This is a genomic window from Glycomyces sambucus (assembly GCF_900102815.1).
GTDB classification, from domain to species: domain Bacteria; phylum Actinomycetota; class Actinomycetes; order Mycobacteriales; family Micromonosporaceae; genus Glycomyces; species Glycomyces sambucus.
Genome location: NZ_FNGF01000007.1, coordinates 224,726 through 329,181 on the forward strand (window position 1 = coordinate 224,726; position 104,456 = coordinate 329,181).

99 protein-coding genes, 2 tRNA genes and 2 pseudogenes (1 of these 103 cut by a window edge) are annotated in these 104,456 nt (G+C 71.7%); 46 read left to right on the top strand and 57 right to left on the bottom strand.

Translation table 11 applies throughout. The features are described 5' to 3' along the window. Both BLS99_RS27495 and eno read right to left on the bottom strand, forming a co-directional pair. A protein-coding gene (locus tag BLS99_RS27495; protein WP_091053742.1) for an FtsB family cell division protein crosses the window boundary here: on the bottom strand, window positions 1-120 show its 5' end (the start). It extends 408 nt beyond the left edge of the window; 120 of the gene's 528 nt are visible here — the first part of the coding sequence; its start codon is at window positions 118-120; its stop codon lies off the left edge, out of view. 275 nt (window positions 121-395) lie between these two features. Continuing rightward, window positions 396-1,676, bottom strand: a complete 1,281-nt coding sequence (eno, locus tag BLS99_RS21330) for a phosphopyruvate hydratase (protein ID WP_091053743.1) — start codon at window positions 1,674-1,676, stop codon at window positions 396-398. Window positions 1,677-2,020: 344 nt separating this feature from the next. Between eno and BLS99_RS21335 the strand changes: the two genes are divergently transcribed. From BLS99_RS21335 to BLS99_RS21350, 4 genes are all read left to right on the top strand, one after another. Beyond that, window positions 2,021-2,647 (top strand): hypothetical protein, encoded by a 627-nt coding sequence (locus tag BLS99_RS21335; RefSeq protein WP_143034895.1) that lies wholly within the window; start codon window positions 2,021-2,023, stop codon window positions 2,645-2,647. Between the two features lie 207 nt (window positions 2,648-2,854). Further along, window positions 2,855-2,927: transfer RNA gene (locus BLS99_RS21340), tRNA-Glu, on the top strand. 455 nt (window positions 2,928-3,382) lie between these two features. Beyond that, window positions 3,383-5,194, top strand: coding sequence for a phosphotransferase (locus BLS99_RS21345; protein ID WP_091053745.1), 1,812 nt, complete (start codon window positions 3,383-3,385; stop codon window positions 5,192-5,194). A gap of 157 nt (window positions 5,195-5,351) precedes the next feature. Beyond that, a complete protein-coding gene (locus tag BLS99_RS21350; protein WP_176953471.1) occupies window positions 5,352-6,275 on the top strand; it encodes a carbohydrate kinase family protein in 924 nt (307 codons plus the stop codon). 48 nt (window positions 6,276-6,323) lie between these two features. Here BLS99_RS21350 and BLS99_RS21355 read toward each other — a convergent pair whose 3' ends face one another. After that, a complete protein-coding gene (locus BLS99_RS21355) occupies window positions 6,324-6,734 on the bottom strand; it encodes a hypothetical protein (protein ID WP_218126768.1) in 411 nt (136 codons plus the stop codon). A 232-nt stretch (window positions 6,735-6,966) separates the two neighbouring features. On the opposite strand from BLS99_RS21355, the gene BLS99_RS21360 reads away from it, so the two are divergent. Then, window positions 6,967-7,614, top strand: a complete 648-nt coding sequence (locus tag BLS99_RS21360; protein ID WP_091053747.1) for an HNH endonuclease family protein — start codon at window positions 6,967-6,969, stop codon at window positions 7,612-7,614. A gap of 51 nt (window positions 7,615-7,665) precedes the next feature. On the opposite strand, the gene BLS99_RS21365 is transcribed toward BLS99_RS21360, so the two are convergent. The 8 genes from BLS99_RS21365 to cobA form a co-directional block, all read right to left on the bottom strand. Beyond that, window positions 7,666-8,130 carry a DUF4190 domain-containing protein gene (locus BLS99_RS21365; protein ID WP_143034897.1) on the bottom strand — a complete coding sequence of 155 codons (465 nt, stop codon included), beginning with the start codon at window positions 8,128-8,130 and terminating at the stop codon, window positions 7,666-7,668. Between the two features lie 60 nt (window positions 8,131-8,190). After that, a complete protein-coding gene (locus BLS99_RS21370) occupies window positions 8,191-8,406 on the bottom strand; it encodes a DivIVA domain-containing protein (RefSeq protein ID WP_091053749.1) in 216 nt (71 codons plus the stop codon). Window positions 8,407-8,498: 92 nt separating this feature from the next. Further along, window positions 8,499-10,667 carry a transglutaminase TgpA family protein gene (locus BLS99_RS21375; protein WP_091053750.1) on the bottom strand — a complete coding sequence of 723 codons (2,169 nt, stop codon included), beginning with the start codon at window positions 10,665-10,667 and terminating at the stop codon, window positions 8,499-8,501. After that, window positions 10,664-11,938, bottom strand: coding sequence for a DUF58 domain-containing protein (locus BLS99_RS21380; RefSeq protein ID WP_091053751.1), 1,275 nt, complete (start codon window positions 11,936-11,938; stop codon window positions 10,664-10,666). The genes BLS99_RS21375 and BLS99_RS21380 overlap by 4 nt, the downstream gene beginning before the upstream one ends. Beyond that, window positions 11,935-12,915, bottom strand: a complete 981-nt coding sequence (locus BLS99_RS21385; protein ID WP_091053844.1) for an AAA family ATPase — start codon at window positions 12,913-12,915, stop codon at window positions 11,935-11,937. Before BLS99_RS21385 ends, BLS99_RS21380 begins: the two co-directional genes overlap by 4 nt. A gap of 57 nt (window positions 12,916-12,972) precedes the next feature. Next, complete coding sequence (locus BLS99_RS26410) at window positions 12,973-15,594, bottom strand: fibronectin type III domain-containing protein (protein WP_091053752.1); 2,622 nt, start codon at window positions 15,592-15,594, stop codon at window positions 12,973-12,975. A 351-nt stretch (window positions 15,595-15,945) separates the two neighbouring features. After that, window positions 15,946-17,037, bottom strand: a complete 1,092-nt coding sequence (locus tag BLS99_RS21395) for a hypothetical protein (RefSeq protein WP_091053753.1) — start codon at window positions 17,035-17,037, stop codon at window positions 15,946-15,948. Between the two features lie 227 nt (window positions 17,038-17,264). Then, window positions 17,265-18,458, bottom strand: coding sequence for a uroporphyrinogen-III C-methyltransferase (gene cobA, locus BLS99_RS21400; RefSeq protein WP_091053754.1), 1,194 nt, complete (start codon window positions 18,456-18,458; stop codon window positions 17,265-17,267). 251 nt (window positions 18,459-18,709) lie between these two features. On the opposite strand from cobA, the gene BLS99_RS21405 reads away from it, so the two are divergent. After that, window positions 18,710-20,887 carry a transglycosylase domain-containing protein gene (locus BLS99_RS21405; protein ID WP_091053755.1) on the top strand — a complete coding sequence of 726 codons (2,178 nt, stop codon included), beginning with the start codon at window positions 18,710-18,712 and terminating at the stop codon, window positions 20,885-20,887. Window positions 20,888-20,890: 3 nt separating this feature from the next. Here BLS99_RS21405 and BLS99_RS21410 read toward each other — a convergent pair whose 3' ends face one another. Next, the gene (locus BLS99_RS21410) at window positions 20,891-21,697 is read right to left on the bottom strand and encodes an SURF1 family cytochrome oxidase biogenesis protein (protein WP_143034898.1); all 807 of its coding nucleotides are present in this window, start codon (window positions 21,695-21,697) and stop codon (window positions 20,891-20,893) included. Between the two features lie 36 nt (window positions 21,698-21,733). On the opposite strand from BLS99_RS21410, the gene BLS99_RS21415 reads away from it, so the two are divergent. Beyond that, window positions 21,734-23,074 carry a dipeptidase gene (locus BLS99_RS21415; protein ID WP_091053757.1) on the top strand — a complete coding sequence of 447 codons (1,341 nt, stop codon included), beginning with the start codon at window positions 21,734-21,736 and terminating at the stop codon, window positions 23,072-23,074. 48 nt (window positions 23,075-23,122) lie between these two features. Here the strand turns inward: BLS99_RS21415 and BLS99_RS21420 are convergent, their stop codons facing one another. Further along, the gene (locus BLS99_RS21420; protein WP_091053758.1) at window positions 23,123-24,127 is read right to left on the bottom strand and encodes a M48 family metallopeptidase; all 1,005 of its coding nucleotides are present in this window, start codon (window positions 24,125-24,127) and stop codon (window positions 23,123-23,125) included. 426 nt (window positions 24,128-24,553) lie between these two features. Between BLS99_RS21420 and BLS99_RS21425 the strand changes: the two genes are divergently transcribed. Then, a tRNA-Arg gene (locus tag BLS99_RS21425) sits at window positions 24,554-24,630 on the top strand. A gap of 46 nt (window positions 24,631-24,676) precedes the next feature. Here the strand turns inward: BLS99_RS21425 and BLS99_RS21430 are convergent. Both BLS99_RS21430 and mshB read right to left on the bottom strand, forming a co-directional pair. After that, window positions 24,677-25,378, bottom strand: a complete 702-nt coding sequence (locus BLS99_RS21430; RefSeq protein ID WP_091053759.1) for an MgtC/SapB family protein — start codon at window positions 25,376-25,378, stop codon at window positions 24,677-24,679. A 41-nt stretch (window positions 25,379-25,419) separates the two neighbouring features. Next, entirely contained in the window at window positions 25,420-26,313 is an 894-nt protein-coding gene (gene mshB, locus BLS99_RS21435) for an N-acetyl-1-D-myo-inositol-2-amino-2-deoxy-alpha-D-glucopyranoside deacetylase (RefSeq protein WP_091053760.1), read from the bottom strand. A 159-nt stretch (window positions 26,314-26,472) separates the two neighbouring features. Here mshB and BLS99_RS21440 point away from each other — a divergent pair, with 159 nt between their 5' ends. The 3 genes and pseudogenes from BLS99_RS21440 to BLS99_RS21450 form a co-directional block, all read left to right on the top strand. Then, entirely contained in the window at window positions 26,473-27,279 is an 807-nt protein-coding gene (locus tag BLS99_RS21440) for a hypothetical protein (protein ID WP_091053761.1), read from the top strand. Between the two features lie 9 nt (window positions 27,280-27,288). Next, window positions 27,289-29,202: a fumarate reductase/succinate dehydrogenase flavoprotein subunit gene (locus BLS99_RS21445; protein WP_091053762.1), complete on the top strand. Its 1,914-nt coding sequence runs from the start codon at window positions 27,289-27,291 to the stop codon at window positions 29,200-29,202. Continuing rightward, window positions 29,199-29,951, top strand: a pseudogene (locus BLS99_RS21450) (succinate dehydrogenase/fumarate reductase iron-sulfur subunit); the annotation flags it as partial. The gene BLS99_RS21445 and the pseudogene BLS99_RS21450, both read left to right, overlap by 4 nt. Window positions 29,952-30,118: 167 nt before the next feature. On the opposite strand, the gene BLS99_RS21455 reads toward BLS99_RS21450, so the two are convergent. The 3 genes from BLS99_RS21455 to BLS99_RS21465 form a co-directional block, all read right to left on the bottom strand. Beyond that, window positions 30,119-30,547 carry an organic hydroperoxide resistance protein gene (locus BLS99_RS21455; RefSeq protein WP_091053764.1) on the bottom strand — a complete coding sequence of 143 codons (429 nt, stop codon included), beginning with the start codon at window positions 30,545-30,547 and terminating at the stop codon, window positions 30,119-30,121. An 11-nt stretch (window positions 30,548-30,558) separates the two neighbouring features. Continuing rightward, window positions 30,559-31,065 (bottom strand): MarR family winged helix-turn-helix transcriptional regulator, encoded by a 507-nt coding sequence (locus BLS99_RS21460; protein ID WP_091053765.1) that lies wholly within the window; start codon window positions 31,063-31,065, stop codon window positions 30,559-30,561. Window positions 31,066-31,143: 78 nt separating this feature from the next. Next, on the bottom strand, window positions 31,144-31,707 hold the full coding sequence (locus BLS99_RS21465) for a TetR/AcrR family transcriptional regulator (protein ID WP_091053845.1): 564 nt from the start codon (window positions 31,705-31,707) through the stop codon (window positions 31,144-31,146). A gap of 139 nt (window positions 31,708-31,846) precedes the next feature. Here BLS99_RS21465 and BLS99_RS21470 point away from each other — a divergent pair, with 139 nt between their 5' ends. Together BLS99_RS21470 and ychF are read left to right on the top strand one after the other, a co-directional pair. Next, entirely contained in the window at window positions 31,847-32,269 is a 423-nt protein-coding gene (locus tag BLS99_RS21470) for a hypothetical protein (RefSeq protein WP_091053766.1), read from the top strand. A 218-nt stretch (window positions 32,270-32,487) separates the two neighbouring features. Next, the gene (gene ychF, locus BLS99_RS21475) at window positions 32,488-33,561 is read left to right on the top strand and encodes a redox-regulated ATPase YchF (protein WP_091053767.1); all 1,074 of its coding nucleotides are present in this window, start codon (window positions 32,488-32,490) and stop codon (window positions 33,559-33,561) included. Between the two features lie 138 nt (window positions 33,562-33,699). Here ychF and BLS99_RS21480 read toward each other — a convergent pair whose 3' ends face one another. Further along, complete coding sequence (locus BLS99_RS21480; protein WP_176953472.1) at window positions 33,700-34,053, bottom strand: pterin dehydratase; 354 nt, start codon at window positions 34,051-34,053, stop codon at window positions 33,700-33,702. 444 nt (window positions 34,054-34,497) lie between these two features. Between BLS99_RS21480 and BLS99_RS21485 the strand changes: the two genes are divergently transcribed. Then, complete coding sequence (locus BLS99_RS21485; RefSeq protein WP_245712357.1) at window positions 34,498-34,908, top strand: (deoxy)nucleoside triphosphate pyrophosphohydrolase; 411 nt, start codon at window positions 34,498-34,500, stop codon at window positions 34,906-34,908. A gap of 99 nt (window positions 34,909-35,007) precedes the next feature. Here the strand turns inward: BLS99_RS21485 and BLS99_RS21490 are convergent, their stop codons facing one another. Then, on the bottom strand, window positions 35,008-36,222 hold the full coding sequence (locus BLS99_RS21490) for an alanine racemase (RefSeq protein WP_091053769.1): 1,215 nt from the start codon (window positions 36,220-36,222) through the stop codon (window positions 35,008-35,010). Between the two features lie 171 nt (window positions 36,223-36,393). Here BLS99_RS21490 and BLS99_RS21495 point away from each other — a divergent pair, with 171 nt between their 5' ends. Further along, entirely contained in the window at window positions 36,394-36,801 is a 408-nt protein-coding gene (locus BLS99_RS21495; protein ID WP_091053770.1) for a RidA family protein, read from the top strand. A gap of 29 nt (window positions 36,802-36,830) precedes the next feature. Further along, window positions 36,831-38,483, top strand: coding sequence for an N-acyl-D-amino-acid deacylase family protein (locus BLS99_RS21500; RefSeq protein ID WP_091053771.1), 1,653 nt, complete (start codon window positions 36,831-36,833; stop codon window positions 38,481-38,483). Here BLS99_RS21500 and BLS99_RS21505 read toward each other — a convergent pair. Further along, window positions 38,440-38,817, bottom strand: a complete 378-nt coding sequence (locus BLS99_RS21505) for a MerR family transcriptional regulator (RefSeq protein ID WP_091053772.1) — start codon at window positions 38,815-38,817, stop codon at window positions 38,440-38,442. The two genes, BLS99_RS21500 and BLS99_RS21505, sit on opposite strands and share 44 nt — an antisense overlap. A 56-nt stretch (window positions 38,818-38,873) precedes the next feature. Here BLS99_RS21505 and BLS99_RS21510 point away from each other — a divergent pair, with 56 nt between their 5' ends. Beyond that, window positions 38,874-39,980 (top strand): alkene reductase, encoded by a 1,107-nt coding sequence (locus tag BLS99_RS21510; RefSeq protein WP_091053773.1) that lies wholly within the window; start codon window positions 38,874-38,876, stop codon window positions 39,978-39,980. A gap of 103 nt (window positions 39,981-40,083) precedes the next feature. Here the strand turns inward: BLS99_RS21510 and BLS99_RS27500 are convergent, their stop codons facing one another. Then, window positions 40,084-43,422 (bottom strand): S8 family serine peptidase, encoded by a 3,339-nt coding sequence (locus BLS99_RS27500; RefSeq protein ID WP_176953473.1) that lies wholly within the window; start codon window positions 43,420-43,422, stop codon window positions 40,084-40,086. Window positions 43,423-43,905: 483 nt separating this feature from the next. Then, on the bottom strand, window positions 43,906-44,673 hold the full coding sequence (locus BLS99_RS21520; protein ID WP_091053775.1) for a hypothetical protein: 768 nt from the start codon (window positions 44,671-44,673) through the stop codon (window positions 43,906-43,908). A gap of 41 nt (window positions 44,674-44,714) precedes the next feature. On the opposite strand from BLS99_RS21520, the gene BLS99_RS21525 reads away from it, so the two are divergent. Further along, on the top strand, window positions 44,715-45,845 hold the full coding sequence (locus BLS99_RS21525; protein WP_091053776.1) for a DNA recombination protein RmuC: 1,131 nt from the start codon (window positions 44,715-44,717) through the stop codon (window positions 45,843-45,845). A 242-nt stretch (window positions 45,846-46,087) separates the two neighbouring features. Here BLS99_RS21525 and BLS99_RS21530 read toward each other — a convergent pair whose 3' ends face one another. After that, window positions 46,088-47,050: a 4-hydroxy-3-methylbut-2-enyl diphosphate reductase gene (locus tag BLS99_RS21530; protein WP_143034899.1), complete on the bottom strand. Its 963-nt coding sequence runs from the start codon at window positions 47,048-47,050 to the stop codon at window positions 46,088-46,090. 173 nt (window positions 47,051-47,223) lie between these two features. Between BLS99_RS21530 and xseA the strand changes: the two genes are divergently transcribed. Together xseA and BLS99_RS21540 are read left to right on the top strand one after the other, a co-directional pair. Then, the gene (xseA, locus tag BLS99_RS21535; protein WP_091053778.1) at window positions 47,224-48,444 is read left to right on the top strand and encodes an exodeoxyribonuclease VII large subunit; all 1,221 of its coding nucleotides are present in this window, start codon (window positions 47,224-47,226) and stop codon (window positions 48,442-48,444) included. After that, window positions 48,441-48,650, top strand: coding sequence for an exodeoxyribonuclease VII small subunit (locus BLS99_RS21540; protein ID WP_091053779.1), 210 nt, complete (start codon window positions 48,441-48,443; stop codon window positions 48,648-48,650). Before xseA ends, BLS99_RS21540 begins: the two co-directional genes overlap by 4 nt. Window positions 48,651-48,982: 332 nt before the next feature. Here the strand turns inward: BLS99_RS21540 and BLS99_RS21545 are convergent, their stop codons facing one another. Further along, on the bottom strand, window positions 48,983-49,594 hold the full coding sequence (locus BLS99_RS21545; RefSeq protein WP_091053780.1) for a DUF4245 family protein: 612 nt from the start codon (window positions 49,592-49,594) through the stop codon (window positions 48,983-48,985). Between the two features lie 244 nt (window positions 49,595-49,838). Between BLS99_RS21545 and BLS99_RS21550 the strand changes: the two genes are divergently transcribed. From BLS99_RS21550 to BLS99_RS21580, 7 genes are all read left to right on the top strand, one after another. Then, complete coding sequence (locus tag BLS99_RS21550; protein WP_245712366.1) at window positions 49,839-50,726, top strand: carbohydrate kinase family protein; 888 nt, start codon at window positions 49,839-49,841, stop codon at window positions 50,724-50,726. A 141-nt stretch (window positions 50,727-50,867) separates the two neighbouring features. Further along, window positions 50,868-51,848 (top strand): L-histidine N(alpha)-methyltransferase, encoded by a 981-nt coding sequence (gene egtD / locus BLS99_RS21555; RefSeq protein ID WP_091053782.1) that lies wholly within the window; start codon window positions 50,868-50,870, stop codon window positions 51,846-51,848. 39 nt (window positions 51,849-51,887) lie between these two features. Further along, entirely contained in the window at window positions 51,888-52,481 is a 594-nt protein-coding gene (locus tag BLS99_RS21560; protein ID WP_091053783.1) for a histidine phosphatase family protein, read from the top strand. Window positions 52,482-52,531: 50 nt separating this feature from the next. Then, a complete protein-coding gene (locus BLS99_RS21565; protein ID WP_091053784.1) occupies window positions 52,532-52,900 on the top strand; it encodes a hypothetical protein in 369 nt (122 codons plus the stop codon). A 41-nt stretch (window positions 52,901-52,941) separates the two neighbouring features. Beyond that, complete coding sequence (locus BLS99_RS21570) at window positions 52,942-53,649, top strand: lysoplasmalogenase family protein (RefSeq protein WP_091053785.1); 708 nt, start codon at window positions 52,942-52,944, stop codon at window positions 53,647-53,649. Window positions 53,650-53,658: 9 nt separating this feature from the next. Next, the gene (locus BLS99_RS21575) at window positions 53,659-53,901 is read left to right on the top strand and encodes a hypothetical protein (protein ID WP_176953475.1); all 243 of its coding nucleotides are present in this window, start codon (window positions 53,659-53,661) and stop codon (window positions 53,899-53,901) included. 29 nt (window positions 53,902-53,930) lie between these two features. Then, complete coding sequence (locus BLS99_RS21580) at window positions 53,931-54,524, top strand: hypothetical protein (protein WP_091053786.1); 594 nt, start codon at window positions 53,931-53,933, stop codon at window positions 54,522-54,524. 33 nt (window positions 54,525-54,557) lie between these two features. Here BLS99_RS21580 and BLS99_RS21585 read toward each other — a convergent pair whose 3' ends face one another. The 3 genes from BLS99_RS21585 to BLS99_RS21595 all read right to left on the bottom strand — a co-directional run bounded on the left by BLS99_RS21585 (window position 54,558) and on the right by BLS99_RS21595 (window position 57,907). Next, a complete protein-coding gene (locus BLS99_RS21585) occupies window positions 54,558-56,699 on the bottom strand; it encodes a HelD family protein (protein ID WP_218126770.1) in 2,142 nt (713 codons plus the stop codon). A 71-nt stretch (window positions 56,700-56,770) separates the two neighbouring features. Next, entirely contained in the window at window positions 56,771-57,199 is a 429-nt protein-coding gene (locus BLS99_RS21590) for a GNAT family N-acetyltransferase (protein ID WP_091053787.1), read from the bottom strand. Between the two features lie 15 nt (window positions 57,200-57,214). Then, window positions 57,215-57,907 (bottom strand): DUF2306 domain-containing protein, encoded by a 693-nt coding sequence (locus tag BLS99_RS21595; RefSeq protein WP_091053788.1) that lies wholly within the window; start codon window positions 57,905-57,907, stop codon window positions 57,215-57,217. Window positions 57,908-57,998: 91 nt separating this feature from the next. On the opposite strand from BLS99_RS21595, the gene BLS99_RS27505 reads away from it, so the two are divergent. Further along, window positions 57,999-58,664 carry a MerR family transcriptional regulator gene (locus tag BLS99_RS27505; RefSeq protein WP_091053789.1) on the top strand — a complete coding sequence of 222 codons (666 nt, stop codon included), beginning with the start codon at window positions 57,999-58,001 and terminating at the stop codon, window positions 58,662-58,664. A gap of 416 nt (window positions 58,665-59,080) precedes the next feature. Here BLS99_RS27505 and BLS99_RS21605 read toward each other — a convergent pair whose 3' ends face one another. Next, window positions 59,081-60,259 carry an amidohydrolase gene (locus tag BLS99_RS21605; protein ID WP_091053790.1) on the bottom strand — a complete coding sequence of 393 codons (1,179 nt, stop codon included), beginning with the start codon at window positions 60,257-60,259 and terminating at the stop codon, window positions 59,081-59,083. Between the two features lie 105 nt (window positions 60,260-60,364). Here BLS99_RS21605 and BLS99_RS27695 point away from each other — a divergent pair. After that, window positions 60,365-60,874 (top strand): annotated as a pseudogene (locus BLS99_RS27695) (GntR family transcriptional regulator); the annotation flags it as partial. A gap of 162 nt (window positions 60,875-61,036) precedes the next feature. Here BLS99_RS27695 and BLS99_RS21615 read toward each other — a convergent pair. The 4 genes from BLS99_RS21615 to BLS99_RS21630 form a co-directional block, all read right to left on the bottom strand. Beyond that, window positions 61,037-61,666: a Maf family protein gene (locus BLS99_RS21615; protein ID WP_091053791.1), complete on the bottom strand. Its 630-nt coding sequence runs from the start codon at window positions 61,664-61,666 to the stop codon at window positions 61,037-61,039. Further along, on the bottom strand, window positions 61,663-61,872 hold the full coding sequence (locus tag BLS99_RS21620) for an acyl-CoA carboxylase subunit epsilon (protein WP_091053792.1): 210 nt from the start codon (window positions 61,870-61,872) through the stop codon (window positions 61,663-61,665). The genes BLS99_RS21615 and BLS99_RS21620 overlap by 4 nt, the downstream gene beginning before the upstream one ends. A 2-nt stretch (window positions 61,873-61,874) precedes the next feature. Next, complete coding sequence (locus BLS99_RS27515) at window positions 61,875-62,870, bottom strand: NYN domain-containing protein (protein ID WP_091053793.1); 996 nt, start codon at window positions 62,868-62,870, stop codon at window positions 61,875-61,877. A 287-nt stretch (window positions 62,871-63,157) separates the two neighbouring features. Then, entirely contained in the window at window positions 63,158-64,741 is a 1,584-nt protein-coding gene (locus BLS99_RS21630) for a carboxyl transferase domain-containing protein (RefSeq protein WP_091053848.1), read from the bottom strand. 45 nt (window positions 64,742-64,786) lie between these two features. On the opposite strand from BLS99_RS21630, the gene BLS99_RS21635 reads away from it, so the two are divergent. The 3 genes from BLS99_RS21635 to BLS99_RS21645 all read left to right on the top strand — a co-directional run bounded on the left by BLS99_RS21635 (window position 64,787) and on the right by BLS99_RS21645 (window position 67,274). Further along, window positions 64,787-65,572: a biotin--[acetyl-CoA-carboxylase] ligase gene (locus BLS99_RS21635; protein WP_176953476.1), complete on the top strand. Its 786-nt coding sequence runs from the start codon at window positions 64,787-64,789 to the stop codon at window positions 65,570-65,572. 30 nt (window positions 65,573-65,602) lie between these two features. Continuing rightward, a complete protein-coding gene (locus BLS99_RS21640; RefSeq protein ID WP_091053794.1) occupies window positions 65,603-66,622 on the top strand; it encodes a hypothetical protein in 1,020 nt (339 codons plus the stop codon). Between the two features lie 127 nt (window positions 66,623-66,749). Beyond that, window positions 66,750-67,274 (top strand): PH domain-containing protein, encoded by a 525-nt coding sequence (locus tag BLS99_RS21645; protein ID WP_176953477.1) that lies wholly within the window; start codon window positions 66,750-66,752, stop codon window positions 67,272-67,274. Between the two features lie 50 nt (window positions 67,275-67,324). Here the strand turns inward: BLS99_RS21645 and BLS99_RS21650 are convergent, their stop codons facing one another. Continuing rightward, window positions 67,325-67,831 (bottom strand): GtrA family protein, encoded by a 507-nt coding sequence (locus BLS99_RS21650; protein WP_091053796.1) that lies wholly within the window; start codon window positions 67,829-67,831, stop codon window positions 67,325-67,327. Window positions 67,832-67,911: 80 nt separating this feature from the next. Next, entirely contained in the window at window positions 67,912-70,419 is a 2,508-nt protein-coding gene (locus BLS99_RS21655; RefSeq protein WP_091053797.1) for a sigma-70 family RNA polymerase sigma factor, read from the bottom strand. Window positions 70,420-70,799: 380 nt separating this feature from the next. Between BLS99_RS21655 and BLS99_RS21660 the strand changes: the two genes are divergently transcribed. Continuing rightward, entirely contained in the window at window positions 70,800-71,618 is an 819-nt protein-coding gene (locus BLS99_RS21660; protein ID WP_091053798.1) for a hypothetical protein, read from the top strand. Between the two features lie 24 nt (window positions 71,619-71,642). Beyond that, on the top strand, window positions 71,643-72,332 hold the full coding sequence (gene trmB, locus BLS99_RS21665) for a tRNA (guanosine(46)-N7)-methyltransferase TrmB (protein WP_091053799.1): 690 nt from the start codon (window positions 71,643-71,645) through the stop codon (window positions 72,330-72,332). A gap of 88 nt (window positions 72,333-72,420) precedes the next feature. Here the strand turns inward: trmB and BLS99_RS21670 are convergent, their stop codons facing one another. The 5 genes from BLS99_RS21670 to BLS99_RS21690 form a co-directional block, all read right to left on the bottom strand. Continuing rightward, window positions 72,421-73,650, bottom strand: coding sequence for a deoxyguanosinetriphosphate triphosphohydrolase (locus BLS99_RS21670; protein WP_091053850.1), 1,230 nt, complete (start codon window positions 73,648-73,650; stop codon window positions 72,421-72,423). Window positions 73,651-73,704: 54 nt separating this feature from the next. After that, window positions 73,705-75,501 carry a hypothetical protein gene (locus BLS99_RS21675; RefSeq protein ID WP_143034901.1) on the bottom strand — a complete coding sequence of 599 codons (1,797 nt, stop codon included), beginning with the start codon at window positions 75,499-75,501 and terminating at the stop codon, window positions 73,705-73,707. A gap of 229 nt (window positions 75,502-75,730) precedes the next feature. Beyond that, entirely contained in the window at window positions 75,731-76,489 is a 759-nt protein-coding gene (locus BLS99_RS21680; RefSeq protein ID WP_091053801.1) for an MBL fold metallo-hydrolase, read from the bottom strand. Beyond that, on the bottom strand, window positions 76,486-77,298 hold the full coding sequence (gene murI / locus BLS99_RS21685; RefSeq protein WP_091053802.1) for a glutamate racemase: 813 nt from the start codon (window positions 77,296-77,298) through the stop codon (window positions 76,486-76,488). Before murI ends, BLS99_RS21680 begins: the two co-directional genes overlap by 4 nt. Before the next feature lie 231 nt (window positions 77,299-77,529). Beyond that, window positions 77,530-77,955 (bottom strand): hypothetical protein, encoded by a 426-nt coding sequence (locus tag BLS99_RS21690; protein WP_091053803.1) that lies wholly within the window; start codon window positions 77,953-77,955, stop codon window positions 77,530-77,532. 377 nt (window positions 77,956-78,332) lie between these two features. Between BLS99_RS21690 and BLS99_RS21695 the strand changes: the two genes are divergently transcribed. Continuing rightward, on the top strand, window positions 78,333-78,920 hold the full coding sequence (locus tag BLS99_RS21695) for a hypothetical protein (RefSeq protein ID WP_091053804.1): 588 nt from the start codon (window positions 78,333-78,335) through the stop codon (window positions 78,918-78,920). A 242-nt stretch (window positions 78,921-79,162) separates the two neighbouring features. Here BLS99_RS21695 and BLS99_RS21700 read toward each other — a convergent pair whose 3' ends face one another. From BLS99_RS21700 to BLS99_RS21710, 3 genes are all read right to left on the bottom strand, one after another. Then, window positions 79,163-80,113: a PLP-dependent cysteine synthase family protein gene (locus BLS99_RS21700; protein WP_091053805.1), complete on the bottom strand. Its 951-nt coding sequence runs from the start codon at window positions 80,111-80,113 to the stop codon at window positions 79,163-79,165. A gap of 16 nt (window positions 80,114-80,129) precedes the next feature. Next, window positions 80,130-80,408 carry a MoaD family protein gene (locus BLS99_RS21705; RefSeq protein ID WP_091053806.1) on the bottom strand — a complete coding sequence of 93 codons (279 nt, stop codon included), beginning with the start codon at window positions 80,406-80,408 and terminating at the stop codon, window positions 80,130-80,132. Between the two features lie 112 nt (window positions 80,409-80,520). Then, window positions 80,521-81,003: a M67 family metallopeptidase gene (locus BLS99_RS21710; RefSeq protein WP_281243625.1), complete on the bottom strand. Its 483-nt coding sequence runs from the start codon at window positions 81,001-81,003 to the stop codon at window positions 80,521-80,523. Window positions 81,004-81,169: 166 nt separating this feature from the next. On the opposite strand from BLS99_RS21710, the gene BLS99_RS21715 reads away from it, so the two are divergent. The 5 genes from BLS99_RS21715 (at window position 81,170) to BLS99_RS21735 (ending at window position 86,197) form a co-directional block, all read left to right on the top strand. Then, window positions 81,170-82,465 (top strand): nicotinate phosphoribosyltransferase, encoded by a 1,296-nt coding sequence (locus BLS99_RS21715; RefSeq protein ID WP_091053807.1) that lies wholly within the window; start codon window positions 81,170-81,172, stop codon window positions 82,463-82,465. Between the two features lie 152 nt (window positions 82,466-82,617). Next, window positions 82,618-83,391, top strand: coding sequence for a sporulation protein (locus tag BLS99_RS21720; RefSeq protein WP_091053808.1), 774 nt, complete (start codon window positions 82,618-82,620; stop codon window positions 83,389-83,391). 163 nt (window positions 83,392-83,554) lie between these two features. Continuing rightward, window positions 83,555-84,073 (top strand): EXLDI protein, encoded by a 519-nt coding sequence (locus BLS99_RS21725; RefSeq protein ID WP_091053809.1) that lies wholly within the window; start codon window positions 83,555-83,557, stop codon window positions 84,071-84,073. Window positions 84,074-84,410: 337 nt separating this feature from the next. Beyond that, window positions 84,411-85,349 (top strand): ATP-binding cassette domain-containing protein, encoded by a 939-nt coding sequence (locus tag BLS99_RS21730; RefSeq protein ID WP_091053810.1) that lies wholly within the window; start codon window positions 84,411-84,413, stop codon window positions 85,347-85,349. 62 nt (window positions 85,350-85,411) lie between these two features. After that, window positions 85,412-86,197: an ABC transporter permease gene (locus BLS99_RS21735; RefSeq protein WP_091053811.1), complete on the top strand. Its 786-nt coding sequence runs from the start codon at window positions 85,412-85,414 to the stop codon at window positions 86,195-86,197. 100 nt (window positions 86,198-86,297) lie between these two features. On the opposite strand, the gene BLS99_RS21740 is transcribed toward BLS99_RS21735, so the two are convergent. The 5 genes from BLS99_RS21740 to BLS99_RS21760 form a co-directional block, all read right to left on the bottom strand. After that, on the bottom strand, window positions 86,298-87,437 hold the full coding sequence (locus BLS99_RS21740) for a hypothetical protein (RefSeq protein WP_091053812.1): 1,140 nt from the start codon (window positions 87,435-87,437) through the stop codon (window positions 86,298-86,300). Window positions 87,438-87,529: 92 nt separating this feature from the next. After that, the gene (locus BLS99_RS27700; protein WP_342761289.1) at window positions 87,530-88,081 is read right to left on the bottom strand and encodes a helix-turn-helix transcriptional regulator; all 552 of its coding nucleotides are present in this window, start codon (window positions 88,079-88,081) and stop codon (window positions 87,530-87,532) included. A 424-nt stretch (window positions 88,082-88,505) separates the two neighbouring features. Then, window positions 88,506-89,093: a DUF1707 SHOCT-like domain-containing protein gene (locus BLS99_RS21750; RefSeq protein ID WP_091053813.1), complete on the bottom strand. Its 588-nt coding sequence runs from the start codon at window positions 89,091-89,093 to the stop codon at window positions 88,506-88,508. A gap of 82 nt (window positions 89,094-89,175) precedes the next feature. After that, on the bottom strand, window positions 89,176-90,066 hold the full coding sequence (locus BLS99_RS21755; RefSeq protein WP_091053853.1) for a transketolase C-terminal domain-containing protein: 891 nt from the start codon (window positions 90,064-90,066) through the stop codon (window positions 89,176-89,178). A 96-nt stretch (window positions 90,067-90,162) separates the two neighbouring features. After that, window positions 90,163-90,846, bottom strand: a complete 684-nt coding sequence (locus BLS99_RS21760) for a transketolase (RefSeq protein ID WP_091053854.1) — start codon at window positions 90,844-90,846, stop codon at window positions 90,163-90,165. Between the two features lie 72 nt (window positions 90,847-90,918). On the opposite strand from BLS99_RS21760, the gene soxR reads away from it, so the two are divergent. Beyond that, the gene (gene soxR, locus BLS99_RS21765; RefSeq protein WP_218126773.1) at window positions 90,919-91,374 is read left to right on the top strand and encodes a redox-sensitive transcriptional activator SoxR; all 456 of its coding nucleotides are present in this window, start codon (window positions 90,919-90,921) and stop codon (window positions 91,372-91,374) included. A 125-nt stretch (window positions 91,375-91,499) separates the two neighbouring features. Here the strand turns inward: soxR and BLS99_RS21770 are convergent, their stop codons facing one another. Then, window positions 91,500-91,952, bottom strand: a complete 453-nt coding sequence (locus tag BLS99_RS21770; RefSeq protein ID WP_091053814.1) for a VOC family protein — start codon at window positions 91,950-91,952, stop codon at window positions 91,500-91,502. Between the two features lie 76 nt (window positions 91,953-92,028). Next, window positions 92,029-92,886, bottom strand: a complete 858-nt coding sequence (locus BLS99_RS21775; RefSeq protein WP_091053815.1) for an NAD-dependent epimerase/dehydratase family protein — start codon at window positions 92,884-92,886, stop codon at window positions 92,029-92,031. A gap of 107 nt (window positions 92,887-92,993) precedes the next feature. On the opposite strand from BLS99_RS21775, the gene BLS99_RS21780 reads away from it, so the two are divergent. Continuing rightward, window positions 92,994-93,797, top strand: a complete 804-nt coding sequence (locus BLS99_RS21780; RefSeq protein WP_091053816.1) for an MBL fold metallo-hydrolase — start codon at window positions 92,994-92,996, stop codon at window positions 93,795-93,797. Window positions 93,798-93,866: 69 nt separating this feature from the next. Continuing rightward, on the top strand, window positions 93,867-94,370 hold the full coding sequence (locus BLS99_RS21785; RefSeq protein WP_091053817.1) for a GNAT family N-acetyltransferase: 504 nt from the start codon (window positions 93,867-93,869) through the stop codon (window positions 94,368-94,370). A gap of 94 nt (window positions 94,371-94,464) precedes the next feature. Here the strand turns inward: BLS99_RS21785 and BLS99_RS21790 are convergent, their stop codons facing one another. Beyond that, window positions 94,465-95,124 carry a nucleoside/nucleotide kinase family protein gene (locus tag BLS99_RS21790; RefSeq protein WP_218126774.1) on the bottom strand — a complete coding sequence of 220 codons (660 nt, stop codon included), beginning with the start codon at window positions 95,122-95,124 and terminating at the stop codon, window positions 94,465-94,467. Between the two features lie 241 nt (window positions 95,125-95,365). On the opposite strand from BLS99_RS21790, the gene BLS99_RS21795 reads away from it, so the two are divergent. The 3 genes from BLS99_RS21795 to BLS99_RS21805 all read left to right on the top strand — a co-directional run bounded on the left by BLS99_RS21795 (window position 95,366) and on the right by BLS99_RS21805 (window position 98,270). Continuing rightward, window positions 95,366-96,406 carry an NAD(P)-dependent alcohol dehydrogenase gene (locus BLS99_RS21795; protein ID WP_091053818.1) on the top strand — a complete coding sequence of 347 codons (1,041 nt, stop codon included), beginning with the start codon at window positions 95,366-95,368 and terminating at the stop codon, window positions 96,404-96,406. Window positions 96,407-96,535: 129 nt separating this feature from the next. Then, a complete protein-coding gene (locus tag BLS99_RS21800; RefSeq protein WP_091053819.1) occupies window positions 96,536-96,904 on the top strand; it encodes a PadR family transcriptional regulator in 369 nt (122 codons plus the stop codon). Between the two features lies 1 nt (window position 96,905). After that, window positions 96,906-98,270, top strand: coding sequence for a permease prefix domain 1-containing protein (locus BLS99_RS21805; RefSeq protein WP_091053820.1), 1,365 nt, complete (start codon window positions 96,906-96,908; stop codon window positions 98,268-98,270). A 70-nt stretch (window positions 98,271-98,340) separates the two neighbouring features. Here the strand turns inward: BLS99_RS21805 and BLS99_RS21810 are convergent, their stop codons facing one another. The 6 genes from BLS99_RS21810 to BLS99_RS21835 form a co-directional block, all read right to left on the bottom strand. After that, window positions 98,341-99,342, bottom strand: coding sequence for a sugar phosphate isomerase/epimerase family protein (locus BLS99_RS21810; RefSeq protein WP_091053821.1), 1,002 nt, complete (start codon window positions 99,340-99,342; stop codon window positions 98,341-98,343). Further along, window positions 99,335-100,174: a sugar phosphate isomerase/epimerase family protein gene (locus tag BLS99_RS21815; RefSeq protein WP_091053822.1), complete on the bottom strand. Its 840-nt coding sequence runs from the start codon at window positions 100,172-100,174 to the stop codon at window positions 99,335-99,337. The genes BLS99_RS21810 and BLS99_RS21815 overlap by 8 nt, the downstream gene beginning before the upstream one ends. Continuing rightward, complete coding sequence (locus BLS99_RS21820; protein WP_091053823.1) at window positions 100,171-101,370, bottom strand: substrate-binding domain-containing protein; 1,200 nt, start codon at window positions 101,368-101,370, stop codon at window positions 100,171-100,173. The genes BLS99_RS21815 and BLS99_RS21820 overlap by 4 nt, the downstream gene beginning before the upstream one ends. Before the next feature lie 17 nt (window positions 101,371-101,387). Next, complete coding sequence (locus tag BLS99_RS21825) at window positions 101,388-102,407, bottom strand: ABC transporter permease (RefSeq protein ID WP_091053824.1); 1,020 nt, start codon at window positions 102,405-102,407, stop codon at window positions 101,388-101,390. Then, entirely contained in the window at window positions 102,404-103,414 is a 1,011-nt protein-coding gene (locus BLS99_RS21830) for an ABC transporter permease (RefSeq protein ID WP_091053825.1), read from the bottom strand. Before BLS99_RS21830 ends, BLS99_RS21825 begins: the two co-directional genes overlap by 4 nt. Continuing rightward, window positions 103,411-104,456: sugar ABC transporter ATP-binding protein (locus tag BLS99_RS21835; RefSeq protein WP_091053826.1), on the bottom strand; the 1,046-nt coding region annotated here is incomplete at its 5' end. The genes BLS99_RS21830 and BLS99_RS21835, both read right to left, overlap by 4 nt.

The following is a 104,456-nucleotide window of genomic DNA, read 5'->3' on the forward strand; positions in this document are numbered from 1 at the left end:
GCGGACCCGCTTGACCTCTGCCCGCCCGGCGGTGCCGGGCGCGGGGCGCCGGGCGGCGCGGGTGCGGCCGGGACCGGTGGATCGTCCTCCGGGGCGGCTGGGTCGGCGGCTCGCGTTCACGGGCCCAGCCTAGTCGATGCCTCCCCACACCGAGGCGTTCGAAGGCCCCCGCGCCACTGGCGCGGGGGCCTTCGATGCACGAGCGGCTTCAGCTCCCCTTCAGGTCCCTGCGGCTACGTTTGCAACCGGGGGCCCTTGACCCAGAGGTGGATCAGCCCTGTCCCGATCCGGCGGCTCCGCTTCAGGTCCCCTTCAGGTGCGACCGACTACGGTTGCGACCGGGGGCCCTCAGCCCAGAGGCGGATGCGGCGCGCCCTGAAGCGGGCCGCGTCCCGCTACTTCCCGAACTTCGGGAACGCCGAAGCACCGGCGTAGCGGGCGGCGTCGCCGAGATCCTCCTCGATGCGCAGGAGCTGGTTGTACTTGGCGACTCGGTCCGAGCGGGCCGGGGCGCCGGTCTTGATCTGGCCGCAGGTCATCGCGACGGCCAGGTCGGCGATCGTGGTGTCCTCGGTCTCACCGGAGCGGTGGCTCATCATGCAGCCGAAGCCGGCGCGGTGCGCCATCTCGACGGCGTCGGTGGTCTCGGTCAGCGAGCCGATCTGGTTCACCTTGACGAGGAGGCCGTTGGCGGCCTTCTCGTCGATGCCCCGGCGGATGCGCTCGGGGTTGGTGACGAACAGGTCGTCGCCGACGATCTGCAGGCGCGAGCCCACGGCCGCGGTGAGCGAGGACCAGCCGGCCCAGTCGTCCTCGGACAGCGGGTCCTCGATCGACACGAACGGGTAGGCGCCGATGAGCTCCTCGTAGTAGGCGCTCATCTCGTCGCCGGTCTTCTTCTGGCCCTCGAAGAGGTAGGCGCCGTCGGTGAAGAACTCGGTGGCGGCCACGTCCATCGCGAAGGCGATGTCGGTGCCGAGCTTGTAGCCGGCCTTCTCGACCGCCACGGAGATGAGGTCGAGCGCGGCGCGGTTCGAGTCGAGGTTCGGCGCGAAGCCGCCCTCGTCGCCGAGGCCGGTGGACAGGCCGCGGTCCTTGAGGACCGACTTGAGCGCGTGGTAGGTCTCGGCGCCCCAGCGCAGGGCCTCCTTGAACGTCGGCGCGCCGATCGGGGCGATCATGAACTCCTGCACGTCGACGTTCGAGTCCGCGTGGGACCCGCCGTTGAGGATGTTCATCATCGGCACCGGCAGGAGGTGCGCGTTCGGGCCGCCCACGTAGCGGTACAGCGGCAGCTCCGCCGAGTCGGCGGCGGCCTTCGCGGCGGCGAGGGAGGCGCCGAGGATGGCGTTCGCGCCGAGGTTGGACTTGTCGGGGGTGCCGTCCGCGTCGAGGAGGGCCTGGTCGACGAGGCGCTGCTCGGACGCCTCGATGCCGATGAGCGCGTCGCGGATCGGGCCGTTGACGTTGTCGACGGCCTTCTCGACGCCCTTGCCGAGGTAGCGGCCCTTGTCGCCGTCGCGCAGCTCGATGGCCTCGAACGCGCCGGTGGAGGCGCCGGACGGGACGGCCGCCCGCTGGAGCGTGTCGTCGTCGAGCAGGATCTCCACTTCGACCGTCGGGTTCCCGCGGGAGTCGAGGATCTCCCTCGCGCGGATGTCTTCAATCGCAGCCACTGTCACTCCTGAAATAGCCGAATCTGACGATCGGCCCCGTTTCGGGGCCGTGTCCGAAGGATTTCGGCCGACCCGACGCTGCGCCGGCCACAGCTGTTCAGCCTACGCCCCGGCCCCGGCGGCAGTGCCTCCGAGCCGCGAAAACGCGATGGCGCTCGCGCCCTCCGCTCGTGTTACATGGAGGATGGACTCGGCGCTATATGGTGGAGTCGAACCTCAGATCAGACACCTGTGCTAGGCGTGCCCCCCAGGATGCCGACGGGTCGGGCCGCGGCCCGCGACCGCCGCCGAGAGCGCCCGGGCTACTCCATCGCCCCGCACTATGGAAGTGGAGCCCCATGATCGTGCAGAACCCCCTTCGGCGCTGCGCCGTGCTCGGCGCGGCGTCGCTGCTGGCGCTCGCCGGCTGCTCCGGCGGCGGAGGCGGCGAAGCCGCGGCCTCGGAGGACCAGGCCGCCCTCACCGAGCTGAGCGAGCGCCTCTCCGACGGCGACGGCCACGCCTACACCGCCGAGTACCGCGTCGAGGACACGGACGACGCGCTCCTCGTGGCCGTCGACCCCGAGGCCGGCACCGCGGCGGTCGTCGTCGGCGACCGCCCGTCCATGTGGTCGGGCGGCGACGAGACCGCGCTCGCGGCCTGGCTCGGCCAGGAGCTCGACGGCCTGCTGCCCACCGAGGCCGACGTCGCCGCCTGGCTCGCCGCCGCTGCCGCCGACGCCGCCGCGTCGGCGGAGTTCTCCGACACCACCCTCGCCGGAGAGCTCGCCGACTGCGTCGACGTCCAAGGCGCGGCTGACGCGCCCGTCGGCTCGTTCGAGGTGTGCGTGACCACGGTCGGCGTCATCGCGAGCGTCACCGCGAAGGTCGGCGACACCGCCTACACCGCCAAGCTCGTGAACTACCACGACGGCGTCGACGCGGCCTGGCTCGAGGACATGAGCGGACAGGCGACCACCAGCAATCAGTGAGCACCACGCCGCGCGGCGCGTTACAGTCGCTCGGCGGGCCGGGTCGGACGCAACGGGGGTTCACCTGAGAAGGTGGCGGCGCCGGGCCCGGCCCGTTCACCAGCCGATGAGTAGCCCGCATCACAAGGCTTATCCCGCTTGCGCACCCCCCACGAGTACCGTGTAAAGTTGTCGTCGTTGCCGCGGCAAGCCGCGAAGACAAGGCAAGCTCCCGTCGTCCAGGGGCCTAGGACGCCGCCCTCTCAAGGCGGAAACGGCGGTTCGAATCCGCTCGGGAGTACAGATCACAGAGCCTCGGCTTCCGCCGAGGCTCTGTTGCCGTCTTCGGGACGAATCAGCTCCGGGCGTACTCCAACTCGGCAACGCTTCCCATCCTCGACCGTGGTTGTGCAGGGGCTCATCCGTTGAGAGTCGTTTGAGGCTGCCCAGGGTGATCTCATGCCCCCAGAGGAGCAGGCTCTTGAATCGTGCATTCATCTGCCTCGCGCAAAGGCAGCTCAACGCGCTCTCGACAACAAGCCGAAGCGGCCGAACGATCCTGCAAGCCTCGTACTGCCGGACAGACACCAGGACAACGCGATGAACGGGCCGCTGTGCGACACTTGGCTCGAAGGCGGCCACTCCAGCGCTGATCGTCTAACCCAGCAATCGCACCCCACACGATACGAATCGCCCGGACTTGAATACGGCACCTGCTTCTGCAGTCGTGGCTGCGAGCAGTCAGAGGAGATCAACGTGTACATCGTCGGCAAGCATGATGCCATCTCGAACGGCGAGGTTCGTCACCTGATCACCCGCGCACTCCTCGAAGCCGTGAGCACCGAGGACCTGAGCGTGCGGATCCTCCGCGGCGGTTACAGCGACGCACTCGTAGCGCTGTGCGCTTCCAGCGAGTTGAGCCCGGTGGTACTGAAATTCGGCCCCATGGAGAAGATCGAGGCCGAACATCGTAACCGCCTTGCCTACATGGGAGAGGACGCCTGGCTGGAGGAGCACGGACTGAACGAGCTCTTCGCCCCGGTGGAGATCGAGATCGAGCACCGCAAAGTGGAGTGGTCCATGATCGCCTACCGGTACCGGGGCGGCGGATCGTTCGAGGAGTTGAAGCACTTCAACGACTTCGAAGGATTCATCGGCTCCTACCTCTGGAGCTCCGATCGGGATGCGGCGCCTTCGGACAACACCGTGAGCGAGTGCTTCCGCGCCATGGCCTTCACCTTAGGCGCGGACCGCGGAATCACCCAGGGAGGACCGCTGCAGTCCCTCGCTGAATACGTCCCTTCGGTCGACTGGGAGGAAGGCGTCTCCGCGGTCATTCGCACCGCCGCCGCCTTCTGCCCCGATCTGAACGAGTTGAACGGACTCCGAGAGTGGTGGGACGAGAACCTCAACGGAGTGCTCTTCGCCCCGGTACACGACCGTCGCCGGCTCCACGGCGATGCCCGCTTCGCAAACGTCCTGGTCGACGATGTCAGGTCCGAAGTCCACCTCATCGATTTCGGCAGCGGCAGACTGGGGCACGTCTTCGAGGACTTCGCGCGGTTCGAGCTGGATCTGCTGTTCAAGTCAGTGCCCAAGGTCAACGGATCGCAGGAGGTGGACCGGGCCCAACTCGTCACCGCCGTCAACTTCGTCCTCAGGGACGAGGTCAATCTCGGCAACGAGGAGTTGAGCAGCCGGAGCCTGAAGTGCCTCCGCTTGTGGCGGAACGCGATGTGCCGTTCGTTCCCGCAGCTCAAGCATTCCGGTGGCCTGATGATGTACCGGTGGTTTCTGCTGGGGGAATGCTTGAAGCGAACTACCTGGGTGAACATCGACACCGCAGTCCTGATCTTCACCATCTGCGCACTGCGGCAGTACCTGTCGGACGGAGCGTTGGACTCGACTTGGATCTCAAATGCACCGCAGTCACTGGCGTCGCAGTTGCAATGCCGTGCGGCATACGTACCCACTCGCGGCTCGGAGCGGCTGGTCAACAACATGCGAAACGATGCAAAGAAAGGTGCGTTGAGCGATCACGACCGCCGAAAGTCGGCAGTGCGCCTGCTTGCTGAGACCGGGCAGTCCTATCTCTCTCCACGAGGAGTGTTCAGCAACGAGGTCCGGGACGTGCTCCGCGACGGCGGCAGGCTTCAGGTCGTCATCCTCAATCCACTGCTCACCGAGTATCTCGGACTCTCGGCCTGCTACGGCGGCTCAGGCGAGGACGGGTACCAGGCCAATGAGCTCCTGGAGAGGAAGACACAAGAGAGTATCCGCGGATACCAAATCCTAGAAGCGGAGTTCGGCACGGCCGTTGAGCTGCGACTCGCCAGGTTCGGCCTCGCTCAAACCATCCTGCTGACGAGCGGGTCCTCTTTCTTGGAGCCATACTTCAGATACGCGAGAATCGAACGCGAGCGGTTGCTGTTCGACTCATTTGAGCTTGAGCTGGAAGGCACTGGAACGCACAGTAGGTCATTGCTCGAGGAGACGTTCAGTTTCCACTGGGCGCACTCCGACACCTGCGTTCCAGTCAAAAATACAAAAGGGAAGCACGGAAAGTAATATTTCAAAGACTGCAAGTGCCTTTGGAGTTTCCACGCAGCAAGGTTGTAGTGGATGTAGGGTCCTGCGACTATCATCGGCTTCCGCAAGTTGGGCCCGGTGAGTTCGGGGCGAGGTCGGGTATCCGATTCTCCTCCGCTGGAATGGAGAGGGGCTGGTGGGCGTGATCGGTGTGGTCGGGGAGGCTCTGGTCGATCTGGAGGTCGTGGCGGCTGACGCGCGGCATCCTGTGGCGCATCCCGGTGGGAGCCCGATGAATGTCGCGGTGGCGCTGGGCAGGTTGGGAACCGAGACCGCGTTTCTGGGGCGGTTGTCGAGGGACGCGTTCGGGAAGCTGCTGCGGACGCACCTGGCGGAGTCGGACGTCAATCTGGGTTGGCTCGTCGATGCCCCGGAGCCCACGAGCCTTGCGATCGTCTCCGTTTCCTCTGACGGTTCGGCGACATATGCGTTTCACACCGGGGGTACCGCGGACTGGCAGTGGCGCACCGACGAGCTGCCGCGTGAGCCCGGGCTGGACGCCGTGCATGCCGGGTCGCTGGCGCTCGCGCTGGAGCCGGGCGGGCCGGTGCTGGAGCGGTGGCTCGCGGGGTTGAGCACCGGGACGACGATCAGTCTCGACCCGAACGTGCGGCCGGCGCTGCTGGGCGACCGGGACGCGTACCGGGAGCGCGTGGAGCGGTGGATCGGGTTCGCGTCGATCGTGAAGGTGTCCGACGAGGACCTGGCGTGGATCTGGCCCGCCGAGGAGCCCGAGGCGCTGGCCGAGTCGTGGATGGCGAAGGGCCGCAAGCTGGTCGTGATCACCAAGGGTGGTGACGGCTCGCTGGTGTGGGCCGGCGGGGAGTCGTTCGCCGTCGAGGCGGCGCCGGTGGACATGGTCGACACCATCGGGGCCGGGGACTCCTTCAGCGGCGGCCTGCTGGACTGGCTGAGCCGCAACGGGCGGCTGCGCCGGGAGGACCTGGACGGTCTCACCGCCGCCGAGGCGCGCGCGGCGGTCCTGTTCGCTTCGAAGGTGGCCTCGGTGACCTGTTCCCGCGCGGGGGCCAATCCTCCCCGCCGAGCCGAGTTGGAGTAACGGCGATCTGAGGGCCCGGTCCCTCTTCCGGCCGGGCCCTCCTCTTGTCTAGGGCGCCTTGACCACTGACGCTGCCGTTGCCTTGACCTCGTGGATTCCCTGGCGGCCGAAGGGGTCTCGCACCTCCACCGCGAGGCCCGGGGCGAGGAACCTCGCGACCTCGTGTTCGCTCGCGAGGCCGTCGTCCCCTGCGGGTTCGGGCTTCCAGTCGTCGCCGCGCTCGTGGTACTCGGCGAGGAATTCGCGCAGGGCGTCGAGGTCGGTCAGGGCGTCGCCGCGCATGGCCTGGACCTGGAGGTCGACCCGCCAGGCGCCGTCGGGGAGCTGTGTCTCCCAGACGCGCTGGACGAACGCGACGCCGCCCCATTCGAACTCGAAGTCGGAGGCGGCACCGAGGCGGTCGGGCAGGTACCCGACCGCGAGGCCGCCGATGTGCGTTTCCTGGCTGCTCACAGTCATGTCTCCATTGTAGGCATTCGTCCCGATCGGGTGCGCTAGTCGCTTGATCCTGATTGTCTGTGAACCAACGATTGCGTAAGTTCGCCATGTCTTGTGGGTAAAAGATGTGATTCACCCCTTGCGACCGAACGACATCCCATGATTCGATGATCCCGGTCGGCCGCGCATTCGCGCATGTCGATCCGTGTACCCCGGCAGACGCAGCGTTCACCCTCCCCCACAGGAGCCCTCCATGCAGACACTCAAGCGCGCGGCGGCGGTCGTCTCGTCCGCCGCGCTGGCCGTCCTCACGGTCCTCGTCCTCGACACGGCCCCGGCCGAGGCCGTGCGGCCCCCGGGCATCCCGTCGCTCTCGACCGTCCAGTCCGAGCTGAACCAGCTCACCGTCGCCTCCGAGTCGCACGGCGACTCCTACGACCGGGACCTGTTCCCGCACTGGTCGAGTGTCGGCGGCGGGTGCACCGCACGCCAGTACGTCCTCAAGCGCGACGGCAGCAACGTCGTGACCGGCTCGGACTGCCAGCCCGACTCGGGCTCGTGGCAGTCGGACTTCGACAACGTCTGGACCTCCACGGTCTCCAACGCCACCGTCGACCACGTGGTGGCCCTCTCCGAGGCGTGGGCCTCGGGGGCGTGGTCGTGGACCACCGCCGAGCGCCAGGCCTTCGCCAACGACGTCAGCTCGCCGCAGCTGTGGATCGCAACCACCTCGGCGAACTCCTCGAAGAGCGACTACGACCCGGCCGAGTGGATGCCCACGAACTCCTCGGTCCGCTGCGACTACGTCAAAGCCTGGACCCACGTCAAATACCTCTACGACCTCACGGTCGACAGCGCGGAGAAGTCCGCCATCCAGTCGCACCTGAACGCCTACTGCTAGCACGCGGAACGGCGGCGCCCGGTTCGGGGCGCCGCCGTCCTGCGTTCATGCTCATATGGTCGTGAGCAGGGCTATCAGGCCCACCAGTCCCGCGAACACGAGCGCGACGATCGCGATGATGAGCCCGGTGAGGGCCAGTCCGCGGCCGGAGACGCCGCCCTGGGCGGTGCGGATCTGGCGGCGCGCGTAGATCGCGAGGAAGAGCGAGCCGAGGCCGAACAGGCCCGCGGACATGAAGAACGTGAGCCCGGCCAGCGGGCTCACGGCCGCGAAGATCAGGCCCGGGAAGGCGCCGAGGACGGCGCCGATGCCGGCGACCAGCGAACCGATCGCCGGTCCGGACGGGATCGGCTTGAGGCGCGGCTGCACGATCGGGAAGCCGTCGATCATCACCGGCGCCGGGGCGGTCCAGTGCGAGTGGGCGGGGTAGAAGGCCGGGACCTGCGGATACGGCTGCTGGGGGTAGCCGTAGACCGGCGGGCCCGGCGGAGCGGGCTGCATCTGGGGCTGGTTCATCGGAGCCTGGGGCGGCTGGAGATGAGGTTGGTACGGGTCCTGCGCGGTCACGTCACCAGACTAACCGCCGCGGAGCGTCCTCGCGACCTCGGCGAAGTACTCGTCGACCTCGCCGGTGTCGTACCCGCGCAACGTCAACTGGAATCCCATGTTGGTGAGCGAGTCGGGGTGGGGCGGGGCCCCCGCATCCGTCGCGGAGCGGATGCGGGCGACCGCACGGTCGACTTGGGCGCGGTCGTATCCGCGGAAACGGACAGAGAAGAAGGGGTTCTCCATGCGTCACAGTCTGCCAGGTCAGCGCCACCCTTTGGGATCGGGCCACCGGCTGATGAATTTGTGGGGAAATATCAACTTCTAACGGGCACAATCTATGTGAGGAAGCGTTTCCACCGTTTCACCTGCTGTCGGATGGTTCCGGGGTATTCGGTCGCGATCGCGGCGGCCGTGCGGGCGTCCTCCTCCGCGACGGCGTGCGGCGCGAACGCCGCTGCGTTCACCAACCGCGGCAGGGACCCGATGTCGCCCTTGAGCGGGGCGAGCCGGGCCGCCGCCTCCTCCGCGTTGGCGCTGCCCTCCACCTTGACGCCCGCGCGAGCGGCCGCCGCGAGGACCTCCGCCCACGCGCCCGCCACGCGGTCGGCCGGGCCACCGCGGGTGAGCCTGCGGCGCCGCCGCAGGGCCCGCCGGGCCTTCAGGACGAGCGGCACGCACGCCAGGAGCAGCGCCCCGGCGGCGTACCAGGCCCACACGGGGATGCCCGCGTCCTCGGCACCCGCCTCCTCGTTGAAGTCGCCGTCCTGCTCCAGGGCCTCGTCGTTGAAGTCCTCGGCCTCGCCCCCGCCGCCGGAGTCCTCCTCCGGGCTCGGGGTCTCCTCCTCCATCTGCTCCAGCGTGTCCTCGGGCGGGACGGGCACCGCGTCGGGCGCCGGCATCGGGTCGAAGCGGACCCACCCGACCCCCTCGAAGTCGATCTCGGGCCACGCCGAGCCCTGCCCCGCGGTGACGGTGCTGGAGCCGCCGGGGACCTCGAAGCCGACAACGACGCGGCTGGGCAGGCCGACGAGGCGCGCGATGATCGCGTACGCGGCCGCGAAGTGCTCGCTGGTGCCCCGCTGACCGCCCGCGTCGACGGGGCTGCCGAGGAAGAACCCGAGGGCCGGGAGGTCGTGCCCGGAGGGCGCCTCGGGATTGTAGGCGTAGTGCCCGCCGAGGAAGTCCGCGAGCCCTTGGGCGCGTTCGAAAGGCGTGTCGTAGGTGGTGCGCACGTAGTCGGCGATCGTCGCCATGATCTCGGGGGTCCCGGGCGGGACGGCCACGGTGGCGGCGTCGGTGAGGTTCGGCCGGGCGGTCTCGGCCGCGGCCGGATCGGTGGTCGCCAGCGCGGACTCGACGTGGTACGACGAGCCGGTGGCGAGCCCGTCGGGGGTGAGCAGGCACCTGCTGTCGAGGTTGACGGCGATGGGCAGGCCGGTGACGGTGGCCGGGTCGGCGGCGGCCGGGACGAGCTTGCCGCCGAGGCCGATGATCTCGACGTCGGCGGTGAAGTCGGCGTCGCCGCTGCCGGGGATCACGGTGCCGGCGGTGCGGAAGTCCCCCGCGGCCTGCCAGGTGGTGCCGTCGTACTCAGTGAGGACGGCGAGGCGCATCCAGGAGTCGCCGGAGGTGTCGGCCTCGAACAGCTCCTGCTCGGGGAACTTGGACCATTCGGCGATGCGCACGAGCGGGTTGAGGTCGATGTCGGTGAGCTGCGGGGGCTGGACGTACTCGCGGGGGTCGCCGGGGCTGGAGGTGACGAGGCGGGCCGCGGCGGGGCCGAGGAGCGCGACGGCGGCGAGGAGGACGCAGGTGGTGACGACCGCGCCCATGAGCGCGGGGGCCTTGGAGGGCGCGGGGCCGTCGACGACGGCGTCGCTGTCGGGGCGGCGTTCGGGCGGGGCGGCGGTGACGGCGAGCGCGGCGGCGGCGAGGACACAGAACGCGACCGCGTACAGGGTGCCGCCGTCGGCGTTGGGGCCGACGAGGTAGAGCCCGGCGGCGTACAGGAGCGTCGGCGGGAGGCACCCGAGGAGCGTGCGGCCGTAGCGGATCGCGAACTCGCAGGCGAGGGTGGCGGCGAGCCAGGTGAGGAAGACCGGGACGACGACGGTGTCGGGGGCGGGTTCGACCGGGATGAGCGCGGTGAGGGTGCGGGGGACGGCGTTGACGAGGGCGTCGACGACGGTGGCCGGGAGCGGGTCGGTGCCGTCGTCGGTGAGGACGATGGCGGCGAGGAGGTATCCGGCGAGGCCGAGGAGGGAGGCGCTGGGCGCGAGGAACGCGGGCCTGTTGCGGAGGGCGAAGCCGATCGCGAAGGCGCCGAGGGCGGCTCCGGCGACGAGGAGGACGAGGAGCTGCCCGTGGTAGACGCGGGCGGCGACGGTGCCCGCGAGGGCGCACATGAGCGTGAGGGCGGCCGCGACGGCGGCGACGCGGAGCCGGTAGCGCAGGCGCCGGCCGCTGCGCGGCGGTTTGGCGCGGGGGATGTCGACGATGCTCACAGGCGGGTCCCGCCGTTGTTCCAGGCGGCGGCGAACTGCTCGCCGTCGGCGGCGCGGACGGTGGGCAGGCCCCCCGCGAGGGACGCGGAGGTGGGGAGCCCGGTGGCGAGGTGCACGGCGATCACGGTGGGGTAGGCGCGCTTGAGCTGCGCGAGGCGGTCGGTGGGCGGTTCGGTCCCGGTGATCCACACGAGGGTGTCGCCGTAGCGGGCGGCGGTGAGGCGGGCGACGTAGCCGTCGAGGGAGTCCTTCGCGGTCGGGGCGAGTTCGGCGAGGAGGTCGCCGTAGGAGTCGCGGCCGGCGCCGGAGACGGTGGCGCCGGAGGCGGGCACGAGGGCGGCGTGGTACTCGGCGCGGAAGCACGCGGTGAGGACGGAGTAGGCGGCCTCGCAGGCCGCCTCGAACGGGTCGGGGACGGCGACGCCGGGCGGGGCGGGCCAGCTCGCGGCGCGGTCGTCGATCGCGATGGCGACGGTGGGCAGGGAGGTGTCGAGGTGCTCCTTGACCATGAGCTTGCCGATGCGCGCGGAGGTGCGCCAGTGGACGTGGCGCAGTTCGTCGCCGATGACGTACTCGCGGAGGGCGTGGAAGGTGAGCGAGCCCTGCTCGACCTTGTCGGCGGTGCCTTCGAGGGAGCGGGCGAGGCCGTCGGGGGTGCGGGCGAGCTGGTGCAGGCGCGGGTGGATCCACAGGCGCGCGGCGGGTCCGAAGTTCCCGGCGGTGGCGGCGAGGCCGAGGAGGTCGCGCTTGCCGATGCCGAGGGGCCCGGCGTCGACGACGCCGCGGCGCTCGGCGCCGATCGTGTAGCTCGCGCCCGCGCTCTTGCCCGGGCGCAGGCGCGCGAGCGGGACGGCGACGCGGCGGGTCTCGATGCCCCCCGACGATGCTTGCGAGCCGTGATCGTGGGCTGCGCCGTAGGTGTCCACGGCGCGGGCGTTGACGGACCGCCAGCGCCCGGCGTTGCGCACGGTGAGCCTGACGGTCGCGGTGTGGCCCACCGAGACCCGGTCGGGGGTGACGGTGCGCTCGACCTCGAGGCGGGGCCTGGCGGCGATGACGGAGGCGGCGGCGACGCACGCGAGGGCCCCGGCGGCGCCGAGGGCCGCGAGCTCGGGGTAGCCCCAGAACCAGCCGGAGGCGATGAGCGCCGCGGCGGCGGCGGCGAGGCCGGCGCCGCGGGCGGTGACGGGGACCGCCAGCAGCTTCTCGGCGAGCGTGGAGCGAGGCGGGGCGGCCTCGGGCGGCGCCGCGTCCGTCCCGGACCCGCTCATGCCGCCGGGGTCGGGAGCGGGACCTGGACCTGGTCGAAGGCGTCGGCGACGACCTGGACGCCGGTGGCCCCGCGCATGGCGGCGTCGGGGGCGAGCTGGATGCGGTGCGCGAACACCGGTCCGGCGAGGGCCTTGACGTCCTCGGGGATGATGTAGCCGCGGCCCTGGGAGAGCGCGAAGACGCTCGCGGCCCTGGTGAGGGCGATGAGGCCGCGGGGGCTGACGCCGACGGCGACCTGCGGGTGGCTGCGCGTGGCGTTGGCGAGCTTCACGAGGTACGCGTACAGGGGCTCGGCGATGTAGACGTGCTTGGCCATCTCGGCCATCTGCGCGACCGTGTCGGTGTCGACGACCGGGGCGAGCTGCTCGGGGCTGCGCTGGTGGGTGCCGCGCAGGACCTCGATCTCGGCGGCCTCGACCGGGTAGCCGACCGAGAGCTTGACGAGGAAGCGGTCGAGCTGGGCCTCGGGGAGGCGGTAGGTGCCGTCCATCTCGACCGGGTTCTGGGTGGCGACGACGAGGAACGGCTGCGGCACCTGGTGGGGGCGGCCGTCGACGGTGACCCGCCCCTCCTCCATGACCTCCAGGAGCGCGGACTGGGTCTTCGGGCTGGCCCGGTTGATCTCGTCGGCGATCACGATGTTCGCGAAGACCGGCCCGGGATGGAACTCGAAGGCGCCGCTGGCCTGGTTGAAGATGGTGACGCCGGAGACGTCGGAGGGCAGCAGGTCGGGCGTGAACTGGATGCGCCGCCACTGCCCGGAGACGGCCGCGGCGATGGCGCGGGCCATGGTCGTCTTGCCGGTGCCGGGGACGTCCTCCAGGAGGATGTGGCCCTCGGCGAACATGGCCGTCAGCGCGAGGCGGACGACCTCGGGTTTGCCGAGCACGACGGTGTCGACGGCGGCGGCGAGGCGTTCGAACGCGGCGGCGAAGGACTCGGCCTGCGCGGCGCCCAGCTGGACCGGCTGCTGCATGCGCTTAGGCACTCGCAGCGGGTGGGTCTGCTCGGTGTCGTGCATTCGTTGCTCCTGCTAGCACTGCGGGAGGTCCCCGGTGGAGTTCTTTCCCTGCCCGTCGATGTTGATCCATGCGAAGGGGATGTACGCGTTCGAAGCGTAATCGATCTTGATCCACTTGTTCGTGCCGTCTTTGCCCTCGTGATAATCGTGATAGCCGTCGGACTCCTGGCCGCGGGGGGTGATCGTGTTCGCCCCGGTGGTCCAGCAGTACGCCTTGTAGCGGTCGCCGGTGTTGGTGACGCCGAGGTTGCTGCCGCCGCTCGGGGCGCTGTAGACCGAGACGCCGTCGACGGAGTCGCAGTAGTCGGTGCTCATCGAGTCGCAGCCGAAGAACACCTCGCCGTTGATCGCGGCGGTGGAGGCGTTGTAGGTGTTCGAGGTGGCCTCGCCGGCCGGGTTGGAGATCCGGATCTGGAAGCTGTAGTCGGTGGAGGCGTACAGGCCGGTCACCGAGTACACGTCGGGGCAGGACTTGGTGTCCTGGTTGACGCCGTCGGCGAGCAGGGTGCATTGCGCGTCGGCGCTGCCGCCGTCGTCGATCGCCAGGGTGAGGTTGATGGTGTCGCCCAGCGACTCGTGGCCGGAGATCTGGACCGTGGGCGCCGCCATCGTGTTCGAGGTGGTGGTGGCGGGTTCGGACTGGCCGGCCTCGTTCACGGCGACGACCGACACCGAGACGTTCTCGTTGTTGCCGAAGCCCGACAGGCTCGCGGTGGTGCCGGTGACCTCGACGGTCTGGCTTCCGGCGGTGACGACGTACTTCTGGATGTCGCGGCCGTTGTTGGACGGCTGGGTCCAGCGCACGTCGATCGTGCCCGCCGCGGAGGTCGAGCTCTCGGCGAAGAGCTCGCCGGGCGCGTCGGGGACGTTGAACGGCGTCACCGAAGCCGACAGCGGCGAGGGCGCCGAGGCTGCGGCACCCGCCAGAGTCGTCACCTGGAACGCGTACTGGGTGCCGTAGTCCAGCGTCCCGGCGGCGGTCTTCAGCTCGGTCCCGGTGGCCTGGCCGACCACGACCTGCTCGCCGCCGGAGGCGATGGCCTCGACCTGGTAACCCGAGATGTCGTTGCCCTCGCCGTCGGCCTCCTCCCAGTTCACGGTGACCGTGCCGTCGGGGTTGGCGGTCGCGGTGACGGCGCCCGGGGCGCCGGGCACGTCGGCGGACGGCGTGATGGACGGCGAGGTGACGGTGTCGCCCGCGCCCTCGGCGTTGTGGGCGGTCACGGTGAAGGTGTACGGCTGGCCGTTGTCGAGGTCGCCGATCTCCAGGACGCGCTGGCTCGGCGCGATCTCCCAGGTCTCGCCGGCGCCTTCGACGACGTACTTCGTGAGCGCGGACCCGTTGTTGGGGGCGGCGTCCCACGAGAGGTTGATGAGGCCGTCGCCGACGGTCCCGTCGAGGTTGGTGACCGCGCCGGGCGGGCCGACCTCGGGAGCGGACTCCTCGTCGCCCTCCTCTTCGCCTTCGTCGTCGCCGCCCTCGTCCTCTTCGGTGGGCGGCGCGTCGCCGCCGAGGATGTCGTCGCGGTTCTTCGGGGCGAGGGCGGCGGTGCCGTCGGCGGAGACGACGACGGCCGCGTTCGTGTTGACCGCGTTGGCGAAGAGCGTGTCGCCGGTGTGGTACAGCTCGACGGGCCCGCCGCCGGAGTCGATCTCGATGCGGTTGAGCTCGTTGCCTTCGAGGTCGTAGACCCAGACGATGCCGGAGGCGCCGTCGGGCACGTAGATGCGCTCGTGGAACTCGACCGAGGCGCCCAGCAGCTCGGAGGCGCCGGCGGCGATCTGGAAGGTCCGCGTCTGGTCGTCGTCGACCGTGACCACCGAGGGCGGGTCGGTGACGGTGACCGAGGCGATGGTGCCGGGGCTGGTGTCGGCGGTCTCGGTCGGGCCGGCGAGTTCGATACTGGTGACGGCGCGGCGGCCGTCGGTGCGGATCGTCGTCATCTCCTTGGCGGTGGAGTTGAGGACGGCCACGCCGTCGCCGAGGACGGTGAGCGCGAGCTCCTGGCGGGGCTGGGCGACGACCTCGGTCGCGAGGGTCTTCGCGCCGGAGTCCCGGGGCTCGATCTGGACGATGGTGCCCTCGCGGGGGACGCCGATCCACAGCATCCCGTCGCCGTCGAAGGCGCCGCCGGTGAGGCCCGCGGGGAACTGGAGCGGGTCGCCGATCGCCGAGAGCGTCGACGGGTCGACCTGGTTGACCAGGCCCTGCGTCTGGTCGATGATGAACGCGCCCTCGTCGGAGAGGGCCACGCGCACGCCCTCGCCGGGGGCGGTCTCGGCCGAGCCGGTGAGTTCGAGGGTCGAGAGGTCGATCGCGGAGACCTTGCCGGTGGCGATCTCGCGGAGGAGGAGGTGCGAGTCGGTCTGCTCGACCTGGACGGCGTTGCCCATCGCGTCGGTGACGTCGAGGCGCACGTCGGTGGCGGCGGTGAGGCCGTTGACGCGGGCGAGTTCGCCGAGGGGGGTCGTCCACAGCCAGAGGCTGGCGTCCTCGCCCTCGTTCTCGCGGCTGAACGCGCCGGTGCCGAGGAGCGTCGCGACGAGTGCGCCGACGAGCACCACGGGGAGGCCGACCGCGATGAGCAGTCCCTTGACGTTCAGGCGTCGGGCGTCGACGTTGCTTGTGGTCATCAGGGGTTCCTCTGCGCTTCTCGTGCAAGTCTGCGGCTCGCGGGCCTGCGCGTGGGTCGCGCGGACGGGGTGCGGGCGGGGCGGCGCACGAACCCGAGCCTAATTCGCGGGTGCAACTAGGAACAGGCTGCCATTGTCACAAGACGGTAAAGGTCTCGGGTGTCCCAAAGTGGCGCAAGCCAGTCAGGTTACCGGCACGTAGCGGGAGGTCCGGACCTCCGGTGGGCGCGGCGAAGGCGGTGCGCCTCGCGCACCGCCCGTCGGGGTGTGTCGTGTTCGGTTCGTCTGCCGCGGCGGCGCATCGCCTGCGCCGCCGTCGGTCCTGCCTGGTAGTCGGGACGAAGGGGCGCGCTAGGCGGCCTCGCCGAGTTCGAGGACGCCGCCGCGGCGGGTCCGGGCGACGCCGGCCATCGCGAGGATCTCGGCGGCCACCTCGGGCGCGGCGAGCTCGTTCGGCGTGTACACGGGCGCGTCCATGCCCGCGACCGCCTCGCGGACGGCGAGCTGGGACTGGGTGAGGCGCCCGGAGGCGGCGATCACGGGCAGGCCCAGGGCGCGCAGGTGCTGGGCGCCGTAGCGGGCGCCGGCCGCGTCGGCGGCGGCGAGGACGACGCCGTCGACGAGTTCGCGCACGACCGGGAACTCCAGCAGCGCGGAGGTCTCGGCCTGGAGGATGCCGTCGGCGATCTCCATGACCACGGCGTCGACGTTGTGCGCGGCGGCGTGGTGGTAGAGCGTCTGGGCCAGTTCGGCCAGCTCGGGGACGGGGACGCCCGCGGTGGTCGGGTAGCCGCCGTCGGTGAAGTCGGCGGCGACGACCGCGCCGGAGTCGCGGAACATCCACGGGTCGCCGCCCGCGCCGGTCCCGGTGATCTTGATACCGGCGACGCGGCGGCCCGACCGGGACAGGCCCCGGATCACGGACGCGGCGGTGGTCGACTTGCCCGCGTTCATCGAGGTCCCGACGACGCACACCACCGGCGGGTGGTCGCCCAGGCCGAACGGGGCGAGCACGCTGAAGCGGCGCAGGTCGACGGGCGCGCCCTCGCGGTCGGCGAGGATGCCGATGGGCTCCAGGCGGGTCGGCGGGCGCATGTCGCCGTGCCGGGAGAGGACCTCCCCGGCGACGCCGCCGGCCGCGACGAGGTCGACGGAGGTGCCGAGGACGTCGGGGATCCGGGACTCGTACTGGTCGGGGGCGTAGCGCTCGCCGAAGGCCAGCAGGATCTCGTCCCCGGGGTAGATGGCGGCCTTGCGGCCGGTGGCGACTTCGAGCCAGTTGTGGTGCCCGATGGCGTCGACGCGCGCGGCCAGGACATGGCCGGCGCGGGGCGCGCATTCGTCCACCAGGGTCAGCCCGGGCAGCGTCAGGTCGACGTTCCGGACCGCATAGGCGACTTTGAGCCGCGAAGCGAGCTCAGCAGAGAACTCACGAATGCGCATGCACACTCCAAAGAGGACGAAAAGGGTGAGCAGGAGCCCTGCTCGAATGGAAGTACACCGTTGGTCCAGATGGTGACCGCGGTGGCAGACACGACGACCGTCGCGCTGTTGATGGACGAATATTACGGCCTGTGTTCAGGCTTGTAAAGAGTGGATTAGGTAAAACTGCGGCGGCGCCGAAGTGACACTTCGACGCCGCCTGAAAACCGGTCGCTAGCTGGGAGAACTCACAGCCCGCGGCCCCTCGCGGCGACCGCCCCGATGACGATCACGGCCGGGTGGTGGGCCTCGGTGACGCCCAGGTCGGACAATTCGCATTCGCGGACCGTCTGGTTCTTCGTCGTCGCGCTCTCGACGATCCGCACCGGGGTCGATCCGGGCCGCCCGCCCGCCATGAGCGCGGCCGCGATCGCGGCGCGGTTCTTGACGGCCATGAGGAGGACGACGGTGCCGTTGCCGGCGCCGAGGGCGTGCCAGTCGACCAGGCTCTGCGGGCCGGGCGGGACGTGGCCGGTGGCGACGGTGAAGTCGTGGACGACGCCGCGCTCGGTGACGGGGATGCCCGCCGCGGCGGGGCCGGCGATGGAGGAGGAGAGGCCGGGGACGACCTCGACCGGCACCCCGGCGTCGAGGCACGCGTCGAGCTCTTCGGCGCCGCGGCCGAAGACGAAGCCGTCGCCGCCCTTGAGGCGGACCACGAACTTCCCTTCGCGGGCGCGCTCGACCATGACGGCGTTGATCTGCTCCTGCGTGGTGTGGCGGCCGTACGGGAGCTTCGCGGCGTCGACGATCTCGACGTCGTCGCCGAGCATGTCGAGCAGCTCCTGCGGGGCGAGGCGGTCGGAGACGACCACCTCCGCCTGGCGCAGCAGTTCGAGGCCGCGCAGGGTGATGAGGTCGGCGTCGCCGGGGCCGGCGCCGACGAGCGCGACGCCCGCGGGGCGGGCGCGACGGGTGCGCGGGGCGTCGATCTCCCCCGAGCGCAGGGCCGCGGCGACGGCGTCGCGGACGGCGGCGGCGCGGCGGGGGTCGCCGGAGGCGGAGACGGCGACGCTGACGCCGTCGAAGGCGGCGCGCGCGAGCGTCCACGCGTCCGACGCCTCGGCGTCGTCGCTGCGCACGCACCAGGTGCGGCGGGACTCGGCCTCGGCGGCCACGGCCGCGTTCACGGCGGGGTCGTCGGTGGCGGCGAGGACGAACCAGGCGTCGTCGCCGTCGCCGGTGCGCCACTCGCGCCGCTCCCACTGGAGCTCGCCCGCGGCGGCCAGGTCGGAGAGGGTGGTGGTGACCTCGGGGGCGACCACCAGCACGCGGGCGCCGGCGTCGATCAGGCGGGGGACGCGCCGCCCTGCGATCGTGCCGCCGCCGACGACGAGCACGGCCTTGCCGCGCAGTCGCAGACCGACTTCGTAGACCGACACGTGCGCCTCCTCTGGACACTCCCGGGGGTTCGCTCCGCCGGCGTCCTCGGCGGCGGAACCTCGACAAGCGTAGGCGGGTTTCGTCGCGTCCGTCTAAACGGCTCATTGCGGGCCTGTTACGCCGCCCTCGCGTGACGGGGCGGCCGGAAGTGATCGTGAGTCCGATTTGCGTTCGCCCCCTTCATGAAAGCGATACCGACCCTCGTGAGGATTTTCACCTTGTTGTGATCCGTGTGCCCTAGGCTGGATATATGCGCGATCGACCCCGCCAGCACCGTGTGCCCGGACTGTCCGCACGCGGGAGCGACCGACCCGGACCGCCCGCCGAAGGGGTGTACGCCCTGCTGCGCACCAGCGTGCTCGCGGGGCTCGCGATCGCGGCCCTGCTGTTCCCGCTGGCCGCGATGGCCGGCCTGAGCGCGAAGGCCGGCTTCAACGCGATCGACACCCTCTCGATCGAGGTGACCGAGACCGACCCGCCGCTGACGTCCTACGTCTACGCCGCCGACGGCGAGACGCTCATCAGCCTGTTCTACGACGAGTTCCGCCGCCACGTCTCGCTCGACGAGGTCGCGCCCGTCATGCAGCAGGCGATGGTCGCCGCCGAGGACTCGCGGTTCTACCAGCACAACGGCGTCGACTACCGCGGCATCGTGCGCGCGTTCGTCGCCAACAACTCGTCCGGCGGCGTCGAGCAGGGCGCCTCGACGATCACCATGCAGTACGTGCGCGGCGCGCTCCAGCTCAACGCCGAGTCGATCGACGAGGTCATCGCCGCGACCGAGCAGACCGCGACCCGCAAGCTCCGCGAGGCCCGCCTCGCGATGGCCGTCGAGGAGCAGCTCTCCAAGGACCAGATCCTGGAGCGCTACCTCAACCAGGCGTACTTCGGGCACAACGCCTACGGGATCTTCGCCGCCGCGCAGGTGTACTTCTCCAAGCACCCGTCCGAGCTCAGCCTCCAGGAGGCGGCGACGCTCGCCGGGCTCGTGCAGGCGCCCTCGGCGTACGACCCGATCGTCTCCGACCAGACCGACGCGCTCGCGCGCCGCAACTGGGTGCTCGACCGGATGGTCGACATCGACTACCTCTCGCGCGGCGACGCGTCCGAGGTGCGGGGCCTGCCGATCGAGCTGACGGTCTCGGACCCGCCGAACTCGTGCATCGGCGTCGAGGGCACGCCCTCGGAGTACGGCTTCTTCTGCGACTACTTCCGCCGCTGGTGGCGCGAGCAGGACGCGTTCGGGCCGACCCCGGCCGACCGCGAGCGCGAGCTGCGCCAGGGCGGGTACACGATCATCACCACGCTCGACCCCGACCTCCAGAAGCTCGCGAACGACACGGTGAACGACGCCAAGAGCGAGGAGTCGAAGTTCGCGCACGGCGCGGTCGTGATGGAACCGGGGACCGGGCGCATCAAGGCGCTCGGGCTCAACCGGACCTTCTCGTACGACCAGAGCGACAACGGGCCGCACTCGAACCCGTCGTTCGACCGCAAGGGCAACTACCCGAACACGGTGAACCCGGTGCTCGGCGGGGGCGCCGAGGGCGGGTACCAGGCCGGGTCGACGTTCAAGATCTTCACGATGCTCGCCGCGCTCGACGCGGGCTATCCGCTGAACTACAACATCTACTCGCCCAACCAGGTCCGGACCAGCTTCGTGTCGGCGACGACGGCGTGCGGCGGGAACTGGTGCCCGAAGAACAGCTCGGCGGCGATGGCCGGCGACCGGGACATGTGGTCGGGCTTCGGGATGTCGGTGAACACGTACTTCGCGCAGCTCATCGACCGGGTCGGCGCCGACAAGGCGGTGGAGATGGCCGAGCGGATGGGCCTCCAGTGGCGCAGTGAAGGGGACGCGTACTACGCCTCGGAGGAGCGGCGCTCGGGCTGGGGCCCGTTCGTGCTCGGCGTGTCCGACGTGCAGCCCATCGAGATGACGAACGTGTTCAACACGCTCGCGGCCGAGGGCGAGTACTGCGAGCCGATCCCGGCGCTGCGGATCATCGACCCGCAGGGCCAGGAGCTGGAGGCGGCCGCGCCGCGCTGCCACCAGGAGCTGGACAAGGACGTGGCGAGGGCCGCGACCGACGCGGGCCGGTGCGTGACCGAGACCGCCCGCAAGGGCGCGCAGTGCGGGTCGTGGGGCACCTCGCCGAACGTCGGCCAGCTCGCGGGACGGCCGGTCGCCGGCAAGTCCGGTACGACCGACAACAACCGGACCTCGTGGTTCCTGGGCTACACGCCGCAGCTGTCGATCGGGGCGTTCATGGCCGATCCGGACTACATCTTCAACGAGGTGGGGACGGCGAACACGACGGTGTCGAAGCAGACGGTGGGCACCATCTTCAAGGAGGCCCTGGAGGGCGAGCCGGTCATCGACTTCAAGGCGCCGTCGCGGGAGATACAGTTCGACGGCAAGGACTAGGACCTAGTGCGAGCCGGCCGCTTCCGCTTCGGAGGCGGCCGGTTCCGTGTCCGGGTTCGGGTCGGCCGCGGCCTCCTCGGCCGCCGCGGCCTCGTCGAGGTCCTTGCGCTCGCGGCGCACCAGCACGACCAGGCCCACCGGGACCATCGCGGCGAACAGCGCCCACTGGACGGCGTACGAGTAGTTCTGCCAGTCCTTGAAGGAGGGCGTCTCCAGTTCGGTGAGGCCCTCGATCGGCTCGGTGTCGGCGACCCAGGCCGAACGGAACTCGTAGTCGAAGTAGGAGGCGAGCATGTCGTCGCTCAGGCGCCGCGACTCCAGGTGCCCGTCGACCTCGGTGACCCCGCCGGACGCCTCCTCGTACTCGTAGACGCGACCGGTCACGGTGACCTCGCCGGCCGGCGGGGCGGGGTAGTCGGGGACGGAGCCGGTGTTCTCGGAGGCGACGAACCCGCGGTCGACCAGGACGGCGGTGCCGTCGGCGAGCACGAGCGGGGTGACGATCTCGAAGCCGTTCAGGCCGCCGTTCGTCTGGGCCCGGAGCACGACCTCCTGGTCGGCGTCGTACACGCCCGTGGCCTCCACGAGCGTCCAGCGCACGCCGGGGTCCAGGGCCTCGCCCGCGGGCAGCACCTCGTCGAGGGGCGCGGACTCCAGGCTGGTCTCGATGACCTCGTTCGCGGCCGCGCGCTGCACCGCCCGGCCCCACTGCCACTGCGAGAGCAGGGCGCAGGCGACCATCACGACCACGCCGACGAGCGCCAGGAGGAGCCAGCGGGGCGCGAACACGAACCGGTATCGCTGCAACACGCCGCTTACTCTAGACCCGACCTAGAATTGCGCCCCATGAGCGATGTAGTGAATGCGGTGCGCGCCGCCCTCCCGGGGGTCCGCGCCGACCTGGAGGCCCTCGTCAAGATCCCGGCGATCGCCTTCGACGGACTCGACCACGAGCCGGTCCGGCAAGGCGCGGACGCCGTCCAGCGCCTCCTCGACGAGGCCGGCGCGGCCGAGTCCCGCCAGCTCTCGCACGGCGGCGGGCAGCCGAGCGTGTACGCCCACTTCCCCGCCCCCGCGGGCCAGCCGACGGTGCTCCTCTACGCCCACCAGGACGTGCAGCCGGTCGGCGACCTCGCCAAGTGGGAGCAGGACGACCCGTTCACCGTGGTCGAGAAGGACGGCCGGCTGTACGGCCGCGGCGTGGCCGACGACAAGGCCGGGGTCATGGCGCACGTGGCCGCGCTCCGCGCCTTCGGCGGGAGGCCCCCGGTCGGCGTGAAGCTCCTCATCGAGGGCGAGGAGGAGTTCGGCTCCCCCACCCTCGAAGGGCTCATCCGCGCCAACCAGGACCTGCTCGCCGCCGACGTGGTCGTGATCGCCGACTCCACGAACTGGCGCACCGAGGTCCCGGCGCTGACCACGACCCTGCGCGGGGTCATCAACGTGTACGTCGAGGTGGCGCTCCTCAAGGTCGCGGTGCACTCGGGCGTGTTCGGCGGCCCGGTGCCGGACGCGCTGACCGCGCTGGCGCGGCTGGTGGCGACCATGCACGACGACGCCGGGGACGTCGCGGTCGAGGGCCTGGTCTCGGGCCCCTCCGCGCCCCTGGACTTCGACGAGGAGGCGCTGCGCCACGAGGCGGGGCTGCTGCCGGGCACCGAGTTCATCGGCACCGGGAGGCTGACGGAGCGCCTGTGGACCAAGCCGACGGCGACCGTGCTCGGCATCGACGCGCCGGGCGCGGCCGAGTCGGCGAACGCGCTCCAGCCGAGCGCCCGCGCGAAGGTCTCGTTCCGCCTCGCCCCCGGCGACTCCGCCGAGCGGGCCCTCAAGGCCGTCCGGGCGCACTTCGAGGCGCACGCCCCGTGGGGCGCGCAGGTGACCGTGACTCCCGAAGGGGGCCTGGGCGACCCGTGCGCGATCGACGCGACCGGGCCGTCCTTCGACGCCGCCCGCGCGGCGTTCGCGGAGGCGTGGGACGGCACCGAGCCCGTCGAGATCGGCATCGGCGGCTCGATCCCGATGATCGCCACGTTCCAGGAGCTCTACCCGGAGGCGGCGATCCTGGTGACGGGCGTCGAGGACCAGTACTCGAACCCGCACGGCCCCAACGAGTCCCTCGACATCGAGATGTTCGAGCGGGTCTGCACCGCCGAGGCGCTGCTGCTCGACAAGCTCAAGCGCTAGGAGACGGGGAACGGGCCCGGTCGCAAGACCGGGCCCGTTGCCGTGCGCTCAGAGTCCGTCGCGGAACTTGCGCAGGAGCTTCGCGAGCGGGTCGCCGGAGTGCTCGAACAGGTCCTTGTAGGACTTCGCGGCGGCCTTGGCCTCGGCGGAGATCGAGGCGTCGCCGTCGCCGTCGCGGCGCGGGTAGGCCCCGGCGAGGTAGTCGCGGTACTCGCCCTCGTCGATCCACGTCTTGATCGCGGCGGCGCGCGCCACCGCGAAGTCGTGGCTGCGCGTCTCCAGCAGGAGCAGCTTGAGGAAGCTGTCGCGCAGGTCGCCGCCGGTCTCGAACTCCTTGGCCTGCTCCAGGAACGCCGCGGTGTCGACGTCGGAGAGGTCGCCGCCGCCGGCCATCTTCGCCATGACGCGGATCGCCGCGGCCGGGTCCTGGACCGCCAGCGCGCCGGCGCGGTCGGCCGACAGCTCGGACTTGCGGCTCCACTCGTAGAGCGCGGCGGTGATGACCCGCAGGCCGACGACGCCGACGGGGATCCACGCGACCGAGGTGGTCAGGCGCAGCAGGACCATGAGGAGGGTCCGGTAGAGGCCGTGCCCGGAGAGGGCGTGGCCGAGTTCGTGGGCGAGGAGGAACCGCAGCTCGGTCTCGTCGAGGAGGTCGAGGGACCCGGAGTTGATGACGATGGCGGGCTTGTCGATGCCGATGCACATGCCGCCGAGGTCGGGGTCGCGGGTGATGTAGAGGTCGGGGAGGTCGGTGGCGTCGAGGACGGCGGCGACCGAGAGGTAGGCGTCGTGGACGCGGGCGTACTGGTGGCGGTCGACCTTGATCGAGGAGCCGAGGAGGCTCAGCCGCAGGGCGCGCTCGGAGACCATGCCGGAGAGCTTGCGCAGGACGATGTCGAAGCCGCGGAGCTCGCGCAGGGCGACCAGGGCGCCGCGGTCGGCGGGGTGCTCCCAGGCCCGGGTCGATATGCCGCGCAGGATGACCGGTCCGCGGGTGGTCTCGCGCACTTCGTTCGGGGCGCCTTCGGCCGGTGGCCGCTCGTCGCTCATGCCCGCTCCTCACAGTCGGCTGTGGTGCCAAGTGTGGCACGGCGGCGCCAGCGGCGGCCGCCGCGGATTTCCGGGGCGCGGAGCGGGGAGGTTGCAACGTGTGCACGGCGTACGCTGCGGGGCCGTCCGGCGGGTGCCGGTTTTGGGCCCGTGCGTCCTTTAGGGCCGCAGACGGCCGGGAGGCATAGCGGGCATTGCCGCCCACTTAGGGCAAGATAACGAATCAGCGTCAACACGCCGCGCGCCGCTTGACACTTGAGCGGTCAAGGACTACTCATTGATGTGGGTCAGCAATTCCGGGGCGTCGTGGAGAATCGTTTGGGGTGTTCTTGCGACGCCCCGTATCCGTGCCCGCATCCCGTCCCCCGCGGGGCACCGGGGCCGGGTATCCTTGCGCTGGCGCGGCGCCGTGTGCGACCCCGCCGTGCCTCCGTAGCTCAGCTGGATAGAGCACCGGACTTCTAATCCGATGGTCGCAGGTTCGAATCCTGCCGGGGGCGCCATCCCTCGGACCGGTTCACCGGGCCGGCCGCCGCCTCCGGTCGCGGCTCAGACGCCGCCGTTGGTGATCTCCTCGGTGAACTTGACGCGTTCGATGCCCTCTCGGCCGGTGAGTTTCGAGGTGAGTTCCCGGACCGAGCCGCGCCCGTTGAGCATGAGCTGCGTGGAGCGCGCGTGGCCCTCCCGTTCGCCGTCACCGTCCTCGTCCTCGTTGTCGATCTCGGTGACGGTGAACCCCTGCTCGGTGCAGACCTCGAGGAGGTCGCCGAGTTTCATCGGGGCCGCGTACCGCACGTGGAGGCTGCCGGTGTGCCGGGCGTGGCGGGCGATCATGTTCTCGACCGGGGCCAGCCCGGCGACGACGACGACGTGTGCGACGGCCACCGCGACGGCGGCCCAGTACAGTCCGGCGCCGCACGCGATGGCGACCGCGGTGGTCGACCAGATCGAGGCGGCGGTGGTCATGCCGAAGAGCAGGTTGCGGTGGAAGAAGATGACGCCGGCGCCGAGGAAGCCGACGCCGGTGACCACCTGCGCCGCGATGCGGGCGGGGTCGACGCCGGGGGTGCCGGGTTCGATGCCGCCGAAGCCGTAGCGTCCGGCGAGGACGAACAGGCAGGCGCCGACGGCGATGAGGGCATGGGTGCGCATGCCGGCCGGTTTGCCCTGCCATTCGCGTTCGGCGCCCACGAGGATGCCGAGGAGCAGGGCCAGGCCGAGGGGGGCGAGTTGTGCCAAGAGGTCGTCCATCGCGGGTCAGGGTACCCGATGGGGCGCTTCGCGAATCCTCCTCAGGAGAGCAGGTCGGACTCCCAGCCGTGGGGGCCCTCGCCGGGGCCCTGCTCCCCCGCGGCGAGGATGTAGTACTCGGCGAGGGCGGCGTCCTCGCCGAGCCCGCCGCCGAGCTTGTCGCCGAGGAGGTCGAGCCAGTCGCCGGGGGCGATCTGGGTGGCGTGGGCGGCCATGGCCGCGCGCTTGCGCTCGGCGGCGGCGGGTCCGGCGGCGATGCGGGCGTGGATCTGGTCGTCGGGGGCGCCGAAGGGCAGTTCGTCGACGGAGGCGGCGCCCGCGAAGGGGTTGTCGCTCGCGCCGGCGAAGGCCGCGAACCGGGCTTCGATGACGGTGCGGGGGATGGTGGTCCAGTAGGTCTTGCGGATGCGGTGGGCCGGGCCGAGGTCGGGGCGCCACGTGGGGTCGGCGGCGAGGTCTGCGGCGCGCATGGCGACGCGGTGGGCCTGGATGTGGTCGGGGTGGCCGTAGAAGCCGTCGGGGTCGTAGGTGACGAGGACGTCGGGGCGGCGGTCGCGCAGGACCGCGACGAGGTCGGCGGCGGCCTCGTCGACGTCGGCGCCCCAGAACGCGCGGGGGTGGCCGTTCGAAGGGAGGCCCATCATGCCGGAGTCGCGCCAGCGCCCGACGCCGCCGAGGAAGTGGGTGTCGGTGACGCCGAGGGCGGCGACGGCCGCGCGGTACTCGGCGAGGCGGTAGCCGCCGAGCTGGTCGGCCTGGTCGGCGGCGAGCTGCGCGAGGTGCGGGACGCGGACCTCGCCCTCCTCGCCGAGGGTGCAGGTGACGACGGTGAGGTGCACGTCGGGGCGGTCGGCGTAGTGGGCGAGGGTGGCTCCGGTGGAGACGGTCTCGTCGTCGGGGTGGGCGTGGACGAACAGGATCCCGCGTGCGCTCATGGGGCCAAGCGTAACGGTGGACGGGCACCACTCGCGCCCCACGAGACCCGTCGAGGACTCAGAGGAAACTTTGCAATCTACAGCCCCAGTAAGAGAAAAGCTCGTAATTGTGATGTACCCCATGGCCTCACGTCACAGGTTCAGCGATATCCTGCGCTGATGACCACGACCGAAGACAGTGCCGTCTCGTCGCCGCCCCGGGCCGCCATCCGGGCGCGGAACCTGCGGATCGACAACTGGCGGCGGGGCCCGATCCTGACCGTGCTCGGCATCACCGCCTGGGTCGCCTACGCGACCTTCCGCGTCTTCTACCAAGGCGACTACTGGGTCGCCGACTACCACTACCTGACGCCGTTCTACTCCCCGTGCGTGTCGGTGGCCTGCGTGCCCGAGTCCGCCCACTTCGGACGGATCCTGCCCGACCACCCGCTCGTCCCGTACGCCGCGCTGAGCCTGCCGTTCCTGCTGGCGTTCCGGCTCACCTGCTACTACTACCGCAAGGCGTACTACCGGTCGTTCTGGCTCTCGCCGCCCGCGTGCGCCGTCCCCGACGGGCACGCCAAGTACACCGGCGAGACCCGCTTCCCGCTCATCGCGCAGAACTTCCACCGGTACTTCTTCTACGCCGCGTTCGCGATCTCGCTCATCAACACGTGGGACGCCGTGCTCGCCATGCACTCCCCCGACGGCTTCGGCCTCGGCATGGGGAACCTGGTGCTGTGGGCGAACGTGGTCCTGCTGTGGTGCTACACGCTCGGCTGCCACTCGTGCCGCCACGTCATGGGCGGGCGCCTCAAGCACTTCTCGAAGCACCCGGTCCGGTACCGGTTCTGGACGGTCTCCAGCGCGCTCAACGCGCGCCACATGATGTGGGCCTGGATCACGCTGGCGTCCCTGGCGCTCACCGACTTCTACGTCATGGCCGTCGCCGCCGGCTGGATCACCGACCTCCGCTTCGTCGGGTAAGGGGAACACATGAGCGACCACCGCAACGACGCGAACCCGGGCGCCGCCGACGTCGAGCACCTCGCGTGCGACGTCCTCGTCATCGGCGCCGGCGGCGCCGGACTGCGCGCCGCCGTCGAGGCCCGCCTCGCCGGCAAGAGCGTCATCGTCATCTCCAAGTCCCTGTTCGGCAAGGCGCACACCGTCATGGCCGAGGGCGGCGCCGCCGCCGCGATGGGCAACGTCAACGCCAACGACAACTGGCAGGTCCACTTCCGCGACACCATGCGCGGCGGGAAGTTCCTCAACAACTACCGGATGGCCGAGATCCACGCCCAGGAGGCGCCGGACCGGATCTGGGAGCTGGAGACCTACGGGGCCCTGTTCGACCGCACCGCCGACGGCAGGATCAGCCAGCGCAACTTCGGCGGCCACGAGTACCCGCGCCTCGCCCACGTCGGCGACCGCACCGGGCTCGAACTCATCCGGACCCTCCAGCAGAAGCTCGTCTCGCTCCAGCAGGACGACGAGGAGGCCGGCGAGCCCGCCGCGAAGCTCCAGGTCATCGACGAGACCACGATCACCGAGCTGTTCGTCGAGCAGGGCGCGGTCAAGGGCGCCTTCGGGTACCGGCGCGGCACCGGCGCGTTCATGGCGATCAGCGCGCCCGCGATCGTCCTCGCCACCGGCGGCATCGGGCGGTCCTTCAAGGTCACCTCGAACTCGTGGGAGTACACCGGCGACGGGCACGCGCTCGCGCTGCGCGCCGGGGCGAGCCTCATCAACATGGAGTTCATCCAGTTCCACCCCACCGGGATGGTGTGGCCGCCCTCGGTCCGCGGCATCCTCGTCACCGAGTCGGTCCGCGGCGACGGCGGCGTCCTCAAGAACGCCGAGGGCAAGCGGTTCATGTTCGACTACATCCCCGAGGTGTTCAAGGCGCAGTACGCCGACAACCCCGAGGAGGCCGACCGCTGGTACACCGACCCGGACGCCAACCGGCGGCCCCCCGAGCTGCTCCCCCGCGACGAGGTCGCGCGGGCCATCAACTCGGAGGTCAAGGCCGGCAGGGGGTCCGAGCACGGCGGCGTCTACCTCGACATCGCCTCGCGGCGCAGCGCCGAGTACATCACCGAGCGGCTGCCCTCGATGTACCACCAGTTCAAGGAGCTCGCCGACGTCGACATCACCGCCGAGCCCATGGAGGTGGGCCCGACCTGCCACTACATCATGGGCGGCGTCGAGGTCGACGCCGAGACCGCGGCCTCGAAGGTCACCGGCCTGTACGCGGCCGGCGAGGTCTCCGGCGGCATGCACGGCTCCAACCGCCTCGGCGGGAACTCCCTGTCCGACCTGCTCGTGTTCGGCAAGCGCGCCGGCGAGTTCGCGGCCGAGCACGCCGCGGTGACCGAGCCGCCGAAGCTCGGCGACGACGAGATCGCCGCCGCGCAGGCGGACGCCCTGCGGCCCTTCGCGAACGACGGCGAGAACCCGTACGCGCTCCAGGCCGCCATGCAGGAGGTCAACGGCCGGCTCGTCGGGATCATCCGCCGCGCCGGGGAGCTCGAGGAGGCGCTGACGGAGCTGGCGGCGCTCAAGCCCCGCATCGACAACGTCACCGCCGCGGGTGGACGCGCCTACAACCCCGGCTGGCACCTCGCCCTCGACCTGCGGAACATGTACCTCTGCTCGGTCGCGACCGCGATGGCCGCCCTGGAGCGCGACGAGTCGCGCGGCGGGCACACCCGCGAGGACGCCCCGGGCATGGACCCCCAGTGGCGGCGCGTCAACCTGGTGGCCTCGCTCGACGGCGGGGAGCTGGCGCTGGCCCGCCAGGACGTGCCGTCGATGACACCGGAGCTGCTGGGGCTCTTCGAGACCAGCGAACTGTCCAAGTACATGACCCCCGAGGAATACCGGTCGACGGAAGCGGAGGACGCCTGATGAGCACGAGGACCTTCCGGGTGTGGCGGGGCGACGCCGAGGGCGGCGACTTCGCCGAGTTCGACGTCGCCGTGAACGAGGGCGAGGTCGTCCTCGACGTCGTCCACCGCATCCAGGCCGAGCAGGCCCCGGACCTGGCGGTGCGCTGGAACTGCAAGGCCGGCAAGTGCGGCTCGTGCTCGGCCGAGGTGAACGGCATGCCGCGGCTGATGTGCATGACCCGCATGAACCTCTTCGCGGACGGCGAGCCGGTGACGATCACGCCGCTGCGCACGTTCCCGGTGGTGCGCGACCTGGTCACCGACGTCTCGTTCAACTACGAGAAGGCGCGGCAGATGCCGCAGTTCGCGCCGCCCGCGGACCTCAAGCCCGGCGAGTACCGGATGCAGCAGGTCGACGTGGAGCGCAGCCAGGAGTTCCGCAAGTGCATCGAGTGCTTCCTGTGCCAGAACACCTGCCACGTGGTGCGCGACCACGAGGAGAACAAGCCGCCGTTCTCGGGCCCGCGCCTGTTCATCCGCGCGGCCGAGCTCGACATGCACCCGCTCGACGCGCGCGACGACCGGCGCGAGGCCGCGCAGGACGCGCAGGGCCTGGGCTACTGCAACATCACCAAGTGCTGCACCGAGGTGTGCCCCGAGCACATCAAGATCACCGACAACGCGATCATCCCGATGAAGGAGCGCGTCGCCGGGGACCGGTACGACCCCCTGGTGTGGCTGGGCCGCAAGATCTTCCGCAAGGGAAAGAGCGACAGCCCGGCGGGCTGACCCAGGCGGCCGTCGCACCCCCGTGGCAGGGTTGTTCCAAGGGGTGCTGCGAATGCCCGATTCGCCACGAACCGCCGTGACACACCCCGTTCACGTTCGAGGGCCCGGCATCGCATCGCGATGCCGGGCCCTGTCGCGTGCGGCGCCTAGTCGTCCGACGCCTGGACGAGGTCGATCTCCACGACGATGTTGCCGCGGGTGGCGTTGGAGTACGGGCAGACCTGGTGGGCCTTCTCGACCAGGGCCTGGGCGGTCTCGCGGGGCGCGCCCGGGATCGCGACCTCCAGGATGGCGTTGAGGCCGAAGCCCTCGCCCTCCTTGCCGATGCCGACGCTCGCCTCCACGGAGGAGGCGCCGAGGTCGACCTTGGCGGCGCGGGCGACGGCCTGGAGCGCGCTGTGGAAGCAGGCCGCGTAGCCGGCGGCGAAGAGCTGCTCGGGGTTGGTGAGGCCGCCGGGGCCGCCGAGCTCCTTCTGGACGGCCAGGTCGAGGTCGATGAGCCGGTCGTCGGTGGCGACGTGGCCGTTGCGGCCCTCGCCCGAGGAGACGGCGTGTGCGACGTAGAGCGGTTCCATGTGGTTTCCCCTTACTCGGTGGTGTCGTGGTCGGTGACGGGTGCGTCAGTGCTGTTCTTGTCGGTGCCGGTCGACGCGGCGGCGCGCTCGCGGGTGCGGACGGCGCGGGTGAACTCGTTGAGCTGGTCGCGCAGGGCGACGAGCTCGTCGTAGGACATGCCGGAGGCGGAGCCGACGACCTGGGTGATCTCGCAGCCCCGGCTCTCGAGCGCGGCGCCGGTCTCGGTGAGGTGGACGGTGACGCGGCGCTCGTCGCCCGCTTCGCGGCGGCGCTCGACGAAGCCCGCGGCCTCCAGGCGCTTGAGGAGCGGCGAGACGGTCCCGGAGTCGAGCTGGAGCTCCTCGCCGATGTCGCCGACGGTGCGGCCGTCGGACTCCCACAGCAGCATGAGGACCAGGAACTGGGGGTAGGTGAGGCCGAGGCGGTCGAGGAGCGGGCGGTAGAGCCCGACGACCGCCCGGGAGGCGGCGTACATGGCGAAGCACGCCTGCTCGCGGAGTCTCGGTGTCGCGTCCATGAGCAGAACTGTAGCGCGCAATCAAGTTGTGCACAACCTAAATGGCGGTGCGAGTCCCGTCAAGGGCCCGGCGAGGGGCTACTCCTCGCCGATGCGCAGGTACTTGCCGACGGCCGCGAAGGCGGCCTCGGGGTCGTCGGCGACGGCCTGGGGGAAGTTGCCCGCGACGAGGAGGCCGGCGAAGCCGTGGACGAAGGACCAGGCGGCGAGCGCGGCGGGGTTGTAGTCGGCGTCCGGACCGGTTGCCCCGGCGCCGCGGTGGAGGGCGGCGCGGGAGCGGGCCTCGGCGCGCTGGAGGTCGGGGTCGTCCCCGTGGAAGAGCTCGGGCCGGAACATGATCTCGAAGTGCGCCCTGTTGTCGATGGCGAAGCGGACGTAGGCGGCGCCGACGGCCTTGAAGTCGCCGGTCGCCGTCCACGCGAGTTCGAGCGCGTCGGCGAAGCGGTCGAAGCCCTCGGCGGCGACGGCGGTGAGCAGGCCCGCCTTGTCGCCGAAGTGGTGGGCCGGGGCGGCGTGGGAGACGCCGGCGCGCTTGGCGACGGCGCGCAGGCTCAGGGCGCTCGGGCCGGTCTCGCCGACGGCCTCGACGGCGGCGTCGATGAGGGCGCGGCGGAGGTCGCCGTGGTGGTAGCGGTCGGTCACGGGGACCACTGTACCGCGAATCTTGACAGTGTCAAACACCACGGGCTACAATCGCCCCAGAAACTTGACACTGTCAAGAACGATGCGTACCTTCGGTGTTCCGACGCCGCGTCGGCAGCACGTCAGATTGGAAGCCCCGATGTTCGAGTCCGCCTTCGCCCTCAGCGACGCCTCCCGCCTCCTGGCCGGGATCGTCCTGCTCACCGTCGTCACCATCGAGTTCGGCGGCACCTTCCTGGTCCGGATCGCCAGCGGCAAGGTGCCCTTCACCGAGTTCCAGAAGTCCTTCTCCCGCGCCGGGCACGCCCACGCCGGCGTCCTCGTCATCTTCAGCCTGGTCGGCCTGGTCCTCGCCGACGCGACGGGCCTGGACGGGTTCTGGGGCTGGACCGCCCGCGCGGGGATCCCCCTCGCCGCGATCCTCATGTCGGCCGGGTTCTTCGCCGCGATGGCGGGCAAGGGCCGCACCGAGCCGAACCGGGCGATCCTCGTCCTCTACGCCGGCGCGGCGAGCCTCGCCGCCGGCACGCTGACGCTCGGGGTCGGCCTCCTGGCCGCCTGAGCCGGCGGGCGCCCGCCGCGGGACCGGACCGCAGCCGTCCGGCCCCGCCGCCCGACCTTGCTGCCCAACCCCGCCGCCTCACCCCGCCGCCTCACTCCGCCACCTCTCACCCTGCCGCCCCACCCTGCCCCCTCACCCCCCGCCCCGCAGGTGGGCGCCCCCTCCTTCCGCGGTCGCGCCGCGCGGGCGCGCCGCGGCGCCGCCTAGAATCGACTCTCGTGAAACTCAGCATCGGTATCGTCGGCCTGCCCAACGTCGGCAAGAGCACGCTGTTCAACGCGCTGACCCGCTCGGACATCCTCGCGGCGAACTACCCGTTCGCGACGATCGAGCCGAACGTCGGCGTCGTCGCCGTCCCGGACGACCGGCTGCCGAAGCTGGCCGCGATCTACGACTCGGAGAAGATCCTCCCGGCCACGGTCACGTTCGTCGACATCGCGGGGCTCGTCAAGGGCGCCTCCGAGGGCGCGGGCAAGGGCAACCAGTTCCTGTCGAACATCCGCGAGACCTCGGCCATCGCGCAGGTCGTGCGGGTCTTCGAGGACGGCAACGTCACCCACGTGGACGGCAAGGTCTCGCCCGTGGACGACATCGAGACGATCAACACCGAGCTGATCCTCGCCGACCTCCAGACCGTCGAGAACGCCGCCAAGCGCCTGGAGCGCGAGGCGCGGATGAACAAGGACGCCAAGGCGAAGCTGGAGGCCGTGCAGACGGCGCAGCAGGTCCTCGACGGCGGCAGGACGATCTTCGCCGCCGGGCTCGACACCGAGCTGCTGTACGACCTGCACCTCTTGACGGCCAAGCCGTTCATCTACGTGTTCAACGTCGACGAGGACCAGGTCGCGGACGAGGATCTGGCCGCGAAGCTGCGCGCGCTCGTGGCCCCCGCGCAGGCGGTGATCCTCGACGCGAAGTTCGAGTCCGAGCTCATCGACCTCGACGAGGCGGAGGCGCTGGAGCTGCTGGAGTCGACCGGCCAGGCCGAGCCGGGCCTCGACCGCCTCGCGAGCGTCGGATTCGAGACCCTCGGGCTCCAGACGTACCTGACGGCCGGGCCGAAGGAGTCGCGCGCCTGGACGATCAAGCGCGGCGCGACCGCCCCGGAGGCGGCCGGCGAGATCCACACCGACTTCCAGCGCGGCTTCATCAAGGCCGAGATCGTGTCGTTCGACGACCTGGTCGAGGCGGGCACGATGCAGGCGGCGAAGGCCGCGGGCAAGGTCCGCATGGAGGGCAAGGACTACGTCATGGCCGACGGCGACGTGGTGGAGTTCCGCTTCAACGTCTGACCGGCGCACCGCTGCCGGCGTCCGTCGCCGGGCGAGCGAAAGGGGCCCGCACGCGGTGCGGGCCCCTCTGCTGTCCGGCGGATCACCGGGAGGTGGGGATCCCGGCGGTCCGCCTGGTCTTCGCCGCCTGGCGGCGGGTCATTCGCTGCGCCTGAGCCATCGGAACCGGCCCTTGGAGAGGTGCGTCTCCTCGGTCGCGAGTTCCCCTGCGATGGTGATGTAGGCGGTCTCGACGCGTCCGGCGAAGGTCACGTCGGTGAGGCTGAACCCGCCCTCGCGGGCGAGCACGATGAGCGTCGCCTCGTCGGTCCGCCGCACGTCCGGGCGGACGCCGAGCGTGTCCGAGAAGATCTTGATCTGTTCCGCGAGCTCGGCGTGCTGGGAGTCGTCGAGCGGCAGCGACCGCGAAAGGCGGCCGTCGTCCGCTACCCAACCGTTGAGCTCCCTGAGTGCATCCAGCAGCACGTTGTCGTCTTGCTCCGTTCTCCCCATGGCACCGTCGCCATTCGTCGTCGCCGTTCCGAAGTGCCGCGTCCAGCAGTGCTGTGCCCTGCCGGAGCGGGGCCGCGACCGATCAGTAAGGTTGTTCTGACTTCGACCCGGCAGTCACGAGGGGCGTTCGTGTCTGAATTGTCGCCGGATCTTTACCATTTCTGAACCGAGTCTTCCCCGTCGTTCAGCTTCTGTCCAGGGTGGCAAATGGGATTAAAAGGGTATACGGAACTTTTCAGCACGGTTCATCCCTGCTTTTGTGCCGACGGACACGATTCCTGACCACCCGGGCCATGCAACATCATCCGAACGTATGAGCAACAGGATGCTCACTAGCGATCACACATCGTTATGGTTCGCACGAAAGATAACGAAACGCCTTCAAGACGGCAACGGCCGCACCGGCGCCGCCCGGGGCGACGGCGGGCGCCTAGACTCCGGCCGGTGAGCGAACCAATCAGCGGCGGACCCCGCGTCGTCGTCGGCGCCGCGATCCACGACGGCCGCGCGATCCTGGCCGCGGAGCGCGCCTACCCGCCCGAACTCGCCGGCCTGTGGGAGTTTCCCGGCGGCAAGCTCGAACCCGGCGAGTCCGAGGCCGAGGCGCTGCGGCGCGAGTGCCGCGAGGAGCTCGGCGTCGCGGTCGCGGTCGGCGGGCGCGTCACCGGCGACCTCGCCACCGGCGGCGGGCGGTTCCTCCTGCGGGTCTACTACGCCGAGATCGAGTCCGGCGAGCCGCGCGCGAAGGAGCACGCCGAGCTGCGCTGGCTCCTGCCCGAAGCGCTCGACTCGGTCCCGTGGCTCCCGGGCAACCGCCCGGCGGTCGAGGCGATCCGCAAGGCGTTCGCCCAGTAGCGGCTCGCGGTGCGACCGCGGCAGACTGATCCCCTTGCCGACCGAGAGCCGACCCCTCGTGCGGCCGTTCGCCGCACGAGAAGGCAGCCTCTCGCCTCCTCAGAAGAAGGTGCGGATCGCGTCGACCACGAGGCCCGTCTCGTCGTCGACGACCGGGATGAGGCGCCACTTGTCGAAACTGGTGCACGGGTGGGAGAGGCCGAGCCGGACGGTGTCGCCGACCGCGAGGTCGTCGGGTGCGCCGGTGAGGAACAGGTGCTGGTCGCTGATCTGCGGGCACGCGGCGCCGTTGAGGCCCAAGGGGATCGGCAGGTCCTGGTCGTACGGGAAGTCGCGGCGGCCGCCGTCGAGGATCGCGAGGCCGGGCTCGGGCCGGGAGAGGACCTGGGAGCGTCCTTCGAGGACCGGGAGCAGCTCGGGCCCATCGCCGCCGCGCGCGGCGGGGGTCATGCGGGCGTAGAAGCCGTGGTCGTGGATCAGGTAGGAGCCGGAGCGGAGCAGCACCTCGGCTTCGCCGGCGAGGGGGCCGAGGACGGCGGCGACCCGGTCGAAGTAGGCGCTGCCGCCCGCGCTGACCACGGGCCGGTCGACCTCGAAGTCCAAGGCGGCGTAGAGGGTCGCGAGGTCGCCGAGGTACTCGTCGACGGCAGCGAGGGCGGCGGCGTCGGTGCCGCCGGTCACCGAGCCCTCGTATCCGGCGACGCCCGCGAGGCGCAGGTTGGGCGCGGCGGCGACGCGGGCGGCGACCGCGAGCGCGTCGTCGACGCTCCGCGCCCCGGCCCGGCCGCCGGGGGTGCCGAGCTCGACGATGACGTCGAAGGTCGCAACCGCGGCCGCCGAAACCCTATCGATAGTTGGGAGGGAATCGGAAAAAAGTCCGATGGCAGTGCCTTCCCGCGCCCATACGCTTAGTGCAGCAAGGGCGGCGGGATCGGCGATCTGGTTGGCGATCAGGACGCGGGGCACACCGAAGGCCACGGCCACACCGGCTTGGAAGGAGTTCGCGACGGTGATGCCGACGGCCCCGGCATCGAGCTGGCGCCGCCACAACTGCGGGGCCATGGTGGCCTTGCCGTGAGGAGCGAGCGCGAGACCCCGCTCCGCGCACCAGGCGGCCATGGTGCGCAGGTTGTGGTCGAGCGCCTGCGCCGAGGCGGTCACAAGGGGGGTGGGGAGGGTGGGGGTGGGGGGCCCCGAAGCGATCCACTCCGCGATGGTCATCCCGTGGGCCGAGACCGGCACGCCCTTGTGGCGCCAGTCGAGGACCTCATCGTGGAGGGCGTCGTGGAGGGCGTCGAGCCGGGCGTCGTCCATCGCGGGCCGCGGGGCGGCGGCGGAGCCCGGATCGGGCTCGTCCGAGGGTCGGGGTGTTCGGGGAGATGCGCCCGGATCGGGCTCGCCCAGGGGTCGCCACGGCTCGTGAGGCGTGCTCGGCCCGGCCCTGTCCATAGTTCCCCGCAATCAATAGGAAGGTATCTTCACTATATGACCGAGAAGATCGCGATCCACACCGACGCCGCGCCCGCCCCCGCCCACGCCTTCCCGCAGGGCGTGCGCAAGGGCCCGCTGCTCACCGTCTCCGGCCAGGGCCCGGTCGACCCCGCCACCGGCGAGTACCTGTTCCCCGGCGACGTCAAGGCCCAGACCCGGCGCACCCTGGAGAACGTCGCCGCGATCGTCGCGGCCGGCGGCGCCGACTTCGCCGACGTCATGACCCTCCGCGTCTACCTCAAGGACCGCGCCGACTTCGCCGCCATGAACGAGGTCTACGAGGCGTTCCTGGAGGAGCGGATCGGCGACCGCGCGCCCTTCCCGACCCGCACCACCGTCATCTGCACCCTCCCGAGGGCCGAGATGCTGGTGGAGATCGACGCCCTGGCCTGCGTAGACTGACCCGACGTGCCAGCGGGGAGGGGCGTCGAGTGAGTCCGAACGACTTCGTGGTCCGGGGTGCCGAGATCGCGGACGGGACCGGCGCGCCCCGGTACCGGGCCGACGTCGCCGTCCGGGACGGCCGCATCGCCGGGATCGGCGAGCGCCTCGACGACGCCGTCACGATCGGCGCCGCCACCATCGACGCGGGCGGCCTCGTCCTCGCCCCCGGCTTCATCGACATGCACGCCCACTCCGAGCTCGCGGTCCTCGCCGACCACGACCACCTCGCCAAGCTCGGCCAGGGCGTCACCCTCGAAGTCCTCGGCCAGGACGGCCTCTCCTACGCGCCCGTGGACGAGACCACCGCGCCGCAGATGCGCGAGGCCATCGCCGCCTGGAACGGCCGCCCCGAGGTCGAGGCCGACTGGCGCACCGTCGGCGAGTACCTCGACCGCCTCGACCGGGGCATCGACGGGCGCGGCATCGCCGTGAACGCCGCCTACCTGGTCCCCCACGGCACCGTCCGCATGCTCGCCATGGGCTGGGACGACCGACCGCCCACCCCCGCCGAACTCGACGACATGAGAGCCCAAGTGGCCCAAGGCATGGAGGAGGGCGCGTTCGGCCTCTCCGCCGGGCTCAGCTACACGCCCGGCATGTACGCCGGCACCGCCGAACTCGTCGCGCTCTGCGAGGTGGTCGCGCGCTACGGCGGCTACTTCGGCCCCCACCAGCGCAGCTACGGCGCCGGCGCCATGGAGGGCTACGCGGAGATGATCCGGATCGGCCGCGAGGCCGGCTGCGCCCTCCACCTCGCCCACGCCACCCTCAACTACGAGGTCAACGCCGGCCGCGCCGCCGAGCTCCTCAAGCTCGTCGACGAAGCGCTCGACGAGGGCGTCCCGGTCAGCCTCGACACCTACCCGTACCTGCCGGGCATGACCATGCTCGCGGCGCTGCTGCCGAGCTGGTCGCTCGCCGGAGGCTATGGGGCCCTTCGCGAACGGCTCCAGGACCCCGGCACGCGGGCCCGGATCGTCCACGAGCTCGACGTCACCGGCACCGACGGCGCGAACGGCGTGCCCGGCCACTGGGAGCGGTACGAGATCGCGGGCGTCGCGAACCCCGAACTGCGCGGCTACGTCGGCCGGACCGTCGCCGAGGCCGCCGGAGGGCAGCGGCCCGCGGAGTTCTACCTCGACCTGCTGCTGCGCGACGACTTCGGGGCCGGGCTCCTCATGCACGTCGGGAACGAGGAGAACGTGCAGGCCATCATGCGCCACCGCGTCCACACCGGATCGTCGGACGGCGTGCTCGCCGGGGACAAGATCCACCCCCGCGCGTGGGGCTCGTTCGCCCGCTACCTCGGGCACTACACCCGCAGACTCGGACTGCTCAGCGTCGAGGAATGCGTCGCGCACCTGAGCGGGCGCCCCGCCGCGGTCCTCGGCCTCACCGACCGCGGGCTGGTCGCGGAGGGGTACGCGGCCGACCTCGTCCTCTTCGATCCGGCCACTGTGGACGCGCGGTCCACGTTCGCCGAACCCCGCCGGCAGGCCGCCGGCATCCCGTACGTATTCGTCAACGGCGCCTTGTCCATCGAGGACGGGAACCGCACCGGGGCGCTGGCCGGAGGATCCGTCCGCCGCCCCTCGACTACCGCGCCGCCGCGGGCTCGGGGAGCGCGGCGGTCGCGATGACCTCGTCGAGGATCGCCCTGGTGCGCTGAAGGTCCGCGATGGTCCGGTCGATGCGCTCGCGCTCGGCCGCGAGATCGCGCGCGAGGCTCTCGGTGGTGAGCTCGTTCGGCCCGCCGTCCTCGTCGTGGATGCACGGCAGGACCGAGGCCACAGTGGTCGAATCGAGCCCGGCGGCGAACAGCACCTGGATGCGGATGACCCGGTCGACGGCCTTCTCCGCGTACTCGCGGTGGCCCCCGGGCGTGCGTTCGGAGGCGAGCAGGTCGCGCTCCTCGTAGTAGCGCAGGGACCTGACGCTGACGCCGGTCCGCTTCGCGAGTTCCCCGATCCTCATGGCGTGCCTCACATTCACTTGAACCTGACATCGGTGTCAGGTTCTACGGTACTCGCATGACGAACGAAACGACGGCCCGGCGCCTCTTCGAACCGACCCGCATCGGGTCCCTGGAACTCGCCAACCGCATGGTCATGGCCCCGATGACGCGCAACCGCGCCACCTTCGCGGGCGTGCCGCTGCCGCTCATGGCCGAGTACTACGGCCAGCGCGCCACCGCGGGCCTCATCATCGGCGAGGCGTCCACGCCGAGCCCGGTCGGCTTCACCTACCCCGAGATCGCGGGCCTCTACGGCGAGGAGCAGGTGGAGGGCTGGCGGGCCGTCGCCGACGCGGTGCACGCGGGCGGCGGGCGCCTGTTCCTCCAGATCGAGCACGGCGGCCGGATCGGCCACCCGGACAACAACCCCGGCGGGCACCTGCCGATGGCGCCGTCGCCGGTGCGGCTGCCGGGCGGGCTCCACACGCCCACAGGGCATCAGGAGGCGCCGGTCCCGGTCGAGATGTCGGAGGCGGACATCAAGGGCACGGTGGCGGAGTTCGCGGCGGCGGCGCGGAACGCGCTGCGGGCGGGTGCGGACGGCGTGGAGGTCCATGCGGCGAACGGGTACCTGCTCAACCAGTTCCTCTCCCGCAGTTCGAACCTGCGCACCGACGGATACGGCGGTTCGGTCGTGAACCGGATCCGGTTCGTGGTGGAGGTCGTGGAGGCCGTGGTCGCGGAGGTCGGGGCGGAGCGGACGGGGCTGCGGATCTCGCCGTGGAACACGGGCAACGGGATCGACGTGTCGGACAGCGGCGAGGTGTTCCCGGCGCTGCTGGACGCGGTGTCGCACTTGGGGCTGGCGTACCTCCACATCGGGCGGGCGCTGCCGGGCGAGGCGCTGTTCGGGGAGCTGCGGCGGCGCTGGGCGGGGCCGCTGGTGGCGAACCCGGAGCTGGGCGAGGAGCTGCCGATCCCGGCGGACGGGGGCCTGTCGAAGGGCGTGGAGCTGCTGGAGGCGGGCGCGGACCTGATCGCGTTCGGGCGGGCGTTCCTGGCGAACCCGGACCTGGTGGCCCGGTACCGGTCGGGTGCGGCGCTGACGCCGGTGCGGGAGGACCGGTCGATGTACGGGCGGGGTCCGGAGGCGTACACGGACTACCCGTTCCTGGAGGCGTGAGGGCGGTGCCGGGTCCGGCCGGGCCCGGTACGGCGGCAGGGGCTCCCCGCATCCGCGGGGAGCCCCTTCTCGTTCCGTCAGTTCAGTTCGGTTCGCCTGCGTCTCAGCAGTTCAGCTCCTCCAGGGTGAAGCTCAGGTCGGCGGTGTCGCCGGCGGGGAGGGCGATGCTCCCGAAGTCGGCGGCGTAGCCGTCCTTGGAGGCGATGATGGTGAAGTCGCCTTCGGGGAACCAGTAGGAGTAGTTCCCGTCCGCGTCGGTCCAGAAGTGGAACGCGTCGCCGTCGGCGGAGCGGACCTGGACCTGGGCGTCGCCGATCGGGACGGTCTCGCCTTCGCAGGTCTCGGCGGTGACCGAGCCGGTGAGCTTGCCCTGCTCGACCGTGGGGACGACGAGCATGGACACGTCGACGACCGGGTCGGGGTGGGGGCTGACGACGTCGGCGGTGAGCTGGGCGGTGTAGGTGCCCGGCTGGTCGACGCCGCCCGCGGCGGTGGCGCTGGTCTTGACGGTGACGGTGACGGTCTGCCCGGCGGGGACGAGCACGGTGTCGCTGCTCGTGGTCAGCCAGGAGGTGTCGCCGGGGTACTCGTAGCCGAGGATCGCGAACCCGCCGCCGCTGACGGCGAAGGTGACCTCGCCGTCGGCGCCGCCGGAGTTGGTGAGCTTCAGCTTGGTCGACCAGGAGCCGCCTTGCTGCACGTAGGTGTTGATGGCGGTGGTGTTGACGGAGATGTTGGCGACGCCGATGGCGAAGTCGGCGACGGTCACGCCGTCGGGGACGATCGCGACCTCCTCGGTGGCGGAGCCGTAGTCGGTGACGACGGCGGTGAACGCGGACGGACCGGAGCCGGGCGCGAAGGTCCAGTAGCCGCCGTCGGCGCCGGTGACGGCCTGGTAGCCCGAGGCGGTGTGGGTGACGGTGGCGCCCGCGAAGGGCTCCCCGGTCTCCTGGTCGGTCACGGTGCCGCGCACGAGGCCGCCTTCGATGGGGGCGCAGTCGCGGGAGGTGCCGACGAACACGTCGTCGACCTGCCACCACCAGGCCCAGGTGCGGTTGTCGTTGTAGTGGAACTTGACCTGCGCGGTCGTGGAGTCGGCCCACTCGGCGAGGTCGAGGGTGACGGTCTGGTTGCGGGCGTTCGCGGTCGGGGCCCACAGGGTCTCCCAGGTGGCGCCGGCGTCGGGGCTGAAGAGGACCTCGGCGACGGTGTTGTAGGAGCCCTTGTAGTAGTCGGTCGCGAACGTGAGGACCGGTTCGTCGGCGGCGGACAGGTCGAACACCGGGGAGACGAGGTCGGAGTCGAACAGCTTGTTGCCCGAGCCCTGCTCGTCGGAGTCGGCGATGGCGAAGGCGCCGGAGCCGGGGGTGCGGTTGCCGCGGGCGCCGGGGTCGTCGAACTCCCAGGGGGTCTCGCCGCGGTCGACGACGGTCCACCCGGCGGGTGCGGCGCCGCTCTCGAAGCCGTTGCCGAGCGGCTCGTACCCGTAGCCGGGGGCGGTGCAGCTGTCGGCGATCGGGACCTCGACGACGAGGTCGGCCGCGGAGACGACGTCGACGGTGACGTCCTGGTAGCCGGGGTAGTCGGCCTCGACGAGGAGTTCCCACTCGCCCTCGGGGAGGGTGAGCGCGAAGTCGCCGGTGACCGGGTCGGTGGTGGTGGAGACCTCGCCACCGGTGGTGCTCACGGTGGCCGCGAGCGGCCAGCCGTGGCCGCCGCCGTCGACGACGGTGCCGCTGACGGTGGAGGAGGCGACGGCGGTGAGGACCGCGTCGTAGACGGCGGTCTGGTCGGCCTCGACGGTGACCGAGCCGGTGGTCTCGCCGTAGCCGAACTTGTTCACGGTGACCGCGTAGGTGCCGGTCGGGACGACGGGGAGCGCGAACGCGCCGTCCGCGCCGCTGGTGGCGGAGCGGGTGAAGTCGCCGGTGAAGACGAGGTCGGCGTCCGCGACGGGCGCGCCGTCCTGGTCGACGACGGTGCCCGTGATGGACCCGGTGTCGCCGATCGGGGAGGCGAGGACCGCCGCGAGCGCGTCGAGTTTGCCGTTGCCCCAGACGTTGTTGAGGTCGGCGGTGCCGCCGCACTGGTCGTCGTCGACGGGGACCGCGGTGCCGGTGAGGGCCTCGTAGACGCCGTCGTAGTCGCCGTCGAGCGCCGGGGCGGCCGAGAGCATGAGCGCCACGGTGCCCACGACGTGCGGGGCGGCCATGGAGGTGCCGCTCTTGAGGCCGTACCCGGTGCCCGGGATGGCGGACCGGGTGGCGACGCCGGGGGCGGCGAGGTCGGGTTTGACCTGGCCGTCGCGGCCGGGGCCGCGGGCGGAGAAGTACGCGATCTCGCCGGCGGCGTCGTAGGCGCCGACGCCGATCACGTTCGGGTACAGGCCGGGCGATCCGGCCGATTCGCAGCCCTCTTCGCCGTTGTTGCCCAGGGACATGACCGGGATGATCCCGGCCGCGTGCCACAGGGCGACGATGTCCTCGTAGAACGGGTCGTCGACGGAGGCGGTGGTGCCCCAGGAGTTGTTGACGACGTCGGGGGCCTTGGACGGGTCGGCCCCGGTGCCGTCGGCCTTGGTGGGCGCGGCGATCCACTCGCCGGCGTCCAGGAGGGCGGCGGCGCTGGGGCAGCAGCCGTTGACGGCGATCCACTCGGCGCCGGGGGCGACGCCGATCTGGTTGCCGGCGCCGTCGTCGCCGACCATGGTGCCCATGGTGTGGGTGCCGTGGCCGTTGGTGTCGCAGGGGGCGTCCCCGGCGCACGCGTTCGCGACGTCGAAGAAGTTGTAGTCGTGCGTGAAGGTGCCGTCGCCGTTGTTGCCGCGGTACTGGTTCACCAGGGCCGGGTGGTCGTAGTCGACGCCGGTGTCGATCGAGGCGACGACGACGCCGGTCCCGTCGTAGCCGAGGTCCCACACGTCGGGGGCGTTGATCGCGTCGATGCCCCACTCGGTGGCGGTGGTGCCGAATCCGCTCTCGGGGACGGGCTCGATGAGCTCGTACTCGGGCGCCTGGACGAGCGCGTCGACGTTGCCGATCTGGACGAGGTCGGCGACGAGGTCCTTGCCGCCGACGGCGCGGACGGTGTTCGACCCCCAGTAGGATTCGTAGTCGACACCGGACTGCTCCAGGAGGTCGATCACTTCCTTCTGCGAGGCCTCGGCGAACTCCTGAGCCGCTGCAACGGCTTCGGAGCCCTTCTCGGTCTTGGTGTCTGCGGCGAGGGCGGGGCTGAAGTCGGGGGCTCCTTCGAAGCGCACCCAGAGTTCGGCCTCGCCTTCGTTCTCGATCAGCGCGAGGAGGTCGGCCGCGGCCTTCTCCTCAATGAGGGCGTCGGTGTCGGACTCGGCGAGGGCCGCGGTACCGGGCAGTGCCGATACCAGCAGGCCCGCGGCCGAGGCGGCGAGGACTCGACGCCATCGTCGTTGCGGATTCGTCACGACGGCTCCTGTTCTGTTGGGCTCCGGGTGCGGGGTGACGCCCCGGAGCGAGGGGGGTCGCACCGGCGCCCGCGTGGATGCGCGGACGCCGACGAAGACACGGTGCCAGTCCACAAACGAACGCACAAGGCCCCACATCGCACGGTTCGGTCACCCGTTCACAGAACTCCGGTAACGGCCACATGATCCAAAGTGAACGAATGGGCCGTACCGGGAGGGTCCGTCAGAGGCCCTGATCTCGGGAGATTCCCGTGCAGGCCGGTGGAAGCGGGACGCGCCGGGGCGCGGGGTAACGCTTCGTCAACAGACCGGAAACGCTACGTAGAGTCAATGTTGTGATCAAGATCACAAATAAGCTTGTCGATACGAGTTGGGGCCCTTGGGACTCACGTCGAGTAGTGGCCGCATTACCCCTTCTGCACCCCTGGGCACGAGAACGGCCCCCGCCGTCGCCGGCGGGGGCCTGAAGTCATGCCGGGAGGACTACTCGAAGCCGCCGCCGAAATCGCCGCCGCCACCGAAGTCGCCCCCGCCGAAGTCCCCGCCCCCGTAGTCGCCGCCACCGTCCCCGGAGTCCCCCGAGGCGTCCCCGCCGTCCGAGTACCCGTCCTGGTAGCCGTCGGCGTACCCGCCCTCGACCGCGCCCATCGCGTAGGCCGGGGAGATCATCGCGTCGAAGATCATCATGCCCACCAGCGCACCGCCCGCGCCCGCCAGCGCGGGCTGCCACCACGGCGTGTTGTACCAGCCCGACGGGACGGGGCGTCCGTCCACATTGCCGCCCGGGTAGTAGTGGCGGTTCTCGTCGCTCGGGTCCGGCGAGCCGGTGTAGCGGCGGCCCTCGACCTCGGCGCTCACCGGCTCGGTGAGCGCGCCGGTGCGGCGCTGGCCGCGCATCGTGGGGATCTCCGGGCCGGGGTCGAGGTCCATCGCGAGCCGCGCGGCCCGCACGTAGTGCAGCCCCTCGATCGCGGTCTCGGCCGCGAGCCGGTACTGGTTGATCGTCTGCGCCTGCTCCAGTTGGGAGCCGGTCGCCGTGTAGCGCTCCCCGGCGTCGGCGAGGGCCTGGCCGGCGGGGAGGTTGTCACCGGGAGCGGTGAGGTTCATGGTCTGGCCGCCGAGGCGCTCGTGCAGGCGGCGCGCCTCCGCCTGCGCGTCGGCCAGCTCGGCCTCGGCGCGCTTCTTGTTGGAGCGGACCACGTAGAAGACGACGGCGACCGCGACCGCCAGCAGGATCAACCACAGCGTCATGGTCCGAGCCTACCCGCGGCCGCACCCCTACACTGGCCCCTATGACGTGGGTCCTATTGGCGGCGGTGTGCCTCGCGGCGGGCGGCGTCGGCGGCTGGTTCGCGGGGCGCTCGCGCCAGGCCGCGGAACTGGCGGCGGCGACGGCCCGGCTCGAGGCGGCGGCCGAGAACGAGCACCGGCTGGAGGCGACGCTCCGCACCGTCGCGTACGAGGCCACCGACCACTCCCGCGAAGCGGTCGGCCAGGTGCTCGCCCCGATCGCGGACACCTTGCAGCGCTATGAGACCCGGCTGGGGGACGTGGAGCGGGCGCGCGTCGACGCGTACGCGCAGCTGCGCATCCAGCTCTCCGGCGTCGCCGACATCTCCGAGGGCCTGCGCGAGCAGACCGGGCGGCTGCTGGGCGCCCTGCGGTCGCCGCAGGTCCGCGGCCAGTGGGGCGAGGTGCAGCTGCGGCGCATCGTCGAGGCCGCCGGCATGGTCGAGCACTGCGACTTCACCGAGCAGCACACCGCCTCGGTCGACGGGCGCGGCGTGCGCCCCGACCTGGTCGTGAAGCTGTCGGGCGGGCGGACCCTCGTGGTCGACGCGAAGGCGCCCCTCCAGGCGTACCTCCAGGCGCTGGAGATCGAGGACGAGGCCGGGCGCGACGACCTGCTGCGCACCCACGCGAAGCACCTGCGCCGGCACGCGGAGTCCTTGGCGGGCAAGGAGTACTGGCGGGCGTTCGACGACACGCCGGAGATGGTGGTGCTGTTCGTGCCCGCCGACGCGTTCCTCGACGCGGCCCTGCGCGGGGACCCCTCGCTCCTGGAGGACGCGTTCGCGCGCGGCGTGGTGATCGCCTCCCCGGCGACGCTCATGGCGCTGCTGCGGACGGTGGCGCACACGTGGCGGCAGGAGGCGCTGGCGCGGCACGCGAAGGAGGTCCACAAGCTGGGGCGGGAGCTGCACGAGCGGCTCGGCTCGGTCGCGGGGCACTTCGCGCGGCTCGGCTCGTCGCTGGAGGCGGCGGTCGGCTCCTACAACGCGGCGGTCGCCAGCGTCGAGTCGCGGCTCCTGGTGACCGCGCGGCGCTTCACCGAACTCGAGGTCGCGGGCGACCCGCCCGAGTCCCCGGCCCCGGTGGTGACCCCGGCGCGGCGGCCGACCTGGGACGAGGACGTGCGCTGAAGCGAGAGCACTGAGGCGAGGGCGCGGAAGCGAGGGCGCAGAGGCGAGAGCGCGGATGCGCGCACGCACGCGCCGCCCGAAGGGCGTGGGCGGGTGGGCTAGGAGTACTACCATCCCGAGCCCCCACCCACCCGGGGAAGAATAAGGTCCCAGCCTCGCACCGGGGTCCGACAGAAACCGGCCCGCTGCGCGGCCGTGTCACCCGATCGGGTCAGGGCCGGATGACGACCGGTCCGAAGGCCCTAGGCCCGGCCGGCGGCGCGCAGGTCGGTGACGAGTTCGCGCGGGAGCTGGAAGGTGATCTTCTCGGTCACCGGCTCGAACTCCTCGACGCTCGCGAACCCGCGCTCGGCGAGGTGCGCGAGGACGTCCTGCACCAGGTTGTCGGGCACCGACGCGCCCGAGGACAGGCCCACGGTCGTGGCGCCGTCGAGCCACGCGTCCTGGATCTCGTGCGCGAAGTCGATGAGGTGCCCGCTGCGGGCGCCGTGCTGCACGGCGACCTCGACCAGCCGCACCGAGTTCGACGAGTTCGTCGACCCGACCACGAGCATCACGTCGCAGTCGGCCGCGATGTCCTTGACCACCTGCTGGCGGTTCTGGGTCGCGTAGCAGATGTCGTCGCTCGGGGGGCTCTGGAGCAGCGGCAGGCGCTTCTTCAGCCGGTCGACGGTCTCCATGGTCTCGTCCACCGAGAGCGTCGTCTGCGACAGCCACACGACCTTCTCGGGGTCGCGGATCGTCACCCCGTCCACCGAGTCGGGGCCGTCGACGAGCTGGATGTGCTCGGGGGCCTCGCCGGAGGTGCCGATGACCTCCTCGTGGCCCTCGTGGCCGATGAGCAGGATGTCGTAGTCCTCCTCGGCGTACCGGCGCGCCTCCTTGTGGACCTTGGTCACCAGGGGGCAGGTCGCGTCGATCGCCTTGAGGCCGCGCTCGGCGGCCTGGTCGTGCACCTCGGGCGCCACACCGTGCGCGGAGAAGACCACGACCGAGCCGGTCGGGACCTCCTCGTTCTCCTCGACGAACACCGCGCCCTTCGCCGCCAGCGTGTCGACCACGTGGCGGTTGTGCACGATCTCCTTGCGCACGTAGACGGGAGCGCCGTAGAGCTCCAGCGCCTTCTCGACGGTCACCACGGCCCGGTCCACGCCCGCGCAGTACCCGCGCGGCTTGGCCAACAACACTCGCTTCGGGTCTGCCACGCCTCGATGGTATCCGCACGGCCGGTTTCGTCACACCCCGCAGTTACGCTGAACACGTGACCGCCGCAGAGCAGAGCAGCGCAGGACCGCCCGCCCAGCCGAGCGCCCCCGGCCAGGTACCGGAAGGCGCGCCGGACCGGGCCCCGGGCCCCGCCACCGGGCCCGGCGCGCCGATGAGCGCCGAGAACCCGTGGCCGCTGCGGGTCGTCTCCAAGAAGATCGGCGACTGGCTCGCCCGCCTCGGCGAGGTGTGGACCGAGGGGCAGATCACGGAGATCAGCCACCGCGGCCGCACCGTCTACCTGACCCTGCGCGACCCCTCGGCCGAGGTCTCGATGCGGGTCGTCGACTTCACCGGCGCCGTCGCGGCCTGCGACCCGCCGCTGCGCGACGGCGCCCAGGTCGTCATCCGCGCCCAGGCCCAGTGGTGGGACAAGAACGGCTCCCTCTCGCTGCACGTGCGCGAGATCCGCCAGGTCGGCCTCGGCGAACTCCTCGCCCGGCTGGAGCGCCTCAAGAAGCTCCTCGCCGCCGAGGGCCTGTTCGCGGCCGACCGCAAGAAGCCGCTGCCGTTCCTGCCCTACCGGATCGGGCTCATCACCGGGCGCGCCTCCGACGCGATGCGCGACGTCCTCAAGAACGCCAAGGCCCGGCTCCCCTCCGCGGACTTCGCGGTCCGCGAGGTCGCCGTCCAGGGCCCGCGCGCGGTCGCCGAGGTCTGCGCGGCGCTCGCCGAGCTCGACCGGGACCCCGACGTCGAGGTCATCGTCATCGCCCGCGGCGGCGGCTCCATGGAGGACCTGCTGCCGTTCTCCGACGAGACGCTGTGCCGGGCGGTGGCCGAGGCCGTCACGCCCGTGGTCTCGGCGATCGGGCACGAGCCCGACACGCCGATCCTCGACTACGTCGCCGACTGGCGCGCGTCCACGCCCACCGAGGCCGGGAAGAAGGTGGTCCCCGACCTCGCCGAGGAGCAGCGCGGCCTCAACATCAGCCGCACCCGCCTGCGCCAGGCCCTGAACGCGATGCTCGCGCGCGAGGCCGACGCGCTCGCGGCGATGCGCGCGCGGCCGGTGCTGGCGCGGCCCGAGACGATGCTGGAGGCCCGGTCCGAGGCGGTCGCGAACCTGGTGCACCGCATGCGGTCCCGGGTCGACTCGCGCCTGGAGCGGTCGACGGACGACCTGGAGCACCTGCGGGCGCGGCTCAGGGCGCTCTCACCGCAGTCCACACTGGACCGCGGCTATGCGATCGTCACCGACACGGACTCGGGGGCGGTCCTGCGGGACGCCGCGGACGCGGGCGAGGCGATCGAAGTGCGGCTCGCGGCGGGTTCGCTGCGGGCGGCGGTGGTGCAGACGAACACGGAGACAAGGGAGGACGACGCGCAGTGAGCGATGAGCGGTTGACGTACGAGGAGGCCCGGGCCGAGCTCGTGGCCACGGTCGAGCGACTGGAGGCGGGCGGCGCCACCCTGGAGGAGTCGCTGAAGCTCTGGGAGCACGGCGAGGCCCTGGCCGACCGGTGCCAGTCGCACCTCGAAGGCGCCCGGGAGCGCCTGAAGGCCCGCACCGAGCCCGGAGACGACGCCGAGGAGTAGCGCCACCGAGCCCGGAGGCGATGCCGGGAACCAGCCCCGGGCGTCGGCGCGGCCCGGCGCCAGCCGGGACTCGGACTCGGACTCGGACTCGGACTCGGACTCGGACTCGGACTCGGACTCGGACTCGGACTCGGACTCGGACTCGGACTCGGACTCGGACTCGGTCGATGACGATCCGCCCGAACTCACTCGTTCGGGCGACATTCCGGGCCGCGGGGGTCGTTCTTGTCGGACCCGCCCGGAAGCATGGGGGCTACCTTTCCCCGGGAGGGTGGGGGTTAGGGATGGAACCACTACTAGCCCGCCCACCCACGCCCTTCGGGCGGCGCGCGTTACGCCGCGGCCGCCACGCCTTCGGCGAGCTCCTCCAGGTCCGGGATGCCGTCGGGCTCGGCCGAGAGGACGATCGTGGTCCCGTCGATCTCGGCGACCCACGCCTCGCCGCTGTCGAGCTCGTACGCGGCCCACTCGATGCCCCCGGCCTCGACCGGGGTGCCGGCGCCGGTCAGACCCTCGTCGACCTCGGTCGCCGCGCCGTCGGTCTCGGACATCTGGAGCCCGTTGCCGTCGGGCGAGTACCAGCCGGTCCGCAGCGTCGTCACGCCCTCGCCGGCGGCGAGGTGCGTGGAGATCGGCTTCCAGTCCTCGGAGAGCTCCGGCTCGATCGCGGGCAGGCCCAGGCTCGCGGCGGCCGCGTAGTTCTCGCCGGTGTCGACCACGCTCACCTGCCGGTCCTCGGCGAGCCAGCCCCAGCCCCAGTAGACGAGGCCGAGCGGCACCAGCAGGACCGCCATCGACAGCGCCATGTCGCGCATCCGCCGGTGCCTCGGGCGCGCCGACTTCGCCGCCTCGACGTTCGCCTCGGCGGCCGACCGGCCGTCGGCCTGCGCGGTGTCGGCGTCGGCCCGCGTCTCGACCCCGGTCTTGACCTCTTCGCTGGACATGCCCCCATCCTGGACGACCGCCCCGGGCCGCCCCGCGGCACCCCGCCGCGGCGTGGCCCACGAGTCCCCGCCCCGCACCCGCCGCCCGCCTGCCCGCGACCGCCCCAGGCGCGTCCGAACCGGGACGCGCCCGGCCACCGGGGCGCGAAGAGGCGCGAATCCGACTTCCGGGCGGTCGGGCGGAGGGAATAACCTCTCCGCAGCGGCACCCGCGCCCGACCGGAAGGAGCCCCCGTTGATCCTCGTGGCAGGCGAGAACGTCATCGACCTCGTGCCCGCGCCGGAGGGCCGGCTGCGGCCCACCTGCGGCGGCGGCCCCGCGAACACCGCCGTCGCCCTCGCCAAGCGCGGCATCCCCACCGCCCTCGTCGGCTCGGTCGGCGGCGACCACTTCGGGCGCCGCGTCTGGCGACGCCACATCTCCGCCGGGGTCCGCCGCGACTGGCTCCAGCGCACCGACCTGCCCTCGACGCTCGGCCTCGCCGTCGTCAACGGCGACGGCACCGCCCGCTACGACTACTGGACCACCGGCACCGCCGACTTCGCGTGGGAGGGCCGGGCCCTCCCCCGGGCCGACCCCGGCACCGTCGACCTCGTCCACTTCGGCTCGCTCGCGGCCTACCTCGAACCGTCCGCGCGCACCATCGAGCACTGGGTCAACCGCGCCCGCGGCGCCGTTCCCGTCACCTTCGACCCGAACATCCGCCTCCCCGCGATGGGCGAGGCCGCGAAGGTCCGCGAGCGCACCGAGCGCCTCGTCGGCCTGTCGACCCTCGTGCGCGCCTCCGAACGCGACCTCGCGCAGCTCTACCCGGGCGTCCCGGTCGACCGGGTCGCCCGCGACTGGCTCGGGCTCGGGCCCGAACTCGTGGTGGTCACGCTCGGGGACGCCGGGTCGATCGCGTTCCACCGCAACCACGTCACCGAGATGAACGCCGCCCGCGCGGACCTCGTCGACGCGATCGGCGCCGGCGACGCCTACACCTCCGGCCTCATCGGGTGGCTCACCTCCGCGGGCTGGATGCGCCTCGACCGGCTCCCGTCCTGGGGCAACGAGACCGTGGTCGCCGCCGCGCTGCGGTACGCGAGCCAGGTGGCCGCGCAGGCGTGCACGGTGGCCGGCGCCCCCTGACCGCCGGGGCATGACGGCCGGGGCATGACGGCCGGGTTCTGACAGCCGGGGCCTGGCAGCCGAGGTCTGGCAGCCGGGGCCTGACGGCCCCGCCCGGTTCACATGCCCGTAACTCGGACACCGAGGGCATAGCATTTACAGGTGCCTCAACCGGAACTGCGGATCTGCCTCGACGACGACGACCTCGACGCGAGCCTCCGCCTCGACACGCGGGTCGGCCTGACCTCGCACCCCAAGCACCTCCCGATGCGCCTGCACTACGACGGCCGCGGCTCCGCGCTGTTCGGGGAGCTGACGCGCCAGCCGGAGTACTACCAGACCCGCAGCGAGCGCGCGGTCCTGCGCGACCGGGCCGGCGAGATCGCCGCGGCCCTCGGTGCGGGCCCGGTGTCGGTGATCGAGCTGGGCGCGGGCCGGGCCGAGAAGATCCGGCCGGTACTCGACGCGCTCGCGGCGGCCGGGCGCCTGGACGCGTTCTGGCCCTTCGACGTCGCCGCGGGCGAGGTCCGGGACGTGCTCCTGGAGCTGGCCGAGGTCTACCCGGACGCGTACCTGGGCGGGATCGTCGGCGACTTCACGCGCCACCTCGCGCACCTGCCGGACCACCGCGACACGCGCCTGGTGGCGTTCCTCGGCGGGACCTTCGGGAACTTCACCGCCCCCGAGCGCGCGCAGTTCCTGCGGGACCTGCGCGAGGCCCTGCGCCCGGGCGACCGGTTCCTCCTCGGCGCCGACCTGGTCAAGGACCCGGCGGTGATCCTGGCCGCGTACAACGACGCGGCGGGCGTGACGGCCGAGTTCAACCGGAACGTGCTGCACGTCCTCAACCACCGCCTCGACGCCGACTTCGTGCCCGGCCACTTCGAGCACGTGGCACTGTGGGACGCGGGCGGGGCGACCGTGGACATGCGGCTGCGCGCGCTGAAGCCGATGGCCGTCGACGTGGCGGGCCTGGGCCTGGACGTCGCCTTCGACGCCGGGGAGGAGGTCCGGACCGGGATCTCCGTGAAGTTCCGCCGGGCCGAGCTGGAGGAGGACCTGCGGACCGCGGGGTTCGCGCCGTCCGGGTACTGGACGGACGCGCGGGGGTTCATGGGCGTGTTCCTCGCCGAAGCGGCCTAACGCGCGTGCCGGTCGCGTTCGCGGTCTAGGGTGGCAGGCATGGGAGAGATCGTGCTCATCCGCCACGGCGAGACGACCTGGTCGGCCTCGGGCCGGCACACCTCGGTCACCGACCTCGACCTCACCGAGCACGGTGTGTCCCAAGCGAAGGCGCTCGTGCCACTGCTGGCCGGACGCCGCTTCGAGGCGGTCTGGTCGAGCCCGCGCAAGCGGGCGCTCGTCACCGCCGACCTGGCCGGGCTCCCGGTCACGGCCGTCATCCCCGACCTGGCCGAGTGGGCGTACGGCGACTACGAGGGCCGCACCAGCGAGGAGATCCGGGGCGAGGACCCGGACTGGACGCTGTGGACCGACGGCGGGAAGGGCCCCGGCGGCGAGTCCGCCGACGAGGTCGCGGCCCGCCTCGACCGGGCCCTGGCCGAGGCCGAGCCGCTGCTGGAGCGCGGCGACGTCGCGTTCGTCGCCCACGGGCACAGCCTCCGCGTGGCGGCGGCCCGCTGGCTCGGGCGGCCAGCCCGCGACGGCCGCGACTTCACCATCGACACCGCCTCGGTGAGCGCGCTCGGGTACGAGCACGGCGGCCACGCCGTGACGCTCTGGAACCTGACGGCCGCGGCCGCCGGGAACGCCTGAACCCTCCTGCCTGGACTACCCTGGGACCGAACCCCCCCGAAGGAGGCCCGATGGACCCCGTCCTGATCTCGATCGCCACCGCCGCAGCCGGCAAGCTCGCCGAGGAGGCCGCCCGCGGGATCGTCGCGGCCGGGAAGTTCGTCAAGGACCGGTTCGCGAAGGACGACGCGCGGGAGGCGGTCCTCATGCGCGCCGAGACCGGGCGCGTCCCGGTCGCCGACCTCGCCGCGGTCATCGAGGAGACCTGCGCGGCCGACCCGGCGTTCCTCGCGGAGCTCGAAGCGCTCGCGGGCCGCAGCATCCACGTGACGCGGGTGGACCAGGCCGGGCAGCGGGTCATGTTCCAGAACAACTTCTACGGTGACGGCCCCGGCAAGGTCGTCCAGGGCGAGACCGTCAACATCCAGCGCCTCGACTGAGGACTCGACCGGCGGCGGGCGTCTGGTAACGTCCCACAGCCATGAGCCCACCCCTCCTCCTCATCCGCTCGCAGATGGCCCGCGTCCGCGCCCGGACCTGGCTGCTCGCGTTCGCGGCGGTCCTCGCCGTCGAGCTGACCGCGGTCGTGCTCGACCTCGACGCGGTCCGCTGGGCGTCCAAGACCCTGCTCACACTGCTGCTCCTGGGCTACCTCGTCGTCTCGGTCGCACCGGGCCAGACGCCCGCGCGCCTGTTCGGCCTCGGCCTGCTCTTCGCGTGCGCGGCGGACGCGGCGCTATTGGTCGAGGGGACGGCCGCGTTCCTGGTCGGCATGGGGCTGTTCGGGGTCATGCAGGTCCTGTACATCGCCGCGTTCGCGAAGCTCGGGGCGCTGCGCGCGTTCCGCACCCGGTACCTGGTGCCGGTCTGCTACCTGGCGTTCTGGGCCGGGCTCATGATCGCCCTGTGGTCCCGGCTGGGCTCGCTCGCGGCGCCGGTGGCCGTCTACAGCCTGCTGCTGGTGGGCATGGCCGCGTTCGCGGCGGCCCTCGGCATCGCCCGCGGCGGCGGGCACCTCGCCGGGGTCGGCGGCGCGCTGTTCGTGGTCTCGGACCTGGTCCTGGGCCTCGGCGTCGCCGGGTTCGACCTGCCGCTCGCGGGCCTGGCCGTCATGTCGACGTACGCGATCGCGCAGCTGCTGCTGACGATCGGGATCCGCGGGCACCTCGATGCGCCCGCCGCGCATTAGAGTCGGACCATGAAACGCGTCTTGTGGGTGCTGGCCTTCGTCGTCGGCGGGTTCTTCATCGTCCGGGCCCTCATGGAGCCCTTCGTCATCGACTTCTCCGACCCGTCGACCTACGAGACCGACTGGGGCGGCCCGAGCCTCTTCGGCGTCCTCCTGGTCCACATGGGCCCGGGCGTCCTCGCGGCCGCACTCCTCGTCTGGGGCGTCCGGCGGGCCGGCCGCAAGAAGGCCGAGGACCGCGTCCTCGACTGACCCGTTCCACCTCTCTCGAAGGCCCTTCAATGCATGCGATCTACGATGTCGCGGCGATGCTCGCGCTCGCCGCGGGCCTCGCGCTCCTGATCCTGCTCGTGCTGCGGCTGCTCGCCCCCGCGGCGGTGCGGCGGCGCGACGTGCCGCGACCGACCCGGGCCGCGAGGATCGAGTCCTGGGTGGTCCCGGCCGTGTTCCTGCTCGCGATGGCCGCGGTCGGCGCGGCGCAGGTCGCGTACGGCTCGCCGGCCGGCGAGCGCGGGCCGGTGCCGGTGGAGGTGCTCGAAGTCGGCGAGTGCGAGCGGCCGGTGGCCGGTCTCGGGCTCGTCGTGGCCTGCGACCTCTCCGGATGGAGCGCCACGGTCCCGAGCGATCGCCTGCTGGCCGACGGGGAGCGGTTCCGGGTCCTCGGCGGCGAGCCCGTCGAGGCCGGGGACCGGGTGGTGCGGTACCGCCTCGCCTGGTGGGAGTCGCTGCCGATGATCCCGGATCCGCAGTGGCGGTCCGTGGCGGACGAGTCCCGGCCGGATCTGCGGTGGACGTCCGTGCTGCCGGTCGTCGGCCTGCTCGGGTACGGCCTTTCGAGACGGGTTGTCGGGCGGCGCGCCGCCGTCCGTGCCTGAGCCGGGCCGCGCGGGTGCGGCCCGGCAGGCGGATCAGCCCAGGTCGATGCGCTTGAGGCGCTGGGTGGCCCGGGTGAGGACGACGTAGGCGACGCCGGGGCCGTGGGCGGCGGCGACCGCGTCGAGGTCGACGGCGATGACGGCGTCCCATTCGAGGCCCTTGGACTCCAAGGGTCCCACGAGGGTCACGCGGTCGTCGTGGACGACGGCGGCGAGTTCGCCGTGGCGGTCGTAGGGCGCGATGACGCCGACGGTGCCTTCGACGGCCTCCAGGGCCGCGGCGACGGCGCCGGCGACCTCGGGGAGGAGGGCGTCGGGGTCGGCGGTGACCACCTCGACGGGGACGCCGGTCTCGCGCACGGCCTCGGGGAGGTCGATGGTGCGAAGCCGGGGCTGGGCCCAGTCGGCGGCGTACTCGAAGACCTCTTTGGAGTTCCGGTAGTTCTTCGTCAGGTGGAACTCGTGGATGCGGCCGCTGGGGACGGCGCGGCGGCGGGCGTCGGCGCTCTCCTTGGGGCGCGGCCAGCTCGACTGGGCCTCGTCGCCGACGATCGTCCACCCGGCGGCGCGCCCGCGCCGCGAGAGCATCCGCCACTGCATCGGCGAGAGGTCCTGGGCCTCGTCGACGATGACGTGCGCGTAGTCCTCGTAGAAGGCGTCGCGGGCCTGGCGCTCGGGCCGGTCGTAGAAGCGGTCCTGGGCGGTCGAGACCTCCTGGATGCCGTCCCACGAGCGGATGCGGTCGCGCCCGCGCGGCTGGCGCTTGACGCCGAGGAGGATCCGCAGCTCGTCGAGGAGCGCCACGTCCGGGATGGAGAAGTCGGCCTCGCGGAGGGAGGCGGCGACCCCGTCGACGGCCTCGCGCTTGAGGTGGCCCTCGGACGCGGAGGCGAGGCGGCGCGGGTCGCCGGCCCAGCCGAGCACTTCGGCGGGGTCGAGGTCGGGCCACCAGTGGTCGAGGAACGTCAGGAACTCGCCGCGCGAGCCCACGTCCCGCGAGTACTTGGCGGGCTCGGCGTCGGGCAGGACGGGTTTCACCTTGCGCCACAGGGCGACCAGGAGGGCCCGGCCGGCCTCGGTCTTGGCGAGGTTGGGGTGCGGCTCCTTCTCGAAGACGCGGGCGCGGGCGGCGGCGAGGTCGGCGGCGTCGAGCTTGAACACGTCGCCGCGGTAGACGATCCGCAGTTCCGCGGGGGCGTCGGGCGGGGTCTGGCGGATGAGGCGCCGCAGGATCGGGAGCATGACGGTGCCGCCCTTGACGGCCGCGACGGCGGGCCGGTCCTGGCGGGTCGCCTCGACGCCCGCGAACAGCTCGCCGAGGGAGTACAGGGCGGCGGTCTCCTCGCCGAGGCTGGGGAGCACGCGGCCGATGTACTTCATGAACACGGCCGAGGGGCCGACGACGAGGATGCCGGCGGCCTCGTAGCGGTTGCGGTCCTGGTACAGCAGGTACGCGGCGCGGTGCAGGGCCACGACGGTCTTGCCGGTGCCGGGGCCGCCGGTGATGATCGTGGCGCCGCGCCCGGGCGCGCGGATCGCGGCGTCCTGCTCGGCCTGGATGGTGGCGACGATGTCGCGCATCCGCCCGGTCCGCTTGCGGCCCAGGGCGGCCATGAGCGCGCCGTCGCCGATCACGGGCAGGCGCTCGGCGGCGTCCTCGTTGAGCAGGTCGTCGCTGATCTCCTCCACGCCGCGCCCGAACGAGCGGATGACGCGGCGCCGGGCCACCTCCTGGCGGTCGACGGCGGTGGCGCGGTAGAACGGGGCGGCGGCGGGGGCGCGCCAGTCGACCAGCAGCGTCCGGTACTCCTCGTCGCGCACGCCCAGGCGGCCGATGTGGCGGACCCGGCGGTCGTCGAAGTCGAGGCGCCCGAAGACCAGGCCCTCGTGCTGCGAGTCGAGGTCGGCGATGCGGCGGGCGGCGCGGTAGACGAACACGTCGCGCTCGTACTGGGCGCCGGGCACGGTCGCCGCGAGGTGGCGGTAGCCGGCGTCGCGGTCGCCGACGGCGTCGGCGCGCAGCACGTCGACCCGGTCGTAGACGCGGTCGACGAACGCCTGCTCGATCGCGATCTCCTGCTCGGGGGTGTTGGCGGGATCGGGATCGGGCACTGCGTGGGACGTGTCGACGTCCTCCGACCGCCGGGCGTCGGCGGGGCCTGGTTCCTGGGACACGGCGCTCCTCGCTCGAATTCGGGACGCACCAGCCTAGCGCGCCCCCGCGACACCCGTCCGGCGATCGTGGACTAGGGGCGGGTGGCCCACACCCGGTACATCCAGGAGTAGTCGTCGCTGATGTCGCCGAAGCCGAACTGCCGGTAGAGGCCCTGCGCGTCGTCGGTGGCGAGGAGGACGCGCCGCAGGCCCATCGCCTCGGCGTCGGCGACGATCCGCTCCATGAGGAGCTTGCTCAGGCCCTGCCCGCGGGCGGCGCGGTCGACGAAGACGTCGCTGAGCCACGCGAAGTACGTCCGGTCGGTGACCAGACGCGCGAACGCGACCTGCTTCCCCGAGGCGTCGTAGACGCCGTACGGCAGCGAGTGCGCGATCGCGTGGTCCATGTCCTCGCGGGTGCGGCCCTCCGCCCAGTACGTCTCGGTCGAGATGACCCGGTGGACCCATTCGCGGTCGAGCCGGTCGGGGTCGGTCGAGATCTCGTGCACTTCGCTGCCCATGTCGCCTCCGTGTGTTCAGGCCGTCGGGTCGAGCGTCCCCCGGGACGCCTTGCGCCGCAAATAGATTTCCATGAACACCAGGTTGAGCACGATCGAGCCCACGACCGCCGCGGTGTAGGCGGTGCTGAAGAGCGCGTCGAAGTCGCCGCCGTAGTGGCCGTCGAGGAGCGGCAGCTGGACGGCGATGAACAGGCCCAGGTAGACGCGCAGGTTGACGGCGGCGAAAGTGGCTGCAAAATTGCGCATCATCCACCGCCGGTGGGTCGCGAAGTCGCGGGCGCGCACCGCGCGGTAGGCGCGCAGGGCCGAGTAGAACCAGAAGACGTCCAGGAGCACGAAGGTCACCAGCGGGATCGGCCCGGCAGTGGTGAGCACGGCGACGACGATCCCGGTGAGGCTGCCGGGGAGGACGCCCGCGAGGAGGTAGACGCGGCCGAGGGTGCGGTGGACCTTCGGGTGGTTGTCGCGGATCGAGGCGAAGAACTGGAACGGCCCCACCAGGAGCGCGATCCCGGCGGTCGCGGCGTGGACGACGAGGAACGGCAGGTGGAAGGGCACGTCCTCGCGGATGCCGACGCGGGAGTCGACGTCGGGGACCAGGTAGGCGGGCACGGCGTAGAGGACGATCGCGACGCTGAGGATCGCGACGACGAGAACGGTGACGCGGCCCCGGCGCGCGGGGCGCCTGGTGTCGAGGGTGGCGGTCATGAGGGGGCTCCAGGTGTGAGTTTCACTATCGATAGTGAAGCTATCACTTGAGTGGGACGGGGGTCAACCGCGCTTCGGGTAAGAAGGAGCCATGCGAATCGGAGAGCTCAGCGCCCGGACCGGGGTCCCCGCGGCCACCATCAAGTACTACGTGCGCGAGGGCCTGCTCTCCGGCGGCGAGCGCCGCGGCCACAACCGGGTCGAGTACGGCGAGGCGCACGTGCGGCGGCTGCGCCTGGTGCGGGCCATGGTCGAGGTCGGCTCGGTGCCGATCGCGAAGGTCCGCGAGGTGCTGGCCGAGATCGAGGAGCCCGACCGCGACATCGACAGCACGCTCGGCGTCGCGAGCCGCGCCCTCGCGCAGCACCGCCTCCCGGCCGAGGAGCCGCGGGCGCAGGACCTCGACCTCGCACGCGAGATCGTCCGGCGCCGGGGCTGGGACGCGATCCACCCCGGCCACCCGTACCTGCGCATCCTCGCCGACGCGATCGGCCGCCTGCGCGAACTCGACCTGGTCGACATGGTCGACATGACCGGCGAGTACGCGCGGGCGGCGGAGATCGTGGCCGAGTTCGACCTGGCGCTGCTGTCGACCCGGCGCGAGCGCGACGAGATCCTGGAGGCGATGGTCGTCGGCACGGTCCTCGGCGACGCGATCTTCGAGGCGCTGCGCCGCATCGCACAGGTCCAGGTCTCCGCGCGGGTATACCAACGAGGACAACAGAAGCCGCTCGAAAGCGAAGACGACTCGTCCTGAGTGGACGGTATTTCCGCCGGTCCTCGCACTCCCCCACGCGTGTTCATGCTCGAATGGCAATGTCTGCACTTGTCGGGTTTTTGACTTCGCAAGTCGAATGTGTGGTTCTACGCTTATTCCAACGCCAAATGGTGGCGCGGCGGCAAAGACCAAGCCTGCTCGACAAGAGACTTTGCCGCCATCACCAGGAGGCCGTCCGCCGAAGTGGGGTAGGCGGTCGGCCCAGCGGCGGGGTTCCGACTACCTGGCCCGGAGCCCCGCCGCCTTTTTTGCGGGGCTCCGGGCCAGGTAGTGCAAAAGACATGGTCTGGCCCGGAACCCCGCCGTCTTTTCTTTGCGGGGCTCCGGGCCAGGTAGTGCAAAAAGGCATGGTCTGGCCCGGAGCCCCGCCGCCTTTTGCGGAACCCCAGGCGGTTCTAAACGAGCTTCCCGTCGCGGGCCGTGATGCGGCCGTTCTTGACGACGAGCGGGCGCGGGTGGTGTTCGAGGACGGCCTCTGAGGGGTTGCGGCCCTTGAGGGCGACGAGGTCGGCGGTGTCGCCGACGGCGAGTCCGTAGCCGTCGAGCTTGAGCAGCCGCGCGCCGCCGAAGGTGGCGGCATGGAGGGCGAGTTCGATGTCGGCGTCGCGGCTGAACCCGGCGTTGCGCGTGAACCACTGGGTGCGCTGGAGCAGGTCGCCGGTGCCGTAGGGGCTCCACAGGTCGCGGACGCCGTCGTTGCCGATGCCCATGGTGACCCCTGCTTCGGCGAGTTCGCGCAGGGGCAGGATCTGCTTGGGCGCCACGGAGGTCAGGCCGATCTGGAGTTCGGCGAGGTCGGCGATGAGCCGGGCGCGGGTGGCGTCGTCGGCGTCGCACAGGGCGAAGGCGTGGCTGATGACGACCTTGCCGGTGTAGCCGAGGGCGCGGGTGCGCTCGATGATGAGGTCGAACTCGCGGATGCCGAGGTCGCCGCCGTCGTGGAGGTGGATGTCGATCTCGGCGCCGTAGCGGCCGGCGAGGGCGAAGACGAGGTCGAGGTGGGTCTCGGCGTCGAGGTCGAACCCGGCGGGGTCGATGCCGCCGATGGACTTGACGCCGGCCTTCAGGGCCTCTTCGAGGAGGTCGGCGGTGCCGGGGCTGACGAGGATGCCGGTCTGCGGGAAGGCGACGAGTTCGACGTCGATGCGGCCGGCGAGGCGTTCGACGCCTTCGAGGACGGCGTCGACGGCGCCGGTGCCGATCCCGGGGTCGACGTCGACGTGCGAGCGCGCGTGGGTCGTGCCCGAGGCGGCCATGTTGGTGAGGAGCGCGGTGATGAAGTCGGGGTTGGGGATGCCGAACTCGGCGCGGCGGTCGGCGCCGTAGGCGATGGCGGCGGCGAGGCCGGGGCCGGCGGTGCGCGGGACCCAGGGGCCGCCCCAGAGGGTCTTGTCGACGTGCGCGTGGGCGTCGACCAGCCCGGGGATGACGACGGCGCCGGCGAGGTCCTCGACGTGCGCGTCCCCCGCGGCGAGGGCGTCGCCTACAGCGGCGATGCGGCCGTCACTGACGAGCAGGTCGGTGCGTCCCTCGCGGCCCCAGAGCCGGGCGTCGCGCAGCAGCAGGTCGGTCATGTGTCGATCCTTTCCCCTTCAGGTCCGCTCTTAGCGGTATACCATTAACATCGACGGTATACCTTTGACGGGTTTCCGTCCACCGGGGGCGGCAGAGGGGGCGACATGGGCAGAGCCGACCAGGTCTACGGGGCGCTGCGCGAGCGCATCGTCACCGTCGGGCTCCGCCCCGGCGCCCGCCTCATCGAACGCGACCTCGCCGCCGAGTTCGAGGTCTCCCGCATCCCCCTGCGCGAAGCCCTCCAGCGCCTCGCCGCCGACGGCCTCGTCACCACCGTCCCCGGCCAGGGCAGCATCGTCACCGTCCCCACCCCCAAGGACATCGCCGACCTCTTCGACGTGCGCGCCGGCCTCGAACCCGTCGCCGCCCGCCTCGCCGCCGCCAACGCCGGCCCGCGCGACCTCGACCGGCTCAAGGAGTGCGTCCGCCCCCGCACCGACGCCGAGACCCGCACCGAGGCCAACGCCGCGTTCCACCGCGAACTCGTCGCCGCCGCCCGCAACCCGCTCCTCGCCCAGATCATGGAGCCGCTGGAGGCGCGCATGCGGTGGCTGTTCCACCTCACCGTCGAACGCGATCCCGTGCGCCAGCGCGAGGAGCACGCCGAACTCCTCGACGCGCTCATGGCCCCCGACGCCGACCGCGCCGCCGCGGTCGCCCTCGCGCACATCGAGGACGGCCGCGCGTTCACCCTGGAGGCGGCGCGCCGCTGGCAGCTCGAAGCGGTGGACGTGGTCGAGGCGACGAAGACCCGCCGCCGGAGGGTCGGCGCGGAGTTAGCGCCAGAGCTGGTGGAGCGCGATCTCCAGCTCGCCGAGCATCCCGCGCAGCAGGGGCATCGACAGGCCGATCACGGTGCCCGGGTCGCCCTCGATGCGGTCGATGAACGCCGAGCCGTACCCGTCGAGGGTGAAGGACCCGGCGACGTGGAGCGGTTCGCCCGTGGCGACGTACGCGGCGATCTCCTCGTCGGAGACCTCCGCGAAGTGGACCACGGTGCCGGAGGCGCGCACGATCTGCCGGTCGGCCTCGGTGTCGACGAGGCAATGTCCGGTGTAGAGCGTCCCGGAGCTGCCGCGCATGCGCTTCCACCGGGAGGTCGCCTCCTCGGGGCCCTCGGGCTTGCCGAGGATCTCGTGCCCGAAGTGGAGCACGGAGTCGCAGCCGAGGACGAGCGAGCCGGGGCTGACCTGGTCGAGGACGGCCTGGGCCTTGAGTTCGGCGAGGGCGCTGGCGAGTTCGGCCGGGTCGTGGCCCATGACCTGGCTCTCGTCGACGCCGGAGACGATGACGAGCGGTTCGATCCCGGCGGCCTTGAGTAGTTCCCGCCGCGCGGGCGACTGGGACGCCAGTACGAACGGACGCGCCGCTTCGCTCCGCGAAGCCTGCGGGAAGGGCCGGCTCAACGGTCCGTCCCGCGGCGGGCGGGGACGGCGGTGTCGCGCCAGGAGCGGCGCACGCGCAGCTTCAGGCCGGGGTTCGACCAGGCGGCGCGGCGCCGCGGCGCCTCGGTCTCCTCGACCGGCCGCGGCAGGGCCGTGATGAGGCCGACCAGCGCGGCCAGCTCCTCATCGGTGGGGTTGCCTCGGAGGACCTTGAGCTCCAGACCCATCGCTACTCCTCGTCGAAATCGAACTCGCGGTGCACCCGCTCCCAGAACCCGTCGCGGACCCAGATCCGCGCTTCGGGGTGGTCGCGTAGAGAGTAGCCGAGTTCCTTCTCCGCTTCTACTAGCAGCTCCTTGTCGATGACGGTGGGGAGCTGCGGGCCCGGCAGGAGGTCCGCTATGTTGTCGGCGCCCCGGGTCAGGAGCCATTTGTGGCCGACGTACTCGCCGATGGAGCGGACGGTCTCGGGGTCGAGCTTCTCTCCGGTCTGGGTGGTGCGGACGAACTTGGGCCGGGCCGACTCCGCCTGGGCGAGGGCGTCGGCCGCGGTCATGGTGACGGCCACGGACTGGCGCGTGCCGAACACGACCGCAGGGTTGGGCACGCGCGGCTCCGGCTGGGCCATGGGGGCGCCGACCATGCCGTGGGTCGCCGCGGCGGCGGTGCCGCTCTTGGTGAAGTACGCCTTGAGCTCTTCGGACTCGATGGTCTCGACGGTGTCGGACTCCCAGACGAGGCGTTCGGCCTGGTTGGTGCCGTAGGGCGGTTCGACGCCCCAGAGGTGGACGCGGACGCCGTACGCCTGGGCGACCTCGACGGCGGGGACCATGTCCTCGTCGCCGGCGAGGAGGATGGCCTCGTGGATGGCGCGGTGGCGGGCCAGGAGCTCCAGGTCGGAGCGGATCTGGGCGTCGACGCCCTTCTGCTGGCCGCGGGAGTTGAGGTTGCCGAGGCGGACCTTGACGTAGTCCATGTTCGCGATGACGCGCTGGTCGACGGTGGGGACGCGGTCGCGGGCGGCGTCGAACCAGTACAGGCGCAGGAGTTCGCCGTCGGAGAGGCGGATCGCGGCGCGTTCGATGAGCGATTTGATGAGCTTCTCGGCGTCGACGCGGTAGTCGCGGCGGGAGGTGGCGTCGAGGAGGAGTTCCGCGGCGGCGGCGTAGAGGTAGCCGACGTCGATGAGGATCGCGTACCGCCGGGACGGCAGTCCGGGAAGCATTCCTCCGATTGGTGTCATCGCCCACACTCCCAATATCCGGTGGGACGATTCGTCCCGCTTCCCCCAGCTGTATAGACGGTACCCGGATCGGACTCCTGGGATGGGAGTGGTGCGCGCCGCTCCTGCCGGAAATGCGGTTTCCGCCGGTAGCCGGGGTGCGGGCGGGTCGGACGCGGGGCGTGCTCACCGGATCGGGTGAGTTCTCGGCGCGGTCGGAGGCGGGACGGGGGCGCGGTCAAGGGCGCGGACGGGGGCGGCGCGGCCGGGCCGCGCCGCCCCCTCGCGTGCTAGAGCGGGATGTTGCCGTGCTTCTTGGCGGGCAGCTCGTCGCGCTTGGAGGCGTTCATGCGCAGGCCGCGCACGAGCATCGCGCGGGTCTCGCGCGGCTGGATGACCGCGTCGATGAGGCCCAGTTCGGCGGCGACGTACGGGTTGTTCAGCTTCTCCTCGTACTCCGACATGAGCTCGGCGCGCGCGGCCTGCTCGTCGTCGGCCTTCGCGAGCTCGCGGCGGTAGAGGATGTTGACCGCGCCCTGGGAGCCCATGACGGCGATCTCGGCGGTCGGCCAGGCCAGGCACAGGTCGGCGCCGACGCCCTTGGAGCCCATGACGCAGTACGCGCCGCCGTAGTCCTTGCGGCAGACGACGGTGAGCTTGGGGACGGTGGCCTCGGCGTACGCGTAGATGAGCTTGGCGCCGCGGCGGATGATCCCGTCGTGCTCCTGCGAGGTGCCCGGCAGGAAGCCCGGGACGTCGACGAAGGAGATGATCGGGATGTTGAAGGCGTCGCAGAAGCGGATGAACCGCGCGGCCTTCTCCGAGGCGTCGATGTCGAGGCAGCCGGCGAAGTGCATGGGCTGGTTGGCGACGACGCCGACGGGCTTGCCGTCGAGGCGCCCGAAGCCGGTGAGGATGTTCTTCGCGAACAGCGACTGGGTCTCCAGGAACTCGCCCTCGTCGAGGACGGACTCGACGACCTTGTGCATGTCGTAGGGCTGGTTCGCGGAGTTCGGGATGACCGTGTCGAGCGCGAGGTCGTCGGCGGTGAGGTCGAGCTCGAAGTCCTTCGACTCGTAGGCCGGGGGCTCGTCGAGGTTGTTCGACGGCAGGTACGAGAGCAGGTGCTTGACGTACTCGAGCGCGTCGCCCTCGTCGGAGGCGAGGTAGTGGGCGTTGCCCGCGACGGCGTTGTGGGTGCGGGCGCCGCCCAGCTCCTCCATGCCGACGTCCTCGCCGGTCACCGCGCGGACCACGTCCGGGCCGGTGATGAACATGTGGCTGGTCTGGTCGACCATGATCGTGAAGTCGGTGATCGCCGGGGAGTACACGGCGCCGCCCGCGCACGGGCCCATGATGAGCGAGATCTGCGGGATCACGCCGGAGGCGCGCACGTTGCGGAAGAAGATGCTGGAGTAGCCGCCGAGGGACGCCACGCCCTCCTGGATGCGGGCGCCGCCGGAGTCGGAGATGCCGATGATCGGGCGGCCGGTGCGCATGGCGAGGTCCTGGACCTTCGCGATCTTCTCGCCCGAGACCTGCCCGAGCGAGCCGCCGAGGACGGTGAAGTCCTGGGCGAACACGCAGACCTCGCGGCCCTCGATGGTGCCGTAGCCGGTGACGACGCCGTCGCCGTAGGGCCGGTTGGCCTCCATGCCGAAGCTGGTCGAGTGGTGCCGGCGGAGGCTGTCGAGTTCGACGAACGACCCCTCGTCGAGCAGTTCCTCCAGACGCTCGCGCGCGGTGCGCTTGCCCTTCTCGTGCTGCTTCTCAATCGCCCGGGGGTTCCCGGTGGCCGATTCGGAGAGGCGCTCGGCCAGGTCGGCGAGCCGCCCGGCGGTCGTGTGGAAGTCGATGTCGGTCACGCTTCGGATCGTATCGACTCCCCCGGTGGCTACGCTATGCGCGTGGACACAGCGATGAGAAAGCCACTGGACCGGCACGTCCTTCGGACGCTGTTGTCGGAGAAGTCCGACTTCTGGACCCAGGTCGATGTGGTGGGGGTCACGGGGTCGACGAACGCGGACCTGGCCGAGGCCGCCCGGCACGGGGCGGAGCAGGGGCGGGTCCTCATCGCCGAGGAGCAGGTGAGCGGCCGCGGCCGCCTCGACCGGCGCTGGGAGAGCCCGGCGGGCGCGAGCCTCATGATGTCGTTCCTGCTGCGCCCGACCCAGCCGCGCGAGCGCTGGGGGACGTTGAGCATCGCCACCGCCGTGGCGCTCGAAGAGGCCCTGCACGCGGTGTGCGGGGTGCGCGCGAAGCTCAAGTGGCCCAACGACGTCCTCATCGACGGCAGGAAGGTCTGCGGCATCCTCGCCCAGGCCGAGGGCGGCGCGGTGGTCGTCGGCGCGGGACTGAACGTGTCGCTGACCGAGGACGAGCTGCCCGTCCCGGGGGCCGTCTCGCTGCTGCTGGCCGGGGCGTCGACCCTGGCGCGCGAGGAGATCGCCGCGGCGTTCCTCGCGCACGTCGCGGCCGTGTACCGCACCTGGGAGGTGCAGGGCCCCGGCCCGGTCGTGGAGCGCTGGGAGCGAAACTCCGACACGCTGGGGAGACAGGTCGCGGTATCGTTCCCGAACGGCCGCAACCTGACCGGCCGAGCCGTCGGCATCGACGCCGACGGCCGCCTGCGTGTGGACCCCGGCGACGGGCCGGTGGAGACGGTCGCCGCCGGCGACGTCGTCCATCTGCGGCCCCGGGCGTGACCGCGGGCCCGAGGACCGAGGAGTGGGGTAGTGACCGACCAGGCGAGCGAGCGACCGGCCCCGCGCGACGGCGAGCACCCCGACACCCGGCCGGCCCGGCAGCCGCCGGGCGCCACCGGGCTCGCACCTGACGCGGAAGGGCTCTACCGGCTCCTGCTGTCGCGCTCGGACGCGACCGCGGCGCAGCTCGCGGCCGACTCCGGGCGCTCGGTCGACCACGTCCGCGGCGTCCTCGCGCACCTCGTGGAGGAGGGCTTCGCGGTGATGGTCGCCGACGCGCGCTTCCGCGCCGTCGGCCCCGACGCGGTCCTCGGCGGCCGGATCGCCTCCCAGCTCGGCGAGGTCCTCGGCGAGTACGAGGCGCTGCGCGAGCTCCTGGAGATCCACCGCGCCGGGCCCGGCCCGGGCGGGGCCGCCGGCACCTGGGAGGTCGTCACCGGCGCGGTCGCGATCCGGTCCCGGCTGCGCCAGCTCAAGGCCGGCGCCGAGCGGAGCCTCGCCACGTTCGTGCGCCCGCCGATGGTGCTGCCCGTCCCCGAGGACGAGCTGCACCAGGACCTCCAGGCCCGCGGCGTGTGCCACCGGATCCTGTTCGACCGCTCGGTGCTCGACATCGACCCGTACGCCGACTACCTGCGGCACGCGCTCGGGTCCGGCGACGAGATCCGGTTCGCGAAGCGCCTGCCGCTCAAGCTCCTCATCGTGGACGCGCGGACCGTGTTCATGGAGGAGCCCGGCGAAGGCCGGCCGCGCGCGATCGTCACCGGGAACCGATCGGTCGCCGAACTCGCGGCGACCCTGTTCGAGCAGCTCTGGGCCGCGGGCATCCCGGCCGCGACGGCCTCCACTGCCGGGGTGCGCATCGCCGAGGACGACGCGGTCCTGCTGGGCCTGCTCATCGCGGGGCTCACCGACCAGTCGATCGCGTCCAAACTGGGCATCGGGCTGCGCACCGTGCAGCGGCGCGTCCGCGAGCTCATGGACCTGGCCGATGTGGACACCCGCATCCAGCTCGGCTGGCACGCGGCGAAGAACGGCTGGGTCCCTTAGGGCCCGAGGCGGCGCCCTCCCCGGTAGTGCGCGCAATCGTGGTCATGATCGCGGTGACGGAGTGTTGTACTGTGCTTTTGAACATTCGTACCGCCCCCGGCCCGTTTCTCACTCCTGGAGGTCCGCAGTGGGATATCCCGACGACCAGCTCGCCCGCGGCGAGGTTGTCAAGCTCCACACCCACCCGCACTGGAAGGAAGGCGTCGCCCCGATCCTGTGGTTCGTGGTCTTCCTCGCGATCGGCGCCATCGCGATCACGTACACCACCCAGCTCGAATGGGACGGGAAGATCTGGCTCATCCTCGCCGAGGTCGTCATCACGATCGCGCTGCTGATCTGGCTGTCGGTGATCCCGTGGATCCGCTGGCGCTCGACGCACTACGTCATCACCGACCAGCGCATCATGTGGCGTGAAGGTCTCGTGACCCGCGAGAGCCGCCACATCCCGCTCGCCCGCGTCAACACGGTCTCGTACACCCAGAACGTCTGGGAGCGGATCTTCGGCTTCGGCGACATGAACATCGACTCCGCCTCCGACGACGGCGAGATCAACCTCATCGACGTCCCGCGCGTCGACAGCACCAAGGCGCTGCTGTACCAGCTCGCCGAGGACGACCGCTCGCGCCGCATCGGCGAGGGCGACGGCGCCTAGCCCGCACACGTGGAAGGCCCGCACCGGTCCGGTGCGGGCCTTCGCGGCGTCTAGGGCACGGCGGGCTTCGGGCTGTTGAAGACCCAGGTCCGGTACGCGAAGAACCGGAACACGGAGCCGAGGCCGACGCCGAAGACGTTCGCCGCGAGGTTGACCGCGAGCGCGTTGTCGAAGTACTGGGGCCACACGGACGCGAGTCCGGCGTTGGCCCAGATGCAGGCCAGCGCGATGAGCAGGCCGATGCCGTTGAAGAAGAAGTAGAGGGCGTACTGGCGGTGGGCCGCGGAAGTGCCGCGGCGCTCGCGCCAGGTCCAGTGGCGGTTGCCGAAGAACGCGAGGGTCATCGCCAGGACCGCGGAGAGGATCTTCGCGTACCAGTAGGACCAGTCGAGGCCGAGGTACAGCACGTTGAAGAGGCCGACGTCGACGATGTAGGCGGTGCCGCCGACTCCGGCGAAGCGGAAGAGCTCGCCGGCGTGGCGTCGGAGCAGGCCGACGGCCCGCTGGATCAGGCCCGGGCGCTCGGCCCGGGTCGTCGGGGTTCCGGTCGTGGTCATCAGGGCCCAGGATACCCGGAGCGGGGGCCGGGCGGACCGCCCGAACGGGTGCTCGTCACGGGTCCGGTCCGGTGAGGGCCCTAGGGTTCGACGGCGGGCTGGGCGACGGCGACGACGCCGACGATGAAGGGGTCGTCGCCGCGTTCGAAGCGGATGGCGGCGGCCTCGCCGGTGTGCGCGCGGTGGACCTGCACGTCGACGCCGAAGGCGTACCAGCCGGGGTTGTTCAGGGCGCCGTTGGCAGTGCAGGTGGCGGGGTCGCCGAGGTCCTGGCCGCCGGCGGTGAGGGCGTCGCCGCGGCGGTAGGCGGAGCCGCCCCAGAGGGTGGCGGCGATGTCGACCTCGCCGCCGTTCTCGATCTCGATCGCGGTGTCCTCGGCGGCGGCGCCGTCGTAGACGGCGACTTCGCGGGCGTCGGCGCCGGGTTGGGCGTAGACGACGGTGAGGGACCAGCCGGCCCAGTGGGGTTCGAGGCAGTGGGCGCCGGCGTCGATGGGCCATGCCTTGCACGGGGACGTGGGCAGCCGGTGGTTGTCGGTGGCGACCCAGTAGTCGCCGCCGCCGGTGACGAGGCCGGTGACGTCGGCGAACGCCTGGACGCCGGGGCTGGTGTCGGTGAGGGCGTCGGCGGTGACGGCGGCCCAGGTGCCGCCGGGGCCGTGGAGGGCGACGTCGGTGGGGAGGTCCTCGTGGACGCCGGCCCAGTAGAGGCCGGCCCATTCCACTGTGGCACCGCTGGGGACGTCGAGTCGGGCGCCGGAGGCGGCCTCGCCTTCGCGGCCAGCGGGGGCGTCGTCGGGCTTGTACGCCTTCATGGGCCAGCGGTCGCCGGCGCCGAGGAGGGCGGCGTCGCGGCAGCCGGGGACCGAGCAGGTCATCCAGGTGTTGCCGGAGGCGGTGACGCCGGTGGCGTCGAGGCTGGCGTAGCCGACGGTGCTGCCGGCGGGGGCGATGGGGACCTGGAGGGCGGTGGTGCCGGAGATGCCGGGGCCCTCGACGGTCACGGTGAAGGTCTGGTAGCCGCTGACGTCGGCGCCGATGCGGATGTGCACGTTGGCTTCGGCGGGGTCGGGCAGCTTCGCGATGGAGCACTGCACGGTGTCGGCCTCGACGCAGGTCCAGCCGGGTTCGGCGGTCTCGGCGGCGAGGGTGACGCCCTCGGGGAAGGCGATGTCGAGGGTGACGCGGTCGGTGGCGGGGGCCTGGCCGTGCCCGGTGGGCGCGGACTCGGGGGCGCGGGCGCTCTCCGCCACGCGTTCGGTGGCGGGCGCGTAGGCGCCGCCGGAGCCTTCGGGGGCTTCGAGGCGGATGGGGAGGACGGCGTCGCCGCCCGCGACGAGGCCGCTGGTGCCGAGGCCGTGGGCGATGCCGTAGGCGGCGGGTTCGGCGCCGGGCGCGGGCTCCTCGGCGGGGCCCTCGGGGTCGGGCGAGGGGGCCGGGTCGTCGGGGTCCTCAGGCGCGGGGTCCTCCGGGTCGGGCTCGGGGTCCTCGGGGTCGGGTTCGGGCCCGGGGCCGGCGGGGGCGGTGACGGCGGGCTCGTCGGGGGCGGCCTGCGGCTCCTCCTCGTCCTCGCCGGAGGTGAGGGCGAAGACGGCGACGGCGGCGACCACGGCGACGGCGGTGCCGGTCGCGAGGGAGCCCTTGGTGCCGAGCTGCTGGACGATGCGGCGGATCCAATTGGCGGCGGCCACGAACGGGGCGCCGACGAACGCGAGGAACCCGCCGACGGCGAGGCCGGCCGCGGAGGCGGTGCCCGCGGCGAGGTAGGGGGCGGCGCTCCCGCCGAGGAAGACCACGGCGACGACGCCGCGCAGCCCGGAGTTGAGCTCGGTCAGCTCGGCGAAGAGGAGGTTGCAGGTGACGCAGGAGTCGAGGTGGTCGTCGACCTTCTGGACGTCGCGCTCGCCGAGCTTGCCGCGCACGCGGGCGCCGAGGCGGTCGACGGTCCAGCGGCACTCCTCGCGGGGGGAGTCGGCGGCGTGCTCGGTGAGGTAGTTCTGGCGCAGCTTCTCGCGGGCGCGGTAGGCGAGCGCGGAGACCCCGTTGGGGGTCATGCCGAGCATGGTGGCGATCTTGGCCGGGGAGTCCTCCTCGACCTCGGTGTGCCACAGGACCATCCGCCAGCGCTCGGGGAGCTTGCCGAAGGCGAGGGCGGCGTAGCGGCGCTCCTGGCCCTCGACGGCGGGGTCGACGAAGGTCTCGCCGGCGTCGTGGGGGCTGAGGTCGTCGGTGAACTCGACCTTCTTGTCGCGGCGGACGCGGTCGTAGAAGGTGTTGCGGAGGGTCTGGAGCATGTAGGGCCGGAAGGCGAGGTCGGGGCCGCCGCCGTCGCGGAAGGTGTGGAGGAGCTTGGCGAAGGTCTCGGAGACGAGGTCGTCGGCGCCGGCGGGGTCGCGGGAGAGGATGCGCGAGAGGCGGCGGGCGGCGTGGACGTGGCGCTCGTAGAGGACGGCGTACGCGGTGGTGTCGCCGCGGCGGGTGGCGGCGATGAGCTCGGGGTCGGAGCGGGTCGGGGGCGCGTCGTCGGGTTCAGGGGCGGCGTCGGGTCCTGGGCCGCGGGGATCGCCGGCGGGGACGGTCTCGGGCATCGTGCGCCGGTGCTCCTTCCTGGTTGCGCCGAGCTCGTACGATCGGGGGGCTCGGAGGCGTCGCTCGCGCGAGGCCGTGGGTCGACTGGATTGGAGGAGTTCTCGCTGTCTCCCTTGACTTAACGATCGAGTCGTCCTCCGGTTGCGCCCGGCGTCGCGAATTGGGCCGGGTCGCGACGTGGGCGGCGTCGCGAACAGGACATTCCACGGAGTTTAGGGCAAAAACCCGTCATAGTCGTGAATTGTGATGCGATTGTGACCATGTGTGATGGTATTGGGACTTCCCGCCCGGGTTCCAGGCATCTGTCGGAAATACGTCAGGCCGTTGCGTACCGTTGGGTAACGCAGACTGTGACGCGAACAACGCAAGGAGGTGAGCGATGCCCGCATCGGTACTGCTGGCGCTTCTGGTCGGAACGGCCCTGCTGGCCCTGACCCCGGCGCTGGTGCGCAGGTACGACCCGGACGAGCGGATGATCGAGGACCGCGCCACCTCCGACGCGCGCGTGCTCGCCCGCGAAGGCCACCGGCCCCCGCGTCCCGCCTCGCACCGGACCGTCCCGCTCGGTCCCGAAGGCGCCCCCGCAGACCAGGGCGAAACGGACGCCTCACTCGACGACATGCTTGCCGCCCAAGGACCTCGGCGCGTTCCGAACGCGCGCGGGTGGGAGCGGCGCGGCACGCGCCGCGGCGACTCGGTACGGTTGGAGACCGACCAGTCGTTGACCGGCGAGGACCCCGAGATGCACGAGCAGGCCAGGCTCCGGCAGATGCGCGCCGAATGGTGGCGGCGCCGCCACCGGCGCATCCTCTACGTGCTCATCGCACTGACCCTCCTCGAACTCGTCGGCGTCGTCGTCGCCGGACCGGGCTTCTGGATCGGCGCGGGCGTCGCGGCCCTCGCCCTCGGCGGGTACGTGTGGTTCCTGCGCGACCGCGCCAAGCGCATGCGCCCGGGCCGCCGCCCCAAGGCGATGCTCACCGCCGAACCCGAGCACGAGGAGGTCGGACCGCCGACCTACGTGCCCGAGCAGCCCGACGGCGACTACGTGGAAGAGGACACCCGCGAGTCGTTCCTGTTCGCCGACGACGAGGACGACGACCCGCCGCCGCCCCCGCGCCCCGACCCCAGGCGCCCCGAGGGCTCCGGCGGCGTGCGCGGGCGCTCCTACGAGGCCCCGGCCAAGCTCGAACGCTGACCGGGCCCCTACACTTGCCCGGTTATGCCTGATGAGGAACCGCAGCACCGCCACATCCTGACGTTCAACTTCCGCCAGGGACGCAACAAGCCCCGCCACGACGAGGCGTTCGCGCGCCTGTGGCCGCGCTACGGCCTGGAATGGAGCCCCGGGGAGGGCCGCCTCGACTTCGCGCGCCTCTTCGGCCGCACCGCCCCCGTGGTCCTGGAGATCGGCTCGGGCAACGGCGAGGCCGCCGCCGCCATGGGCGACGCCGACCGCGACAGGGACCTCCTCGCCGTCGAGGTCTACCCGCAGGGCATCGCCGACCTCATGGACCGCGCCGAGGAACGCGGCCTCGACAACCTGCGGATCTACCAGGGCGACGCCCTGCCGCTGCTGTGGGAGGGCCTGGAGGCGGGGTCGCTGGACGAGATCCGGGTGTACTTCCCCGACCCGTGGCCCAAGAAGCGCCACCACAAGCGCCGCATCATCCAGGCCGAGCACGTCAAGACCATGGCCGCGCTGCTGCGCCCCGGCGGGATCCTCCACTGCGCCACCGACATCGCCGACTACGCCGAGCAGATGCTCGATGTGCTCACCGCCGAGCCCGCCATGGAGAACACCGCCGACGGCTTCGCACCGCGCCCCGACCGGCGGCCGGTGACCAAGTTCGAGCGCCGCGGCGTCGCCGCCGGACGCGACATCTTCGACCTGGAGTTCCGCAGGCGCTGAGGCCCGGACACGACGAAGCCGCGCGATTCCATCGCGCCGCTGCTTCGGATCAGGGTCACCGAGAGGACTCCGAACGGTCTTTCTCGGATCAGGCGCCCGTGAGGCGGCGGTGCCAGGACTCGGCGGAGGCGTCGGTCAGGGACGCGACCTGGTCGACCACCGCGCGCAGGCGCGCCGCGTCGTCTCCGGCGCGCTCGTAGGCTTCGGCGAACATCGGGTCGAGCGCGTCCGATCCCCGGTCGCACAGGATCGCGACGAGGTCGTGGAGGATCTCGCGCTGGCGCGTGTACCAGGAGGCCGAGGTGCGCGGCTGCATGACGTACCGCCACGCGATGCCCTTGAGGAGGGCGCACTTGACGCGCTCCTCGCGCGGGATCACGAGGTCGGCGTCGTAGCGGCGCAGCTGCCCGTCGCCGAACTGCTCCCGGGTGGCCTTCGCGGCGGCCTTCACGAAGCGGCCCACCGTGTTCGAGGTGAAGTACTTGAGGGCGGCCTGAGCGCGGAAGGACCCGTCGTAGTCGTGCAGGGCCGCGAGCGCGGGGTCGCGCAGGAGGTCCTTCAGGGCCTCGCCGAGGACCGCGGGCGACTCGTCGGTGTAGCGGCCCGCGGCGGCCTCGCAGACCGCGGCCTGCTCCCCCGCGTCGTCGAGGAGCTTCGCGAGGTTGATGTACTCGCCGTAGATGCCGTCCTCGACGTCGTGCACCGAGTACGCGACGTCGTCGGACCAGTCCATGACCTGCGATTCGAGGCATTTGGCGCCTTCGGGGGCGCCGCCGCGGAACCACTCGAAGACCGGCCGGTCGTCCTCGTAGAAGCCGAACTTGCGCACGCCCTCGGCGGCGGCCCACGGGTACTTGCACATCGCGTCGAGGGAGGCGCGGGTGAGGTTGAGGCCCACGGACTCCCCGTGCTCGTCGAGGGTCTTCGCCTCGAGGCGGGAGACGACGCGGAGGGTCTGGGCGTTGCCCTCGTAGCCGCCGCAGGGGCCGGAGACCTCGTGGAGGGCGTCCTCGCCGTTGTGGCCGAAGGGCGGGTGGCCGAGGTCGTGGGCGAGTCCGGCGACGTCGGCCACGTCGGGGTCGCAGCCGAGCGCGGAGCCGAGCTCGCGGGAGATCTGGGCGACCTCCAGGGAGTGGGTGAGGCGGGTCCGCAGGAAGTCGTCGGTGCCGGCGGTGTGGACCTGGGTCTTGTCGGCGAGGCGCCGGAACCCCGCGGAGTGCAGGATGCGGGCGCGGTCGCGCTGCGAAGGGGTGCGCGTCGAGCCGGGTTCGGCGACGAGCCGCTCCGCGGAGGGCCAGCGCTTGGCCAGCGGATGCAGTGCGGGATCGGTCACGCTGTCGAGCCTAGCGCGACCGATCCCGGGGGCTGCGGGTCAATCCGTCAGGTACAGGCGCAGGACGCCGGTGCCGTCGCCGCCGTCGGAGCCGTGGGCCCACGCGAAGGCCGAGAGCGCCTGGGCGCCTTCGAAGTCCTCCGGGTAGGTCTCGGCGGCCGCGGCGAGGTCGACCCAAACGGCGACGGCGGACTGCTCGGGCGCGACGGCGGCGAAGTCGCTGAAGCGCGCGTCCTCGGCGAGGGTCCCGGACGCGGTCTCGCCGCCGGTGTAGGAGATCTCCGATCCCTCGGCGGTGACGCCCTCGGGGAGGGTGCCGCCCTCCTCGGCGACGAGTTCCTCCACGAGCGCCTGGAGGTCCGCGGCGCGGTCCTCGGCGAGTTCGGCCGACAGGATCACCGACTCGGGGTCGACGCCCTCTTCGGCGTCGAAGTCCCCGGCGAAGCTGAGGCTCGCGCCGGCGAGGAGGTCGGTGAACTCGGTGACCATGGCCTCGACCTCTTCGGGGGTGGGCCCGTAGTCGTAGTCGTCGACCCACGGGTCGTCGACGGTGCCGGCCATCCAGTAGCGCTCCTCGAGTTCGAGGTAGCGGGCCTCCTGGTCGGCGGTGAGGGTGCCACCGTAGTAGCCCTCCTGGAGTTCGAGGTACTCGGTGTACTCCTCGGCGGTCAGCGGGTCGCCCGCGGGTTCGGCGGGCTCGGCGTAGTCCTCGCCGCCGCCGTAGAGGTCGCCGTAGGCGCCGAGGGCGTCCTCGGCGAGCTCGGTCAGGTTCTCGGGGACGTACGCGGTGGCGGCGAAGTCGGCGGCCGGGAGCCCGCCCATGCCGGCGAGGAGGTCCTCGGAGCCGGTCCACGGGTCGTCCTCGCCGCCGAAGAGGCGGTAGGAGAGCTCGAAGCCGTCGTCGAACGCGGAGAAGCCGGCGACGAGCTGGCCGGAGTAGAACTGCGAGAACATCTCGGCGTCCTCGCCGGTGAGCTCGGCGAGTTCGGCGACGGCGTCCATGTCGACCCAGTAGACGGCGAGCTGGTCGCCGTCGAGCCAGGAGCGGGCCTCGTCGTAGCCGGAGGAGCCCGAGAGCGGGTCGGTGCCGGCCTCGCTCTCCGCGGCGTCGAGCGCGTCGGCCGCGCCCTCCTCGCCGACGACCATGAGGACGTGGTCGTCCTCGACGGTGTAGGCCATCTGGTCGTCGGTGGCGCCGGCGGCGGCGCGGATCTTCGCGAGGCCGTCCTCGGCCGCGCCCGCGTCGGTGCTGGCGAGGCTCACGACCGCGTACGGCCGGTCCTCGTACGTCCACATGGCGAGGCCGTGGCGGTTGCCGAGCCAGGAGGAGAGGTCCTGCTCGGCGTCGACGCCTTCGAGGCCGGACTCCTCGAGGAGGTCGGCCAGGATGTCGTCGGTGGAGTCGTAGTCGAGGTCGTCGAACTTGGAGAGGTGTTCGAGGAGCTTGGGGGTCTGGTCGAACGAGGGGTCGAGGTTGACCTCGAGGTACATGCTCGCCGAGGCGGGGAAGCTCTCGGCCGGGTCCGGCCCGCCCTTGAGGACGAACTTGAAGAGCACGACCGCGCCGACGGCGGCGATGAGCACCACCGAGAGGATCGCGGCCACGGCGACCTTCGCGCCGCGCCCGCCGCTGGGCGGGGGCGGCGGGACCGGGACGTACGCGCCCGGCGGCAGGTAGGGCGGCTGGCCGCCCGCGCCCTGCGGGGGCAGCGGGACGCCGGGCTCGACGTACGGCACCGGCTGCTGGGGCGCGGGCTGGTACGGAGGCGGCGGAGGCTGGTACTGGGGGCCGCTGGGCGGTCCCGGGTACTGCTGGGGGCTGGGGTTGCTCGACATCCTTCGACGCTACGGCGGGCGTGCAACGGCCGTATCCCGGGAACGTGCCAAACGGGCCGCGGAAGCGCGTCGCGGCGGATCGGCGCAGTAATGCGGCGCGGGTGCGCGGCGCGGTTCAGTGGCGCGGTTCAGTGGCACGGCCGGACGGCGCGGTCGTGTGGCGCGGGTGCGCGGCTCGCTGGAACCGCGCGGCCGAGCGCACGCGGGCGGCGCGGTGCGGCGCCGCGTCTCAGAACTCGAAGACCTGCCCGGGCCGGACCACGTCGACGGGGCCGGTGTACGCGGCCTTCGCCTCGGCGAGGGTCGACTCTCGGGAGTTCCACGGCTCGACCAGGTGGGTGAGCAGGAGGCGCCCGGCACCGGTCTTGGTGGCGTACTCCCCCGCCTCCTTCCCGGTGAGGTGGACGTCCTTCGGGTTGTCCCTGCCCTCCACGTACGACGCTTCGGCGAGGAACACGTCGCAGTGCGCGGCCAGCGACTCCAGGGCCTGGCAGGGGCCCGAGTCCGAGGTGTACGCGAGCGAGGAGCCGGCGTGCTCGACGCGGACGCCGTACGTCTCCACCGGGTGCGCGACCCGGTCGACCGTGACCGTGAGCGGGCCGAGCTCGAAGCCGCCGGGCCGCAGCTCGCGGAAGTCGTAGACGTCGCGCAGCGACGGGTGGCACAGCTCGCCCTGGCCGCCGTAGGCGGCGACGATGCGGTCGCCGACCCCGGTGGGCCCGTACATGGGGACCGGGTGCTTCGGGGCCTCGGGCGCGTAGCGGCGCATGACGGCGTAGCCGCAGGCGTCGAAGAAGTGGTCGGCGTGCAGGTGGGTGACGATCACCGCGTCGATGAGATGTGGGTCGACGTGCTTCTGGAGCTCACCGAGCGAACCGGTGCCGAAGTCGATCAGCAGCCGGAAGCCCCCTGCCTCGACCAGGTAGGCCGAGCAGGGCGTGTCGGGCGCGGGGAACGAGCCCGCGCATCCGATGACCGTGAGTTTCATGGCGAATCCACCTTGTCCAGTACGGCTGCGGCCGCGCTCGGGAACAGGTTCCCCAGGAACCTCCGGGAGGTCCTGGTGAACGCCTCCGGGTCCCCCGTGGCGAGGAACCGGTGCGCGGGCGGGTCGGACCTGGCGGTCAGCATGTCGTGCTCGGTGAGCACGCGGTAGAGTTCGCGGGCGCACTCGCTTGCGGAGTTCACCAGAGTCACGTCCTCTCCCATCACCAGTCCTATGAGTCCCGATAGCAGCGGATAGTGGGTGCAGCCCAACACGACTGTGTCGACGTCGGACTGCTGTAGCGGCTCAAGGTACCCCTGGGCGAGGCCCAGGAGCTGTCGGCCGGTTGTCACACCGCGTTCCACGAAATCCACGAACGCCGGGCAGGCGACCGCGGTCACCTCGACGTCCGGGACGGCGTTGAAGGCGTCCGGATACGCGCCCGAAGCGATCGTGGAGACCGTCCCGATCACGCCGACCCGGCCGGTGCGCGTCGTAGCGACGGCGCGGCGGACGGCGGGCCGGATGACCTCTACGACAGGGATGTCGTAGCGGTCGCGGATGTCGGCCAGGCTCGCCGCCGAGGCCGAGTTGCAGGCGATCACCAGCGCCTTGACCTCCTGTTGGACCAGGTGGTCGCAGACGTCGAGCGACAGCTTGCGGACCTCGGCGATGGACCTGGGACCGTACGGGACATGGGCGGTGTCGCCGACGTAGACGAGTCGCTCGGCCGGCAGCAGTTCGCTGATCGCCCGCGCGACGGTCAAACCTCCGACACCGGAGTCGAAGATCCCGATGGGCGCGTCGTTCATGGGCTCCGAGAGTACGTCCAAACGGCGGTGCGGCGCCCCTGTTGAGCACGGGAATGTCGCCAAAATGACAACGTGGCGATCACCACACTGACAGTGCGTGAAGCCCGTTTGTGTCGGACCCCGGGGCCAGGATCAGGAGTGCCGGCGCGGCCGGGGCCACCCACCCACTGGGTGGGTGCACTTTCCCACCCTGGGCGGGAGGTCTGCGCGCGGCGCGCTCGGGCCGGGGGCTCAGGCCAGGCGGAGCATCGCGAAGGCGGCCAGGAGCGTCACGGTGGAGGCCGCCATGAACATCCAGGGCACGCCCTTGAAGCGCACGGTCGCGAAGGCCATCATCGCCAGGAGCATCCCGACCACCCCCACGGAGATGAACGCGGGGGTGAACCAGTCCGGGCCCTCGCCGAAGATCTTGAACAGACCCACGATGGACGAGGCCACGCCCGCGAGGACGAGCACGAGCGCCCAGGCGGCGACCCCCGCGAGCCTGCGGAGGCGGATCGCCGGCTTCTCCGGCAGGCGCGGGCCCGAGATCGCGGCGCTCTCGACGTTGAGCGACAGCCCCTTGCGGGGCGTCGACTCCGGTTGCGGCGCAGCACCTTGGCGGGGAAGCCCGTTGGCCTTGCCGATGGTGAACGTGCGCTGGTCGCCGGTGGTCATCGCCCCAGGCTAGCAACCCACTGAGGACTTCTCGGGAGTGCACCCGAGCGGTGGGGCCCGCGCCTCCCCGCATGTCACACCCGCGGGGGACCCTTGTTCCGGGGGAGGCGGAAACGGCGCACCCGACCTCGGGGGGCGGAGCGGGGCGGAGAGAGGTAGAGAGAGGCGGGGAGGGGCGGAGTCGGCACGGGACCGCGAGCTGGGTCGGAAGCAGCGTCCGAGACGGGGTCCGAGGCAGGGTCCGAGACGGGGTCCAAAGCGGGGTCCGAGGGGAGCCCGCTACGGGAACCGGGGGGAACCGGGGCGATCACTGTTGCGCATGTGGGACGTGAGCCGTGAGCGGATGCGCACGGACCGAACTCGATTAGGCTGCGGCGATGCCGATTACCTTCGACGCCACCGGTCTCCAGCAGCTCGGACCGACGGCCTGGGCCAACCCCGGAAGCGACGACAAGATCGAGGTGAAGGTCGTCGAGGGACAGGCCTTCGAACCGTCCTGGATGCACGACCTCAACGCGCTGCGGCGCGGCTTCGCGGGCATGTACGGCGAGGCCGGGTGCCTGATCGAGTTGGAGCGCTACGACGTCGCCGGGGTGCCGGTGATCTACCAGGTGGTCAAGGTGCCGCACCCGGCGCTGCCCGCGGGGCAGGTGTTCATGGCGATCTACACGGTGCCGAAGACGCCGGTGTACGCCCAGTTGATCTACGCCGCCGCCGAATCGGGCATGACCGGCCTGCGCGAGGCGACCCTCATGGCGCAGCTCGGGATGCCGACCGACTGGTCGATGCCGCACCCGTTCGACCCGAACCTGCGCTCCCGCCTGCCGTTCCACCGCGGTGACGACCCGGCCTTCGACCGCCAGTTCCCCGACCACCCGCTCTCCCGGGCCCGCGCCTGGGCCGGCCACATCGGACGCACCATGCGCATCGACCCCGTCTTCGCGGCCCAAGCCACCCTCGGCTGAGCCCCGCTGTCACACCCCCGCGGCACCCTTGGAACCGGGGGATCTCATAGCGGACACTCCCGACCTCGTGATCCGCACGGCCGCAGCACTGTCACACCGCTGGGGCACCTTTGAACCGGGGGCGATCGCGCACCGGCACTCCCGACCTCGTGATCCGCAAGCACCCCAAGCCGAAAGGGGCCGGGCCCGCGCGAAGCGCGGGCCCGGCCCCTTCGTTCGTTGCGCCGTCGGCCGTGCCGCGGCTAGGCCCACACCTGGCCGTCGAGGGCGTCGACCGCGTCGTCCAGGACGTCGGAGTACGCGCCGGTCGACAGGTACTTCCAGCCGCCGTCGGCCACCAGCAGGGCGATGTCCGCGCTGCGCCCGGCCTTCGCGGCCTCCTTCGCCAGCGCGAGCCCCGCGTGCAGCACCGCGCCGGTCGACAGGCCCACGAACAGGCCCTCCTCGGAGAGCACTTCGCGGGTGCGCCGCAGCGCGTCCTCGGTGCCCACCGAGAGGCGCCGGTCGAGGACCTTTTCGTCGTACAGCTCGGGCACGAAGCCCTCGTCGAGGTTCCGCAGCCCGTAGACGAGCTCGCCGTAGCGGGGCTCGGCGGCGACGATCTGGACGCCGGGCGCGTGCTCGCGCAGGTAGCGCCCGACCCCCATGAGGGTCGCGGTCGTGCCGAGGCCGGCCACGAAGTGCGTGACCTCGGGCAGGTCGCGCAGCAGCTCGGGTCCGGTGCCCTCGTAGTGCGCGGCGGCGTTGGCCGGGTTCGCGTACTGGTTGAGCATGACCCAGTCGGGCCGCTCGGCGGCCATCGCGCGGGCCTTGGCGACCGCGGCGTTGGAGCCGCCGGCGGCCGGGGAGAACACGATCTCGGCGCCGAAGGCCCCGAGGAGCTGGCGGCGTTCGAGGGACGTGTTCTCGGGCATGACCGCGACGAGCTTGTAGCCCTTGCGGCGCGCGATCATGGCCACGGCGATGCCGGTGTTGCCCGAGGTCGGCTCGAGGATGGTCGCGCCGGGGTGGAGGAGGCCGTCGCGTTCGGCGGCCTCGATCATCTTGGCGGCGACGCGGTCCTTGACCGAGCCGGTCGGGTTGGCGCCCTCGAGCTTGGCCCACAGCCGCACCTCGGGTGAGGGCGACAGCCGCGGCAGTCCGACCAGCGGCGTGTCGCCCACGGTCGCGGTGATGTCGTCGAAGCGAGCCACGGCGGTTCCTCCGTCTTTACATGCCGCCCGCGACCGCGGGCAGGATGGTCACGGAGTCGCCGTCGGACAGCTTGGCCTCGAGGCCGCCGATGAAGCGGACGTCCTCGTCGTTGATGTAGACGTTCACGAAGCGGTGCAGGGCCCCCTCCTCGGTCACCACGCGGGCCTTGAGACCGGTGTGGCGGGTGTCGAGGTCGGTGAAGAGCTCGCCGACGGTCTCGCCCTCGCCGGTCACGACCTTCTCGTTCTTGGTGTGCGGGCGCAGGATGGTGGGGATGCGGACTTCGATGGACATGCGGGTTTCCTTTACTGTTCGAGCCGCCGCGGGGCCGCTCTTCGTGTCTGGCGCGGTGTCTTGAGAGCGCAGCCGATCGCTGCGGGGACCGGTGCCGCCCGGGGGCGGCGGCTCAGTGACAGTCGTAGACCGTGGAGTCGGGGGTGTGCGCGAACTTGTAGCTCTGCACGGCCTCGGGGGCACCGGTGACCTCGATGGGCTCCTCGGTGATGACGCCCTCGGCGATGCGGAAGGACCGGACCTCGGCGGTCTCGGGGTCCTTGGTCGTCACGAGGACGTAGTGGGCGCCGGGCAGTCCGAGCTGGGAGGCGATGCCGGCGTCGGAGCGCGACGGGTACGCCTCGGTGTGGGTGTGGGAGTGGTAGGCCACGACGACTTCCTCGTCGTTGTCCCACATCCGGTCGTACTCGCGCTTCCACTCCTCGGAGTCGAACTCGTAGAAGGTGGTGGAGCGGGCAGCGTTGGTCATCGGGATGTGCCTTTCCGGCGCTCCCGTGCCCTCGGGGCCGGCGATGAGGCCGCACGCCTCGTCGGGATGGTCCGCGCGGGCGTGCGCGACCATCGCTTCGACCAGCTCATGCGCGATCCGCAACACGTCAGCAAGCGTACACGCGGTGACCCTTGCGCTCCAGCCCTCGTTCAGAGCGTGAGACGAAGCTCGCGACCTGGGCGGGGAGGGAATAAGGAGGCGGGCGGAGGGGTGCGCGAGCGGTGCTCGCGCACGGGCCCGGGGCCGGTGCGGGTGCATTACGCTCACCCCTATGTCCGTCACGCTGCCGCGCACGCCCCTGTACACCGACCACTACGAGTACACGATGCTGGAGGCCGCCCTCCGGGACGGGACCGCCGAGCTGCCGTGCGTGTTCGAGGTGTTCGGGCGCCGCCTGCCGACCGGCCGCCGCTACGGCGTCGTGGCCGGGATCGGCCGCCTGTCGGAGGCGATCGAGCGCTTCCGCTTCGAGGACGACGACCTGGAGGACCTGACCTCCCGGGGGGTCGTGAAGGAGTCGACGGCCGAGTGGCTGTCGGGCTACCGGTTCAAGGGCGACATCGACGTGTACCCCGAGGGCGAGCTGTACTTCCCGGGCTCGCCGATCGTCACGGTGACCGGGACGTTCGCCGAGTGCGTGCTGCTGGAGACGCTGACACTGTCGATCCTCAACCACGACAGCGCGATCGCGAGCGCGGCGGCGCGCATGGTGACGGCGGCGCGGGGCCGGCCGATCCTGGAGATGGGGTCGCGGCGCACGCACGAGGCGGCGGCGATCGCGGCCTCGCGGGCGGCGTACCTGGCGGGGTTCGCGGCGACGTCGAACCTGGAGGCGGGGCGCCGGTACGGGGTGCCGACCTCGGGGACGAGCGCCCACGCGTTCACGCTGCTGCACGCCTCGGAGACGGCGGCGTTCCAGGCGCAGATCGACGCGTTCGGCACCGACACGACGCTCTTGGTGGACACGTACGACATCTCGCAGGGGATCCGGAACGCGGTGGCGGTGGCGGGGCCGCGGCTGCGGTCGATCCGGATCGACTCGGGCGACCTGGACGTCATGGCGACGATGGCGCGGGAGCTGTTGGACGAGCTGGGCGCGAAGGACACGAAGATCGTGGTGTCCGGGGACCTGGACGAGTACTCGATCGCGGCGCTGGCGGCGGCGCCGGTGGACATCTACGGCGCGGGGACCGCGGTCGTGGTGGGGTCGGGGGCGCCGACGGCGCAGCTGGTCTACAAGCTCGTCGAGGTGGAGGGCCGGGCGGTCGCGAAGCGCTCGGAGCACAAGGGCACCAACGGGGGCCGCAAGATCGCGGTGCGCCGGCACAAGCCGACGGGCACCGCGGTGGAGGAGGTCGTGGTGTCGCAGGGGGAGCCGGAGTCGCAGCCGGGCGACCGGGTCCTGCAGGCGCCGCTGTTCCGCGGCGGGGAGCTGGTGGAGCAGCCGTCGCTGGAGGAGTCGCGGGAGCTGCTGCGCCAGCGGTTGATCTCGATCCCTTGGGAGGGGCTGAAACTGTCGCCCGGCGACCCGGCGATCCCGGTGGTGCAGCAGCGCGGGGGCGAATAGTTCCTTTTGCGTCCCACCGGGTCCGGTGGGTCGCGTGACCGTCGCGCCGCTCCTGTTACACCGTGGCCTGCGCTTCCGGGATACGATGCGGTTGCCCCCTGTCCGTGTTCCCCCCGCGACGTTCCCGCGATCCTCCGAAAGGAACCGCCCCAATGGTCTTCAGCAAGCTCAAAGCCATTCTCGGTAGTGGCATCCAAGTCGACACGCTCCTGCACGAGAAGCACGTCGTCCCCGGCGGGACCCTCAAGGGCGAGGTGCGGATCTCCGGCGCCGAAGTGGACGCCTCGGTCGAGAGCGTCGAGATCGAGTTCACCGCCCTGGTCGAGGACGACAGCAAGGGCGAGGACGCCGCCGGCGCGGTCCACGACTACTTCCGGGCCGAGGTGTCGGGCAAGTTCGACCTCGCCAAGGGCACGGCCCACCCGATCGCGTTCGAGGTCCAGGTGCCCTGGGAGACCCCGTTCAACAACGTCGAGGTGCGCCCGCTCGTCGGGGGCATGAAGCTCGGCGTCTCGACGCACCTCGCGCTGGACCAGGCCCTGGACAAGGGCGACCTGGACTGGCTGACGGTGGAGGCGCTGCCGGTCCACAAGGCGGTGTGGGAGGCGCTGGAGTCGCTGGGCTTCGCGTTCCAGGAGACGGACCTGGAGCTCGGGACGATCCAAGGGGCGACGGTGCCGTTCTACCAGGAGGTCGAGTTCTGGGCGACCGAGGGCGAGTTCCACGAGCGCATCCGCGAGCTGGAGGTCGTGTTCGTGGTCGGCGAGGCGAACACCGACGTGGTGTTCGCGGCGGACAACTCCGCGGAGCTGCTGGCCCCGGACCTGAACTCGACGGTCCGCTTCTCGATCCCGACGGCGACCGTCGACGCGGTCGAGACGGTCAAGGCGCAGCTGACGCAGTTGGCGGCCCAGAAGGGCGTGTAAGCCCGGTTCACGACGTCCGGAGGGCGGTTCCGCGAGTGCTCGCGGGGCCGCCCTTCCGCGTGTCCGGGAAACGCTCGGGGACCCGGGCTTGCGCATCTCTACGTATACGTATAGTCTATACGTATATCAAGGACGCCCCCTGGAAGGAGGTTAAGATGCCGCTATGCCCAACAAGACGATCTACGTCTCCGACAGCGACCTGCCGATCTACAACCGGGCGCAGGAGCTCGCGGGAGGCAACCTCTCGAAGGCCATCTCGATGGCGCTCCGGCGCTACGTCGACGCCGAGGAGGGGCGCCTGGAGGGCTACAAGGAGATCACCGTCCACGTCGGCCCGGGCACCGGCCGCAACCGCCAGCGCCAGCGCTTCACCGGCGTCAAGCTCGGCGAATGGGTCTGGTCGAACGAGAAGAAGGCCGAGATCTACCGGGTCTACCGGGCGCGGTCGGGCAAGTTCGTCGTGCACGTCGAGAAGACGCCCGACTACGTCCACACCGCGCAGGAGACGGGCCTGAAGAAGCTCCTCGGCATCGGCGAGCAGGTGTTCGCCTCCAACACCGGGGACTCCACCCTCGAGGTGGTCGACACCCTCGACGAGTTGAAGTCGAAGATCCCGGAGGCCCTGTACGAGATGGTCGCCGCCACCGCGGAGGCGCCGCCCGTGCTGGACCTCGACATCTGAGCGGCATGAACCGCTAAGCACCGCAAGGCTCCCGGGCCCGCAGGCCCGATTCCGAACTCGTACCGGTCGGGGCGGAGCCCTGCCCTCCGACCGTCCACATTAGACATTCATTGGAACTTGGGACTCGGCCAGACATGAGACTGCGAATCGGACCCGTGCCCGACCTCGGGATGCTCCTCACCCTCTACCCGCCGCCCGCCGCGCTGACAGCGCCCGACGACGCCCGTCAGGGCGGTGTCAGCACCGTGTCAGCGGCGGCCGCCACAGTACTGACATGCCCGGAGCGCAGCGCCGCACCGGAACCGGAACACCAGGAAGACCCCCGAAAGAAGGAATCATGACCGTCAAACCCCTGGCCATCGAGGCCCGGAACCTCACCAAGTCCTACGGGAAGACCGAAGTCCTCAAGGGCATCGACATCGAGGTCCCCGAAGGCACGATCTTCTCCCTGCTCGGCCCCAACGGCGCCGGCAAGACCACCACGGTGAACATCCTGTCGACCCTCCTGCCGGCCTCCGGCGGCCAGGGGATCGTCGGCGGCCACGACGTCGCCCGCGACGCCGACGCGGTCCGCGGCATCATCGGGGTCACCGGCCAGTTCGCCGCCGTCGACGGCCTCCTCAACGGCCGCGAGAACCTCCAGCTCATGGGGCGCCTCAACCACCTCGGCAAGCAGGAGACCAAGCGCCGCACCGAGGACCTGCTGGAGCGCTTCGACCTGGTCGAGGCGTCCAAGCGGCCCCTGTCGACCTACTCCGGCGGCATGAAGCGCCGCCTCGACATCGCGATGTGCCTCATGGGCGACCCGCAGATCATCTTCCTCGACGAGCCCACCACGGGCCTGGACCCGCGCAGCCGCCGCACCATGTGGGCGATCATCCGCGACCTCGTCAAGGCCGGCACCACGATCTTCCTCACCACCCAGTACCTGGAGGAGGCCGACGAGCTCGCCGACCGCATCGCGGTCCTCGACGGCGGCAAGATCGTCGCCGAGGGCACGCCCGAGCAGCTCAAGCGGCTCATCCCCGGCGGCCACGTGAGCCTGCGCCTGCACCGCGCCGACCAGGTCGAGCACGCCGCCCGGGCCCTGGCGGCCGGCTCGTTCGACGCCGACCAGCTCACCGTGCAGGTCCCGTCCGACGCCTCGGTCGACTCCCTGCGCAAGATCCTCGACACGCTCGACCGCGAGCGCATCGAAGTGGACGAGTTCACCGTCCACACCCCCGACCTCGACGACGTCTTCCTGTCCCTCACGGGCCAGGGCAAGAACGAGTGAGCACCGCACTCCTCCACCGCACTCCTCCGCCCGAACCCGAAGCGCCAGAAAGAAGTACGACGATGAGCTCCCTTGCCTACACCTTCTCCGACACCGGCACCATGCTGCGCCGCCAGCTCAAGCACATGCTCCGCTACCCGTCCCTGACGATCATGCTCGTGGGCATGCCCGTGGTCCTGCTCCTGCTGTTCGTCTACGTCTTCGGCGGGACCCTCGGCAACGGCCTCGGCGGCGTGTCCGGCGGCCGCGACGCCTACCTGTTCTACGTGACGCCCGGCATCCTGATCTCCTCGATCGCCGCCGTCGTCCAGGGCACCGCGATCGGCGTCGCCATGGACATGACCGAAGGCATCATCGACCGGTTCCGCACCATGAAGATCGCCCGGGTCTCCGTCCTCACCGGACACGTCCTCGGCTCCATGATCCAGGTCTTCCTCTGCACCGCCGCGGTCCTCGGCGTCGCCGTCGCCATCGGCTACCGCCCCGAGGCGTCCGGCCTCGACTGGCTCGCCCTGGTCGGCGTCATCGCCCTCATCGCCTTCGGCCTGATCTGGCTCACCGTCGCCCTGGGCATCTCCGCCGACTCGGTCGAGACCGCCTCGAACACGCCGATGTTCCTGATCCTGCTGCCGTTCCTCGGCTCGGGCTTCGTGCCGACCGACTCGATGCCGACCGCGGTCCGCTACTTCGCCGAGTACCAGCCCTTCACCCCGTTCATCGAGGTCACCCGCAGCCTCCTCTCCGGCACCGCCGTCGAGGGCAAGGAACTGGCCCTGACGATCGCCTGGTCGCTGGCGCTGGCCCTCCTGGGCTACGTCATCGCCAAGAAGAAGTTCAACAAGCGCTAGAGCGCTTGGCAACACCGAGAACCAGGAAGCACACCCCGATCACGGGCGGACCGCAACGGCGGTCCGCCCGTGACTCGTATGCGGGCGAAGGGATCAGGTCTCACAGCGAGCGGGGACGGGGGAACCGCGCGCAGTCCGGGTCCTTGGCCGACCAGCCCGGGAACTCCTTGAGCCACCGCTCGGCCTTGAACTTCAGGTAGGGCCAGGCCATCGGCTCCAGGTCGGTGGCCGAGGCGGTCCAGCGCAGGAACGGGATGAACAGGTCCCGCACCGCCTCCACCACCGGGTCGTCGGGCTCGTACTTCGCCGGCAGCCACCGCTCCAGGAACACGTACGCCCGGGTCGGACTCACCTTGGGGCCGTTGATCCCGTGGAACCAGCACAGCTCCCGGATCGCCTCGAAGTGCCTGGCCTCCAGCAGGAGCTGCCCGAGCATGTGGTTGAGGAAGCCCGACGCGAACAGCGACAGCTCGTCGTCGGACGGCTGGCGGACCTCCTGGGGCTCGATGCGCGGGAACCGCCGCAGGCGGGCCCGCCACAGCTCGCGCAGCATGAGGAACCGCGGCGCCAGGCGCCGCGCGTCGCCCTCCACGCAGAAGATGTCCCAGTCGTCCAGGGACCGCCTCGTGCCCGTGTACAGCTCCGCGGGATCGGCCTCGACCGGCACGAACAGCCGGTCGAGGCTCTTGGCGTTGCGGGTCCGGTGCAGCTCCAGCAGCCGGTCCAGGTCGCCGGTCGCGTCGCAGTCGACGACCATGTCGAAGTGGTACTCCGAGTAGTCGACCGTGTAGGACAGGGCCTGGTCGCCGCTGGGGGCGTGGAACGAGGCGAAGAAGGTGAGCTGGTCGCCGTACACGTCGCCGGCCTTCCAGCACTCCCCCGGCTTCATCTCCTCGCCGTGCCACGACGGCGGCGGGACCCCAAGCCGCCCAAGGCGCTCAAGGGCCTTCGCGGCGGCGCGGCGCCCCCCGGGGGCGTCGGCCAGCTCGGTCATCGCCGCGAGCATCGCGGCCGAGAACGGCTCCGGGCGGCCGAGGTAGTACTGGACGAAGACCATCTCCAGCTCCGCCAGCGACACCCCTTGGACCTCGGGCATGGTGGCCCGGGTCCACATGTTGCCGAGGAACCCCGAGCAGGAGGTCTCCACCGCGAGGCGGTTCTCCGGGTCGGGCTTCTCGTCGTCGGGGTAGTCGCCGAGGATCCTGAACCACTCCTCGCGGTGTTCCTCAGTGAGCGCCATGGGCATCGCCTCGATTCAGCCGGACGTCCGGAGCTGCCGAGTATCGCAGCAGGGACGTTCCGTAGTCAACCGCCAACGCAGCGCCTCCCGCCTCACGCGACCAGCCCGGAGCGGAACGCCCGGGCCACCGCTTGAGCGCGGTCGCGCGCGCCGAGCTTGTTGTACATGCGCTTGGCGTGGGTCTTGACGGTGTCCTCCGAGACGTGCAGGCGCTGCCCGATCTCGGCGTTCGTCAGACCCTCGCACATGGCCCACAGGACCTCCAGCTCCCGGTTGCTCAGCAGGGAGCCGTTGCGGCCTGGCCGCTGGCGCGGCAGCGCGTCCTTGGCCTCCGCCGCTGCGCGGCAGGCGAACTGGAACGCCTGGGTGAACGCGACGAGGAGCGCGTCGCCGCCAGCCGCGGGGGCGCGCAGGACGCCGCGGGCGCCGGCCGCGACGACCATCGCGGCGATGCGCGGGTCGGCGTCGCCGCACATGAACAGCGCGGTCTGCGGAAAGCGGGAGCGGAGGTTCTGGGCGAAGATCACCGGGTTGGGCGCGGCGAGCTTGAAATCGATGACGGCGGTCTGGACGAGGCGCTGCCGCAGCTCGACCAGCAGGGCCGCGGCGCAGTCGACGGTCCTGATCGCCAGCGACTGCCCCATGCGGGACGCGCTGGCTGAGATCGCCCTTGCCGCTTGCACGGTTTGGACGCAGACAACCATGGTGGTCATGGCGTTCTCTCTTTCGATGATGAATGCATCGCACTGCCGGCGGGGGCAGCACGACCGGTGGGAATCGGTGGGATCGCAGGTGGGCGGAATGGAGCGGGTGTTGGATTAACGAGGCTCAGGCGTGCGAGTTACGCCATTCGGGGGACATGGCGTGGCGAATAGTGAACAACCTGCTACCGGACCGGGTGACACGAAACGGCCGGTGCCGCTGGGAGGGTGAAGATCCGCAGAGATGCCGGGGAGTTCGAGCGCGACGTGCGGGCGCGCGATGCCATACGGCCGTTGCGGACACGGAAGAGGGGCCGGTCGATCCGTGCGGATCGGCCGGCCCCTCGGTGCCGTGGACGGTGCGGATTCAGTAGCGCCACCACAGGAAGCGGCGCTCGTAGCGGACGACGACCCTCCCGTAGCGGCTGGTCCCGGTGAGGTGGACCGTCGGCCCGTCGGTGACCCGCGAGCACTTGTTCACGACCGCGCCGCCGAGCAGCTCCACGCCGTCGTCCACCGCGGAGGCGTGCCGCGGGAGGACCAGGGTGAGGCGCGAGTGGGTGAGGTCGACGTCGAGTGCGACGTCGTCGCCGGTGAACACGGCCTCGCGGCAGTCGAGCTTGATGCCGCTGTGCTTCTGCTTCGTGGTGATGCGGGCCGGGACGGTCCAGGCGCCCTCGCGCTTGACCTGGCTGTGCACCGGGTTGAGCACGAGGTCCGGCGTGTTCGCGGCGGCCCTGGGGCGCTTGGGGACCGCGAGGGCGCGGTCGTCCTCGGGGAGGTCGGCGAGGAGGCGTTCGACGTCGGCGAAGGTCTTCGCCTCGTAGACGCGGGTGGAGCGCTCGGCGAACTCCTCCAGGTCGAGGCGGCCCTCCTCGGTGGCGGCGTGGAGCCGGGCGACGAGGGCTTCCCGGTCGGCGTTGGAGAGGCGGATGTTCGGGTCTGGTATGGGCATTCGCGGTGTACCTTCTGCTCGTTTCCAGCTCGAACATACCGGGTCCCGGCGCCGCGTCAACCCTGCTCTCCCGGCGGAGCGGTCAGCCCGCCGCGAGGAACGCGCGCAGGCGCGCCCCGACGCCCTCGGCGTCGAGCCCGTGCAGGCGCTCGTGGTCGGCGGCGGTGCCGTACCGCCGCAGCTCCTCGCGGCCCACGCCGACCGACAGCAGCCGGTGGGGGCGGTCGGCGAGGGCGCCCGACACGATCGCGGCCGAGGTGCCCTCCAGGTAGGGCTCGACCACGGCCACGGTGTTCCCGGTGCGCGCGGCGAGGTCGCGCAGGCCCGCGGTGTCGAGCGGGCGGGGCGTGTTCGTGTAGGCCACGGTGACGTCGAGGCCGGCGGTCGCGGCGAGCACGTTGTCGAGGAGCGGGCCGACCGCGACGACGGTCGCGCGGGAGCCCTCGCGCAGGACGTCGAGTGAGCCGTCGCGGGTGCCGTGCGGTTCGGCGTTGTGCCGCAGGGAGAGTCGCAGGTAGGCGCTCTCGTCCGAGGCCACGGCGCGGTCGAGGAGGGCCGGGACCTCGGCGGCGTGGCCGGGGACGAACACGCGCCAGCCGGGGAGCGTGTCGAACAGGGCCACGTCCCGCGGGCTGAAGTGCGTGGAGCTGCCCTCGGCCCAGTCGTAGGAGGCGCCGACGCTCACCAGGACGCCGCTGGTGCCCTGGTGCCCGAAGTCGAGCTTGACCTGCTCGAAGGCGCGCTCGACCAGGAACGGCGCGTAGGTGTGGGCGATGGGCCGCAGCCCGGCGAGGGCGAGGCCGCCCGCGGCGCCGACCAGGAGCTGCTCGCGGATGCCGACGTTGACGACCCGCTGCGGGTGCGCGGCGGCGGCGTCCTCGAACAGGTCGGTGGAGATCTCGGCGAGGACCACCGCGAGGCGCGGGTCGGCGTCGAGGAGCGCGGTGGCGCGGGCGGCGAACGCCTCGCGCATGGTGATCGTGTCGGTGTCGGCAGTGGTGCCGGTGGGGGTGGCGGTCACGGTGGTCTCCTGCGGAAGTCGTTGCGGTTCAGAGTGAAAGGGCGCGGTTCAGTGCGGGTCGGTGACGGCCGACGCGACGGTGACGTGCGGCCGGCCGGGGTGCGGCGCCGTGTAGGACCGGTGGAGGGCGTCGTGGTCGGCGGCGGCGGCCTCGGCGGTGCTCCAGCCGTTGACGGCGAAGCGGGAGGCGATGCCGCCGGGCCAGCCGATGGTGCCGGAGGCGTTGTCGACCACGATCACGTCGAGGTTCGACAGGCCGACGGCGCCGGCGTACTGGATCGCCTCGTGGTTGGACCCCTCGTCGAGTTCGGCGTCGCCGACCAGGACGAACACGCGGGCGTCGGTGATCCCGGTGGCGCGCAGGCCGAGCGCGGTGCCGACGGCGAGCGGCAGGCCGTGGCCGAGGGAGCCGGAGGAGATCTCGGCACCGGGGACGAGCGTGGCGTCGGGGTGGGCGCCCAGGCGCGAGCCGGCGGCGGCGATGCCGTCGAGCCAGTCGGCCGGGAAGAAGCCCTTCGCGGCGAGCACCGCGTAGTAGGCGCTGGGGCCGTGGCCCTTCGAGAGGAGGAACCGGTCGCGGCCCGGGTCGTCGGGGTGGGCCGGGTCGATGCGCAGGACCCGGTCGTAGAGGACCCAGATCGGGTCGAGCGTGTAGGTCTTCACGGCGGGGTAGCGGACGTCGGCGACCGAGCGCCGGGCCAGGTCGACGGTCTGCTCGTATGTGGCGGTCATGCCGAGCATCATTAAACTTGAAGTCGACTTGAAGTAAAGAGGGAAGTGGGCTGTGACACAAGGAGGGGCTTCGTGGTCGAGCATGATCCGCACGCGGTGCTGACGATCGGCGACTTCGCGGCGCGGGCGGGGCTGGCGACCTCGGCGGTGCGGTACTACGAGTCGCTGGGGCTGGTCAGCTCGGTGCGCACGGGCGGGAACCAGCGGCGGTACCGGCGCGCGGAGCTGCGCCGGGTGGCGTTCATCCGGGCGGCGCGGTCGGTGGGCCTGTCACTGGACGAGGTGAAGGCGGCCCTCGGGAGGCTCCCGGACGGTCGGGTCCCGGACCGGGCCGACTGGACGCGGCTCTCGGGCGAGTGGCGGGAGCGGATCGAGCGGCAGATCGCGGCGCTGCGGGAGTTGCAGGAGGACCTGGACGGGTGCGTCGGCTGCGGGTGCCTCTCGATCGACAAGTGCTCGATCTACAACCGCGAGGACAAGGTCGCGGCGCGGGGCGCGGGGCCGCAGCTGGGGTTCAAGCCGTTCTGATGGTGCTCTGAATCTGCCAGAGCGGATGTCGGGCCCCGCTGCGGCGCAACTGTTGCGCCGCAGCGGGGCCCGGTGGAATCGATGTGGTCGGGAGGAGCGGGTCGGGCCGCCCCGGCCACCGGTCGTCAGCCGTGGCAGCAGAACTCGTTGCCCTCGGGGTCGGCCATGAGGATCCACTTGGCGCCGTCCTCGTCGTACGCGCCGAGGCGGGTCGCGCCGAGCGATTCGAGGCGGTCGGCCTCGGCCTCGTAGGCGTCCGGACCGTAGTGCAGGTCCAGGTGCAGGCGGTTCTTGACGGTCTTCGGCTCGGGAACGGTCTGGAAGAGCAGCCGCATGCCCTTGCCGACGCCGGAGTGCGGGTCGAACGGGGCGTCGGGGTCGCGGACCGCCGCGGCGGTCCTCCAGCCCTTGCGCCCGTGGACGTCGACCGTGAGGTCCTCGGTGACGACCCCGTTCTCCAGGAGGGTCGCGATGAGCGCCGAGTGGTCCTCGACCTCGTACCCCATCGCTCCGGCCCAGAAGTCGGCGAGCCGGTGCGGATCGGCGCAGTCGATGCAGATCTTGAATTTGACGGCCATGCCCCGATCGTAGGCCCGGGGTCCGACATCCGCCCCGGCTTCGCCCGTCCCGCGCCCGCGGGACGGGCGCCGGGCCTCAGACGTGGTCGCGCCAGGAGTGCTTCGGGTCGTAGCCGAGGAGCCTGCGGGCCTTGTCGATCGAGAGCAGCGTCTCGTGGCCCGAGACGGGGCGCTTGAGCTCCAGGTCGGGGTAGTGGGCCGCGACGAGGTCGACGGTGGGCGTGGACATGACGGTGTCCGGGGAGGCGATCACGAAGACCTCCTTGCCGGTGCCCTCGCGTTCGAGCCCGAGGCGGATCGCCAGCGCGCCGTCGCGGGCGTCGATGTAGGACCAGAGGTTCCAGCTGCGCAGGCCGGGGTCGGCCTCGAAGGAGGGGAAGTCCGCGTAGTCCTCGGGGTACATGACGTTGGAGAAGCGCAGGCCGGTCGCCTTGAGGTCGGGGCTCCAGCGGCAGAACTGGTCGACCATGGCCTCTTCCATGGTCTTGACCAGGGAGTACGTGGACTCGGGGCGCGGGGCGTACTCCTCGTCGACGGGGAGGTACGGGGGCGGGGTCTCGAAGGGGAGGCCGAGGACGGTCTCGCTGGAGGCCCACACGATGTTGGTGATCCCGGCGAGGCGGGCGGCGGCGAACACGTGGTAGCTGGTGAGCATGTTGTTGCGGAAGACCGCGGAGTTCGGCTGGAGGCCGGGGGCGGGGACGGCGGCGAGGTGGACGAGGGCGTCGAAGCCGTCGAAGCGGTCGTCGATGCGGGTCAGGGCCTCGACGGCCTGGCCGTAGTCGGTGAAGTCGACCTGGGAGTAGGGGACGGCGGCGGGGTCGGGCGAGGGGCGCCGGTCGAGGTTGACGACCTCCCAGCCGTGCTCGACCAGGTCCCTCACGCAGGCCCTGCCGAGCTTGCCGCTGCCTCCGGTGACCGCCACGCGCGCCATCGCGCCTCCCCCTTCGTCGGTGTGAACGCTCGCAGCCTACGTCCTGGAGTGCACTCCATGGCAACCCCGCAGGTCACGGGCGGTGGTTTTCGTGGCAGGATCGGGCGGTGGCCCCTCCTTCGCTGCGCCTGGGCGCGCACACCGTGATCGCCCTCGCCGACGGCGAGGGCCCGTTCTTCTCCCCCAGGGCGGAGGCGTTCCCCGACGCGGGCGCGGCGCAGTGGGCGGACGCGGACGCGTTCGACCCGGGCGCGGTGGACGGCGAGGGGCGGTGGGTGCTGTCGTTCCGGGCGTTCGCGGTGCGGTCGGACGCGGGCGTGACGCTCGTGGACGCGGGGATCGGCCCGGCCGACAGCCCGGCGGCGGCGTGGGCGCCGGTGCCGGGGCGGCTGCCGGAGGAGCTGGCGGCGGCGGGGATCGACCCCGCCGAAGTGTCCAATGTGGTGCTGACGCATCTGCACACGGACCACGTGGGGTGGGCGGTGGTCGGCGCGGACCGGCGGCCGTACTTCCCGAACGCCGAATACCTGTTGCAGCGCAAGGAGGTCGACGCGATCGACGCGATCAACCCGGGGCTGCGGGAGGGGTTGGTCGACCCGCTGCGGCGGGACGGGCGGCTGCGGCTGCTCGACGGCGACGCGGCGCTGCGGACCGGCGAGCGCGTGGTGGCGACGCCGGGGCACACGCCCGGGCACCAGAGCGTGCTCGTCGCGTCCGGGCGCGAGGTCGCGGCGGTGACCGGGGACCTGCTGGTGCACGCGATCCAGCTGCGGTACCCGGAGCTGGCCTACGCGCACGAGATGGACCCGGAGGAGGCCCGGCGCTCGCGGGAGCGGATCCTCGGCGTCGAGGCCGCGACCACGCTGCACCTGGCGACCCCGCACCTGACGGAGCCGTTCGTCTCGGCGTGAGCGGGGCCGGAGCGCCTGCCGGCCGTATCCCGGCGTCGCAGGGGACGGCTCCTGAGGCACAGTAGGGCCATGCCTTCACACGAGCCGATGTCGTTCCGTCTCGAGACGGAGCGGCTGACGATGCGGCCGTGGGCCGAGTCGGACGCCGCCGCACTCCAGGCCCTGCACACCGAGCGCGGCGAAGGGACGCCGCCGCTGGAGCGGACCCGCGAGATCATCGCGCGCGGCCAGGCCACCGCGGCCGCGAACGGGATCGCGCTCCTGCCGATCCGCCGCCGGGAGCAAGGCGACTTCATCGGCTACTGCGGCCTGCTCGTCGGCCGAGCCACCCTCGAGGAGCCCGAGATCGCCTACGAGCTGTTCAAGCGTGTGCACGGCAACGGCTACGCCACCGAGGCGGCCCGCGCGGTCCTCGACGCCGCGGCCGCGACAGGCCGCACGCGGCTCTGGTCGACCGTCCGCAGCTGGAACACCGCGTCCTTCCGGGTGCTCGACAAGATCGGCTTCGAACGCCACCGCACCACCACCGACGACCGCGGCGACCTGGTGTGGCTCACCCGGACGCTGCCCTGAGCCGAGTGCCACCGGCGCGGCCCCGCATGTCACCGCGCGTGCGGAGGTGACACGCGCGTGCACCGCCGATGACACGCCGCCCGCGCGTGGATCCTCAGGACCCGGGGCCGCCGATGCCCAGGGCGTCGAAGTCGACGACCAGGTCGGCACGGTCCCGGTTCGCCCGGATGCGTTCGGCGTTGCGCTCGTCGACCTCGGCGACCCAGCGGCGGGCGTGCTCGGGGGTCTTGCCGAAGCGCTCGTGCCGCGCGATCAGGCGCTCCAGGCGCAGCGGTTCGGGCGTCTCGCAGTACCAGACCTCGGTGAGCGCCGCGCAGACCGCGGGCCACGGCCCCTCGGCGTCGAGGAGGTAGTTCCCCTCGGTGACGACGACCTCGGCCTCGGGCGGGACTGCGATCGAGCCCGCCACGGGCTCCTCCACCCGGCGGTCGTACTGGGGCGCGTAGACGACCGCGCTCCGGTCGGCGGCGAGGCGTTCGAGGAGCGCGCGGTAGCCGTGGCCGTCGAAGGTGTCGATCGCGCCCTTGCGCCCGCGCCGGCCGAGGCGGACCAGTTCGGCGTTCGCGAGGTGGAAGCCGTCCATGGGGACCTGGACGGCCGGGGTGCCGCCCGCGGCGAGGGTGCGCGCGAGCCACGCGGCCGCGGTCGTCTTGCCCGCGCCGGGGCACCCGGCGATGCCGATGAGCACGCGCCGGTCCGAGGCGAGGGCCTTGACGCGGTCGAGCAGCGCCTGGGGGTCGTCTGCGAAGTCCACGCGCCCGAACCTAGCCCACCGCGCCCCGGTCCGGCCAGCGCGTCGGCCCGAGGGGTCCGGGTGCCGCCGCCGGTGCCTTCGCCCGCACTGCCGTCCGCGCCCCGCCTGCACCTCCCCCTCTGCCTCCCCTGTACCTCCTGAAACCGGCCTCACGCAGCATGATCCGGGTTACGGTGACCGGGTCAGCGGGCCCTGTGAACTGCGACTTCGCGGGCCGCAAGCGAGCCGCACGGAGGCGTCCATGAAAGCGTTGCAGTACCGCGAGATCGGAGCGGCCCCCGAGGTCGTCGAGATCCCCACGCCTGAGCCGAAGCCCGGCGAAGTCCTGCTCAAGGTGACCGCGGCCGGGGTGTGCCACTCCGACATCGCGGTCATGGAGTGGCCCGCCGAGGGCTTCCCCTACAAACTGCCGCTCACGCTCGGCCACGAGGGCGCGGGCACCGTGGCGGCGCTCGGGGACGGGGTCACCGGGGTCGAGGTCGGCGAGTCGGTGGCCGTGTACGGCCCGTGGGGCTGCGGGCGGTGCGTCAAGTGCGCCGCGGGCGAGGAGAACTACTGCCAGCGCGCCCGCGAGCTCGACATCAACCCGCCCGGCCTCGGCTCGCCCGGCGCGATCGCCGAGTACCTGATCGTGGACGACGCGCGGCACCTGGTGCCGCTGGGGAAGCTCGACCCGGTCCAGACCGTCCCGCTCACCGACGCGGGGCTGACGCCGTACCACGCGATCAAGAAGTCGCTGCCGAAGCTCACGCCGGGGTCGACGGCGGTCGTCATCGGCACCGGCGGCCTCGGGCACGTCGCGGTGCAGCTCCTGCGGGCGCTGACGGCCGTGAAGGTGGTGGCGCTGGACGTGTCGGAGGAGAAGCTGGACCTGGCGCGGAAGGTGGGCGCGCACGAGGCGTTCCTGTCGGACGAGGACGCCGCGGAGAAGGTGAAGGACCTGACCGGCGGGATCGGGGCGCAGGCGGTGTTCGACTTCGTGGGCGTGGGCCCGACGGTGGCGACGGCGGGGGCGTGCGCGTCGGTGGAGGCCGACGTGACGATCGTGGGGATCGGCGGCGGGACGCTGCCGGTCGGGTTCGGGGCCTTGCCGTTCGAGGTGTCGGTGCAGGCGCCGTACTGGGGCTCGCGGGACGAGCTGATCGAGGTGTTCGACCTCGCGCGGGACGGCCACATCGACGTCCATGTGGAGCAGTTCTCGCTGGAGGAGGCCCCGCAGGCGTACGAGCGGCTGCACGCGGGGCGCATCAACGGGCGCGCGGTGATCCTGCCGAACGGCTGATCCGGCGCGTGCGCGGCCCGGCCGGGACACCGGCCGGGCCGCGGCCGTGTTGACAACCGGGGAACCCTAGATCTACGATGCATAGAACAGCAAGGCATAGCAGATCTAGGTAAAGGAGGCGCTCCCCTCATGCACATCGCAAAAGACCTCGTGGCGGCCTCGGCCACCCCCCTCGTGCTCGGCATCCTCGCCGAGGAGGAGAGCTACGGGTACGCGATCCTCAAGGAGATCAGCGACCGCTCCGGCGGCCGCCTCGAATGGACCGAGGGCCTGCTCTACCCGCTCCTGCACCGGCTGGAGCGGCTGGGCCACGTCGAGTCGTCCTGGCGCACCCCCGAAGGCGGGCGGCGCCGCAAGTACTACGCCATCACCGAGGACGGGCTGCGCGAGCTCGCCGAGCAGCGCAAGCAGTGGGCCGCCGTCACCGACGCGCTCCAGGACGTCTGGAAGGCCACCCGCACCCTCGGACCCGTACTCCCACCGGCACTGGAGGCATGACATGACCGGCACCGACACCGAACTCGAGGCCCAGATCGCCGAGTGGCGGTCGTACATGCTGCGCCGCAAGGCCATCAGCGAGGCCGACGTCGACGAGCTGGAGGACCACCTGCGCGAGCGGGTCGGGGACCTGACCGAGTCGGGGCTCAAGCCCGACGAGGCGTTCCTCATCGCCGTCAAGCGCATGGGCCGCATGGACGAGCTCTCCCGCGAGTTCGCCCGCGAGCACTCCGACCGGCTGTGGAAGCAGCTCGTGCTCGACCCCGACCGGGACGCCGCCGCCGACACCGAGCGGCGCCGCGGCCTCCTCGTCATGATCGCCTGCGCCGCCTTGGGAGTGATCGCGATCAAGCTCCCGGCCCTGTTCGGGCTCGGCTTCGACGACAGCGGGGACTTCTACGGCCGCAACATCGGCCTGCTCGTGCTCGCGCCGCTCGCGGTGTACTTCGCGTGGCGCCGCCGGCTCGGCGGGGCGGCGATCGGGGTCGTGGCGGGCCTGTTCGCCGTCGGCGCGATCGCGAACAACGCCTACCCGTTCGACGCGGAGTCGCAGTCGATCGTCCTCAGCGCCATCCACCTGCCGCTGCTGCTGTGGTTCGTCGTCGGCATCGCCTACGCGGGCGGCGAGTGGCGCTCGGGGCAGAAGCGCATGGACTTCATCCGGTTCACCGGCGAGTGGTTCATCTACCTGGTCCTCATCGGACTCGGCGGGGGCGTGCTCACCGCGTTCACCGTCGGGGTCTTCGGGGCCATCGGCGTCGACGCCGAGGTGTTCATCTCCGAATGGCTCATGCCGTGCGGGCTCGCGGCAGCGATCGTGGTGGCCGCGTGGCTGGTCGAGGCCAAGCAGAGCGTCATCGAGAACATGGCGCCCGTGCTCACCCGCGTGTTCACGCCGCTGTTCGCGGTCACGCTCGTGGCGGTCCTCGTCGCGATCGGCGTGACCACCAACGCGATCGACGTCGAGCGCGACATGCTCATCCTGTTCGACCTGCTCCTGGCCGTGGTGCTCGGCCTGGTGCTCTACTCGATCTCGGCGCGGGACGCGAACGCCGGACCGGGTGTGTTCGACTGGATGCAGCTCGCGCTCGTGGTGAGCGCACTGCTCATCGACGTGCTCGTGCTCATCGCGATCCTCGGGCGCATCACCGAGTGGGGCCTGACGCCGAACAAGAGCGCCGCGCTCGGGGAGAACCTGATCCTGTTCGTCAACCTCGCCTGGACCGCGTGGCTGTACGTCTCGATCATCAGGCGCCGCAAGCGCTTCGCGGTACTGGAGAACTGGCAGACCGGGTACGTGCCGGTCTACGCGGCCTGGGCCGCGGCCGTGGTGCTGCTCTTCCCGCCGCTGTTCTCGTTCGCCTAGGGCGGGCCGCAGACCACCCGCCGAACACCACCGGCCCGGGCCGCCCCACGGGGGCGGCCCGGGCCCACTGCTAGTCGGAGCCGAACGCGGCGTCGAAGGACGCCGTCGGCGGGTCGAAGTTCAAGCCGCGCACGAACTCCACGGCCTCGGCGGCGCCGCGGAGGCGGTCCATGCCGGCGTCCTCCCACTCCACGGAGATCGGGCCGGCGTAGCCGATCCGGTTGAGCACGCGGAAGCAGTCCTCCCACGGCACGTCGCCGTGGCCGGTGGACACGAAGTCCCAGCCGCGCCGCGGGTCGCCCCACGGCAGGTGCGAGCCGAGGCGGCCGTTGCGCCCGTCGAGGCGCTTGCGGGTGTCCTTGCAGTCCACGTGGTAGATCCGGTCCCGGAAGTCCCACAGGAACGCGGCCGGGTCGATGTCCTGCCACACCATGTGGCTCGGGTCCCAGTTGAGCCCGAACGCGGTCCGGTGCCCCACGGCCTCCAGCGCGCGGTGCGTCGACCAGTAGTCGTAGGCGATCTCGGAGGGGTGCACCTCGTGCGCGAAGCGGACGCCGACCTCGTCGAACACGTCGAGGATCGGGTTCCAGCGGGCCGCGAAGTCGTCGTACCCGGCCTCGATCACGGCCTCGGACACCGGCGGGAACATCGCCACGTACTTCCACACGGCCGAGCCGGTGAAGCCGATGACGGTGTCGACGCCGAGCTTCGCGGCGGCCCGCGCCGTCGCCTTCATCTCCTCGGCCGCGCGCTGCCGGACGCCCTCGGGGTCGCCGTCGCCCCACACGTGCGAGGGCGTGATCGCCTTGTGCCGGTCGTCGATCGGGTCGTCGCAGACCGCCTGGCCGACCAGGTGGTTCGAGATCGCCCACAGGCCGAGCCCGTGCGATTCGAGGACCGCCTTGCGGTCGGCCGCGTAGTCGTCGTCCTCGGCCGCGCGGCGCACGTCGAGGTGGTCGCCCCAGCAGGCCACCTCCAGCCCGTCGTAGCCCCACGACGCCGCGAGGCGGCACACCTCCTCGAAGGGCAGGTCGGCCCACTGGCCGGTGAACAGCGTGATCGGTCTAGGCATGCAGACTCCTCAGAAAGGTCAGCCCGTCGACGGCGATGGCGTCCTGGGTCGGCGCCAGCGGACGCCAGATCGAGGCGGCGGTGGCGATCGTCGCATTGTGCGCCGTGAACGACTCGATGACAAGTGGTCCGGCGTACCCGGCCGCGTCGAGCGCGGCCAGGATCGCGGGCCAGTCCAGGTGGTCGGCGCCGGGCGCGCCCCGGTCGTTGGCCGAGACCTGGACGTGCGCGATCCTCCCCGCGGCCCTGGCGATGGCCGCCGGAAGGTCGGTCTCCTCGATGTTCATGTGGTAGACGTCGAGGGCGAGCCCGGTCCCCGGCAGGCCGTCGAGCGCTTCGAGCGCCTGGTCGACGGTGTTGAGCAGGCTCGTCTCGTAGCGGTTGAGCGGTTCGACCGCGACGGTGACGCCGCGCTCGGCGGCGTACTCGGCGACGGGCCGGAGGTTCGCCCGCAGCTCCTCGTACGCCGCCGCGCGGTCCTCGACGCGCCAGGTGCGCCCGACGGACGCGTACGCGGGCCCGGCGATCACCGGGGACCCGACGGCGACGGCCGCGTCCACGACCCGGCGCAGGTAGTCCTGGGTCGCGGCCACCGTCTCCGCAGGCGCGGAGACGAGTTCGCGGCCCGGGCCCATGACCAGGACCACCGTGGCGGCGAGGCCGAGCCGTTCGAGGAGCCCGGCCGCGCGTGCGGCGTCCCAGTCACCGGGGGACTCGACGGGGAGCTCGATCGTGTCGAACCCCCAGTCGCGCACGCGCGGCGCGAGCAGGGCCAGGGCCTCGTCGTCGAGCGGCGAGGCCCAGACCCAGGTGTTGACGCCTATGCGGCTCAACGGTCCTGCCAGGCTTCGGGGAAGCCGGGCAGGTCCTCGCCGCCGAACTTGGCGTAGTGCAGCGAGGGCATGTCGGCGTTGACCTCCAGGTACTGGTCGCGCTCGGCCTCGGTGATCGGGTCCTGCGGGAGGACCCACTCGGACGGGACCTGCTCGCCCGCGAGGATCATCGTCGCCGCGATCACCGGGGTGCGCCACTGGAAGTTCGAGTACACGGGCGCGAGCGCGGTCATGCCGGTCTCCTGCCACTTGCGCATGAACGACAGCTCGTCCTCGCCGGTCATGACCGGGTAGGGCGCGCCGGCGTCCTCGAACGCCTCGATGGCCGCGACGGCGCCGTCGCCGGCGTCCATCCAGATGCCGTCCACGTCGCCGCGCTGGAGGTACTGCGTGACGATGTTCTTGATCTCCGCGGCGTCGCCGCCGGTGAACTCGTTGCCGAGGATCTCCAGCTCCGAGTCGGCGAAGATCTCCTGCGCGGCGGCCCAGCGGTTCTCGAGGACGTCGACGCCCGGGAGGATGCGCAGGGCGAGGACCTTCGAACCGGGTTCGAGGTTGTCCACCAGGAACTCGGCGGCGTCGGCGCCGAAGGCGTAGCCGCCGATCGGGTGGATGAACGTGACGGCGCAGTCGGTGTTGACGCCGCGGTCGAAGATGATGACCGGGACGCCGGACTCGCACGCCGCTTCCACTGCGGGCGTGAGGGTCGCGGTGGTCGACGGGGAGATGATGAGCGCGTCGCAGTCGCCGGAGTCGACGAACGCCTGGATGTCGCTGATCTGCTGGTCGTCGTCGTCGCCGGCGTCCGAGTGGCGGAACTCGCCGATCTGGCCGGACTCTTGGAGGACCGCGACCTGCTGCTGCATGGTGATCCAGCCGGTCACGCGCCACGGGTTCGAGACCGAGGCGTTCGAGAAGCACACGGTGGCGTTCCCGCCCTCCTGCGCGAACGCGGCCGTGTCGACCCACTCGGGCTCGATGGCCTGGAGCCACGGCGTGGCCGGGTCCCCTTCGGGCTCGACGTCGCGCTGCGCGAGCTGCGCGTCGTAGTCGGCCTGCACGAACCACTCGTCGCCCGAGGCCTCCTCCGTGGTGGCCTCGTCGGCCTCCTCGGTGGGGGCGTCGGTGGTGCAGGCGGTCGCGAGCATGATGCCGAGGGCTGCCGCGGCGGCCGCGGCTATACGGGTTGTCCGCATGGTGGTTGACCTTCTTTTCATGAGGGAGTCGGACTTGCGGTGGCGGTCGGAGGAGTTGCGGTGGCGGTCGGGACGGGTCGGGTGCGGCGCCGGGCCGCGTACGCGACGGCGGCGATGATGATGGCGCCCTGCACGGCGGGGCGGAGCGTCGCGGGCAGCGCGAACTGGTTGAACAGGGTGAACAGCGCCTCGATGACGAGGGCCCCGGCCATGGCCGCGAGCACCGAGCCGCGGCCGCCGCCGAGGACGACGCCGCCGAGCACGACCGCGGTGATGACGGTGAACTCCAGGCCGTCGCCGACCTGGGCGCTGACGCCCGCGAACCCGCCGATGAGCACGCCGGCGATCGTCGCGGACACTCCTGAGAGGACGAACGCGAGGGTGCGGGCGGTGTCGACGCGGGCGCCCGAGAGCGCCGCGGCGCGGTCGTTGTCGCCCGCGGCCATGAGGACCCGGCCGAAGCGGGTGCGCATGAGCAGCACCGAGCCGGCGCCGACGGCGACCATGACGACCAGCGCCCACGGGATCTGCCCGAGGACCGGCACGTTCTCGATCCCCATGCGGCCGAGGACGCGGAAGGACTCCGACAGGCTCCCGGTGGGCGCGCCGCCGGTCCACAGCCGGATCGCGCCGTACAGGACCAGGAGCATCCCGAGGGTGGTGATGAACGACTGGACCTTGAGCGCGGTCGTGATGAGCCCGTTGACGAGTCCGACCGCGATCCCGAAGAGCACCATGACGGCCATGACCGGGAAGGTGCGGGACTCCTCGCCGTCGATGAGGCGCGCGGCGATGACGACCTGGGCGCCCACGAGCGCGCCCACGGACAGGTCGAAGTTGCCCGAGACGATCACGAAGTACTGCCCGGCGGCGAGGATCACCAGGGGCGCGGCCTGCTTGAGGAAGGCCATGAGGGACGGGCCCTCGAAGAAGCCGGGGTTCTTGACGAACACGGCGGCGAAGACGAAGACGAGCAGGACGAAGACCGTGGCGGTGGGGTTCGTCGCGCGCAGCAGCAGCTCCCGGACGCGGGTCATGACGCCTTCCCTTCGGCGAACCTGGGCCGCCGCGCGTGGCGGTCGAGCTGGCGGCGGGCGTAGATCGCGACGGCGGTGATGATGACGACGCCGCGCAGGACGTCCTTCGCGAACGGGTCGATCTGGAGGACGTTGAACACGGTGTCGAGGACGGCGAGGATCGCCACGCCCGCGACGGTCCCGGCGACGCCGCCCTTGCCGCCCAGGAGGAGCGTGCCGCCCAGGACGACCGCGGCGATGGCGTCGAGCTCGTAGAGGTTGGTGTACGCCTCGGCCGAGCCGGTGCCGAAGCGCGCGGCCAGGAGCAGGCCGGCGGCCCCGGCGGTCATGCCGCACAGGATGTGGGCGGTCATGAGGGTGCGGCCGGTGCGGATGCCGGACATGCGTGCCACGTCGAGGTCGCCGCCCACGGCGTACATGTGGTGGCCGGTGCGCGAGGAGCGCAGGAACCAGATCGCCGCCGCGGCCACGGCGAGCATGACCACTGTGGAGACCGGGACGGGCCCGAGGCGGGTGTACCCGAACTGCTGGAACACCGCGGGCACGTCGCCGGCGGGGCCCTTGTACTGGGTGTCCAGGTAGCCCTTGATGATGAGGCCGGTGCCGAGGGTGGTGATGAACGGGTTGACGCCGAGGTAGGCGGTGACGGCGCCGTTGGCGGCGCCGACCAGGCCCGAGACGAGGAGGACCGCGGCGATCGCGAGCGGGATGTTCGCGACCTGCCCGTCCATGGTGGTCGCCGCGACGAGGCTGGAGAGCGCCGCGGTGTAGCCGACCGACAGGTCCAGGGACCGGCACAGGATCACCAGGGTCATGCCGATGGCGAGGAACCCGGTGAGGCTGGTGCGGGTGAGCATGTCGACGATCGTGGCGGTGGCGAAGAGGTTCCCGCCGTCGAGGGCGACGGCGGTGCCGCCGACGACCAGGACGCCCGCGAGCGCGAGGTAGATGAGGGCGGTGGTGCCGAGGCGGGGCTTCTGAAGGCGGGGCTTGTGGAGGCTCGTCATTCCGGGCCCCTTCCGGTCGCGTAGGCCATGACCTGCTGCTCGGTGGCGCCGCCGGGCAGTTCCCCGGCGATGCGGCCGTCGTGGAGGACCACGATGCGGTCGGCGAGGCCGATGACCTCGATGAGTTCGGAGGCGATGAGGAGCACCGCGAGTCCTTCGGCGGCGAGTTCGCGGATGACGGAGTAGAGCTTGTGCTTGGCGCCCACGTCGATCCCGCGCGTGGGCTCGTCGAGGACGATGATCCCGGGCTCGGCCGCGAGCCACTTGGCGACGACGACCTTCTGCTGGTTGCCGCCGGAGAGGAAGCGGACCTCCTGGTCCTCGCCGCGGGCGACGAGGGCGAGGCGGGTGAGGAGTTCGGAGACGCGGGCGAGGCGGCGCCGGGAGTGGACGCGGGCGTTGGCGTCGAGGACCATGCGGGCGTTCGAGCGCACCGACTGCCACAGGGCCAGGCCCTGGGCCTTGCGGTCCTCGGTGACGAGGGCGATGCCGGCGCCGATGGCCCTGCGGGGCCTGGTGATGCGGATCGGGGCGCCGTCGACCTCGACGGTGCCGCGGGTGAAGGGGGCGATGCCGAAGACGGCCTCGGCGATCTCGGTGCGGCCCGAGCCCTGGAGCCCGGCGAGGCCGACGATCTCCCCGGCGCGCACGTCGAGGTCGATGCCGTCGATGTAGTCGTTCCCGCCGCCGGTGACCTTGAGCCGGACCTCGCCCTGGACGGTGCCGGGCAGGCGCTCGGGGAACTGGGCCTCGATGCGGCGCCCGACCATCTTGGCGACGAGGTCGTCGGGGGTGATGTCGGCGGTGTCGACACTGTCGACCAGGCGCCCGTCCTTGAGGACGGTGATCCGGTCGCAGAGGTCGAAGATCTCCTTGAGCCGGTGGGAGACGTAGAGGACGGCGACGTTGCGCTCGCGCAGGCGGCCGATGAGGCGGTACAGCAGCTCCACCTCGGCGTCGGCGAGCGCGGCGGTCGGCTCGTCCATGCAGATGAGGTCCGCGCCCTGGGAGAGGGCCTTGGCGATCTCGGTGATCTGCTGGT

Excerpts from the sequence above, each read along its gene's own strand:
- BLS99_RS21505 (WP_091053772.1), bottom strand. The coding sequence starts at position 38,817 with ATGAGGATCGGGGAACTCGCGAAGCGGACCGGCGTCAGCGTCAGGTCC.
- xseA (WP_091053778.1), top strand. The coding sequence starts at position 47,224 with ATGAGCGCCGAGAACCCGTGGCCGCTGCGGGTCGTCTCCAAGAAGATC.
- murI (WP_091053802.1), bottom strand. The coding sequence starts at position 77,298 with ATGAACGACGCGCCCATCGGGATCTTCGACTCCGGTGTCGGAGGTTTG.
- BLS99_RS21480 (WP_176953472.1), bottom strand. The coding sequence starts at position 34,053 with ATGGGGAGAACGGAGCAAGACGACAACGTGCTGCTGGATGCACTCAGG.
- BLS99_RS21750 (WP_091053813.1), bottom strand. The coding sequence starts at position 89,093 with ATGCCCATACCAGACCCGAACATCCGCCTCTCCAACGCCGACCGGGAA.
- BLS99_RS21635 (WP_176953476.1), top strand. The coding sequence starts at position 64,787 with ATGAGAAAGCCACTGGACCGGCACGTCCTTCGGACGCTGTTGTCGGAG.
- BLS99_RS21395 (WP_091053753.1), bottom strand. The coding sequence starts at position 17,037 with ATGCGCATTCGTGAGTTCTCTGCTGAGCTCGCTTCGCGGCTCAAAGTC.
- BLS99_RS21385 (WP_091053844.1), bottom strand. The coding sequence starts at position 12,915 with ATGCAGCAGCCGGTCCAGCTGGGCGCCGCGCAGGCCGAGTCCTTCGCC.
- BLS99_RS21355 (WP_218126768.1), bottom strand. The coding sequence starts at position 6,734 with ATGACTGTGAGCAGCCAGGAAACGCACATCGGCGGCCTCGCGGTCGGG.
- BLS99_RS21620 (WP_091053792.1), bottom strand. The coding sequence starts at position 61,872 with ATGGGTCTGGAGCTCAAGGTCCTCCGAGGCAACCCCACCGATGAGGAG.
- BLS99_RS21770 (WP_091053814.1), bottom strand. The coding sequence starts at position 91,952 with ATGGCCGTCAAATTCAAGATCTGCATCGACTGCGCCGATCCGCACCGG.
- BLS99_RS21595 (WP_091053788.1), bottom strand. The coding sequence starts at position 57,907 with ATGACCGCCACCCTCGACACCAGGCGCCCCGCGCGCCGGGGCCGCGTC.
- BLS99_RS21510 (WP_091053773.1), top strand. The coding sequence starts at position 38,874 with ATGACGAACGAAACGACGGCCCGGCGCCTCTTCGAACCGACCCGCATC.
- BLS99_RS21440 (WP_091053761.1), top strand. The coding sequence starts at position 26,473 with ATGACCACGACCGAAGACAGTGCCGTCTCGTCGCCGCCCCGGGCCGCC.
- BLS99_RS21545 (WP_091053780.1), bottom strand. The coding sequence starts at position 49,594 with ATGTCCAGCGAAGAGGTCAAGACCGGGGTCGAGACGCGGGCCGACGCC.
- BLS99_RS21570 (WP_091053785.1), top strand. The coding sequence starts at position 52,942 with ATGAGCCCACCCCTCCTCCTCATCCGCTCGCAGATGGCCCGCGTCCGC.
- BLS99_RS21575 (WP_176953475.1), top strand. The coding sequence starts at position 53,659 with ATGAAACGCGTCTTGTGGGTGCTGGCCTTCGTCGTCGGCGGGTTCTTC.
- BLS99_RS21775 (WP_091053815.1), bottom strand. The coding sequence starts at position 92,886 with ATGGCGCGCGTGGCGGTCACCGGAGGCAGCGGCAAGCTCGGCAGGGCC.
- BLS99_RS21795 (WP_091053818.1), top strand. The coding sequence starts at position 95,366 with ATGAAAGCGTTGCAGTACCGCGAGATCGGAGCGGCCCCCGAGGTCGTC.
- BLS99_RS21415 (WP_091053757.1), top strand. The coding sequence starts at position 21,734 with ATGAGCGATGTAGTGAATGCGGTGCGCGCCGCCCTCCCGGGGGTCCGC.
- BLS99_RS21755 (WP_091053853.1), bottom strand. The coding sequence starts at position 90,066 with ATGCGCGAGGCGTTCGCCGCCCGCGCCACCGCGCTCCTCGACGCCGAC.
- BLS99_RS27515 (WP_091053793.1), bottom strand. The coding sequence starts at position 62,870 with ATGCTTCCCGGACTGCCGTCCCGGCGGTACGCGATCCTCATCGACGTC.
- BLS99_RS21565 (WP_091053784.1), top strand. The coding sequence starts at position 52,532 with ATGGACCCCGTCCTGATCTCGATCGCCACCGCCGCAGCCGGCAAGCTC.
- BLS99_RS21490 (WP_091053769.1), bottom strand. The coding sequence starts at position 36,222 with ATGGACGACGCCCGGCTCGACGCCCTCCACGACGCCCTCCACGATGAG.
- BLS99_RS21420 (WP_091053758.1), bottom strand. The coding sequence starts at position 24,127 with ATGAGCGACGAGCGGCCACCGGCCGAAGGCGCCCCGAACGAAGTGCGC.
- BLS99_RS21785 (WP_091053817.1), top strand. The coding sequence starts at position 93,867 with ATGCCTTCACACGAGCCGATGTCGTTCCGTCTCGAGACGGAGCGGCTG.
- BLS99_RS21650 (WP_091053796.1), bottom strand. The coding sequence starts at position 67,831 with ATGACCACGACCGGAACCCCGACGACCCGGGCCGAGCGCCCGGGCCTG.
- BLS99_RS21805 (WP_091053820.1), top strand. The coding sequence starts at position 96,906 with ATGACCGGCACCGACACCGAACTCGAGGCCCAGATCGCCGAGTGGCGG.
- BLS99_RS26410 (WP_091053752.1), bottom strand. The coding sequence starts at position 15,594 with ATGACCACAAGCAACGTCGACGCCCGACGCCTGAACGTCAAGGGACTG.
- trmB (WP_091053799.1), top strand. The coding sequence starts at position 71,643 with ATGCCTGATGAGGAACCGCAGCACCGCCACATCCTGACGTTCAACTTC.
- BLS99_RS27700 (WP_342761289.1), bottom strand. The coding sequence starts at position 88,081 with ATGGGGCAGTCGCTGGCGATCAGGACCGTCGACTGCGCCGCGGCCCTG.
- BLS99_RS21655 (WP_091053797.1), bottom strand. The coding sequence starts at position 70,419 with ATGCCCGAGACCGTCCCCGCCGGCGATCCCCGCGGCCCAGGACCCGAC.
- BLS99_RS21730 (WP_091053810.1), top strand. The coding sequence starts at position 84,411 with ATGACCGTCAAACCCCTGGCCATCGAGGCCCGGAACCTCACCAAGTCC.
- BLS99_RS21720 (WP_091053808.1), top strand. The coding sequence starts at position 82,618 with ATGGTCTTCAGCAAGCTCAAAGCCATTCTCGGTAGTGGCATCCAAGTC.
- BLS99_RS21830 (WP_091053825.1), bottom strand. The coding sequence starts at position 103,414 with ATGACGAGCCTCCACAAGCCCCGCCTTCAGAAGCCCCGCCTCGGCACC.
- BLS99_RS21825 (WP_091053824.1), bottom strand. The coding sequence starts at position 102,407 with ATGACCCGCGTCCGGGAGCTGCTGCTGCGCGCGACGAACCCCACCGCC.
- BLS99_RS21460 (WP_091053765.1), bottom strand. The coding sequence starts at position 31,065 with ATGGACGCGACACCGAGACTCCGCGAGCAGGCGTGCTTCGCCATGTAC.
- BLS99_RS21560 (WP_091053783.1), top strand. The coding sequence starts at position 51,888 with ATGGGAGAGATCGTGCTCATCCGCCACGGCGAGACGACCTGGTCGGCC.
- BLS99_RS21660 (WP_091053798.1), top strand. The coding sequence starts at position 70,800 with ATGCCCGCATCGGTACTGCTGGCGCTTCTGGTCGGAACGGCCCTGCTG.
- BLS99_RS21380 (WP_091053751.1), bottom strand. The coding sequence starts at position 11,938 with ATGAGCGGGTCCGGGACGGACGCGGCGCCGCCCGAGGCCGCCCCGCCT.
- BLS99_RS21580 (WP_091053786.1), top strand. The coding sequence starts at position 53,931 with ATGCATGCGATCTACGATGTCGCGGCGATGCTCGCGCTCGCCGCGGGC.
- BLS99_RS21370 (WP_091053749.1), bottom strand. The coding sequence starts at position 8,406 with ATGGAGAACCCCTTCTTCTCTGTCCGTTTCCGCGGATACGACCGCGCC.
- BLS99_RS21675 (WP_143034901.1), bottom strand. The coding sequence starts at position 75,501 with ATGTCGAGCAACCCCAGCCCCCAGCAGTACCCGGGACCGCCCAGCGGC.
- BLS99_RS21470 (WP_091053766.1), top strand. The coding sequence starts at position 31,847 with ATGTTCGAGTCCGCCTTCGCCCTCAGCGACGCCTCCCGCCTCCTGGCC.
- BLS99_RS21365 (WP_143034897.1), bottom strand. The coding sequence starts at position 8,130 with ATGAACCAGCCCCAGATGCAGCCCGCTCCGCCGGGCCCGCCGGTCTAC.
- BLS99_RS21740 (WP_091053812.1), bottom strand. The coding sequence starts at position 87,437 with ATGGCGCTCACTGAGGAACACCGCGAGGAGTGGTTCAGGATCCTCGGC.
- BLS99_RS21760 (WP_091053854.1), bottom strand. The coding sequence starts at position 90,846 with ATGACCGCCACATACGAGCAGACCGTCGACCTGGCCCGGCGCTCGGTC.
- mshB (WP_091053760.1), bottom strand. The coding sequence starts at position 26,313 with ATGAGCGCACGCGGGATCCTGTTCGTCCACGCCCACCCCGACGACGAG.
- BLS99_RS21800 (WP_091053819.1), top strand. The coding sequence starts at position 96,536 with ATGCACATCGCAAAAGACCTCGTGGCGGCCTCGGCCACCCCCCTCGTG.
- BLS99_RS21705 (WP_091053806.1), bottom strand. The coding sequence starts at position 80,408 with ATGTCCATCGAAGTCCGCATCCCCACCATCCTGCGCCCGCACACCAAG.
- BLS99_RS21605 (WP_091053790.1), bottom strand. The coding sequence starts at position 60,259 with ATGACCGACCTGCTGCTGCGCGACGCCCGGCTCTGGGGCCGCGAGGGA.
- BLS99_RS21590 (WP_091053787.1), bottom strand. The coding sequence starts at position 57,199 with ATGGGCAGCGAAGTGCACGAGATCTCGACCGACCCCGACCGGCTCGAC.
- BLS99_RS21715 (WP_091053807.1), top strand. The coding sequence starts at position 81,170 with ATGTCCGTCACGCTGCCGCGCACGCCCCTGTACACCGACCACTACGAG.
- BLS99_RS27505 (WP_091053789.1), top strand. The coding sequence starts at position 57,999 with ATGCGAATCGGAGAGCTCAGCGCCCGGACCGGGGTCCCCGCGGCCACC.
- BLS99_RS21525 (WP_091053776.1), top strand. The coding sequence starts at position 44,715 with ATGACGTGGGTCCTATTGGCGGCGGTGTGCCTCGCGGCGGGCGGCGTC.
- BLS99_RS21735 (WP_091053811.1), top strand. The coding sequence starts at position 85,412 with ATGAGCTCCCTTGCCTACACCTTCTCCGACACCGGCACCATGCTGCGC.
- BLS99_RS21455 (WP_091053764.1), bottom strand. The coding sequence starts at position 30,547 with ATGGAACCGCTCTACGTCGCACACGCCGTCTCCTCGGGCGAGGGCCGC.
- BLS99_RS21430 (WP_091053759.1), bottom strand. The coding sequence starts at position 25,378 with ATGGACGACCTCTTGGCACAACTCGCCCCCCTCGGCCTGGCCCTGCTC.
- BLS99_RS21360 (WP_091053747.1), top strand. The coding sequence starts at position 6,967 with ATGCAGACACTCAAGCGCGCGGCGGCGGTCGTCTCGTCCGCCGCGCTG.
- BLS99_RS21725 (WP_091053809.1), top strand. The coding sequence starts at position 83,555 with ATGCCCAACAAGACGATCTACGTCTCCGACAGCGACCTGCCGATCTAC.
- BLS99_RS21405 (WP_091053755.1), top strand. The coding sequence starts at position 18,710 with ATGCGCGATCGACCCCGCCAGCACCGTGTGCCCGGACTGTCCGCACGC.
- BLS99_RS21445 (WP_091053762.1), top strand. The coding sequence starts at position 27,289 with ATGAGCGACCACCGCAACGACGCGAACCCGGGCGCCGCCGACGTCGAG.
- BLS99_RS21810 (WP_091053821.1), bottom strand. The coding sequence starts at position 99,342 with ATGCCTAGACCGATCACGCTGTTCACCGGCCAGTGGGCCGACCTGCCC.
- BLS99_RS21820 (WP_091053823.1), bottom strand. The coding sequence starts at position 101,370 with ATGCGGACAACCCGTATAGCCGCGGCCGCCGCGGCAGCCCTCGGCATC.
- BLS99_RS21680 (WP_091053801.1), bottom strand. The coding sequence starts at position 76,489 with ATGAAACTCACGGTCATCGGATGCGCGGGCTCGTTCCCCGCGCCCGAC.
- BLS99_RS21690 (WP_091053803.1), bottom strand. The coding sequence starts at position 77,955 with ATGACCACCGGCGACCAGCGCACGTTCACCATCGGCAAGGCCAACGGG.
- BLS99_RS21695 (WP_091053804.1), top strand. The coding sequence starts at position 78,333 with ATGCCGATTACCTTCGACGCCACCGGTCTCCAGCAGCTCGGACCGACG.
- BLS99_RS21495 (WP_091053770.1), top strand. The coding sequence starts at position 36,394 with ATGACCGAGAAGATCGCGATCCACACCGACGCCGCGCCCGCCCCCGCC.
- BLS99_RS21520 (WP_091053775.1), bottom strand. The coding sequence starts at position 44,673 with ATGACGCTGTGGTTGATCCTGCTGGCGGTCGCGGTCGCCGTCGTCTTC.